We start from the raw sequence: 111,149 nt of genomic DNA on the forward strand, positions 1-111,149 counted from the left end.
TCTGCATCTGTATCATGCTGATATTCCGTCTTGTCTAGTTATGCCAACCGGTTAACCCTACTCGCCGCGGCCGACGACCTCGACCAGCTTCCAGGATTTGGTCCTGGAATAGGGCCGGCATTCCTGGATCGTGACCAGGTCGCCTTCCCGGCAGGTGTTGTTCTCGTCGTGCACGTGCAGCTTGGTCGAGCGGCGGACGTACTTGCCGTACACGGGATGCTTGACCTTGCGCTCGATCAGGACGGTGACCGTCTTGTCCATCTTGTCGCTGATGACCCGGCCGGTTACCGTGCGGTTTGTCTGGTTTGTCTCGCTCATACTTGCTCGCCTGCTCTCGCTTTCTCGTTCAGCACGGTATAGACCCGGGCGATGTCCCGGCGCACCTTGGTGATCTGGTCCGGACGCGTCAGCTGGCCGATACCACGCTGCATGCTGAGATTGAATTTCTCGCGCAACAGATTCTCCAGCTCCAGCTTCAGCTCGGCTACGTTCTTGCTTCTCAGTTCCGCGGCATTCATCACATCACCGTCCGTGCTACAAAGGTGGTCTTGAAGGGCAGCTTCGCCGCCGCCAGTTTGAAGGCCTCGCGCGCGACGTCCTCGGTCACACCCTCGATCTCGTACAGCATGCGGCCCGGCTGGATCTGGGCGATCCAGTACTCGACGTTGCCCTTGCCCTTGCCCTGGCGCACCTCGATGGGCTTCTTGGTGATCGGCACGTCCGGAAACACGCGGATCCACAGCTTGCCGCCGCGTTTGACGAAACGCGTGATGGTACGGCGCGCGGCCTCGATCTGGCGCGAGGTCATGCGGCCTCGGTCGACGGCCTTCAGGCCGAACTCGCCGAAACTGACCTTGCTGCCGCGCTGCGCCAGACCACGGTTGCGGCCTTTCTGCTGCTTGCGAAATTTGGTTCTCTTGGGCTGTAACATGACTCTCGTTCTCCGCTATCAGGAAGCCGCCTTGCGCGCGCCTTCCGCCTCGGATTCCTCTTCCCTGCCGATGACCTCACCCTTGAAGATCCACACCTTCACGCCGATCTTGCCGTAGGTGGTATTGGCCTCGGCGGTACCGTAATCGATATCAGCTCGCAGGGTGTGCAGCGGCACCCGCCCCTCGCGATACCACTCGTCGCGGGCGATCTCGGCACCGTTCAGGCGGCCGCCCACCTTGATCTTGATGCCCTGGGCGCCGATGCGCATGGAGTTGCTGACCGCACGCTTCATGGCGCGCCGGAACATGATGCGGCGCTCCAGCTGCTGCGCGACGCTCTCGGCCACCAGCGTGGCATCGAGTTCCGGCTTGCGAATCTCCTCGATGTTGATGCTCACCGGCACACCCATCTTTTCCGACACTTCCTTGCGCAGGGTGTCGATGTCCTCGCCCTTCTTGCCGATCACGATACCGGGCCGCGCGGTGTGCACGGTGATCACGGCATTGTGCGCCGGGCGCGCGATCTGGATACGGCTGACCGAAGCGGCCGCCAGGCGCTGCCTGATGAAGTCACGGATCTTGAGATCCATGTTCAGGTAGTCGGCATAATTGCCGTTACCGGCATACCAGGTGGAGGTCCAGTCCTTGACGATGCCAAGCCGTATACCTGTCGGATGTACTTTCTGACCCATGCTGCTGTCTGCCTCTGCCAGTTAGTCCTGTAGGTCAGTCACCCACCGTGACGGTGATGTGGCTGCTGCGTTTCAGAATCCGGTTGCCGCGGCCCTTGGCGCGTGCGTGGAAGCGTTTCAAGGTCCGCGCCTCGTTGACGAAGATGGCCGCCACCTTGAGCTCGTCGATGTCAGCGCCCTCGTTGTGCTCCGCGTTCGCGATCGCCGATTCCAGCACTTTGCGCACGATGCCCGCTGCCTTCTTGTCGCTGAACAGCAGCAAGTTGAGCGCCTTCTCGACCGGCATGCCGCGCACCTGGTCCGCCACCAGGCGGGCCTTCTGCGGCGAGATGTGCACCTGTTTCAATGTCGCGCTGACCTGCATTCGTATGTCCTCTTACTTCGACTTCTTGTCGGCTGCGTGGCCGCGGAAGGTCCGCGTCAGGGCGAATTCACCGAGCTTGTGACCAACCATGTTTTCGTTGACCAGGACCGGCACGTGCTGGCGGCCGTTGTGAATGGCGATGGTGAGACCCACCATCTCCGGAATCACCATGGAACGGCGCGACCAGGTCTTGATCGGGCGCTTGTTGTTCTCAGCAACCGCCTTGTCCACCTTCTGCTGCAGGTGGTTGTCGATGAACGGACCTTTTCTGATTGAACGAGCCACTGTATAGAATCCTCAATGATTACTTCTTGTGCCGCCGACGGATGATCATGCTGTCGGTGCGCTTGTTGCTGCGCGTGCGGAAGCCCTTGGTCGGCACACCCCAGGGGCTGACCGGGTGACGGCCACCGGAGGTACGACCTTCACCGCCGCCGTGCGGATGATCGACCGGGTTCATCGCCACACCGCGCACCGTCGGGCGCTTGCCGCGCCAGCGCTTGGCACCGGCCTTGCCGAACGAACGCAGGCCATGCTCGACATTGCCGACCTCGCCGATGGTGGCGATGCAGTCGGACAGGACCTTGCGCATCTCGCCGGAACGCAGGCGCAGGGTCGCATGGTCGCCGCTGCGCGCCACCAGCTGGGCGCTGCTGCCGGCGCTGCGCGCCAGCTGGCCGCCCTTGCCGGGCTTCAGTTCGACATTGTGCACCACGGAACCGACCGGGATGTTGCGCATGGGCATGGCATTGCCGGCCTTGATCGGGGCGTCGCTGCCGTTGCGGATCTCGTCGCCGGCCTGCACGCCCTTGGGCGCCAGGATGTAGCGGCGCTCGCCGTCCGCGTACAGCAGCAGGGCGATGTGCGCCGAGCGGTTCGGATCATACTCGATCCGCTCGACCTTTGCCGGCACGCCCAGCTTGTCGCGCTTGAAGTCGATCACGCGATAGTGCTGCTTGTGCCCGCCACCCTGGTGACGGGTGGTGATCCGGCCGACATTGTTCCTGCCGCCGTTCTTACGCTTCACGTCGAGCAGCGCGGTGTGCGGCTTGCCCTTGTGCAGCTCGGGCGTGCGCACGCTGATCACGAAGCGGCGGCCCGGCGATGTTGGTTTGGCTTTAACGAGTGGCATTGTCCTGTTTCCTTCCGCGCGGCGCGTAGCTCCAGACTACGGTTACTCCGCTCCCATGAAATCTATGTCGTGGCCTTCGGCCAGCGTCACGTAAGCCTTTTTCCAGTCCGCACGGCGGCCGATGGTGGCGCCGTGACGCTTCACCTTGCCACGCATGTTGCTGATCCGCACGCTGTCGACCTTGACGTCGAACATCAGCTCTACAGCCTTGCGCACGTCCGGCTTGCTGGCGCCGGGCTGGACCTTGAACACGAACTGGCGATTGGCATCCGCCAGGCGCGTGCTTTTTTCCGAGACGATCGGCGCCAGCAGCACCTTCATCAGTTGTTCCCGGTTCATGCCAGGCGCTCCTCGAGTTGTTTCACTGCAGCGGTCGTCATCAGCACCTTGTCGAAACCGATCAGGCTGACGGGATCCGCGGCACTCACCTCGCACACTGCGACATGCGGCAGGTTGCGCGCGGCAAGGTAGAGGTTGTCGTCCGCCGCATCGGTGACAATCAGCACGTTGTCCAGCCCCATGCCTTTCAGCTTGCCGGCCAGTTCACGCGTCTTCGGCAGCTCCACGCCGAACGTCTCGATCGTCAGCAGGCGATCCTGGCGCAGCAGCTCGGACAGGATGGAGCGCATGGCGGCGCGGTACATCTTGCGGTTGATTTTCTGGGCATAGCTGCGCGGCACAGCGGCGAAGGTCTTGCCGCCACCGCGCCACAGCGGGCTGCGGATGGTGCCGGCACGCGCACGACCGGTGCCCTTCTGGCGCCACGGCTTGATACCGCCGCCGCGTACCAGCGCGCGGTTTTTCTGCTGGGCGTTACCCGAGCGCGCCGCCGCCATGCAGGCGGTGACGACCTGGTGCACCAGCGCTTCCTTGAAGTCCTGGCCGAAGACGGTATCGGAGACCTTGATCTTCGCCTTCGCACCCTGTAGCTGTAAATCCATCGTTCTGACTCCTAGCGTGCCTTGACCGCCGGCTTCACGATTACGTCACCGCCCCTGGCACCCGGCACGGAACCCTTGACCAGCAGCAGGTTGCGCTCGGCATCCACCCGCACGACCACGATATTCTGCGTACTGCGGCGGACGTTGCCGAGATGACCGCACATCCGCTTGCCCTTGACGACGCGTCCGGGCGTCTGGTTCTGACCGATGGAACCCGGCGCCCGGTGCGACAGCGAATTGCCGTGCGTCGCGTCCTGGGTGCTGAAGTGGTAGCGCTTGATCACGCCGGCGAAACCCTTGCCGATCGAGGTGCCGGTCACGTCGACCTTCTGCCCGGCCTCGAACAGACCCACGCCCAGCTCGCTGCCGACCTGCAGGTCCTCGCCTTCGCCGTCGGCCAGCCGGAATTCCCACAGGCCACGGCCGGCCTCGGTGCCGGCCTTCGCGAAATGCCCGGCCATTGGGCGGGACACGCGCGATGCCCTGCGCGAACCAGTGGTCACCTGCAGTGCGCGGTAACCGTCCGTCTCGGCGGTCTTCACCTGCGTCACGCGGTTCGGCTCGACGGCAATCACCGTCACCGGCACGGTCACGCCGTCTTCTCCGATGATGCGCGTCATGCCTGCCTTGCGTCCTACGATTCCTATACTCATTTCTTAAATCTCGCGTTCAACGGGGTCAGACCCCGATTTTTTCGTCACGCTTCAACCTGTCCTGTTACCGATAACAAATCGGGCTCTGACCCCTTTCGGGCGCTAATTCAGCTTGATCTGGACATCCACGCCGGCGGCGAGATCCAGCTTCATGAGCGCATCGACCGTCTTTTCCGTCGGATCGACGATATCCATCAGACGCTTGTGCGTCCGAATCTCGTACTGGTCGCGCGCATCCTTGTTGACGTGCGGCGAGATCAGCACGGTAAAACGCTCCTTGCGGGTCGGCAGCGGAATGGGGCCGCGTACCTGTGCACCGGTACGCTTGGCGGTCTCGACGATCTCCGCGGCCGACTGGTCGATCAGGCGATGATCGAAGGCCTTGAGGCGAATCCGGATTCTCTGGTTGCTCATGTTCAATGCTTCACGTTTAGCGGTTGTAGGAGCACCCGCGTCCGCAAACATACCGGACCGGCAACTCGCGCTCGCAGAGCGCTCCTACAGCCAGATTTAATTACTCGATAATCTTGGATACCACGCCGGCGCCGACGGTGCGGCCGCCCTCGCGTATCGCGAAGCGCAGACCCTCGTCCATCGCAATCGGCGCAATCAGCGACACCGTCATCTTCACGTTGTCACCCGGCATCACCATCTCCACGCCTTCCGGCAGATCCACCGCACCCGTCACGTCCGTCGTGCGGAAGTAAAACTGCGGACGGTAATTGCTGAAAAACGGCGTGTGACGACCACCCTCTTCCTTGCTCAGCACGTACACCTCACACTCAAACTTCGTGTGCGGCGTGATCGAACCCGGCTTCGCCAGCACCTGGCCACGTTCAACCTCCTCGCGCTTCGTGCCACGCAGCAACACACCCACGTTGTCGCCCGCCTGACCCTGGTCCAGCAGCTTGCGGAACATCTCCACACCCGTGCACGTCGTCTTCATCGTCGGGTTGATACCCACGATCTCGATCTCGTCGCCTACCTTCACAACCCCACGCTCGATTCGTCCCGTCACCACCGTGCCACGGCCCGAAATCGAAAACACATCCTCCACCGGCATCAAAAATCCACCGTCTATCGCACGCTCCGGCTCCGGTATGTAACGGTCCATCTCGTCTACCAGCTTGATGATCGACGGCACTCCAATCTCGCTCGTGTCACCCTCCAGCGCCTTCAGCGCCGACCCCACCACGATCGGCGTGTCGTCACCCGGAAAATCGTAACTGTCCAGCAACTCGCGGATCTCCATCTCCACCAGCTCCAGCAGCTCCGCATCGTCAACCATGTCCGCCTTGTTCATGTACACCAGAATGTACGGAACACCCACCTGACGACTCAGCAGAATGTGCTCGCGCGTCTGCGGCATCGGACCGTCCGCCGCACTCACCACCAAAATCGCACCGTCCATCTGCGCCGCACCCGTGATCATGTTCTTCACATAGTCAGCATGGCCCGGACAGTCAACGTGCGCATAGTGACGCTTCGTGCTCTCGTACTCCACGTGCGCCGTCGCAATCGTAATACCACGCGCACGCTCTTCCGGCGCATTGTCAATCTGGTCATAGGCCTTGAACGTGCCACCGTGCGTCTCCGCCATCACCTTCGTGATCGCCGCCGTCAGCGTCGTCTTACCGTGATCCACGTGACCAATCGTCCCCACATTCACGTGCGGCTTCGTTCGTTCAAACTTTTCCTTTGACACGACTGTAATCCTCTATGTTCGTCAGTTTCGATTAAAGATCAGGATGCCTTTTTGATGACGGCCTCGGCGACGTTGGCCGGGGCCTCGCTGTATTTCTTGAACTCCATGGAGTAGGTCGCGCGGCCCTGGGTCTGCGAACGCAGCGAGGTCGAGTAACCGAACATCTCGGCCAGCGGCACCTCGGCGCGCAGCAGCTTGACGCCGGCATTGTCCTCCATGCCGCCGATGATGCCGCGCCGGCGGTTCAGGTCACCCATGACGTCGCCCATGTATTCCTCCGGCGTTTCCACCTCGACCGCCATGATCGGCTCGAGCAGCACCGGCTTGGCCTTCTGTGCGCCTTCCTTGAAGCCCATGGAGCCAGCGATCTTGAACGCCATCTCGTTGGAGTCGACGTCGTGGTAGGAACCGTCGAACACGGTGACCTTGACGTCCACCACCGGGTAGCCACCGATGACGCCGTTCTGCATCTGCTCCTGAATGCCCTTGTCCACGGCGGGAATGTATTCCCTGGGCACCACGCCGCCGACGATCCCATTTACGAATTCGTAGCCGGCGCCCGGCTCCTGCGGTTCCAGCCGCAGCCAGACGTGGCCATACTGGCCGCGGCCGCCGGACTGGCGCACGAACTTGCCTTCCGCCTCGACCTTCGCACGGATGGTCTCGCGGTAGGCGACCTGCGGCGCGCCGACGTTGGCCTCGACCTTGAACTCGCGCTTCATGCGGTCGACGATGATCTCCAGGTGCAGCTCGCCCATACCGGAGATGATGGTCTGGCCGGACTCCTCGTCGGTATGCACGCGAAACGACGGGTCTTCCTGCGCCAGCTTCTGCAGTGCGATGCCCATCTTCTCCTGGTCGCTCTTGGTCTTCGGCTCGACCGCCACCGAGATCACCGGATCCGGGAACTCCATGCGCTCCAGCATCACCGCGTGATCCAGCGCGGACAGCGTCGTGCCGGTCACGATGTCCTTCAGGCCGACGCAGGCGGCGATGTCACCGGCGCGCACTTCCTTGATCTCCTCGCGCTGGTTGGCATGCATCTGCAGGATACGGCCGATGCGCTCCTTGTTGCCGCTGGTCGAGTTGCGCACGCTGTCGCCGGACTTCAGCACGCCCGAGTAGACGCGGATGAAGGTCAGCGTGCCGACGAACGGGTCGGTCGCGATCTTGAACGCCAGCGCGGAGAACGGCTCGGCGTCGTCGGCGTGACGCTCCACCGGCTGCTCGCTGTCCAGGTCGATGCCCTTGATGGCCGGCACCTCGGTCGGCGCCGGCAGGAAGTCCACCACGGCGTCCAGCATGGCCTGCACGCCCTTGTTCTTGAACGCGGAGCCGCACAGCATCGGTACGATCTCGAGGTCGATGGTGCGCCGGCGCAGGGCCTGGCGGATCTCCGCCTCGTTCAGGTCACCCTGCTCGAGGTACTTCTCCATCAGTTCCTCGCTGGCCTCGGCCGCGGCCTCGATCATCTTCTCACGCCATTCGCCAGCGCTAGCGCGCAGCTCGGCGGGGATGTCTTCATAGGAGAAGGAGACACCCATGTCCGCCTCGCTCCAGAGGATGGCCTTCATCTTGATCAGGTCGACGACACCGCGAAAACCGTCCTCGGCACCGATCGGGATCTGCACCGGCACCGGGTTGGCGCGCAGGCGCTCGCGCAGCTGGCGCTCGACCTTGAAGAAGTCGGCGCCGGCGCGGTCCATCTTGTTGACGAAGGCCAGGCGCGGCACGCCGTACTTGGTGGCCTGGCGCCAGACCGTCTCGGACTGCGGCTGCACGCCGCCGACCGCGCAGTACAGCATGCAGGCGCCGTCCAGCACACGCATGGAGCGCTCCACCTCGATGGTGAAGTCCACATGGCCGGGCGTGTCGATGATGTTGATGCGGTGCTGCGGATACTGCTGCCCCATGCCGGCCCAGAAGCAGGTCGTGGCCGCGGAAGTGATGGTGATCCCGCGTTCCTGCTCCTGCTCCATCCAGTCCATGGTGGCGGCGCCGTCGTGCACCTCGCCAATCTTGTGGCTCACGCCCGTATAGAACAGCACACGCTCGGTCGTCGTGGTCTTCCCGGCATCGATGTGCGCGGAAATACCGATGTTCCGGTAGCGCTCGATGGAAGTGTGCAGTTCTGGGCCACGGTCGTAATCCTGCTGAATATCTGCTGCGGCGCGGCTTACCAGCGGTAATGCGAAAACGCCTTGTTCGCATCCGCCATGCGGTGCGTGTCCTCGCGCTTCTTGACGGCGGCGCCGCGGTTCTCGGCCGCGTCCATCAGCTCGCCGGCCAGGCGCAGCGGCATGGACTTCTCGCTGCGCTTGCGTGCGGCGTCCAGCACCCAGCGCATGGCCAGGGTGGTACGGCGCACCGGACGCACCTCGACCGGTACCTGGTAGGTGGCGCCGCCGACACGGCGTGACTTCACCTCGACCATCGGGCGCACGTTGTCCAGCGCCTTGTCCAGCACTTCCACCGGGTTCTTGTTGCCTCTGCCGGCGATCTGGTCGAGCGCGCCGTAGATGATGCGCTCGGCGACCGCCTTCTTGCCGGACTGCATGACCATGTTGATGAACTTGGCCAGCATCAGGTTCCCGTACTTGGGATCCGGCAGGATTTCACGTGAACCAATAACTCTTCTTCTGGACATGGTGCGATCTCAAATCAGTGTTCGTTGCTCAATCCGGGGCATCAGGCCTTCGGGCGCTTGGCGCCGTACTTCGAACGGCCCTGGCGCCGGCTGGTGACGCCGGAGGTGTCGAGGCTGCCGCGCACGGTGTGGTAGCGCACACCCGGCAGGTCCTTGACACGGCCGCCGCGGATGAGCACGACCGAGTGCTCCTGCAGGTTGTGGCCTTCGCCACCAATATATGTAGTCACCTCGAAACCGTTGGTCAGGCGCACGCGCGCTACCTTGCGCAGCGCCGAGTTCGGCTTCTTCGGAGTCGTGGTGTAGACACGCGTGCAGACACCGCGCTTCTGGGGACAGGATTCCAGCGCGGGAACGGTACTCTTTTCCCGTTTCCGGGAACGCGGTTTGCGCACTAATTGATTGATTGTGGCCATTACTCAACAAAACCCCGAGATTCGAAACGAAATAATTCCGCAGGTGAAAACAAACGACAGGCCGGCTTGGGACCGGCCTGTCGAAAGGAGCGGAATTTTAGAATCAGGGCATAGCCCTGTCAAGGTCGATTTCTATTCGTCCGTGGAAGATTCGGCCTCGGACGAGGCGGTTACACCCTCTGCCTGCTCGTCGTCGGCCGCGTCCACGGCCGCCATTTCCTCGGAAATATCCAGGGGAATGACGTCGCGTTGACGGTGGCGCGACTCGTGGTAGGCCAGACCGGTACCCGCCGGGATCAGGCGCCCGACGATCACGTTCTCCTTCAGGCCGCGCAGGTTGTCGCAGCTGCCGCGGACCGAGGCCTCGGTGAGCACCCGGGTGGTCTCCTGGAAGGAGGCCGCCGAGATGAACGACTCGGTCGCCAGCGAGGCCTTGGTGATGCCCAGCAGCAGCGGGATCCACTCGGCCGTCTGTTTGCCGGTGCGCAGCAACTGCTCGCTCTCCTCCAGGATGCGGGATTTCTCCACCTGCTCGCCCTTGAGGAAGCGGCTGTCGTTGCCCTCGACGATCTCCACCTTGCGCAGCATCTGGCGCAGGATGACCTCGATATGCTTGTCGTTGATCTTCACGCCCTGCAGCCGGTAGACGTCCTGGATCTCCTTGACCAGATAGCTGGCCATGGTGGAGGTCCCGAGCAGGCGCAGGATGTCGTGCGCGCTGGGCTCGCCGTCGACCAGGGTCTCGCCCTTCTCGATGTGCTCGCCCTCGAACACCGTGACATGGCGCCACTTGGGGATCAGCTCCTCGTGGGCCTCGCCATCGGCGCCGGTGATGATCACGCGCTGCTTGCCCTTGGTGTCCTTGCCGAAGCCCACCGTGCCGGAGATCTCCGCCAGGATGGCGGGTTCCTTGGGCTTGCGGGCCTCGAACAGGTCGGCAACGCGCGGCAAACCACCGGTAATATCACGGGTTTTTGACGATTCCTGCGGGATGCGGGCGATGACGTCGCCCACGCTCACCTCGGCGCCGTCCTCCAGGCCGACGACCGCGCCGGAGGGCAGGAAGTACGCCGCATCCAGGTCGGTACCGGCGAGTTTGAGCGCCTTGCCCTTGGCGTCCACCAGCTTGACCATCGGCCGCAGATCCTTGGCGCCGCTGCCGCGGGACTTGGGATCGGTGATCACCAGGCTGGTCAGGCCGGTCACCTCGTCGGTGGATTCCTGCACGGTGACACCGTCGATGAAGTCCGAGAAGCGGGCCACGCCGGCCACCTCGGTGACGATCGGGTGGGTGTGCGGATCCCAGGTCGCGATCACGCTGCCGCCCGCGACGGAGTCGCCGTCGGCGACGCTGATCACGGAGCCGTAAGGCACCTTGTAGCGCTCACGCTCGCGGCCGAACTCGTCCACCAGGCCGATTTCGCCGGAACGGGACACCGCGACCAGGTTACCCTGCTTGTTGGTGACGGTCTTGATGTTGTGCAGGCGCACGGTGCCGCTGGACTTGACCTCCACGCTGTTGACGGTCGCGGCGCGGCTGGCGGCGCCACCGATGTGGAAGGTGCGCATGGTCAGCTGCGTGCCCGGCTCGCCGATGGACTGCGCCGCGATCACGCCGATGGCCTCGCCGGCATTGACCATGTGGCCGCGCGCCAGGTCGCGGCCGTAGCAGGCGGCACAGACGCCGTAGCGGTTGTCGCAGGTGATCGCGGAACGCACCTTCAGCTCGTCCACACCCAGCGCCTCGAGCCGGTCGACCCAGTCCTCGTCGAGCAGGGTGTTGCGCGGTGCGATCACCTCCTCGGTACCGGGACGCAGCACGTCCTCGGCGGTCAGGCGGCCGAGCACGCGTTCGCGCAGCGGCTCCACGACGTCGCCACCCTCGACCAGCGGCGTCATTACCAGGCCCTCGCCGGTGCCGCAGTCGTCGCCGATGATCACCAGATCCTGGGCCACGTCGACCAGGCGGCGGGTCAGGTAACCGGAGTTGGCGGTTTTCAGCGCCGTATCGGCCAGGCCCTTGCGCGCGCCGTGGGTGGAGATGAAGTACTGCAGCACGTCGAGACCCTCGCGGAAGTTCGCGGTGATCGGTGTCTCGATGATGGAACCGTCCGGCTTGGCCATCAGGCCGCGCATGCCGGCCAGCTGGCGGATCTGGGCGGCGGAGCCGCGCGCGCCGGAGTCGGCCATCATGTAGACGGAATTGAAGGAGGGCTGCTTGACCCTGTTGCCCTTGGCGTCAACCTTCTCCTCGGTACCGAGCACTTCCATCATCGCCTTGGCGACCTGCTCGTTGGTACGCGACCAGATGTCGACCACCTTGTTGTAGCGCTCGCCCATGGTGACCAGACCGGAGGTGTACTGGTTCTCGATCTCCAGCACCTCGTCCTCGGCATCGCTGAGGATCTTGGCCTTGACCGCGGGAATGGTCATGTCGTTGATACCGAACGATACCGCTGCCCGGGTGGCGTAGGAAAAACCCGTGTACATCAGCTGGTCGGCGAAGATCACGGTCTCCTTCAGACCGACGCGGCGATAGCAGGCGTTGATCAGGTTGGAGATCGCCTTCTTGGTCATGTCGCGGTTGACCAGGTCGAAGGTCAGTCCCCGGGGCAGGATCTCGGACATCAGCGCGCGGCCGACGGTGGTCTCCACCAGCCCCTTGGTCCGGTAGGCCTCGCCGTTCTCGTCGAGCTCGTAGCGCGGGATGCGCACCTTGACGCGCGCGTGCAGCGACGCCGCACCGCTCTGGTAGGCGCGGTGCACCTCGGCGACATCCGCGAACACCATGCCTTCACCCTTCGCATTGATCGATTCGCGCGTCAGGTAGTAGAGCCCCAGCACCACGTCCTGGGAGGGCACGATGATCGGTTCGCCGTTGGCCGGCGAGAGGATGTTGTTGGAAGACATCATCAGCGCGCGCGCCTCCAGCTGCGCCTCCAGCGACAGCGGTACGTGCACGGCCATCTGGTCGCCGTCGAAGTCGGCGTTGAATGCGGCGCACACCAGCGGGTGCAGCTGGATCGCCTTACCCTCGATCAGCACCGGCTCGAAGGCCTGGATGCCGAGGCGATGCAGGGTCGGTGCGCGGTTCAGCAGCACCGGATGTTCACGGATGACCTCTTCCAGGATATCCCAGACCTCCGGCCCCTCGCGCTCGACCAGCTTCTTGGCCGCCTTGATGGTGGTGGCCAGGCCGCGCAGCTGCAGCTTGCTGAAGATGAACGGCTTGAACAGCTCCAGCGCCATGCGCTTGGGCAGGCCGCACTGGTGCAGCTTGAGCGTCGGACCGACCACGATCACGGAACGTCCGGAGTAGTCGACGCGCTTGCCGAGCAGGTTCTGGCGGAAGCGTCCCTGCTTGCCCTTGATCATGTCGGCCAGCGACTTCAGCGGACGCTTGTTGGTGCCGGTGATGGCGCGGCCGCGGCGACCGTTGTCGAGCAGGGCGTCGACGGACTCCTGCAGCATGCGCTTCTCGTTGCGCACGATGATGTCCGGGGCGGAGAGTTCGAGCAGCCGCTTGAGGCGGTTGTTGCGGTTGATGACGCGACGGTACAGGTCGTTCAGGTCGGAGGTCGCGAAGCGGCCGCCATCGAGCGGCACCAGCGGGCGCAGCTCCGGCGGCAGCACCGGCAGCACCGTCATCACCATCCATTCCGGCCGGTTGCCGGAATCGAGGAACGACTCGATCAGCTTGAGGCGCTTGGTGATGCGCTTGAGCTTGGTCTCGGACTTGGTGGAACCGCCCTCCTCGCGCAGCTTCACCGCCTCGACCTGCAGGTCGATACCCTTGAGCAGCTCGTAGATCGCCTCGGCACCCATGCGCGCGTCGAACTCGTCGCCGTTCTCCTGGATGGCGTCGAGGTAAGCCTCGTCGGTCAGCAGCTGGCCGCGCTCGAGCGTGGTCATGCCGGGATCGATCACGGCGTAGGCCTCGAAATACAGCACGCGCTCGATATCACGCAGCGTCATGTCGAGCAGCAGGCCGATGCGCGAGGGCAGCGACTTCAGGAACCAGATGTGGGCGGCCGGGCTGGCCAGCTCGATGTGGCCCATCCGCTCGCGCCTGACCTTGGCGAGCGTGACCTCCACGCCGCACTTCTCGCACACCACGCCGCGGTGCTTGAGGCGCTTGTACTTGCCGCACAGGCATTCGTAGTCCTTGACCGGTCCGAAGATCTTGGCGCAGAACAGGCCGTCGCGCTCCGGCTTGAAGGTGCGGTAGTTGATCGTCTCCGGCTTCTTGACCTCGCCGTACGACCAGGAACGGATCATGTCGGGGGACGCCAGGCCGATGCGGATGGCGTCGAATTCTTCCGTATGACCCTGCGGTTTCAGTAGATTGAGTAAGTCTTTCATCGTCTCTCCTGCACGTGGAGTGTCGCGATACCGGCGAACCGGCTGCCGATCATCCTGTTGCCTGTTCCTATTCCTGCTCCAACTCCATGTTGAGTCCGAGCGAACGGATTTCCTTCACCAGCACGTTGAAGGACTCCGGCATGCCGGCATCCATCTGGTGGTTGCCGTCCACGATGTTCTTGTACATCTTGGTACGGCCATTCACGTCGTCGGACTTGACGGTGAGCATCTCCTGCAGGGTGTAAGCGGCGCCGTAGGCCTCCAGCGCCCACACCTCCATCTCACCGAAGCGCTGGCCGCCGAACTGCGCCTTGCCGCCGAGCGGCTGCTGCGTGACCAGGCTGTAGGGACCGGTGGAACGGGCATGCATCTTGTCATCGACCAGGTGGTTGAGCTTGAGCATATACATGTAGCCGACCGTGACCTCGCGGTCGAAAGCGTCGCCGGTACGGCCGTCGTAGAGCGTGGTCTGGCCGCTGACCGGCAGGTCCGCCAGCTCCAGCATGCGCTTGATCGCGGACTCCGGCGCACCGTCGAATACCGGCGTGGCCATCGGCACGCCCTTCACCAGGTTCCTTGCCAGATCGAGGATCTCGGCATCACCCAGTGAATTGAGGTCTTCCTTGCGGCCGCTGGAATTGTAGATCTTGTCGAGCAGTGCGCGGATGTCGGCGACCTTCTGCTGCGCCTCGAGCATCCTGCCGATCTTGATGCCGAGCCCCTTCGCGGCCCAGCCGAGGTGGGTCTCCAGCACCTGGCCGATGTTCATGCGCGAGGGCACGCCGAGCGGGTTCAGCACGATGTCGATCGCCGTGCCGTCCGCAGTGAACGGCATGTCCTCGACCGGCTGGATCATCGAGATCACGCCCTTGTTGCCGTGGCGTCCGGCCATCTTGTCGCCCGGCTGGATCCGGCGCTTTACGGCCAGGTAGACCTTCACCATCTTCAGCACGCCCGGCGCCAGATCGTCACCGGTGGTGAGCTTGCCGCGCTTGTCTTCCAGACGCTGCTCGAATTCCTTGCGCAGCTGCTTGAGGTGTTCGGCGGCCTTCTCCAGGTCGGCGTTGGCCTCCTCGTTGCGCAGGCGCACCTCGAACCACTTGTCGCGGTCGATTTCGTTCAGGTAATCCTTGGTGATCTTGCTGCCGGCGGCGAGTTTCTTCGGACCGCCCTCGGCCACCTTGCCGGAAAGCAGGGTGCCGACGCGCTCGTAGATATCGTCTTCCATGATGCGCAGCTGGTCGTTCAGGTCCTTGCGGATTGCAGCCATCTGCTCATCCTGGATCTGCAGTGCGCGGGCATCCTTTTCCACGCCGTCGCGGGTGAACACCTGCACGTCGATGACGGTGCCGTCCATGCCGCTCGGCACGCGCAGCGAGGTATCCTTCACGTCGGAGGCCTTTTCGCCGAAGATGGCACGCAGCAGTTTCTCTTCCGGCGTCAGCTGGGTCTCGCCCTTGGGGGTGACCTTGCCGACCAGGATGTCGCCCGGCTTGACCTCGGCACCGATGTAGACGATACCGGACTCGTCCAGCTTGGCGAGCGCGCTCTCGCCCACGTTGGGGATGTCGCCGGTGATCTCCTCGGCACCCAGCTTGGTGTCGCGGGCCACCGAGGTCAGTTCCTCGATGTGGATGGTGGTGAAGCGGTCCTCCTCCACCACGCGCTCGGAGATGAGGATGGAGTCCTCGAAGTTGTAACCGTTCCAGGGCATGAACGCGACCAGCGGGTTCTGGCCCAGCGCCAGCTTCGCCGAGATCGGTGCCTCGGTCCGTCGGCCAGCACGTCGCCGCGCGCAATCGCGTCGCCCGGACGCACCAGCGGCTGGTTGATGCAGGTGTTCTGATTGGAGCGCGTGTACTTGGTCAGGTTGTAAATGTCCACGCCCGGTACGCCGGCGACGGTTTCAGCATCGTTGACCTTGACCACGATGCGGGCCGCGTCGACGGAGTCGACCACGCCGCCACGGCGCGCGACCACGGTCACGCCGGAGTCGATGGCCACGGTACGCTCGATGCCGGTACCGACCAGCGGTTTCTCGGTGATCAGCGTCGGCACCGCCTGGCGCTGCATGTTGGAGCCCATCAACGCGCGGTTGGCGTCGTCGTGCTCCAGGAACGGAATCAGTGCCGCCGCCACCGAGACGATCTGCTTCGGCGAGATGTCGATGTAATCGACCTTGTCCGGCGTCGAGGTCGTGAACTCGTTCTTGTGCCGGCAGGTCACCAGATCCTCGGTCAGCATGCCCTTGGCGTCGATGTTGGCGTTGGCCTGGGCGATGACGTACTGACCCTCCTCGATCGCCGACAGGTAGACGATGTCGTCGGTGACGCGGCCGTTGTCCACCTTGCGGTACGGTGTCTCCAGGAAACCGTACTCGTTGGTCCGCGAATAAACGGCGAGCGAGTTGATCAGGCCGATGTTCGGACCTTCCGGAGTCTCGATCGGGCAGACGCGGCCGTAGTGGGTCGGGTGCACGTCGCGCACCTCGAAGCCGGCACGCTCGCGCGTCAGACCGCCCGGGCCCAGCGCCGAGACGCGGCGCTTGTGGGTAACCTCGGACAGCGGGTTGTTCTGATCCATGAACTGAGACAGCTGGCTGGAGCCGAAGAATTCCTTGACGGCCGCGGCCACCGGCTTGGCGTTGATCAGTTCCTGCGGCATCAGGCTCTCGGATTCCGCCAGGCTCAGGCGTTCCTTGACGGCGCGCTCCACCCGCACCAGGCCGATGCGGAACACGTTCTCCGCCATTTCGCCCACGCAGCGGATACGGCGGTTGCCGAGATGATCGATGTCATCGACGTAGCCGTTGCCGTTGCGGATGTCCACCAGTGTGCGCAGCACGTGCAGGATGTCGGAGCCGTAGGCCGCGACCGCCTGTTTCAGCCCGCTCCAGGTCACGCTATCGCCCGTGTTGCCGGCGGCGCGCACCAGCTGCACAATGTTGGAGTCGATGGTCGCGAGCGACACTTCATGCGCATCGTTCTTCGGCTTGATCCTGGCCTCCAGATCGTTGATCAGGTACAGGTCGTCGATCAGGATGCCGGGGCCGGCCACCTCATCGCGTCCGATGCGGCGGTTGAACTTCATGCGGCCGACCGCGGAGAGGTCATAGCGCTCGCTGGTGAAGAACAGGTTGCGGAACAGGTTCTGCGCGGCGTCCTTGGTCGGCGGCTCGCCCGGGCGCATCATGCGGTAGATCTCGACCATCGCGTCCAGTTCGCTGGTGGTCGGATCGATGCGCAGCGTGCTGGAGATGTAGGACCCGCGGTCGAGATCGTTGACGTACAGGGTGCTGAGATCCTTGACCCCGGAGTCGATCAGCTTGGCCAGCAGCTCCTTGCCGATCTCGTCGTTGGCGTTGGCGATGATCTCGCCGGTCTCCTCGTCGACGATATTGCGCGCGATGATCTTGCCGAGCAGGTATTCCTGCGGCACGACCAGCGACTTGACACCGGCCTTGTCGAGCTCGCGGATATGGCGCGCGGTCACACGCCGCCCTTCCTCGACGATGACCTTGCCCTTCACCTTGATCTCGAAACTGGCCACCTCGCCGCGCAGGCGCTCGGCCACCAGGTCGAGGCGGATCTCGTTCTTGCTGAAATGGAAGGTGTTGGTCTCGAAGAACAGCTCCAGGATCTTCTCGTTGTCGTAGCCCAGCGCGCGCAGCAGGATGGTCGCCGGCAGCTTGCGGCGGCGGTCGATGCGCACGAACACGCAGTCCTTCGGGTCGAACTCCATATCCAGCCAGGAACCGCGGTAGGGAATCACGCGCGCCGAGAACAGCAGCTTGCCGGAGGAATGGGTCTTGCCCTTGTCGTGGTCGAAGAACACTCCCGGCGAGCGGTGCAGCTGGGATACGATGACGCGTTCGGTGCCGTTGATCACGAACGTGCCGTTTTCGGTCATCAGCGGCAGCTCGCCCATGTAGACTTCCTGCTCCTTGATGTCCTTGATCTTGCGCGCATCGGCAGGGGAATCCTTGTCGTAGATGACCAGGCGCACCAGCGCGCGCAACGGGGCTGCGTAGGTCAGGCCGCGCATCTGGCATTCCTTCACGTCGAAGGCGGGTTCGCCCAGGCGGTAGTTGACATAGTCCAGCGCGGCATTGCCGGAATAGCTGACGATAGGGAAAACCGAGGTGAATGCGGCATGCAGACCCTTGTCATCGCGCGCCTCAGGAGCCTTGTCGGCCTGCAGGAAGTCGCGATAGGACTCGATCTGGGTCGCCAGCAGGTACGGCACTTCCAGAATGCTGTGGCGCTCGCCAAAGTCCTTGCGTATGCGTTTCTTCTCGGTGTAGCTGTAAGCCATCGGTTTTCCTCTCCAGTAAAGATGAAGAAAGCTTCGGTCAGCGCCGCGACCCGCCGGGGCGGCACGGACAGGCGGCGCGCGCTGCAGGCGCCGCCCTTTCTTGTACGACAAGCAGGAACAGGCCGGACGCATGAACTGCGTCCAGCCCGCCCTGGGATACCGGGTTTGCTGTAATCACAAACGGATTACGTGCAACCCGTTTGTTGAGCTCTACGGTAGCGCCGGCTTCCTCGAGCTGTTTCTTGATGTCGGCTGCGGCATCCTTGGTGGCGGCCTCCTTGACGGTCGACGGTACGCCTTCCACCATGTCCTTGGCCTCCTTCAGGCCCAGGCCGGTGATCGCGCGGACGGCCTTGATGACGCCGACCTTGTTCTCGCCGAAGCTGGTCATGACGACATCGAACTCGTCCTTCTCTTCCGCGGCGGCAGCCTCACCACCGGCAGCCGGCGCGGCAACGGCGACGGCGGCGGCAGCGGACACGCCGAACTTCTCTTCCATGGCGGAAATCAGACTGACGACGTCCATCACCGACATGTTTGCGATTGTTTCCAGAATCTCTTCTTGTGAAACGGCCATTTCGAATACTCCTGTCTCTAAACTGTGAAATAAATGTGTCTATGCTGCCTGCTTGGCATCGCGGATCGCGGCCACGGTACGCACCAGCTTGCCGGGCACCTCGTTGAGGGTCCGTGCCAGCTTGGCGATCGGGGCCTGCATCACCGACATCAGCATGCCGAGCGCCTGATCGCGGGTCGGCAACGTGGCCAACCGGTCGATCTGGGACGGCTCCAGCAGTTCGCCGCCGACCGACAGCATGGTGACCTTGAACTTGTCGTTTGCCTTGGCAAACTCCTTGGTCACGCGCGCGGCCGCACCCGGATCCTCCTGCGAAAACGCCAGGATCAACGGACCGGTCAGCCGCTCGCTCATGCATGCGAAGTCGGTACCTTCCAGGGCACGACGCGCCAGCGTGTTCTTCACGACGCGCAAATAGACATTGTCCGCGCGCGCCTTGATACGCAGGTTGGTCAGTTGCTCGACCGTCAGGCCGCTGTATTCGGCGGCGACGGCCGAGAATGCCCCTTTGGCAACCTCGGCTACTTCAGCAACAACAGCCTTTTTCTCTTCAAGAGTTAACGCCATTGTGTCTACCTCTTCAGGAACTGGCACCCGGCCTGGCCGCGTGTTGCGTTCCCGTTTATTTACTCCACGCCGGCACTGCTGCGCGGCGCACCTTGCGGTGACTTGAAGACAGGCCGTTTCCGGCAGGTCCCAGGCAACTGCGCGACCGATTGCGGTCATGCCTGTTCCCATTGCAGCGATCACTACCGGCCAGGCGCCGGTTGCGACACTCGCACCTCTCTGTGCACCGGTCGCTATCGGCTCCTGCCTCCCGCGACACTCGCACGTCCCTGTGCATCGATACTGTCTTGCGCTCACCCTCTGCGCAGGCCTTCCGCCAGCGGCGGATGATTAAACACGGTTCGCACCGCGTACCTGCGGTCTTTGACGGCTGCCGGATATACCGGAAAGCGCCAAATCCTTTCCCGGTCCTGATCAGGACCGGCCGGAGCACGGGAGCAGCTCCCGCTCCGGCGCTCTCCCCGGGGGGAGAGACGGCTATGACAACAACCTCACGCGAGGGTCGTCTGGTCGACCTGGAGCCCAGGCCCCATGGTCGTCGAGACGGACACCTTCTTCATGTACACGCCTTTGGCGGTGGACGGCTTGACCTTGTTCAAATCCGCCAGCAACGCACCCAGATTCTCCTTCAGCGCACCGATCTCGAAATCGACGCGGCCGATCGGACAGTGAATGATGCCCGCCTTGTCGGCCCGGTAACGCACCTGGCCGGCCTTGGCATTCTTCACGGCGGTGACCACGTCCGGGGTCACTGTGCCGACCTTGGGATTCGGCATCAGGCCGCGCGGACCGAGGATCTGCCCCAACGCACCGACCACGCGCATCGCGTCCGGCGAGGCGATGACGACGTCGAATTCCATGAAACCCTGCTTGACCTTGTCCGCCAGGTCATCGAAGCCGACGATGTCGGCACCGGCGGCCTTCGCGGCCTCCGCGTTGGCACCCTGGGTGAACACGGCCACGCGCACGCTCTTGCCGGTGCCGTGCGGCAGCACGGTGGCGCCACGCACAGCCTGATCCGACTTGCGCGGATCGATGCCGAGGTTGACGCTGACATCGACCGATTCCTTGAATTTCACGCTGGAGAGCTGCTTCAGCAGACCCAGCGCCTCGTCGATCGGATACGCCCTGTTGCGCTCGACCTTCTCCCGGATCGCCTTCGCCCGTTTCGTCAGTTTGGCCATGATCGTCTACTCCTTCACATCAAGGCCCATGCTGCGGGCGCTTCCGGCAATGATACGTACGGCCGCTTCCATATCCGCGGCATTCAGATCGGGCATCTTGGTCGCTGCGATTTCCTCCAGCTGGGCCCGCGTCACGGTGCCGACCTTGACGGTGTTGGGTGTCGCGGAACCGCTCTGGATGCCGACCGCCTTCTTCAACAGCACGGAAGCCGGCGGCGTCTTGAGGATGAAGGAAAAGCTGCGATCGCTGTACACGGTGATGACAACGGGTATCGGCAAGCCCTTTTCCAGATTCTGGGTCTGCGCATTGAACGCCTTGCAGAACTCCATGATGTTGACGCCGTGCTGACCCAGCGCCGGACCGACCGGCGGGCTCGGGTTGGCGGAACCGGCCGCCACCTGCAGCTTGATGTAAGCCTCGATTTTCTTGGCCATGATGACTCCTGTGGGTACAAGCGCCTTGCGGCTCCCCTGTGTTAGTTACGCGAAAGGACGCCCTGTCCTTTTGCTTTTCGCTCCGGCGCGGTACACGCCCGCGCCGGGCTCCGTCTCGCGACGCCGGTGCATCCATGCACCGGATTCCTCATTCAGGTAAAAATAGGGGGGCTGACCCCGCTAAATTTTACGCCTTCTCCACCTGGCTGAACTCGAGCTCGACCGGTGTCGAGCGGCCGAAGATCAGGACCGACACCCGCAGCCGGCTCTTTTCGTAGTTGACCTCTTCCACCACGCCGTTGAAGTCGTTGAACGGGCCGTCGGTGACGCGCACCACTTCGCCGACCTCGAACAGCACCTTCGGCCGCGGCTTCTCGGCGCCTTCCTGCACACGCTGCAGGATGGCATCGGCCTCGCGCTGGGTGATCGGCGCGGGACGGTCGCTGGTGCCGCCGATGAAACCGAGCACCTTGGGGGCATCCTTGACCAGGTGCCAGGTATCCTCGTTCATGTCCATCTGGACCAGCACGTAGCCCGGGAAGAACTTGCGCTCGCTCTTGCGCTTGGCGCCCTCGCGCATCTCGACGACTTCCTCGGTCGGCACCAGGATGTCGCCGAAGGAATCCTGCATGTGCGCGCGCGCGATGCGCTCTTCCAGCGCCCGTTTGACCTGGTTCTCGAAACCCGAATAGGCCTGTACGACATACCACTGTAATGACATCGTCAGCCTCCCTGCCCGGTCAACAGCCTGATCGCCCAGAGCAGGACCATGTCCATCAGCCACAGGGCAACACCGACCAGCAGTACGATAAACAGTACGGCCAGCGTGGTTTGCACGGTCTCCGCTCGCGTCGGCCATACCACGCGCCGCACCTCCGACTGCGCGCCGGACACGAAACCGAGCACGCCGCGGCCGAAACTGGACTGCGCGGCGATGAAGGCGGCCACACCCGCCACCGCCAGCAGGCCGAGCACGCGCACCACCAGCAACTGGTCCTCGAAGTAATAGAAGGCCACGATAGCACCGGCCAGCAGTAGCACGGCCAGCACCAGCTTGAGGCCGTCGAACCGGCTGCCTTCTGTTTCAACCTTAGCGTTCATATGTGAATCAAGCCGTGTTCGTGAGATCGCCTTTGCGTCCGTCCAACTCAGACGGCTGCAGACCCGCCAGGTTCAATGGCAGGCCAGGAGGGAATCGAACCCCCAACCTGCGGTTTTGGAGACCGCCGCTCTGCCAATTGAGCTACTGGCCTAACTCGTTACTCGATAATCTTGGATACCACGCCGGCGCCGACGGTGCGGCCGCCCTCGCGTATCGCGAAGCGCAGACCCTCGTCCATCGCAATCGGCGCAATCAGCGACACCGTCATCTTCACGTTGTCACCCGGCATCACCATCTCCACGCCTTCCGGCAGATCCACCGCACCCGTTACGTCCGTCGTGCGGAAGTAAAACTGCGGACGGTAATTGCTGAAAAACGGCGTGTGACGACCACCCTCTTCCTTGCTCAGCACGTACACCTCACACTCAAACTTCGTGTGCGGCGTGATCGAACCCGGCTTCGCCAGCACCTGACCACGCTCAACCTCCTCGCGCTTCGTGCCACGCAGCAACACACCCACGTTGTCGCCCGCCTGACCCTGGTCCAGCAGCTTGCGGAACATCTCCACACCCGTGCACGTCGTCTTCATCGTCGGGTTGATACCCACGATCTCGATCTCGTCGCCGACCTTCACAACTCCACGCTCGATTCGTCCCGTCACCACCGTGCCACGGCCCGAAATCGAAAACACATCCTCCACCGGCATCAAAAATCCACCGTCTATCGCACGCTCCGGCTCCGGTATGTAACGGTCCATCTCGTTCACCAGCTTGATGATCGACGGCACTCCAATCTCGCTCGTGTCACCCTCCAGCGCCTTCAGCGCCGACCCCACCACGATCGGCGTGTCGTCACCCGGAAAATCGTAACTGTCCAGCAACTCGCGGATCTCCATCTCCACCAGCTCCAGCAGCTCCGCATCGTCAACCATGTCCGCCTTGTTCATGTACACCAGAATGTACGGAACACCCACCTGACGACTCAGCAGAATGTGCTCGCGCGTCTCAGGCATCGGACCGTCCGCCGCACTCACCACCAAAATCGCACCGTCCATCTGCGCCGCACCCGTGATCATGTTCTTCACATAGTCAGCATGGCCCGGACAGTCAACGTGCGCATAGTGACGCTTCGTGCTCAGCTCCACGTGCGCCGTCGCAATCGTAATACCACGCGCACGCTCTTCCGGCGCATTGTCAATCTGGTCATAGGCCTTGAACGTGCCACCGTGCGTCTCCGCCATCACCTTCGTGATCGCCGCCGTCAGCGTCGTCTTACCGTGATCCACGTGACCAATCGTCCCCACATTCACGTGCGGCTTCGTTCGTTCAAACTTTCCTTTGACATCGCGCCTGACTCCCCTTACGGTGTGTGCCTGTTACCTTATATATAAGCAACCCAATCCAGCCTGCCTGATCTGGAGCCCATAACCGGATTTGAACCGGTGACCTCTTCCTTACCAAGGAAGTGCTCTACCGACTGAGCTATATGGGCTAAAACCATTGGGGTCGGACCCCAGCATCACTTTCCTGCTATCCGCCAAGTCCGGTGGCCGTCCCGTACGGTTGCTGGAGCGGGTGATGGGAATCGAACCCACACCATCAGCTTGGAAGGCTGAGGTTCTACCATTGAACTACACCCGCCTGTCACAAAATACCGACGCCAGTCGTGGCGGCCTGACCCCTGCCATCCGCATTCACCCGGCCCCTTCCTGACCGCCTGAGCGCGACAGGAAGTGCCCGCTGCCGTGCCGGTGCGGGCTGATTCCGGCCCCGGATCTTACCCGGGACCCCGATGTCCGCATCCTCCGGCACCCGCGCCCTGCGCGGGCGGCGGCGTTCGAAATCGCTCCCGGCGATTTCGCGAACCTCCGGTTCCGCATCCTCCCCGCTGTCCGGATGGAGGAGGAAAATCCGACATTTGGTGGAGGGGGGAGGATTTGAACCTCCGAAGGCTGAGCCGTCAGATTTACAGTCTGATCCCTTTGACCGCTCGGGAACCCCTCCAAAAATGCAAGCCCGCTATTCTCTTGCAGGCTCACCCGACTGTCAACACTCATCCCACGATTGAAGCGCGACATTCGCCCACGCCAGTATCAGGGCAGCGCCGGACAACTGTCACAGGGATGTCTGCCAATGCAAGGAAGCTCGGCGCATACCCTCATTCGCGCAGGACGTGCCGCCAGCGCCGCAGCTATGCTAAAGTTCGCATACAAATAGAGGGGGTTTTCGATGGACCGAAGGCTGTATTACCTCATACCCGACCGGCGGCAGGCCATAGCCGTCGTCGACGACCTGGTGCAGCATGGCATCGGCATCGACCGGATCAATGCCGTCGCCGACCGACACACCCGCATGGACGGATTGCCCGGCGCCCCCGCCAGGGAAGCGCGCAGGCCCGGCACGCTGCAAAAAGCCCTCTGGAATGCGAATACCGTCTGTTTCGCCATCGCCCTGGTCGCGACGGTGCTGGCACCGGCCTTCGTCGGCCTGAGCTGGTGGCTGCTGCTGCCCATCGTCACCATGGTGGTCAATTTTCTGACAGGCCTGTACCTGAACAGCATCGCCCACAAGGAGCTCAGCGAGTTCCGCGATGTCGTGGCTCACGGCGAGATCCTGCTGGTGGTCGATATCCCGGAACAGCGGGTTGCCGAGATCGAGCAGGATATCCGGCAACACCATCCCCGAGCCACGAGCAACCTGCGCCCCGGCTGGGACACCCAGACGGCCAGCCTCTGAGTTCTTAGCAGTCGGTTATATCAGCAGCTGAAACGGCCGCGCCGGCTTTGCTCACCCACCAGCTGATTGAACGCCTCGGCGCTGACATGCACCAGCTGCTCGTGATCACCCGCCTCGAAATAGATCTCGGGCTGTTCCGCGAGCGCGTCATCCACCAGGGTTTCTAGCCCGTAGGCCGGCCCCAGCGCGGGCAGCGCGCCGATTTCGCAATCCTGGAACAGCCGGCCCAGCTCGTATTCCGTGGCAAGCCCCAGATTGCGGTTCATCTGGCGATGCAGCTCGCCGAGATCGATGTGGCGATTGGCCGGCAGCACCACCATCAGGTAGCCCAGGTCATCCTCCACGATTACGGACTTGGCGAGACGGCCGCCGGGGATATGCGCTGCCTGCGCGCTCTCCCCGCTGCTGCGGGTATGCGGATGCGACAGGATGTCATACTCGACGCCCTGCTCGGCGAGGTAATCCGCTATCGTCGTTGCGATTGCCATGTCAGGACCCTCCGCAAACGGTTCACCCCGAGTATAGATCACTGTCCGCCAGTCTGGCCGCGACCATCGGATCGCACATTACCCGACCAAAAGCAGTTGATTTGACGCACCCACCCAGCGTCACAACCCGGCGCGCAGCGCTGCGAGCCGGCACATCCATTCGGTCAGATCGTCCAGTGTGTATGCCGCATTCGCGGGACTGGTGTTCGGCGTCACGAACACCCGGCACGCGCCAAGCGTGAACGCTTGCAGCCCCCAGTCGATGCGCTCGCGCCGGTCTTCGGCATAGCGCAGGTAATTGCCGAACGCCAGCTTGCCATGAAACCAGGCGATGCGCGGCTGATACGCAATCAGCTTGGCGCGCAGCACTGGCGCCCAGGTCCTGTAATCGGCCGCACGCAGCTCGCCGCCCCCGGCGGTCGGCCGTTTCACGACATCGGTGAAGCCGATCCCGTCGCGTGTAGCGACGATCCGCATGGCGTCGATACCCGGCTCGACCGGCGCCGCGAGCAGCCCGCTCGCGTTCAGGGCACGCCAGAAGCGGTTGCGCGGATTGGCGAAATAGAAGCCCGCGCGCACGGACGGGAGCGAGGGATTCAGGCCGATGGAGACGATGTCGAGGCCGGCGCGGAGGTAGTCGGGGAGCGTTTTCATCGGGGAAGAGGTGTCAGCGCACATTTATCAGTAATATTCACGGAAAATCTGCTCTGACACCATGCTTCCCCGGGCCCGCTAGCTTGAACATCGCAACCGACTTCCCCAAGGAAACGCGACGGCTCCGGCTGATCCTGGCACTCACCCTGCTCGCACTTGGGGCGGGCCTGGTCGCGCCGATCATCACGTTGAAGAAATTCATGCTCGTCGAAAATACCTTTTCCGTGCTGGGCGGCGTGGTGGAGTTGCTGCAGGCAGGCCAGGTGTTCCTGTTCATCATCATCACCGGCTTCAGCATAGCGCTTCCGCTGCTCAAGATCCTGATGCTGGGCAAGCTGCTCAGCCCGCATGCGCAGGACCCCGAAAAACTGGACAAGTATCTGCACTGGATGCATGTCTATGGAAAATGGTCGATGCTGGACGTTTTTGTTGTGGCGGTGCTGGTGGTCGCGGTAAAGTTGGGCGCCATCGCCAGCGTTGAAATGCGGTTCGGCCTGTACCTGTTCGCGGCCGCGGTACTGCTGACCATGTATGTCACCGCGCGGGTTGTGCACCTAACAAACGCATCCGGCGACCAGGCACACTGACCGCATGAGCCCGGTCGCAGATCACTGCAAAGTATCCCCATGACCAACCACATCGAAATCCACTACTGCACCCAATGCCGCTGGCTGTTGCGCTCGGCGTGGATGGCGCAGGAACTGCTCACGACCTTCGACGGGGAAATTGCGGCCTTGACGCTGCAACCGGGTACGGGCGGGGTGTTCGAGGTGCACGCCAACGGCCGGCTGGTCTGGTCGCGGAAGGCGGAAGGACGCTTCCCGGAGATCACCGAACTGAAGCAGCGGGTACGGGATGTGATCGCGCCGGAGCGGGACCTCGGGCATGCGGACCGCAAACACCAGCGGTCTGATTGAGGAGGAGGATCCGGGTATGAGCAAGTCGCTGAAAGCCGCGCTGTTGTCGGCCTTCGTGTTTCCGGGCCTCGGACATTTCTACCTGAGATCGCGCACGCGCGGCGCCGTGCTGGCAGGTCTGGCGTTGGCGGCGCTCGTGCTGGTGATGTCCAACGCGGTGGACACGGCCATGCAGTTGAGCGATGCCATCCTGACGGGCGAGCTGCAGCCGGATCCCGCAGCCATTTCGGAAGCGCTCGCACGGCAACCACCGCCGGCCGACGCACCGCTCGTGAACGGCGCCTATGCCATCCTGCTCCTCACCTGGCTATTCGGCATTGTCGACGCCTACCGTCTGGGGCGCACGACCGGCGTGAAGCCGCAGTAGCCGCGGCAGGATCATGAGACCGGTTCGAGCCTAGCGCGCGATCCGCGTCTCCCCGTTGACCGTCAGCACGCGCACGCGGTCGCCGGCGCGGAAGCTCGATTGCGGGGTCAGTTCCTGCACCACGGAGATGACGCTGCCGCTGTCCAGGTGCACGGTGATATCGACGCCCTGGCGCCGGGTGAGCCCTTCTTCGGCGGCCGCACCGGCCACACCGCCGGCGACGGCCCCGACCACGGCCGCTATCGCGGAACCCTTGCCCCCGCCGACGGTGCTGCCGGCGATACCGCCGACCGCACCACCGGTGACCGTGCCGACCGGTGTCTTGGTGCCTTCGATCACTACCGGACGTGTCGCCTCGACCGTGCCGTACTGCACGGTCTGGATGCGGCGCGCATCGTCACGCGAGTAGCTGTCGCCCGTCAGGGTGGACTGGCAGCCGGCCAGCAACAGGGTCAGGACGGCTGCGGTAAACGCGGTATGCTGCATGACTTCATCCTCGTAGCTGATGGCGCCGGCGCTCCGCGCGGCGCGCTAGTGGTTGTCGATCGCGACCAGGTAGCGGCCGCGGTGGCTTCCGGACAGGACCCGTTCGAACACGCCGGGCAGTTTGTCCAGCGTCACCTCGCCCGCGACCATCCTGTCGAGGTGGCGCGGCCTGAGGTCGGTGACCAGCCGCCGCCAGATCCTGCGGCGCCGATCCGGCGGGCAGTTGGCCGAGGTGATACCCAGCAGGCTCACTCCGCGCAGGATGAACGGCATCACCGTGGTATGGAGCCCGGTGCCGCCGGCCAGCCCGACGCCGGCGATGTTGCCCCATGGCTTCACGGTGCGCGTCAGCCAGGCAAGCGTGTCGCCGCCGACGTTGTCGATGGCACCGCCCCACAGCGCCCGTTCCAGCGGGGCATCACCGTGCACCGTTGCTGCGGGATCCAGTACCCGGCTGGCGCCGAGCTGCGCGAGATAACCGTCATGATCCGGCTTGCGGCTCAGGGCAATGACCTCGTAGCCGGCACCGGCGAGCAGGTCGATGGCCACGCTGCCCACCCCGCCGGTCGCGCCGGTCACCAGCACCGGTCCGTGCGCCGGGGTCTGCCCGTTCTGTTCCATGCGGTCGATGGCCAGCGCGGCGGTGAAACCGGCAGTGCCCAGCACCATGGCCTCGCGCAGTGACAGGCCGTCCGGCAGCGGCACCACCCAGTCGGCCGGCACGCGCACCAGCTCCGCGAAACCGCCGTCGTGACTTTCACCCAGCCCGCAGCCTGTCACCAATACGGGGGCACCGACCGCACAGCGTGCATCTTCCGATTGCACCACCACGCCCGCGACGTCGATGCCGCCCACCAGCGGGAAGCGGCGCAGGATCCTGCCGCGACCGGTTGCGGCTAGGGCATCCTTGTAGTTCACGCTGGAATACTGCGCGCGGATCACCACGCTGCCGGGAGACAACGCCTCCTGCTGCAGTATCTCCAGGCGTGCGTCGCCGTGCTGGTCATGGATGCGGAACGCACGTACCTGCGTCATCACCGCGCACCCTGCTGCTGGACATCCGCCGGCCGCCAGTCCAGTGCGCCGCTGGTCCCGAACGGCAGACGCGCAGCACTGTCGGCCAGCCCAAGCTCGCCCGTCAGATCGTAGTGCAGCCGGTACGCCCCGCGGTCCGTGCGCAGCGCGTCGGCGGCACCGCCTGCCACCTCGAGCTCGAGTACGGCCTCGCTGTGCGCGGGCACGATCACTGCCTGGCGGCTGACGCCCCAGGCGAACTCGCGCCCGTCGATGGCGATGCGCCAGGACAGGCCCGCGAGCGGCAGTTGCACCGCGCCCGGATTCTGGATGCCCAAGGTCAGGCCGTAGCGCGGTTCGCCGTCCTGCGCGGGACGCGGCCGGATGTCCAGCAACGCAACCTCGGCCCGCGGCTGGTAGCCACCACTACCCGCGCAGGCGACGAGCAGCACGGCCGCGAGCAGCTGCGTTGCGAGCACATACGCGCTCCGGCTCACGGCATCTCCTCGCCCCTGCGCACCGGGCCGTACGGTTCGTGGCGGTGCGCGTCGTGGTAATGCATGCGGTAGCGGGTGAACCGCGCGACGTCGTCGAAGTGCAGGAACGGATTGCCCTCGACCTGTTCGGCCATGGTCGTGCTTGCCTGCTCGGCGTAATTGTGGCCCGGGCGGATCACGGTAGCGGCCGGCAAGCGCGCCACCAGGTCGCGCAACGTGCCGTACATCTGCCCGGGATCGCCGCCGCGCAGGTCGCAGCGGCCGCAACCGAATATGAACAGCGTATCGCCGGTGATCAGGTCGTTGCCCAGGCGGTAGCAGGCCGAACCCGGCGTATGTCCCGGGGTATGCAACACCCGGATCTCCGTAGCGCCCACGGCGATGGCATCGCCGCCGTGATGCAGCGTGGGCAGATCCAGCCCCTCACCCCAGAACTGCGCCTCGGCCTTGAGCAAATGCAGCTGCGCATCGCTGTGCGCCAGCACCTGGCCGATACCGTTGATGTGATCGTGGTGACTGTGCGTGAGCAGGATATCGGTGATGCGCACGCCCAGACGCTGCGCCAGCGCCAGCACCGCGGGCACGTCCCAGGCCGGATCGACCACGGCCGCGCGATCGGTGGCATGGTCATGGATCAGATAGACGAAGTTTTCCATCGGCCCCAGCTCCAGGGCATGGATCGAAAACGGTTCGCGCTCCATCATGTCGACACCTCCCGCGTTGGCCAGCTGCGCCCATTATGCGTGATCCGGCCGCGCCCCGACAGGCGCGCGGCCCCGGGTTATGCCGGGCGCGGACGACCGGTAGAATATGCCCGCACCAGCGTCAGCCGCAGGAATTTCCCCAGTGCCAAACGACAGCGTGACCGCCTACAAGCTGCTGCTTTATCCGCACGCCCCGGACAGCGCGCCGGTCGCCACCGCCACCCTGGCCGCGGCGTTGCAGGCAATCGGCTTCATTGCCGGTGCCGTCGCCGTCCCGGATGGCGTGTTCTATCCCGCCGGCGAACGGTTTCTGCAGCTGCTGGTCTTTCTCGGCTGCTCCCCGGCCATCGAGCTGGAGCCGCCGGCCGATCCCGCAGCGCTCGCCGCCGCGCGCGCCAGCGGCGCCTTCTGTCACGTCTATCTGACCGCCGCGACAACGCTGCAGTTTCGTGCCGACCGGCGCGCGCCGGCCCCGCGATGCCCGGCCTGCCGACAACCGGAAGCAGACTGGCGGGCCCTCGTCGAGCGCTGGCGGCACGATCCCGCAGCCAGCGCATGGACCTGCCGGTCATGCCGGCACCGAGGCCGGCTCAGCGATCTGCACTTTCGCAAAACCGCGGCGTTTTCACGTACCTGGGTAGAGGTGCGCGGCATCCACCCGGCCGAGGCCGTCCCGACCGGCGACCTGCTCGCTTGCCTGCAGGATTGTGGCGGGGGTCACTGGCAGTACGGCTACCTGCAGGAATGAAACCCTGCCAGGTGCTGCCATCTGTGCCACAATAGCACCGCAGCACCCGCACGCCACCGGAACAGTCACCATGACAGATCGGGAACCCAGCAAGGAAGAACGCATTCTGCGCGTCATGAAACGCGTGCTGACGGATGTCGCCAAGGACACCTACACCAAACCGGGTTACCGCCACCCGCTCTCCGAGCAGACGATAGACGGCATCCGCCAGTGCCTCGCCCTGATCACGGCGCGTGAAGGCGAACTCCAGGCCGAGGCCGGACGCAGCAGCAAGCTGCGCCCGCGCTTCATCGACGAACCCCAGACCTCGGTCGTGGTTCCGCTCAAGATGCCCGAACCGAAGCCGGAGGATTCCGAGTAACGCGCAGGCAGGCGCGCCATCCCCACCCCGCCGCCCGGCTGGCGGCACCCTCCCGCCATTCTTTTGGCTTCAAAATCAACATCTAATGATAAATCCACGGCTGCCGATATGCCGTGAATGCATGCCGCTCGCAAGGCAATGCCGGGGCAGATCCGCAATCTGATTATTTTTCAGCATGTTAACCAGAACTCACGGGCAGGGAACGCCGCGACGGGGATCAGGAAGACGGTGGTTGGTACGCGCTGATTTGATGCAACCGGGAGCATCAACGATGAAACACCGCAGCACACGAGTCCGAATGCTGCCCGCCGCCAGTGAGCGTCCGCTGCCCCTGGAGTCTGCCCGTTCGAGCGCGGGCATACGCCGGCTGCCGGACTGCCCGCTCCCCGGCCCGGCCTCACCCGCCCGTAACGCGGGCGCCCCGCGTGCTCGCCGAGTCAGCGCACCTGCGGCAGACATGTGCGACAACAACGGCCAGGTCACCGGATCGTGCTAACCATGTCATGCGTGTGCAGTATCCCGTTGCAGCCACGGCCCGCGCCCGCCGGAGCGGCGCAGTCCGCCCGGCGCGTCAGCGCGTTGCTGCTATGCCTCCTGTTGTACGGGCTACCGGCCGGCAGCCCGGCAGAGGAAACGCTGGCCAGCGATTACCGGGTCAAGGCGGCCTTCCTGTACAACTTCGCGCGCTTCACCACCTGGCCCGAGTTGCCGGCCGGGCATTTCACCCTGTGCCTGCTCGGCCAGGATCCGCTGGCAGAGCATACCGGGATCCTGCAGGACAAGATCGTGCATGGCAGACCGCTGCGAATCGTGCAGCTCGACGCTACGGCACATGCCGGTGGCTGCCAGTTGCTGTACGTCGGCAGGTCCCAGGCGCACCGCCTGCACCAGATCCTGCGGACAGTGCAGGGCAAACCCGTGCTGACCGTCAGCGATGTCGCCCGCTTCACCGCCAGCGGCGGCATGATCGGCTTCCTGACACTCGACAGCAAGATCCGCTTCGAGATCAACGTCGCCGCCGCCACACGCGCCGACCTGGCGATCAGCTCCAAGCTGCTGACGCTGGCCGCATCCACGCAACCGGACCGGAAATAGCGGCGATGCGCATCCTGCAGAACATCTCGATACGCCGCAAGCTGACGTTGATCATCATGATGATCAGCACCGTCACGCTGATGATCGCGAGCTTCGCCTTCCTCACCAGCGACCGGCTCTACTCCCAGAAGAACGTTGGCGACATGCTTGGCGTCATGGCCGACATGATCGCGGCGAACAGCGCGGCGGCGCTCCTGTTCGGCGACCCGGTCGCAGCGTCTGAAACGCTCGGCTTCCTGGAAATGCAGGGCAACATACAAGCCGGGGTGATCTACGACGTCGACAACGAAATCTTCGCCATGTATAGCAAGAGCGGTGTGGACTTGAAGCTGCCGGAACCCGACGCGCATGGCAAGAATGTTCTGTTCCGGGGCGATTACGTGGAACTGTTCTCCGACATCGTCTACCAGGGCGAGAAGATCGGCCTGGTCTACCTACGCTCGGACATGCGCACCATCCACGACCGCCTGGCATGGTTCCTCGGCATCCTCGCCGGCGTATTGCTGGTATCGCTGCTCGTAGCCTACTCGCTCAGTGCCCAGATGCAGCACATCATCACGGCACCCCTGTTCCGGCTGTCGGCGACCGCACGGCGCATCAGTACGGAAAAGAACTATTCCCTGCGCGCCGGCAGCGCCAACCGGGACGAACTGGGCACGCTGATTGACGATTTCAACACCATGCTCGACGAGATCGAGGACCGCGACGAAAAACTCAAGCTGCACCAGGAAGAACTCGAGGCCAGGGTCGCGCAGCGCACCCGCGAGCTGGAACGCGCGAATCTGGAACTGGCAAATTCCAAGGAACAGGCCGAATCGGTCGCCAAGCGCATGCAGTTTCACGCCCACCACGACGCCCTGACCGGCCTCCCCAACCGCGTCCTGCTCAACGACCGCATCAAGACGGAGCTCGCGCACGCACGACGCGAACAATCCATCCTCGCGCTCTTGTTCCTCGATCTCGACCGTTTCAAGATCATCAACGATTCACTGGGGCATGCCACGGGTGACCAGCTGCTGCGCATCATATCGCGCCGGATCAAGGACTGCGTGCGCGAGGGCGACACGGTGGCGCGCCTCGGCGGCGACGAATTCATGGTGCTGCTGCCACGGATCGCCAGCGCCGCCGACGCCGGCCGTATCGGCAACAAGATCATCGAATCCCTGACCGAACCGGTAGCCTGCAACGGCCACGACCTGCACATCACCACCAGTGTCGGCATCAGTGTCTACCCCTTCGACGGCACCGATGCCGAGACCCTGGTGCGGAATGCGGACATCAGCATGTACCGCGCCAAGGAGCTGGGGCGCAACAAAGCGGTCTACTACACCGCGGAGCTCAATGCCGGCTCGCGCAAGCAGCTCGCACTCGAGACCAGCCTGCGCAAGGCGCTGGAACGGGATGAGCTGAAGCTCTACTACCAGCCCAAGGTCGATATCGTCCGTGGCACCATCGTCGGCGTGGAGGCACTGCTGCGCTGGCAGCGACCGGGCATGGGCTATATCAGCCCGCAGGACTTCATTCCGATCGCCGAGGAATCCGGGATGATCATGCCGATCGGCGAGTGGGTGCTGCGTACGGCATTCCGCCAACTCGGCGAATGGCACGGAGCCGGATATCCGGATCTGACCATGTCGGTGAACCTGTCATCCGTCCAACTCTCCCGCACGGGATTCGAGAAGATCCTGGCGAGCGCGCTGCGGGAATCCGGCATCAACCCGGCGCTGGCGGAACTGGAAGTGACCGAGAACGTGGCCTTGAAGAACATGGAAACCGCCACTGCAACACTCGAAAAACTCAAGCAAACGGGAATCACCATCGCCATGGACGATTTCGGGACGGGCTACTCCTCGCTGAGTTACCTGCGGCGACTGCCCATCGATACCGTCAAGATCGACCAGTCTTTCGTGCGCGAGATACCGGATAACAAGGAAGACGTGCTGATCGCCCAGGCGATAATCGCCATGGCCAACAGCCTCAACATGTCACTGGTGGTGGAGGGCGTGGAAAACCAGCGCCAGCTCAATTTCTTCCGGCAGCAGGGCTGCCGGATCGTGCAGGGCTATCTGTTCAGCAAGCCGGTGGAGGCTGCCGCCATCCTCGACATGCTGCGGGCCGACACGCTGCCTGGCGCCGTCAACCTCGCCAGATCGTGACACCGGCGCGCTCAGCGCTGTTGCAATCCGTTGCCGGAGACGTAGCCGCTGTCAGCGTAGGGCGACGGCTGCGGCTGCATGAGCGGGCCCGCGTACCATCCGCGCGGCAGCGCGCTGTACTGGTAATTCCGGTAGATGTCCGGCGCAAAACCGATCGCGGGCATGCGGGAGAAGTCGTACCCTCCACGCCGCTCCTGGTTCTTAAGAAAACAGAAGGCCTGCGCCGCGTCCGCCCCCAGCAATGCTGTGATCAGGAAGACGGCGGGCATCAGCTGCATGAGCCTGGTTGTCATGGCACACCCCCTTGTTGTTATTAAAGGAGTTGGTATGGCGTTTCGTCCGTCAGATTCAGGACCCGGGAGACGATATCCATCGCCTCGCCAATGAACATGTCCAGACTGATCCACTGTGCCGAACTGCCGATGACCTCGGCACCATCACGCATAATCAGCCGCATCGACAGCTCCCGGCTGCCCGGCGACTGGGGACGTTCGGCCGTGATGTACATGCCCGGCTCCGGATCCTGCCCCTGGAGCACCGCCATGATATATTGGTAGTCGATACCATCGGCGCTTTCAATATCACCGAGCACGGTGAGCGTGAACTCGCCGTAACGGTAGCGGCGGCGGGGGATGGCCGTCCTGATGACCGGCTTGTGCTCCATCATGTCGACATATCCTGCTGCATTCCCGGTTCATGATCACCCATCGCCCCCGCGACTTCAATCTCCCGCTTGCAAGCGACTGAAAATCGGGCTAAAACCTGGTTTGGTCCTGCCATCGCCGCAGCAACCCGGGAGCATTGCCATGCCGGAACAGATCTGCCCCTTCAGCGCCACGCTCGCCCGGGATGCCTTCGGCTGTCGCCATGCCGAATCCGTGATACGGCGTGGAGGCACGGAATTCGCCTGCATAGACGCGAACGCGCATGCGCGCTGCCGGCAGCTGTTCGGGCTGCTGAAGAACGTCGCGCTCACCGCGTTCGATGTCGAGGACGACCTGAACCAGATGCCGCACAGCGTACTGGTGAAGACCCAGTTCGGCGGACTGCTCGGGCTAGCGCGCGTCACGCCGGGGCAGGTTGCCGATCCCGTCCGCATCGATGATATCGACGCCCTGCTGGCAGCGGCGCTCTCCCACTTCGGCGCGCTCAAGGACATTCCCGTCGAGCAGTTCGCTGCGGACATGACTGGCTACGCGCTCGCGCGCCGCCGGCGCTGACGCCACGCTCCACGGCGCCAAGATCGTTGCCGGCGCTTGCGCCCGCCGGTCATCCGGGCGTCATTTTTTCGCCATCCTCACTGCCGGTTCGATGTCGCATCCTGCCGCATAGCGTGCCGCACGAATGATTTTATTGTTATATTTCATATAGATAAAAATATGGCAGGATTTTTGCTTATGTTTTGACAGGACGCTGTAAAGACATGTCAGAACAGGCACTTCCGCTTACCGCCAGCGACCGAGCCGGCGGCGGGTGACCTGGCGACAGGGTGATCAACCAGGCAGGGAGAGCCAGCACGGGCGCACCATGTATCAGCAGATCAACATGTATCAGCCGGTCTTCCGGCGGCAACGCAAGATCTTTTCGGCGGCCACGCTGCTGAAGATCGTGGCGCTGGCATTGCTGCTGCTGCTGGCGGTCTACGTGCAGGCAGGCTGGACCCTGCACGGCCTGCAGACCACTGCCGCCGGCCTGACACTGAACTACCGCCAGCTCGACGCCAGGCTTGCCGCACTCACGGCGGACAACGCCGCCGCCATACCGCATACCGCCGCCGACGAGATCCAGCAGCTGCAGGCGCAGGTCAGTGCGCGCACCTCGGTACTGGAGCGGATCGACCGGCTCGCGCTGGCGCGAGCCGAGGGCTTCGGCGAGATCTTCGAGGGTCTCGCGGCGCAGGCCGTGCCAGGGCTGTGGCTCACCGGCATACGGGTGGACCAGAACGGCGAAACCGAGATTCGCGGCACCACGCTGGACCCGCAACTGGTACCCCGTTACCTGCGGCTGCTGCACGACCAGCCACGGCTCGCGGCGCTGCACAACGGCAGCGTCAACCTGGTACGGCACGCGCCAGCGGCAGCAGAGATTGATTTCATCCTCAGCAGCAGCAACCAGGGAGAACTGCCGTGACGAGCGCGGCATACCAGCAGCTGGCCACACGGATCGATGCGTTGCAATTGCGCGAGCGCATACTCCTGCTCATCGCCTGTCTCGTGGTGTTGTTCTACTGCGTCGACAGTTTCGGCCTGCAACCCCTATCCAGGCAGCAGCTGCAGCTGCGCCAGGATATCGCGGACCTGGAAACACGGCTGGAGACGCTGCGCGCCCGTGCCGGCCTGCTCGGCGGCAACGACGCCCTCACTGCAGCACGCAAGGCAGAACTGCAGGCCGAACTGGACACACTGGGACGGCAGCTGCAGTCGCAGCTCGGCAGCATGCTCGCACCCGAACAGGCCGCCGGCATTCTGGAACAGGTCCTGACCCGGGAATCTGATCTCACCCTGCAGTCCGTCAGTGCATGGTCGGAACCGCTCACCGCCCCGGATCCAAGCACGGGTGAGGCGGTGACAGTGCCCGGCATCGCTCGCTATGAACTCCAGCTGGAGCTGGAGGGCGGTTACCTGGCGACGCTGCACTATCTGCGCGCCCTGGAGGCCCTGCCATGGAAATTTTTCTGGCAGGGTATCGCGTTCGAGATCACCGAGCACCCGCAGGCCAGGGTCACGCTGAATCTCTACACCCTGGAACTGCTGGAAGGATGATGCCGATGCCGTCCCGCAGCTGCCGCGCTCCGCTACTGGCCTTGGGCATCCTGCTCGTGGCGCTGACTGCAGGCGCCGCGGCACTGACCGATCCGACCCGTCCCACCGGCCGCGGCCACGCGGCGCTGCTGCAGCCGCATGCGCAACGGCACGACTGGCGGCTCGATTCCACCCTGGTCGCCCCCGACCGGCGCGTCGCCGTAATCAACGGTAGACAGGTCAGCGAGGGTGAGTCAGTGGACGGCGCCCGTGTCATCGAGATCCGCCGGCTCGAGGTACTGATCCAGGCCCGCGGCCGCCAGCTGACCCTGCAACTGCTGCCGGACATCGTGCAGCAACAACCATGAAGCAATGGACTATCGCCATGCCTGATATCAAACGACTGCATCGCCAGGTGATCCATGGACTGATCGCCGCCCTGCTGGCTGCGTGCTCTACCGCACCGGCCTTCCGGCCCGACAACATGGCGCCGGTGACGCAGGCACTGGAGTCGCAAAACGCCGCGGCGACGACACCCGCTCCGCCGCCCGAGGTGGCCGCCGCGCTGCTGCCGCCGCCGGCCGGCGATCTGGCCGGGCTCGTGGCGGACCTGGAGCCGCGCTTCGACATATCGGTCAAGGCCGCGCCGGCGGCGGAATTTTTCATGAGCCTGGTCAAGGGCACGAACCTGAACATGGTGGTACATCCCGACGTCGGCGGCAAGATCTCCATCAGCCTGCGCGACGTAACCCTGGAGGAAGTGCTGGCCACGGTGCGTGACGTCTACGGTTACCGCTACCGGCGCCTGGGCAACACCTTCCAGGTCTATCCGGCCAGCATGCGTACACAGGTATTCACCGTGAACTATCTCGACGTGGTGCGCGACAGCAGCTCGCGCACCAGTGTCAGCTCAGGCCAGGTCGGCAAGGCCGGCGCCGATGGCCAGGCGCCCGTCCCTGCCGACAACGCGACGACGGGCAGCGCCGGCGGCAAGACCTCCGATGTCTCCGGCAGCGTGGTCAGGACGGATTCCGCATCCGACTTCTGGCAGGATCTGAAGGACTCGCTCAACCTCATCATCGGTACCGAGGACGGCCGCAAGGTCGTCGTGCACCCGCAATCCGGTGTCATCGTCGTGCACGCCATGCCGGACGAGCTGCGCGACGTGGAGGACTACCTGAGCACCATCGAGAGCGCCGCCCACCGCCTGGTGATCCTGGAAGCCAAGGTCGTCGAGGTGACGCTGAACGACCACTTCCAGGCCGGCATCAACTGGAATGCGCTCATCGAGTTCGGCGAGGACAAGTCGATCCTGCTCGGCCATTCCGGTGGCGGCTCGGTGTTCGATACCGGCGTCTCGTCGCTGGCCGGGAGTACCGTGCCGCTCGTGCGCGGCACCCGGGTCACCGGCTTTGACACCACGGCCTTCGGCGGCATCTTCACCATCGATGCCAACCTGAATGACTTCAACGCACTGATCGAGCTGCTCAAGACCCAGGGTGACGTGCAGGTGCTGTCCAGCCCGCGCATCTCGACGGTGAACAACCAGAAGGCCGTGATCAAGGTCGGGCAGGACGAATACTTCGTCACCGACGTCGCGACCGACACCGACACCACCGGTACCGGCGTCATCAACCAGAGCGTGGATGTCACGCTGACGCCGTTCTTCTCCGGCGTCGCGCTGGACGTGCTGCCACAGATCGATGCGGACGAAAACGTCATCCTGCATATCCATCCGGCGATCAGCGAGGTGATGGAAAAGACCAAGAACATCAAGGTCTCCACCACCAACGACCTGTCCATCCCGCTGGCACTCAGCACGATCCGCGAGTCCGATACGGTGGTGCGGGCGCGCAGCGGCCAGGTGGTGGTGCTGGGCGGCCTGATGCGCAACGCGCTGCGCGACGAGGAGGCCCGCACGCCGCTGCTCGGCGACATGCCGGTGGTGGGCAACATGTTCCGCCATCAGCGCGAGGTCGCCAGCAAGAGCGAGCTGGTCATCCTGCTGCGCCCGCTGGTGATCGGCGACGGGGAGCAGTGGAACGGGCAGCTGCGCGATACCGCGGAGCGTTTCCGCAATCTCAGAAGCATGAACGGCAGCGCGCGCTGATACCTGCCGCCACCGGAGTCGTCCCATGTACCTCGAGCATTTCGGACTGGAACAGCAGCCGTTCACGATCACGCCGGATACGGAGTTCTTCCTCGACCATGGCCGCCACAAGGAGGCGCTCAACGTGATCGAGTACGCCCTGTTCTCCGGCGAGGGCTTCATCAAGGTCACCGGCGAGGTCGGCACCGGCAAGACCCTGTTGTGCCGGAAACTGCTGAACTCGCTCGGCGACGGCTTCGTCACTGCTTATATACCCAATCCGTTCATCAATCCCATTTCCCTGCGCATGGCGCTGGCGAGCGAGCTGGGCGTCGATTATCCCCGCAATATCGGCCAGCCACGTCTGCTGGAACTCATCAACGAGCGGCTGATGCAGCTGCATGCCGGCGGCCGGCAGGTCGTGCTGCTGCTGGACGAGGCCCAGGCCCTGCCCGATGACAGCATGGAAGCGCTGCGCCTGCTGTCCAATCTGGAAACCGAAAAGGCCAAGCTGCTGCAGGTTGTGCTGTTCGGGCAACCGGAACTGGATCAACGCCTCGAGCAGGAGCACCTGCGCCAGTTGCGCCAGCGCATCCTGTTCAGCTATCGCCTGCAACCGCTGACACGCGCGGAACTCGGCGTCTATATTCAGCACCGGCTGCTGGTGGCCGGTTATCGCAACGGCCAGCTGTTCACGCCCCGTGCGCTGCAGCGGCTGCAGCGTGACAGCCGCGGCATCCCCCGCCTGGTCAATGTGCTCGCCCACAAGGCCATGCTCTGCGCCTTCGGCCGCGGTGACCGCGTGATCGATGCCGCGCATATTCGCCGGGCGTCTGCAGACACGGACGACATCCGGCCGCGCCGGCATCGCCTCGCGCTGGCCTCGAGCCTGTTCGGCGTGCTGACCCTGACCGGTGCCGGGTTCTACCTGGCCTGGCATTGAGGCGACGCGCATGAGCCTGATCAACGACATGCTGAAAGACCTCGACCGGCGCCGCTACCAGCCCGCCGGGGACAACGTTACAGGTGGATCGTTTAGCGGCCAGGGACCGGTCGTGCCGGCGCTGTCCGGTCGTGCGGCTCTGCTCGGCGCGCTCGGCCTGGGCATCGCGCTCGTCCTGGCCGGCCTGGCCTTCAGCAATACCGTGTCCCTGCGTCAGGCGCTCACGCCCGAGCCTACACCGGCACCGGCGCCCGTGACGCCCGCGCCTGTAGCAGCGCCGTTAGTGGTCGAATCCGCGCCCACGCCCATGTCCGAACCGCCGGCCAGGCAGCAGGAACAGGCCGCGCCTGCCCCGGCCAGCACCCGGCAGCCGGGTGCCGCCGCCGCGCCGGTCGAACTGACCACTTCCCCGCTGTCGCGCGAACAGCAACAGGCACGCGACCTGCAGACGGCAGCGGCGGCCATCAGTGGCGGCGCTACCGCCGCGGCCGAGCAGCAGCTGCTGGGGCTGCTGGCACACGACAAGGGCCTGCACCAGGCGCGGCTGCTGCTCGCCGGCCTGTATCTGCAGGAGGAACGCAACAGCAGCGCGGAGTCGCTGTTGGCCAGCGGTCTCCTGCACTACCCGCAGCACGCAGCCTATGCCCGGCTGTACGCCCAGTTGCTGGCCGCACAGGCGCGCGACAGCGAGGCCATCAATGTACTGCAGACCGCGTTACCGGCTGCAACCGGCGATGCCGAATACCACGCCCTGCTGGCGGGGCTCTACCAGCGCAGCGGCAGGGCGCAGGATGCGGTGGCAGGCTATCGCACCGCGCTGCAGTTGGCACCGGCGCACGGCGCATGGTGGATGGGGCTGGGCATTTCCGCCGAGCAGGCGGGTGACAGCGCGACGGCGCTGCAGGCGTACCGCCAGGCGCTGCGCTATCCGCTGGCAGCCGCCGTGCAGGATTACGTCCGGCAACGGCTGGCGGCACTGGAACACTGAAGGCGCACTGGCTGGAGCAGACACCATGGCAGCGAACATGCAGCGCGTGAAGGTGAGGCTCGGCGACCTGCTGGTCGAGAAGAAACTGATATCCGAGCACCAGCTGCAATCCGCGCTGGCGGAACAGCAGAAGAGCGGCCGCAAGCTCGGCCGCGTGCTGATCGACCATGGCTATGTCGACGAGGAGGCGATGCTGAAGATCCTGTCGACACAGATCGGCATCCCCTACATTGACCTGTCGACCTTCGAGCTCAGCCCGCACCTGGTGCAGCGCCTGCCGGAAACCGAAGCGCGTCGCTATCGCGCCCTGATTCTCAAGGAAACCGCCAATGGCCTGCTGGTGGCTATGGGCGACCCGACCGACATCTTCAACTACGACGCCCTGGTCAAGGCGCTCAAGTGCCCGGTCGAACTCGCGGCGGTCAAGGAAGCCGACCTCCTGGCGGGGATCGACCGGATGTACAGCGGTAACGACCAGCTGCAGTCGCTGGCCAGCGAGGTCGGACGCGACGTGTCCGATAGCACCTTCGACCTCGACCGGCTGATCGCCGCCAGCAGCAAGAGCGATGCGCCGGTGGTACGCCTGATCCAGTCGATATTCGACAGCGCCGTAAAGGCGCATGCGTCGGACATCCACATCGAACCGGACGAGCAGGTGCTGCGCATCCGGCGCCGGATCGACGGCATCCTGCACGAACAGATCGTCGACGAGAAGAACATCACGGCCGCCATGGTTTCGCGCCTCAAGCTGATGGCCAATGCCGACATCTCGGAGCGCCGCCTGCCCCAGGACGGCCGCTTCTCGATCACCGTCAAAGACCGGCAGATCGACGTGCGCCTGTCGACCATCCCGACCCAGCACGGCGAAGGCGTGGTGATGCGACTGCTCGATCACAGCAATTCCATCAGCCGCCTCGACGACCTGGGCATGCCGGATACGCTGCTCGCCACCTTCACGCGGATCATCCACAAGCCGCACGGACTCATCCTGGTCACCGGGCCGACCGGCAGCGGCAAGACCACCACGCTGTACAGCGCCCTGCATGAACTGAATACCCCGCAACGCAAGATCATCACCATCGAGGATCCGGTCGAGTACCGCATGGCGCGCGTCAACCAGGTTCAGGTCAACAGCAAGGTCGGACTCGATTTCGCGCGGGTGCTGCGCACCGCGCTGCGCCTGGATCCCGATATCCTGCTGCTGGGCGAGATCCGCGACCACGAGACCGGGGAGATCGCCCTGCGCGCCTCGCTGACCGGTCACCTGGTGCTGTCGACCCTGCATACCAACGACGCCGTCAGCAGCGCCATCCGCCTGCTGGACATGGGCCTGGAAGGCTATCTGCTGGCCTCATCCGTGCAGGCCATTCTGGCCCAGCGCCTGATCCGCCGGATCTGCCGGCACTGCCGGACCCCGGCCACACTGGATGCCAACGAACAGGCATGGCTGCACGACCAGGCCGGCAACAGCCTGGATACGCACGAGTTCCAGCACGGCAGCGGCTGCAACAACTGCAACCACACCGGTTTCAGCGGGCGCATCGGCGTCTACGAGCTCCTGGTGATGACGCCGGCACTCGCCGAGGCGCTGCGCAGCGCGGACCAGAACGCGTTCGTGCAGGCGGCCGGCACGCAGCCCGGCTACCGGCCGCTGGTCAGCAACGCGCTGGATTATGCGCGGCACGGCATCACCACCATCGGCGAAGTCATGCGCCTGTGCGGGTGGACCGACTGATGCCCTTGTTCAGCTACAAGGCACGTGGCGTGCACGGCGACGCGATCGAGGGCACCATCGATGCCGGCACACCCGACCTGGCCGCCGCGCGCCTGATCGAGAGCGGCCTGACGCCGGTCGAGGTAAATCCCTTCGTAGAGAAGCTCTCGCTGGGCAGCAACCTGGAGACCCTGTTCAGCCCACCGGTGCGGAACGCGGACCTGATCCAGTTCAGCCGCCAGATGTACAGCATGCTGCGCGCCGGCGTGCCGATCTTCCGCGCGGTCTCCGGCCTGGCGAGCACGACGGGTAACCGCTCGCTGGCGCAGACCCTGCACCGCGTCGCAGCCGACCTGGAGACGGGACATCCGCTCTCGGACGCGTTCGCACACCATCCGCGCGTATTTTCCCTGTTCTATGTCAGCCTGGTCCGCGTCGGCGAGACCAGCGGCAAGCTGACGGAAATCTTCCAGCAGTTGGCCTTCTACCTGGACCGGGAGAAGACCACGCGCGCCCGGATCAAGTCCGCGCTGCGTTACCCGACCTTCGTGATCAGCGCGATCCTCATCGCGCTGGGGGTGATCAGCATCTGGGTCATTCCGGCCTTCAGCAGCTTGTTCAGCCGTTTCGGCGCCGAGCTGCCGCTGCCGACCCGGATCCTCATGCTCGTCTCGGAATTCATGGTGGCCTACTGGCCCTACCTGCTCCTGCTGTTGGCGTTGCTCACGGGGGGAGCCCGATATTACATCGGTACCGCCGACGGACGTTACCGCTGGGACAAATTCAAGCTGCACCTGCCACTGGTCGGCCGGGTGATCTACCAGGCCACGCTGGCACGCTTCAGTCACCTGTTCGCCATGGCAATGAATGCCGGCGTGCCGCTGATGACTGCCCTGACCGTGGTGGCCCAGGCATTGAACAACAACTATCTGGAGGAACGCATCCTCGGTATGCGCGGCGGCATCGAGCACGGCAAGGCGCTGAGTCTCACCGCCACCAACAGCGGCGTCTTCGATCCGCTGGTGCTGCAGATGCTCGCCGTGGGCGAGGAGTCCGGCACCATCAGCGAGCTGTTGACGGAGGTCGCGGATTATTACGAGCGTGAGGTGGACTACGCCACCGAGCGGTTGAGTTCGGCCATCGAACCGATCCTCACCGTGGTCATCGGCGGCCTGGTACTGGTCATGGCGATGGGCATCTTCCTCCCCATGTGGAATCTGGCCTCGGTTGCGCTGCACTGAACGGATGCGCGGCTTTGTGATGCGGATCACTGAAACCCCGGAAGTAGATGTTTTGACGGATATTTGTTGCTAAAGATTTCCCGCGGACTGCCGCTGGAATGGCTGTACAGGTTCAACTGTCAACTCACAGGAGTGGAAACATGAACAAGGCAAGAGGCTTTACCCTGATCGAACTGGTGATCGTCATCGCCATCCTGGGCGTGCTCGCCGCGATCGCCATACCCAAGTTCGTCGATCTTTCGAGCGACGCCGAGACGGCCGCAAAGCGCGGCATGAGCGGCGCCGTCAAGAGTTCGCATGCCATCGCCATCGCCGACCTGAAGCGCTTTCCGACCGTGACCGAGCTGGCCACCTACGTCAACGGCGAGGGCATCGCCGCGGCGGCTGGTGGCGTCCAGGTTGCCATCGACGGCACCAACTACACGGTCCCCACCTATACCGATGCCGCCTGCAATACGGCAACGACCGCCGTCGGCAACACGGTCCAGTGCGTGGGCAGTATTCCGTAGTCGACAGACATCTTGAACCTGTCATCCGCAAAGGGCGGGCGCGTGCCCGCCCTTTCGCATTATCGGGTGTGCCATGACGCGATCGTCACCCACAGCACGGATACGGGGCTTCACCCTGCTGGAACTGGTCATCGTGCTGGTGATCCTCGGCACGCTGGCCGCATTCGCGGTCCCGCGCTTCGCCCCGGCTGACAACACGCTGGCGGCCCAGGCCGACCGGCTGGCACGCGATTTGCGCCACGCCCAGGCACTGGCGATGAACCAGGGCCGCACGCTGATACTCGACGTGCAATCCGCCACCGCCTACCGCGTCACCGCCGCCGGCAGCACCATCACCGATCCGGCCACCCAGCAACCCTACACCGTCGCGCTGGACAACGGCGTCACCCTCACCGGCAGCGCTACCGGCTTCGACAGCCTGGGGCGGCCGGTCGGCGCCGGCAGCCTGCTCGCCGCGGCCCGCGTATTCACCCTGAGCGGCAGTTCGCGCAGCGCGGTGGTAACGCTGAGCCCGGTCACCGGCTTCGTCACGGTGTCGCCATGACACACGCGCGGCAATCCGGTTTCACCCTGCTCGAACTGATCATGGTGATCGTCATCGTGGTGCTGGCGTCGGTGCCGATACTCGGGCAGTTCACCCAAGTCGCCGGCAGCACGCTCAGCGACGCGGAGATCCAGACCGCCACGCAGCTGGCGCAGGAGCGTGCGGAGCAGATCCTGGCCCGGCGCCGCGACCAGGGTTATTCCGCCGTCGCCGTCGGCACGACCAACGACGTGCTGACCGGCAATTTCAGCGCCTATTCCCGCACCGTCACGGTGACGGAGCCGCCGGCCGGCGGCGGCTGCCCGGTCGGCGCCACCTGCAAGGGTGTAGCGGTGCGCGTCAACCGCGGCGCGAGCAATCGTGCCGCGATCGCCTTCGTGCTGGTGAACTACTGATGCGGCGCCACCTCAGCCAGCGGGGCTTCACCTTGCTCGAATTGGTCATCACCCTGATGATCCTGGCCCTGCTCGGCGCGGCGGCCGGTTACGGCCTGACCGGCGGCGCGCTGGCGTTCTCCAGCAATGCCGACAACCTGCGCACGCTCGGCAAGCTGCGATATGCCAGCGAACGCGTGGCGCGCGAGCTGCGGGAGATCCGACGCAGCAGCGCAAATCCGGCAATCTTCGACATCACGGCCATGTCCGGCACCGCCCTGGCCTTCACCAAACGCGACGGCACCGGTGTCACCCTGGGTATCGCCGCGCCACTGCTTACCCTCGCCTACACCACCCCGGCCGGAACCTATACCCTGTCCGACCAGGTCGGCAGTGCAAGCTTCGCCTATTACCGGGCCGACGGGACCACGGCAGCCACCGGCAGCAGCGACGTCGCGTTCGTGGAATTCAACCTGGCGTTGGTCCAGGACGGCGACAGCTACCCGCAGCGCACGCGCGTCGCATTGAGGAACCGGCAGTGAACGGCAAGCGGCTGCAGCACCAGCGTGGCGCGGTCACCCTGATCGGCGCCCTGTTCCTGATCCTGTCGGTCATCGTGCTGCTGGCCGCGGTACAGCGCATGGCCGCCAGCAGCATCACCGACAGCGCCCTGCACGGCGACGGCATCGAGGCGCTGTTCATCGCCGAGAGCGGCCTGGAGCGGGCTGCATGGCGTTATAGCGGCGGCAGTACCTGCGCGGCACTGGCCGGCGAGACCGCCGCCATCGGTCGCGGCACCTTCACCATCCAGTCGGCCGCCCTGGTCGGCACGGCATGCCGGGTACGCGTCAGCGCCAGCGTCACGACCACCCTGGCGGCGAATGCCGCCACGCGGACCATAGAGGGCGATCTCACCCCGCCCGGCGGCGGTGGTGGCTGGATTGCCGCCGACAACGCCAGCAATGGCGATGCGCAGCTGCTGCAATCGACCGGCAGCGGCTGGGTGAACAACGGCCCCTATACAGGACTGCTGCATCAGGACCTCAACAGCGTGCACTGCGCCAGCAGCAACGACTGCTGGGCCGTGGGCCAGGACAGCGGCGGCTGGTGGAGCACCACGGAATTCCTGGCACACTGGAACGGCAGCACCTGGTCGCTCGGCGGCCCCTATGGCAGCGTGCCCGGCGCCGATCTGAACAGCGTGTTCTGCATCAGCGTCAATGACTGCTGGGCGGTCGGCGACAACAGCGGCGGCTGGTGGAGTGGCGGCGAGCTGATCATCCACTGGAACGGCAGCACCTGGTCCCGCGTCGGCCCCAGCTGGTCCATTCCTAACGTCAATCTCAACGGCGTCCACTGCATCTCTGCCAGTGACTGCTGGGCGGTCGGCAACGATATCAACAGCGGCAGCAACCGCGAGGTTATGCTGCACTGGAACGGCAGCAGCTGGAGCCGGGCCGGCCCCTATGGCAGCGTGCCGAGCGCGGACCTGAACGGTGTGCACTGCGTTGCCAGCAACGACTGCTGGGCGGTCGGCGACAGCTACAACGGCGAACTGATCATCCATTGGAACGGCAGTGGCTGGAGCCGTATCGGGCCTTATGGCGGCATTCCCAATGAACGGCTCAACAGTGTTTCCTGCGTGGCCAGCAACAATTGCTGGGCAGTGGGAAATGACAACAACGGCGAGCTGATCATCCACTGGAACGGCAGCAGCTGGACGCGCAGCGGTCCCTACGGCAGCATTGCCAACCAGGACCTGAACAGCATCCACATGGTGAGCGCAACCTTGGGATACGTGGTCGGCGACAACGGGACGATCGGCATCTGGAACGGCAGCAGCTGGAGCGGGATGGGCTCTCCGGTCAGCCAGAACCTGAACGCGGTATACGTATCGGCCGGCGGTGGTGGTGGCGGCACAGGGAGCGTCACCCTGCTGCGCTGGAGCGAAGTGATCTTGTGACGATATAGATGCAAAGGTACAGAAAGCGGTCCCTGGCAGTGCGCCAGGGAGCGCCAGCCAGGTAGCCAGTGACCGGGCAACTGCACTAAACCCAGCAACATCGCGAAACCCGAGGTGCACCATGTTTGCGTTCGCCCGCAGTAAACAGCCAGGCACAACCACCGGCATCGTCGCGACGGATACCGGCATAGCCATTGCCAGCATCCGCCACCAGGGCAGGGCCGGCCCCAGCCTGCAAACCTGCAGCTTCCAGCCCCTGGCCGCCGCTGCAGCCGACAGGCAGGCGCAGATCATGCAGGGACGTGGACTCGACCGGCAACAGTGCACGACCCTGCTCGATATCGGTGAATACCAGTTGCTGGTGGTGGACGCGCCCGAAGTGCCCCCGCAGGAGTTGCGGGCCGCACTGCGCTGGCAGATCCAGGACCTGATCGACTTCCATATCGACGACGCCGTCATCGACGTGTTCGACGCGCCCCCCGGCGGTCCTGCCGGCACCCGCCGGCAGATGTACGTCGTCGTCGCACGGGCGTCCCGGGTCCGGGAACGCATCGACCGGCTGGAACAGGCTGGCGTCAACCTGCAGGTCATCGACATACCGGAGCTGGCCCTGCGCAATATCGCGGCGCGCCTGCCGGAGGACGCGGCCGGTATTGCCACCCTTTACTTCAATCCGCACCACTGCCTGATCACGCTGACGCACCAGGCGACCCTCTATCTCACCCGTACCATCGATTTCGGTTATCGCGACCTGCAGGAAAATGCCTCGCAACCACATACGCTAAGTAACCGGCTGGCGCTGGAAATCCAGCGCTCGATCGATTACTACGAGCAGCACTTCCGCCAGGCCCCGATCCGGACCATCGCCATCCTGCCGCTGCCCGTCACACTCTATGGCCTGGAGGATGCGCTGCAGCAGACGCTCGGTCTGGTTACCCGCTCGATAGCGCTGGCCGATATCATCGGGTGCGCCCAGGAACCCGATCCGGCCGCGGCGGCCACCTGCCTGCTGGCGGTGGGCAGCGCGCTGCGCACGGAGGCCAGGACCCTGTAGTACTCAGCCCGGCCATGTCCCGCGCGTGCGCGGGGTACCGGCGCATGATGCCTGCACGCAGCTACCACTGCCGGCAGGCGGCGACGGCACGCGTGGAATGAGAACCTATCGCATAATCCCTCGCTGCCGTGAGGATTATGCGATAGGTTCTAGCAGGATCGGTTCTAGTCCTTTCGTTCCGATTCCCGCCAGGCAAAGGAACAGTCCAGATGGGTACGGACGGTGATCAGACCGCTCAGCCCGTCTTCCAGCATGATATCGACCGGGCGTCTGCGCCGTAGCCGTCTGCAGGGTTGCTTCAGCCAGATCACGGCAATTCGGTTGTTGCGCGGGAAGGTGGTACGTAACGCATCGGCGATGCCCAGCAGATGCTCGACCCGCTTGAGCACGTCGGGGTCGTCCGGCAACGGGGTTTCGTCCTGATAGCGCCGCAGGCTGCGGCCGCTCACCTTGCCGGGCAATGCCAGCATGACAACCTGATCGGCTGGGCTTACGCCCCATTCATCCAGCGTATTGATGACCATGCGGCCGAGATCGAGGCGGTCCTGCGCGGTGAGTTGAGTCATAGTCCACAAGTCTCCATGCGACGTTTGGCGTGTCATAGGCCCCGAGTGCCACCACGGCCGCCCGGGCGGGCCTTTGCAGCGGCAAGGCAAGGTAACCTCTCGGTTAAGATGTCGCACGGTCCGCTGACAGCGCGATCGCTGAAATTTCGATATTACATCAATTCGCGCCGCTGATCCGGAAGCCCTGACATCCAGTGTTGTTATTGATCAGTCCGGCATCAGCCAGGACCAGCCTGATTCGATAGCGGCCGCAGCCGCACTGCGAAACTGCACAATGATGGTCTGCACTTTCTAACACGCCATCGAATCAAGTAACATAACGGCCACCATAACCACGGTGATGACCGGAACCAGGACATGAGACAGTCAGGTTCATCCCGCGTCGAGGCCCCAGCACAAACCGCCGGCAAGGAAGGCATACGGATCCTGCTGCTGTGCATAGCCCTCGTGATCGTGGCCATCCTCGCCGGGCTGATTTCCATGCTGCTCGTACACAGCGCCCTCGACCAGCTCGAGTCAGGCCGGGCCGAGATCGACGGGAATCGCCGCCAGCTCTACAACAGCGGGGCCAGCATCGAACGCAACCTGGCCGATGCCCGGGCCGTGATCGGCTATATCCTGTTCCAGACCGCCCGGCTCGAACAATCAGACAAGAGCGCCCGCCCCCTGGGCGAACTGAACAAAAGCATTCGCGAGCTGCAGGATATCCTGCCGGCCGGCTCCCTCGCGCAGCACAGCGCCGAACTCGACAGTGTCGCCTCCAGTTTCGTCGCCCTGCACTACTCAGCATTGAACTGGAGAACCCAGTACGAACTGCAGCAGGAGGAACTCGCCACCCAGCGGCCACTCGAAAGGGTGCGCGACTATCTGCGGCAGCTGCAGGCTGCCAACGAATCATTCATGCGGGAGCGCCACCTGCGACAGCAGGACCTGATGGAGAAACTGGTAAATTCGGGGTCGCTAGGAACCGACGCCCGGACCCGGGAGGTCTTAGACCAGTACATCGAAAACACCCGCTACAACATCAGCGCCATGCGCGCCGAACTCATCGACATCAGCCGACTGGTCGAATCGCTTGCCAATGCCGCCACACCCGAGGAACTGGCCACTATCAGGACGCAGCGACTGGAACCCGCACTCGACAACCTCTACCAGCATGCACAAACCATCAGGGCAGATCTCGGTGACTGGTCGGCACCGGACGTGGACCAGATCAGCGAACTCAGGACACTGATCCTGGGACCGGCGGCAAATCCACCGGCGCACTCCACGTCATATGACGCCCCTATCGCACTGTATGATGCACTCGCGCGCGGTATATTGCTGCGCGAGGGCCGCGACCAGCTCAACGAGAATCTGCACACGCTGGCAGGCGATGTCGAGAACAGCCTGACCACTGTGATGGACGTGGTGCACCGTTATCTGATCCAGCTGGACAGCGAGGCTGAGCAAAGCTCCCGGGAGACCTGGGACAGCCTGGTGTTAACACTCGCCTCGAGCGCGGGGATATTCTTGTTGATTGTGGTATTCATACTCAGGGCTGTTCGCAATCAGGTCACCCAGTTGAACTCCCTGAAACTGCAGGCAGAGGACGCCAGCCGCGCCAAGAACCAGCTGATGCGGCGCATGCAGGAGAGCGAAACCCGCCAGCGCACCATCATGGAGACCATGTTCGGTGCACTCATCACCACAGACGAAGAGGGCAACATCGAGACCTTCAACCCAGCCGCCGAGCTGATGTTCGGCTATCAGGCGCACGAGATTGTCGGTAAAACGGCGCTGGTGCTGGTCCCCGAAAACAAGCGCGCCAAGTATTCCGCCGCCGTGATGGGAATGATGGCCAACAACGGCAGCACCCTGCGCAAGGACCTGAACCTGACAGCCTGTCGCAAGGATGGCAGTGAATTCCCGGTATCGCTGGCCATCAGCAACATGAACATCGGCGGCAGACTGATGTATACCGGCATGGCCATGGATATCACGGACCGCTGCGAGGCCGAGGCAAGAATCCTCGAAGCCAAGGAAAAGGCCGAGTCCAGCGACCGCGCCAAGAGCGAGTTCCTGGCCACTATGAGTCACGAGATCCGCACCCCGATGAACGGCATTCTCGGTATGTCCGAGTTGCTGCTCGAAAGCAGACTGAATAGCAGGCAGTATCAGCTTGCCTCCAGGATTCAGCAATCGGGCAGACTGCTGCTACACCTCATCAACGACGTGCTTGATCTGTCCCGCATCGAGGCCAACCGGCTCCATCTGGATCCGCAACCTTTCGATATCTACGAACTGATAACGGAATCCGGGCTCCTGTTTCACGAACAGGCGAAGCAGAAGGGACTCGAGATGCATTGCAACATCGATCCTGGCATACACAATGTCTGGCTCGGCGACAGCACCCGCCTGCGTCAGATCATCAACAACCTGATGGCCAACGCGATCAAGTTCACCCATTCCGGCAACGTCACACTCGCCCTGGCGGCAAGCGATATCACCGCAACAGATGCAGCCCTGCGTTTTTCGGTCCGGGATACAGGCATTGGCATCGGCAGGGACGCACAGGAGTGCATCTTCGAATCGTTCTCCCAGGCTGACAGTTCAACGACTCGCTGCTACGGTGGCAGCGGCCTTGGCCTGACGATTTGCAAAAAGCTGGTGGAGCTGATGCACGGGGAAATCGGCATTATCAGCGACGCAGGCAAAGGCTCCGAATTCTGGTTCACCATCCGGCTCCCGCGCGCCGCGGTTGCAGCGCGGGAGACCGTCCCCACCCGAATCAATTGGCACACCGCGCGCCCGCTGAATGCAACTGTTTTACTGGTGGAAGACAATGTCATAAACCGGGAAGTGGCAACCTACATGCTGGAATCGATGCATTGCAAGGTGACCTCGGCGACCGATGGCGCGGAGGCTCTGGAGCTGCTGGAACGCGACCACTTCGACCTGATCCTCATGGACTGCCAGATGCCGGTCATGGATGGCTACCGGGCAACCGGCGAGATCCGCGCGCGCGAGGCGCGGCAAGCGGACCCGCATATCCCGATCGTGGCGTTAACCGCCAATGCAATGAGCGACGCCCGGGATAAATGCCTCGCAGCCGGTATGGACGATTACCTGAGCAAGCCACTCACCATGGAATCGCTTTACCGCACCCTCGCCGGCAACCTGCAGCAGCCGCAGCAGGACGCAGGTGCCGAGGTAGTGCGTATCACCCCGATCACAGCCGCGCAAGGCACCGAGCAGACCTTCAATCCAGCCTATCTGAATGAATACCGGGCGCTGGATGGCGGTGATCGGCTGCAGGAGCGGATAATCACGCTGTACCTGCAAACAGCGCCGCAACACATGCAGGACATGCACGCTGCACTGCAGCACAACGATGCGCACAGCCTGAGTCGCACGGCGCATACCTTCAAGTCCAGTTGCGCCCAGCTTGGCGCTGAAAAATTGGCAGCGCTTTGCAACAGACTCGACACCCTGGCGCGCAGCGGCTCGTTACAGGGCGCAGTCAAGATCATGGAAAGAATAGAAATCGAGTATGCCCGGCTCAGTAGGATCCTTGGCAACCAGCGCCAGACAGCAATGCCGGCGGAGCCGGTCACACTTGAAATCGCCCACTAACTGCAGTATTAACAGGCATCCTGTACTGGCAGCACGCCAGCAACCCGTGTCACCTGCGGCTCCGGCACACTGGCAAGCAGGTGCAGTTCCCGCCGCCACGAAATCAATCTGCCACCATGAAACGTGAACAGCCCCCCGCAACAATATTGCTGGTGGACGACGACCCGGTGATACGTCTGGCCCTGAGCGAAGGCATCAGAAGCGAGCGTTTCAAGATCGTAACAGCCAGCGACGGTGATACAGCGCTGGCTGCCTGCGGCAAATCGCGCTTCGACATGGCAATCATCGATCAGGAATTGCCGGACACCTCGGGATTGGAATTGGCCAAGCGCCTGAAATCCGACTTCGGTATGCCCTTTGTTTTTCTCACAGCTTCCGATGATTTCCAGACCGTGTCGGCAGCCGCCCGCCTGGGTGCGCTCGGATATCTTGTCAAACCCGTGACACCGAGCCAGGTCAGCGCGGAAATCGAGGCTTCACTGTCCCGTTCGCGTGAAATCTACAATCTCGGTCGTGCCATCGAGGTGTCGGGCATCGTCAGCGTCGCACTCGGTCTGGTGATGCACAGCCAGGGGATCGGCAGGGATGAAGCCCTGCTATTGTTGCAGGGGATATGCCGTCCCAGGAATCAGACACTGAAGCAACTGAGTGAGGATCTGGTCGAGTGTCACGAAACGTACGCCAAGACACGAATGACCACGGGCATGGAAACCAGTCTTACGACGCTGCTGAAACTCACCTGAGTCTTGATAACAATCAATTATGAAACAGTCTGAAATATTTTCTTTCAGAATCTTGAAAAAGCACTTGTAATCACGCACAACTTTTATATACTCCCGTACAAGTTGTCACCACCGTTACCACGGGTCCTACATCTGCCCAGCGTGACAACTGCGTGCGACGCTCCGTCGTACGGATATCAAACGAACTTCAATTTATACCGACGTGTTCCTGGCCCATGCGCGTGCGCGCAAGTGTGTCATGCGAGCGACGGATTCCGTGGAACACGTTGCAAGGTGGGGGACTGAAACTTGGGAAACCGGGTGGGGCCCGATGTTCGCGGCCTCCCGGAAAACCTGGAAAGGGGCATCGAGCGGCAAGGGGTTGCAGGTATCTGTTCGTCAGGGAGGTTGTACGACAGGGACGTCACCTATCTCAACCGGATGGACACCAGCGCCCACCTTATCCGCTCATCTGCCGGGTAAACTCTGGATCTACAGCCAAGCTTGCGAGGACGTTGTACGACAGGGACGTCAACCTTATACAACGACTTGGCCGGATACCTCAGGGGAATACCGGGTAGGCATATTAGCACAAAACAGCTGCATTCAGCGCGGGAAGACACCGTGACGGCATGTCCGCCATGGGTGCCTCCCCGCCGCCGGCCGCTCAGGCCATTTGATCGACGCTGTTCGTATCTGCCGCCGCCGCGGTCGTGGCTGCGGTGTCGAGACCGGCCAGTTCGCGGTACATGTTCACGAAGGTTTCCCGAATCATGTCCCGATTCTCCGGCGAAAACAGCGTACGCATACCGCCCAGCGCCTCGAAATCAGATCTCAGCGTCTGCAGAAAGGAATTGAAAGCCTGCCCCAGGTTCTCTACCACGGAAGTACCGGTATCAGCGCCGCCGGCAGCATCTGTGGCGGAAGCGGGAACAGCGTCCACGGTTGCAGCCGGATCCGTCCCGGCGGTTTCAGCGCCTGGTTCCGTGACTGCGGCAGCAACGGCAGCCGTGTCGGCGGCAGGCGCCGCCGCTGCGGCGTCAGCAGCGCCGGTCGCATCGGGTTCGGCAACGGGTATCCCGGTCTTGACGGCGTTCACTAGCTCGTCGTAGGCATCGCTGAAACCTGCCATGGCGCCACGCCGACCGATCTCGCCGTTGTCGTAGCGATCCACCACATCCTGAATCGCCGCCTCGAATCGTTGCTGCGCAGCCTGCACGCCTTCCTGCTGTCCGGTCGCTGCCAGAACGTCCGACACCTGGGAGCTCAAATCCGCTACGGCCGATCCGATCTGTTCACCGATGACTTCGCGTCGCGCCGCCCGCATCTGATCCTGCAGGAAAGACCCCATGCCCATGGCGAAACGCCCGAAACCGTGGCCACCATGACCGTGACGCTCACCGTGTCCGTGCTCATGCCTGAATTCAGGCCCGTGATGCGGGCCGCGATAATGGATGGACGTATCCTCATCCGCCCCGCCTCGAACCGATGACTCCGTGGCTTCGTCATCACAATTGCAACGCTGGACCTGGCTCGATTGCCGCACCGGTCTGTCCATGACCGTGTTCGCTATGGACTGATTCCCGACTGAAGATATGCTCATACCTGACCTCACTATTCCCTGTTTGGACGGGTCTCATGCAACCCATGGCTGCTGCATCGGCCTGGCCGGGAATTGCTTGATAGCGCAGCGTGCGCCGGTTTTCTGACACCGGCTAGCGCAGATAATTAAAGAGATTGAGCTCCTGCACCTTGGAAAATACCTGTTGCGATGCCTGCAGGGCGAGGAGCTCGCGGTTGAACTTGGAAACGGCCTCGGTGTAATCGAGATCGACCAGGTCCGATCGCTCGCGGTCGAGCACCAGACCGAAAGACTGGTTGATATCGCGCTGCTCCTGGGCTGTCCGGAGCCTGCTGCCGACATCTGCCCGTACGCCGGTCAGCTGATCCATAGCAACATCGATGTCAGTCAGCGTTTCACCGGCCGGCGCGCCGGCCGCCAGGGCATCGGCAAAATCCTTCACCACGTCGAAAACGCTGCCGGTACCACCGGCAGCACGCGCCACGCCCATGAAGACATGCATGCCGTTGTCGGTGACCGGCAGTTGCCGCGACGCGCTTACCTGCAGCTGCTGACGCCCCTGGTCTCCGTTATAGGTAACAGTCCCCGCCGCATCGACCGCGAACGGCATGGTGTCCGACTGGTAGCCGGAGAACATGAACTCGCCACTGACATTGCGCGTATTAGCCACCGCTACCAGACCGTCCATGAGTGAACGCACCTCCACCTCGACAGTCTTGAGATCCTCGGGTGAGAGCGTGGCATTCAGTGCATTGACGGCCAGCTCGCGTACCCGCTGCAGCAGGTCGATACCCGTTGCCAGCGTGCCCTCTTCCAGCTCCAGCCTGCTTTGCGCGGTATCGATATTTTCGATGTACTGTTGGTTCATCGTTTGATGCTCATGTAGCTGCAGGCTGCGGAGACTGGCGGCCGGATCATCGGAAGGGGACACCAGCCGCTTGCCGGTCGACATCTGCAGTTCAGTACGGGCCAGTGTCGCCTGCTGGTTCTGCATGGCAGTCACACGCTGCTGGAACAACTGCGCTGTGGAAATACGCATACTAGCTTCTCACCGCGTTTATTAACGAATCGAATAACTGGCTGGCGACGGAAAGCACCTGCGCCGCAGCCTGATAGGCTTGCTGATAGCGCACCATGTCGGCTGCCTCTTCATCCAGGTTGACACCGGATGCCTCGGACCAGGCCGACTGGCTCTGTTCAAGCACTGTGCGCTGGACATCACTGCTGACCTGCGCCTGGTGGGTCGCACTGCCGACATCGGCCACCATCTCGCCATAAGCATCATTGAAGCCCAGGGTGCCGCCAGCCATGAGGCGTTCCGTCTGCAGCCCCGCCATCAGCAAGGCATTGCGATTATCGCCCGTACCGTTGCTGTTGTAAGTTACGTTGAATTCATCGCCAGCCGCGGGATTACCCGTGATTCTGACCCTGTAGCCGTAATCGACACCGAGCGTCGCCGTTGGAAAGATGTCCGCACCCGACGCCGGATCGTAGGTTCCCGAGTCGATCACGGCAGACGTCGACTGGTCGACGATTTCGTACGCCGTCGGGCTGGTGAAATGGACCAGGACGGAAGGATTGAGGGTGCCGGGCGGCGTCTGGAATGCGGCGTTGTCGATGTCCGTCACCGTGCCGGCGCTGATTTGCCCGGTTCCTGCATTTGCCAGCGCCGCGGAAGTGCGTACTGGCGCTGCCAGCGCCAGATCACGCGGATTCTCGATCAGCATCCGGAAGTCGCCGGCACCGTTCCTTACCGGACGGATCGTGTAACCGTCACCTGCAGCGGCACCCGACCCCACAACGATGCTGACACCTTCCGCTACGAACGGATCGGCAACCGTACCTGACCCGCTGAGCGGCACGGCCTGTCCACTGCCTGACCGTGTCAGTGCCCAACCACTGCCATCGAATGATAGATGATAATCATCTGTCGTCAGCTTCGACACATCGTCGAAGGAAACGCTGATACTGCCAGTCGTATTGGCGTCGGCAACAACCTGGGGGCTGGTGACCGAGAACATCTCCTGGCCCGGCAGTCCGTTCAGGCTGACGCCGGCACGGTGCTGCTCGTTCATGAAGGTAGCCAACTCAACCCCGATGCGCCCCAGCGCGTTCACTGCCGGGTCGAGGACCTGATCGCGATAACGCAGCAGCCCGCCGAGTTCACCGCCGGTGATGAGGCCGGTCACAGTGATCGGTTGTGCGCCGCCGACACCAATGGTGATGTCATACTGGCCGGGATCGTCACTGCGCTCAACCAGACCAACCGTATTCGCCCTGACACCGAGAACCAGCGACTGGCCGTTGCCGATGAATACGTTCATCGCCCCGTCATCCTGCGAAGTGGTCGTCAGGGCAACATACTCCGACAGCTGCAACACCAACTGGTCGCGCGAGTCGAGCAGGTCATTCGGCGGCTGCCCGCCAGCAGCGCTCTGTGCATCAATGATCTGCTGATTGACAGAGGCGATGGAGCCGGCAAGCCTGTTGATCTGTTCCACTTTGGCCGCCATTTGCGTTCCCAGGCTGCGCCGGCTGTCGGTCATCCATTTGTCCAACCCCTGGAAACGCGATGCCAGCGCATCCGCCTCGCTCAACAGCACCTGGCGCGCTGCATTCGAGGCCGGGTCATTCGCGACTCCCTGTACTGCATCGAAAAACGAGCCCAGCACCGGCGTCAGCCCGGAGTTTTCATCCGCCAGCAGGTCATCCAGCCGACCGGCCATGGATGCCATGATGTCCAGATCATGGAAACTCGTGGTATTGGAGCGCAGCTCATCGGATATGAACTGGTTATAGCTGCGCTTGACGGTAATGACATCGACACCGTTGCCGATGTAGCCGGCCCCTGTGCCCTGCGGCAGCCTGGCCGCCAGCTCCACTCGCTGTCGGCTGTACCCCGGCGTGTTGACGTTGGCAACGTTGTGGCCGATCGTATCGAGCGCACGCTGATAGCTCAACAGCGCCGAACTTCCGATGTCTAGCAGGCCGCTTGCCATGACTTTCCCTCTTCCCTGAGTTACCCGGTCTGTCCGGATCAGCTGTCCGCAGCCGCACCGGAATCCGCGACCAGATCGTTACCCTGTTCGGGCACTATCCGCTCCATGATGGTCCGGATCTTTTCCGCGTAGTGCGGGTCCGTCGCATAGCCGGCGGACTCCAGTCCGTCCAGATAGGCGTTCGCATCACCAGCCTGCTGCAGCGCCTGGCGGTAACGCGGATTGCCGCGCAAGAACTCGACATAACCGGATATTGCCTCGTCCAGCGAGGCGTAGCTGCGGAATGCCGCACGTTTTTTAACGGCAACTCCGTCCTCGAACTCAAGGGTCTGGACGCTGACCTTGTCTCCACCCCACCCAGGATCCGCCTTAATTCCGAATAAATTGAATGTGTTACGACCATCAGGATGACGCATGGTTTTTTGCCCCCAGCCTGTCTCCAGCGCTGCCTGGGCAACGATCACAGCGGGGTCCAGACCCAGTGCCGCGGCACCGCGCCGGGCGTGCGGCAACAGTTCGCGGATGAATTCGTCCGGATTCTGTGGCCGCCAGTCAGCATCCGGGCCGGTCGCAACCTTACCCGTAGCGGCGCCCGTCATGTCGACCAGCGGCGCCGTCTGGCCCTGGAGGTCCAGCAGTGTCCGTCGTACCCCGTGCAGCGGAACCAGCGGGACTGACGCTGCCGCCGGCTCGTGCGCCGGCGGCGCAGCTGCCTGTTCCGTCCCACCCAGGCTCCGTACCAACATATCCGCAATGCCGAGACCACGCCCCTTGACCATCTCCAGGGCCAGTTGGCGATCGTAGATATCCCGATAGAATTGCGTCTGGTCGCTCTCGAACATGCCATCGCCCGGACTGGCATCACGCATGGCCTTAAGCATGGATTGAACGAAGAGGGCTTCGAATTGGCGCGCGGTTTCGCGCAGGGCCTCGGGAGACTGCTGGCCGGCCGCTGCCCGCAATCGAGCGAGACCGCTGAAGTCGGTGTAAACAGAAGCTCCGGACGTATCATTGATCATAGCCAGTCCCGCCGCCAGATGATCAGATCACCAGTAATTCCGCCCGCAACGCACCCGCCACCCTGAGTGCCTCCAGAATTGCCACCAGATCACCCGGCGCGGCTCCGACCTGATTGACCGCACGCACGATATCATTCAGCGTGACCCCGGGTTCGAACAGGAACATGCGGCTGCCATCTTCCGATACCGAGATATTCGTACGTGGAACCACCGTGGTGACGCCATCGGACAAAGGCGCTGGCTGGCTCACCTCGGGCTGCTCGGTGATGGTGACAGTAAGACTGCCATGCGAAACCGCAGCCGGCATGACCCGCACATGACTGCCGATCACGACCGTGCCGGTCCGGGAATTGATGATCACGCGTGCCGCGGCCTCTCCCGGTTCTACCGGCAGGTTTTCCAGCATCGACACGAACATGACTTTCTTGTCCGCATCCAGCGGCGCCTGTACCCTTACGGAACCACCATCCAGCGCCGTGGCCGTGTCCTTGCCCATCGCGGAATTGATGCTTTCGACCACACGTGTCGCGGTGGTGAAGTCCGGTGTATTCAGGTTCAGCGTGACCGTATCGGAGGAGTCAAAAGGGCTCGGCACGCTGCGCTCCACCGTCGCGCCATTGGGTATGCGCCCGACGCTGGGGATATTTACGGTAACGCGCGAGCCATCCGCGCCGTCGGCGCCGAATCCGCCGACCACCAGGTTGCCCTGGGCGATGGCATAGACTTGTCCGTCAGCGCCCTTGAGTGGCGACATCAGCAGGGTACCGCCACGCAGGCTCTTGGAATTACCCAGTGAGGAAACGGTTATGTCTATGGTCTGGCCGGGCTTGGCGAAGGCCGGCAGGTCGGCACTGATGATCACCGCCGCCGCATTCTTGAGCTGCGGCTTTGCATTGGGCGGAATGACCACGCCTAACTGCGCCAGCATGCTGGTAAGACTCTGCACGGTGAAGGGCTGACTCGATGAATCGCCGGTGCCATCCAGCCCGACCACCAGTCCGTAGCCGATCAGCTGGTTGGTTCGGACCCCCGCGACCTGCACCAGATCCTTGATACGCTCAGCATTCGCGGCAGCCGCTACCGTCATGAGCAGGCTGGCGAGACAGGCACGTATTATTCGATTCGTTTTCATCGCATGAATACCCTTTCCCGTCAGAATGGCCAAAGTGGCGAGATAAAGAACCGCGTCAGCCAGCCCATGGCATTGGAGTCCGCCAAGGCCCCCTTGCCGCGGTAGGTGATCTGGGCATCGGCGACCTGGGTCGACAGCACGGTGTTGCTCGGTCCGATATCCACCGGGCGCACGATACCCCGCAATCTGACGTACTCATCGCCCTGATTGATCGCGATCCATTTCTCACCCTGGATACGCAGATTCCCGTTTGGCAAAACCTCGGACACCGTCACCGTGATGCTGCCCCGCAGCTTGTTGCTCTGCGAGCTGTCCGAATCGCCGGAGAAATCACTGGCTGATTCGAGCCCGGTGCTGAGCGGACTGCCGCGCAACGTGGGAGTCTGTCCCAGCACATTCGGTGCAGTGATATCTGTAGTACTATCCTTGGTAACGCCGGTGCTGGCCGTCTTACTGGCATCGGTCTGCTCGTCGAGCACCACCGTGAGCAGATCGCCGACATGGCGCGCCTTGATATCCTCGAACAGCGGCCGGGACACGCTGGACATGTAGATCGAGCCGTTGTGCTCATGCAGCAGCGGCTGCTGCACTACGGGCGGTACCGGTGCATACTCGGGCTCTCCCTGCCGGGTCAGCACGCTACCCGTGGTACATCCTGCCAGCCACATCAGGGCGAACACTGCCAGCAATCTTGACAGCCCGGCTACGACGTCATCCATCATGATCTAGTCCTCCAACGCCCGGATATCACAACTAGAGCGTGTTATTCGCGTATTCCAGCATCTGTTCCGCGGTCGAGATGGCCTTGGAGTTCATCTCGTAGGCACGCTGGGTCTCGATCATGTTGACCAGCTCCTCCACGGTGTTGACGTTGGATGTCTCCAGCACGCCCTGGGCCAGGGAACCGATTCCCGCCTGCCCCGGGGTACCGGCCTGCGGTGCACCGCTCGAAGCGGTTTCCAGAAACAGATTCTGGCCGATCGGCTGCAGGCCGGCAGGATTGATGAAATCCGCCAGCTGGATGGTACCCACCTGCGTCGGCACGGAATTACCCGGCTGAGTCACGGACACGATACCGTCAGTGCTGATGGTGATGTTCTGCGCATCCGCCGGCAGCGAGATACCCGGCTGCAGCGGGTAACCTTTGGCAGTGACGATCTCACCGTTCGCATTCACCTGAAAGGTGCCGTCACGCGAATAGCCCAGCGTCCCGTCCGGCATGAGGATCTGGAAAAAGCCGCGCCCTTCCACGGCCATATCCAGGGCATTGCCGGTCTGCACCAGACTGCCCTGGCTGAACAGCTTCTCGGTTGCCACGACGCGCACACCAGTACCCGTCATCAGGCCGGAATTGAGCTGAGTGTCCTCCGATGACTGCGCACCGGCCTGGCCGTTGTTCTGATAGAGCAGGTCCTCGAATACAGCGCGCCCGCGCTTGAAGCCGGTGGTGTTGACATTGGCGATGTTGTTGGCAGTCACCGACATGCGCGTTTGCTGCGCCTCGAGTCCAGTCTTTGCAATCCACAGTGCCTGATCCATCCTACCCTCCTTGTGCTTATGTCTGGCTGCTTCCGGCTATCGCAATGCATTATCCAAGTCGCAGCAGCTGTGATACCGCGCGGTCGTTTTCTTCGGCATTGGCCATGATCTTCACCTGCGTCTCGTACTGGCGCGCCAGCTGAATCATGTTGACCATGGCCTCGACTGTATTGACGTTGCTGGACTCCAGTGCGCCGGACTGCAGGGTGACGGCGCCATCGGCGACCGCAGGTTCGCGGCTTTTCATGTGCATGAGGCCATCCGCGCCTTTCTCCATATCCACAACGTTCGGATTGACCAGCTTGATCCGATCGACCACAGTCAGCGTCGTGGCGGTCGCGCCCACCGGCCGGATAGAAATGGTGCCGTCGCCGGCGATCTCGATGGTCTCGAAGGGTGGTACCGCGATGGGGCTTCCATTCCCCATCACGACATGGCCGGCGCCCGTCCTGAGCAACCCGAGACTGTCCACCCGTAAATCTCCAGCCCGGGTATAGGCTTCATTGCCATCCGGTCCCTGTACTGCCAGCCAGCCGTCGCCGTTGATCGCGACATCCATATCGCGTCCGGTGCTGAGCGCAGAACCCGGCGTGTAATCCACACCCATGCCAGAGGCCACGCCGTAGACGCGGCTCGCATGGCCTGGACCGTACACGGGCATGCTGCGGAACGACTCCAGATCGGCGCGGAAACCGGTCGTGGTGGCATTGGCCAGGTTTTGCGCGTTCACCGCCTGCGACTGCATCGCCTCCCTGGCACCGCTCATCGCGACATACAGCAATCTATCCATGATTCAGTCTGGCTCCAGCTGGTTCAGGACTAGCGGCCGATGTTGATGACCGTCTGTGTTATCGTGTCGGCCGCCGAGATCACCTGCGCATTCGCCTGGAAGCTGCGCTGCGCGGTAATCAGGCTGACCAGTTCCTCGGTAATTTCCACGTTGGAATTTTCCAGCGCACCGGACTGCAGGAACCCGAAATTACCCGCGCCTGGCTCGCCCAGTCGCCGGTCACCCGCGTTGAAGGTTCCACCCCAGGTACTGTCGCCAAGCGGGGTCAGCCCCTGTGGATTGGCGAAATTTGCCAGCGCCACCTTGCCCATCGCTGCCGTCTGGCCGTTACTGAAACGCGCCAGCACCACACCGCTGGGGTCGATATCAAGTCCACTCAGGCGCCCGGTTGCATAGCCATCCTGGAACAGGGAATTGACCGCAAAGCTGCTGCCGTATTGCGAAGTTCCTGAGAAATCGTAATCGATGTTCATCGGGGACGCGCCGTTGCCTGGATCGAAGGTACCGAAGTTGACCGGCATCGGCGCAGTCAGCTGACCCAGGCTGTCGAAGTTGACGGTCTGGACGGCGTTGGTCTGCGTGTCGTCACCGTCGGTCACCACGCGCACGTCCCAGGTCCGCGTCGCCGTATCGACCTTGCGGAAAAACAGTGCCGTTGTATGGCTCTGCCCGAGACTGTCATAGGTTGTCAGCGAGGTGGAGTAGTTGAAGGTTGCAGGATCGGAAGGATCGATCGCCCCGGCCCCGAGCTCGTCGGAATTCGCATCAAGGTTGAGCGAGATATCCGCGCCGGTGGTGGGGCTTGGCGCTGTCGTGGTCGCGACCAGCTGCAGATCGCCCAGCGACGCGGTACTGAAATTGGTGCCCTGGGGATCCAGCGAGGGATAAGCCTGCAACCGTTGGCCGTTGACATTAACGACATAGCCGTCGCGGTCAACGCGGAACGCACCGGCGCGGCTGTAGACATGGGAACCCTGGTCGCTCAGCACGAAGAAGCCTTCGCCGTTGACTGCAAGATCGAGCGCATTCCCAGTAAAGTCGATATTACCCTGAGTGAATAGCGGGGTGACGGATGCGAGACGTACGCCCGCACCGGTATCGAGCGACCCGATACTGCCGAATGCCGTCGCGTACACGTCGGTAAATTCCGCGCGCGACAGCTTGAAGCCGGTAGTATTGGCATTGGCGATGTTATTCGCCGTGGTATCCAGTGATGCCTGCGCAGCTGCCAGTCCACTCAAAGCAATACGAAATGACATGTGATTTCTCCTGTACCTGCTACCTGATCTGCCTGATATCCGAAAAACCCACTTCACCGAGACTCGCCAGTTCCAGCGTAAGCGGCTTGCCGGCCGCGGGCAGGGTTACGCTGCGCACCGTGTCTGCCAGCATCACGTCATACGCCGCGTTGGCTCCGCCGCTGATGCCCTCAGCGCGAATCTCGTAACGACCGGGAGGGGCGGCCGAGCCATCCGTGGCCAGGCCGTCCCAGTTAAAAGTCACCATCCCTGGTGACTGATTACCCAGACTGACATTCCTTATCAGCTGTCCGGATAAATCGTAGATTCCTATGTTCAGCTCGGCCACCGAATTGGGCAGGTCGACCGCGCCGCCAATTTCACCCTCTTCCGCAAGCGTGGCCACACTCCCAGGCACGAGCACCTGGCGACCGAGCATCGCTGCAGCCTGCAGGGACTGGTTGGAAACCAGGGAGCCGGTCATGTTCTGCAACTCGCTACGCACCTCGTCGATGCCGTTCACGGTACCGAACTGTGCCAGCTGGCTCAGGAATTCCCCGTTTTCCATCGGCTTGAACGGATCCTGGTTCCTGAGCTGGGTGGTCATCAGCATGAGAAAGTCTTCCTGTCCCAGCTCCTTCTTGCCGACGCCGGCCTGAGCGGCTCGTGACAAACCGAGCTCCTCGAATATGGCTGCATCCTGAATAGTCGTCATTTTTAATCCCGTCGTTTGTTACGTCACGGTCACTGGCCGAGACGCAGGGTTTCCAGCAGCAGCTGCTTGGAGGCGTTGGCCACCTCGACGTTGCTCTGGTAGGAGCGTGAGGCCGAAATCATGTTTGCCATTTCCTCGATCATGTTGACGTTGGAGAGGTACACATAACCATCCGCGTCGGCCTGCGGGTGCTGCGGGCTGTATTCGCGATTGACCGGTGCCTGGCTCTCCACCACACCGGAGACCTGCACCTGAACCGCTGCCGGATCGCCTTGTATCGCATCCATCACCGCTGCAAATACCGGCTGCCGTGCATGATAGGCGGAATCCGGACTCCCGCTCACCACCTCGGCATTGGCCATGTTGCTCGCCACGGTATTAAGGCGCACGGTCTGTGCACTCATGCCGGAGCCGGCGATATCGATGATACTGAACAGTCCCATCCGCTATTCTCCCTTGATAGCCGTCATCAGGCCGCTGATCTTTCCGCTCAGGAAGCGCAGGCTGGTCCGGTAGCGCACGGCATTCTCGGCAAATTTCGCTTGTTCGATCTGGGTGTCGACCGTATTTCCGTCCAGGGCGGACTGACTCGGCACGCGATACATCGTCTGCACACCGCCGCCACCGCCCGCTAACTGCATGTGCCCGGCATGTGTGGTGGTCAGTGCGGTTGCGCCCTGTGCTGCGCTGAGCGCATTGCGGAAATCCAGGTCCCGCGCCTTGTAGTTGGGTGTGTCCGCGTTGGCGAGATTCGAGGCGAGCAGTTCTCCGCGCCGCGCCCGCAACTGCAGGGCATCGGCATGTACACCAAACGCGCGGTCGATTATCGATGGCATGTCGCACCTCGTGATTCCAGCCAGTGCCTCACACAAAGCAAGCGACGTGCCAGCTCTGCCGCAGCAGCCGGATTCCGTCCGGTTTCATGCAGCGCGCACACCAACGTTTCCTGCACAAACAGTGGCTTAGTGAACGCGGACCAGACGCATCGCAGATACCGCCGGCGCGGCAGACGGCAGCGGGCGGCACTGACGGGCGGCAAACACTTGCCGGCGGCGGCAAGCCCCATCCGCGTCACGGCAACTCCGAGCGCATAGTGAGCTCAATATTCCGGTTCCCAGCGCCGATTTAACCGGCAGGTACACGATTTGCGCCGGCCCCTTGCCGGCCGGTCTATACATGGCATGCAAATTGCTGCGGCAATCGTAGGATATGTATAGCAATCTGCATGGAGCGAACAATGGATAGAAGACGACTTGCATACGGAATTGCGCTGGCCGGGTCACTTGCTGCGACCGCTGTGCCGGCAGCCCCCTTCCAGGACCACGCTTCGATCCGCCAAACCGCCGAGCAGTTCATTTCGGATCTGGTGCAGGCCAATTACGGCCAGACTCCCGAAGTGCACGCGAGTAAGCTGGATGCCAGGCTGCGCCTGAGCCGTTGCGACGAACCGCTGGAGGCCTTCCAGCCGCCCGGGGGTAAGACGATTGGCAATATTACCGTTGGCGTGCGCTGCAATAGCGCCAAATCATGGTCGCTGTATGTTCCCGTGAAAGTCAGCATCTACGATAAGGTCGTCGCCGCGGCACGACCGCTTGCCCGCGGTGACATAATCAACAGCGGCGACGTCAAGCTGGTGGAGCGCGATCTCGCCCAGCTTCAATCCGGCTATTTCAGCGATCCGGACGAGGTTTCCGGAATGGAAGTTACCCGCACCATCAGTCTCGATGCTGCACTGACCAACAATCTGGTCAAGTCGCCGTTGCAGGTTCGGCGCGGGCAACAGGTCATACTGGTTGCCAATAGCGGTGGCCTCGAGGTACGCATGTCGGGCGAAGCACTTGCAGATGGCGCTGCGGGTGACCGCATCAAGGTACGCAATCTCAGTTCCAAGCGTGTGGTTGACGGAACCGTGACCTCGGCGACTACCGTGCTGGTCGCAATGTAGCCGCGCAATGAGGATCGTGTAAGCAGGAGCGCAACATGCCAATCGAATTCAGGAATCCACTGGCAACCCAGGGTAGCCTGCTTGCAAGGTTACGCACGATGATCGGCAGGAGCGAGTCCGGTTCCGACGTGACTGCAGCTGCTGCCGGTACCGAGTCAGCCAGCAGTAACGATCGCGTGAGCCTGTCCAGCGACGCGCTGGACCTCGCCAGCGGCCAACCGCTGCCGCTCAGCGCCACCTACCCGGATGCAAGCAGGGTCGCCGAACTGAAGCAGGCCATTGAGAACGGCAACTTCAGGATAGATTCCGACCGCATTGCTAGCAAGGTAAGCCTGCTGTACGGCAGGCGCTAACTGGAGCACAGAGCATGCACGGCAGAACTCGAACATGTCATCTGCAGATACGCGACCTGTTGCACAGCGAGATCGAACTGATGAAGCGGTTCGAATCCGTGCTTGCAGGCGAATATCGCGCCATAACGGAACGCGAAATCGTCCTGCTGGAGCAGATCATCACGGACAAATCCCACCTGCTCGAACAACTCGCCAGCTTGGAACACGAACGCACGCAGGCCGTCACCTCGGCCGGCTTCGGCACCGGCCCCGCTGCCATGGCAGACTGCCTGCGGGATGCCGAACCGGATCTCGCACTACCGGCCCTATGGCATGAACTGCAGAAAACAGCACGCGACTGCCAGGACATGAACCGGAAAAATCAACACCTCGTCGACCTGTGCAGCCGCCACACGCGTAATGTCCTGCATGTGCTGCGCGGCGAGGAACCCGGACAGCAGACCTATCTCAGCGATGGTGAGACCGATGACCGACACTGCAGCCGGTCGCTCGCGAAGGTCTAGGACCTGTCCCAAAATACTCCTTTGGTTTGATATCGTCATGCCCGCGGCGGCGGGCATCCAGCAGCGCCAGTGAGCACTGGATTCCCGCCTACGCGGGAATGACAACCGTGTGCCCCTGTAATGCAAATCGGTAATGTGAGATAGGCTCCGGAATCTAGCCTGCTATCGCGCTCAGCCCACGCCGCTGCCGGCAACACGCGCCGGCATCCCGTCTCCCGCCATGGCTTGCTGCAATCGATCAGGAGCGACAGCCGCGGCAGACCGCCCCCGAACTACTTACTGTCACATCCCGGGCAGGGATCGACGAGTATGCTGTCCATAGGACTGCCAGGCGCTGCCTGTACCTGTTCTGACTGGCTGGTCACCGGGCCGCCCTGAGTGTCCGCCGTCACCGCCTCTGCCACCGGCTCGCTGCCGGCCTGCTCCGGACTGCCGAACGATCTGTCGTAGAGCAGCGTAACCTCGACCCGGCGGTTGCGTGCCCGCCCCTCGGGCGTGTCGTTGCTATCCACCGGCATGATATCGCCATAGCCCTCGACTCGAAACCGGTTCTTCGGAATTCCCCCCTGCCGCATCAGCTCATGCACGACGGTAACAGCGCGCGAGGCAGACAGTTCCCAGTTGGAGCGGAAATGAGAATTTGCAATCGGCACGGAATCCGTATGCCCCGCGACCACCACTGAGCCGGGGTTCGACCCAATGGTACGCGCCATTTTTTCCAGCACCGATTTGAATGGCTCGATCAGCAGGTTGCTCGCCGAGGCGAACGATCCGCGCTCCAGGATTCTGATCACGATAGTCTCGTCGACGATATCGACCTCGACGAATCCGTCATTGATCTCCGATTCCAGCGCCAGGCGCAGACGCTCTTTCTCTGCCTGTAACGCCTCCTCGAATGCCTTGGACGGTTTGGGTATCTCCAGATATTGACGGAAATCATCCGTGGTGACCTGTCGCATTTCATTCTGCGGAGTGGATTCGTCAGGCTTGCCTGCACTGAACTCCTGCGCAATGATATTGATACCCTTGGGCGGATCCTTGACATTGATCTCGCGCTGGATACCGAAGGCATCCCGCATGGATCCGGCAACTTGCTTGTATTTTTGCTGATCCATCTCCGAAAAGGAGAAAAGCAGCACGAAAAACGCCAGCAGCAGCGACATCAAATCCGCGAAGGTGAGTACCCAGGCGGGGATACCTGCCGGACACTTGGGCGGTGGCGGGCAATCGCAGTTTTCAGCCATTCGATGTCATCAGGCAACCGCCTCAGGCGGCCGCCTCCTTCTCTTCCTTGGCGAATTCGCGCTGCGTGACCGGAAGATAGGTTTTCAGCAGATCCTCCACGACACGTGGATTGAGCCCGGCCTGAATTGCCGAGATACCCTCCAGGATTAGCGACTTCGTCATTCGTTCCTGCTTGCTGCGCAATGACAGCTTGTCGGCTATCGGCAATGCAATCGCGTTGGCGATCACCGCACCATAGAGCGTCGTCAACAGGGCGACGGCCATGGCCGGACCGAGCGCCTTCGGGTCACTCATGTTGGCCATCATCTGCACCAGACCGATCAGCGTGCCTATCATGCCCATCGCGGGGGCGACATCACCAATCGACTTGAAGATACTCTGCCCTTCTTCGTGCCGCTCAATAGTGAGATTGATATCGTTGGACAGCATCTTGCGCACGAAATCCGCATCGTTGCCATCAACGACAAGCATGACGCCCCGCCGCAGAAATTCATTTTCTATTTCCACCTGTTCCAGTCCAAGCACCCCTTCCTTGCGCGCGATATTCGACAGCTCGACGCATTTTTCTATCAATTCCCTGGGCGTTTGCATCTTGTGGAGAAATGCCTTCGCCGCCGCCTTCATGGCATGCACGGCAACTGACAACGGATACTTCATCAGTACGACGGTCATGGTGCCCGCCACAACGATCATGAGTCCGGGCCCATTCACGAAAATGGCGAAACTGCCACCCATCAGGATGGCGGCGGTGATAGCGCTGAGAGTACCTACCAGGCCGATTAAGGTAGCGAGATCCATTGCTGTCGTGGCTCCTTGCCTGCATTACTGCCATCCTCAGGGATGGCGTTTCCCCGTTGTTTCTGAGCTGCATGCAGCCCGGCGGGTACCCGGTCATGCCTGTACCGGATACCCGCTGTGTCGGACAAATACGCTGAAACTTTATTACTGCACAACGTGTTGACGGCAGCACCCCGCATGCACATTACACCCGCGGGCGGCACCGCCACTGGGCCCGGACGCGGCGCCGGCAAACCACCTCCGGCGCGGCCACCCTCCTGCGTACGGCGCCTGCGCCCAATGGTATATAAAGAGGCCCCTGTTATTGCCGATATCGGTTCGAACAGGATCAGTTCAGGTACGGCGGGCAGCAGCAGGGATGCCGGCATCAATCAGCCAGGGATTGGATACAACGCATATGGGATGCACAACTCGCTGTTACTTGCATGACAACACCATTGTACTCGGCGAACATCTCGGCGGGATCGATACACATGAGTTTTGCGACCAACTGGATACCGTCAATCCGGATTTCGACGTGATAGTCGACGGCTCCAGGGTACAGGACATCGACACATCCGCCCTGCAGTTACTAGCTGCGCTGGCGATCCACCTGCGCAACAATGGACACCGGCTGTGCTGGATATCACCATCGAGCAGCCTGCTCGCCACGGCCCTGCTGAGCGGCCTGTCGGATCAGCTTGGACTGGATGTTCCCTGATCTGTTGTACCTACGTGTGATGCATGCGGCGGAAACCGTACCACCGCAATCGGACCGGTGAGCGCACCAGACCTGGATTTTTGGAAAACGCGAAAAACTCGACAGATTGCTGCCGCGGCTGCCCATAAGCTTCGACTGTCAGTAACGGCAAGCCCGCGCAACGAGGGAATACGAATATGAACAGCCAGAGGTTCGGACAGTTCCTTGTCGCAAGGGGCTTGCTAACAGAGGCAGAACTTTCCGCGGCGGTCGAGCTTCAGCTGTCACGGCAGTCACTGCTGGGGCAGGTCGCGATACGGGAACAGTACATGACCGTCAGGCAGGTCATGGACGTGCTGCGCAGCCAGGCCGGCACCAACATGCAGTTTGGCGAGGTCGCCGTGCAGCTTGGTTACCTGGACGAACCGGATGTCGAGGAGCTGCTCAATCTACAGGCCAGCACCAGGCCGCAACTGGCGGACATCCTTATCGAACAGGGAAAATTGTCAGCGGAGAGCTACCTCAGGACACTGGATGAATTCCACGCCAGCCCGTTGGATAGCAGCCCACCTGCCAGGGCCGCCGGCAATTCTGAAAGATAAGGCCGGAGTCAGCCTCTAGACCCGGCGCGCGCACAGGCTGCTAACGCGCAAGGTCCGGAACATTTCCAGATCCTGCCCGTGGCAGTAACGGCGATGATCCTGGTCGAAGGCAGACCGCAGGTCTATGCGGCAGGTGCCGCGTTATCGCCGAGTCCGGCACCGTTCTCCAGCGCCATGGAATAGACCAGGCAGCGGTTGCGGCCGTTCCTTTTCGCGACATACAGCGCCTTGTCCGCGGCCTCCACCAAATCCTCCACCGAGGCAAATGCGACGCCCTCCCCCATAACGGCAACACCTATGGAGGCGGTAACGTTGATTTCTTTGTCGACGCCGACGCGGTGCCTCAGACTACGGAACATGTTCACGAGTCTTTCGGCAATGACCCGTGCAGTGCTCTCACCACGCCCTGGCGTGACGATCACGAATTCCTCGCCACCATAGCGGGCCACGATATCGTCGTCACGAGTACCTTCCGAGAGCACTCTCGCTGCGCGCTGCAGCACCTGGTCACCCGCCTGATGGCCATAGGTATCATTAACCTTCTTGAAATGGTCAAGGTCAACAAACATCACTATCAACGGCCAGTCACGCTCACTGGCCATGGAAAACTCGTGCGCGAGTTTCTGGTCGAGGAAGGCCCTGTTATAGAGCCCGGTCAAACCGTCGCGGCGCGAGTGCTCCTCGAGTTCTCGGGTTCTCGATTCCAGCACCTCTGCCGTTTCCTGTAGTCGGTCGGCCTGCTGCAGCGTCTGGAGATTCATCATCATGAGCATCTCCTTCGCATTGTCCAGCAGCGTGTCTGAATAGTTGTAATCACTGAGATCGGTATTGAAAATATCCTGCACTTCGGCGAGATCCGCATTCAGGGCGACCAGCATCTCGCGGAAGGCGCTCTCGTCTATCCCCAGGCGCGCGCGGGTTGCCTCGGCAACGATCTGCAGGTTGTTCTTTTCGCTTGGACTCTGTATCGCATCAACAATCTGTCCTGCAACCGCTACACAATGCAAAAGTTTGCCCATCTCGGCGACATCTTCTGCAACCCTGTCGGCATGACTGTACTTCACCGCCTCCAGCAGATAACCGGGAAAACCCCATTTTTCCAGTATCCAGCGGCCTATGACTGCATGATCGGCCCCGAGTTTGGCGCACTCGCCTGCCGCAAGCGCAGCGTGATCGTGCTGGTCGACTCCGAGACTGCGATAGAACTTGGGTTCCATCTTGTCGATCACCAGCATACCGATGTCCTGCAACAGGCCGGCCAGGAATAGCTCTTCCTTGGTGCGCAATCTGATCGCCGCCCCCAGGCGCCGCGCACAGGTGGCTGATGCGAGCGAACGTTTCCAGAAGAGATTGTAGTTGAAGCCCTGATCGGCGTTGTTGTGCATGGTCGAAGCCAGCGAAAAGCTAAGCGCCAGCATCAGGGTGCCATTAAGCCCCAGCAAGGTTATCGCCTGATGCAGGGTCTCGGTCTTGCGCCGCAATGCATAAATAGGGGAGTTGGCCACCCGCAGGACCTTCGCAGCGAGCGCCGGGTCGGTGCTGATGATGTCGGATACCATACCGATATCGACTTCCGGGTCCTGGGCAAGCTCGATGACCCGCAATGCCACCACCGGCGGGCTGGGCAGATTTGTGCAACGCTCAAGCCGTGCCTGAAGCTGCTCGCTAAGCTGCGATTCCGTGTTCACATTCACACTCCCTGTGATCATTCCTTGCTCTGCCGCCGGCATGGACTCCCGGGATCGTTCCGGCTTGCCGGCGCCCGCGACTTCCTGCCACGCGATTCCAAGGATGTATCGTCTCGCGCCCACAGATATTTAATACTTTAGTACTAGCGCCGAGGCGCAGCCACAACCCGGCCAGGCTTGATATCTGCTTACGAATCGTCCAGTTAGCCTACTTCCGGCTGATCCAGGCCCCTTTCAACCCGTACTGGGCGTCGATCTCTCTGGCGTAGCGCCTGGCGTCCGTACTGCTGGCGAATCCCGGCACCCGCAGCCGGTAGATTTGGCCACCATCGATCTTCACGACCTGGCGCTCGACGGAGATTCCCTGGTTCCTGAGTCTGTCGGCCAGGGCGGCAGTCGATTGCTCGTTCGCGAACGCGGCGACATTGACAACCCATTCCTCACCAGCCTGCCCTCCCCCGTTCACCGCCTGTTGCACGGGTGATACGTGTTGCGCGGAAATCTGCGTTGTTACATCCGCCCCGGTCGCGGCACCCGCCGGCATGGCAGCAGCAGCCGTGGCCGGTTGCGCAGGGCTGACTGCCGCTTGCGCATCATTTGGATTTGCCTGAGGCTGCAGTCGCGCCTCGAGCGCCGCCAAGGCGGCCTGTTGCTCATGACGCAGGTCTGCAAGCATTGCCTCTGTTACCGCCCGGTTGTCTGCGACAGTGGCGCCCAGTAGCTCCATTTCTGCAGTCAACTGCGCCAGGCGCGCCTGTACTGTCTGCTCCCCGGTCACCACTCGCGGCACGCCCGCTGTAACAACCCCTGCGCCGGTGCTATCCGCTTGCGTGGCCTTGCCGGATAGGTTGGCCAGGGGCTGCCTGCCCGCGCCGCTGCCCTTGGCGTCGTCAGATGACCCGGTATAGCTGCCGGCGAAATACACCACGCCCATGACCAGTAGCAGCGGAAGTACCAAGCCGAACGCACGGTTGCGCGGCAGCAGGGTAAGCAGCTGCGCCGACAGCGCCTGCAACTCGTCCCTGAAGGCAGGTGCCCTGGGAGGATCCTCCGGCACGGCGTAGGAATCTTCCGGGACCTGGGGCGGCTTGCGGGTAGCAGCTCCGGGCGGTCCTTCGTCGCGAATCCTGGTGATGATACTGCTGAGGTTTCTGTTGCTGTCCATGATCGTGTCCCCGCGCTGCCTGCTCGCCCCTGGAAACAAACCAGTCGGCCGGATTCTCGCATACCACGGGCAGACAGACTACCGGTCTGTCATCGCGCAACGACACGGCTCTGCTGCCTGCATGCAATCGTACATATCCTATGGCACCGGAACCGCACCAGCGGGCACCCGTCAGGACGAACCGCATCTGCCTGTCCGCCGGTTCCTGCTCAAGTCATGCGCGGGCAGGCCGATATATCCGGTGGCAGAACAGGAGGTGATCGAAAATGGCGGATTTCGACAGAATCACTTCGCTTCCCCCGATACCGCATGAGCTACCGCGTACCCGGCAGCTGCCGCAGCATCCACCCGCACAGAAGGAGCGGCAGGGCTCCCGTCACAGGCAGAGGCACGATGACCGCGCCAGCGATAGCGGAAACCGGCCCCATATCGACGACTATGCCTGAAGCGACCCGGCAGCGGGTCGAGACGGTGCTCAATCCAGTGCATCAACCCTGACCAGCAGGCGAAAATACCGCGGGTCACCGCGCTGCGTCTGAACCTGGCGTATTCCAGCCAACGCAGGCGGCAGCAGCAGGTTGCCACCCGCATCCAGCCATTGCCCGATACCGCCATGCAGGACGGTTGCCAGACCGGCACCCCCCAGCGCTGATGCGCCCTGGCTGAACTGCGCCATGTGCACTACCACCTGGTCACCGCGGCGGTGCACCTGCAGCAGTAGGCCACGCTCGTGTGTGACAGGCGACGCGCTGACGACGGCGGCTGGCCCGTGCCTGCTGTACCCCAGCCAGGGCACGTGCTGAGCGGGCGCCGAGTCGCCGGCTGAGACGAGCGCGGTTTGCCCTGCCTCGAGCACGACCTGCCAGCTGTTACCATTGTTCCTGCGGGTCGCCGCACGGCGGCTTCGCTCCGCCCCAAGTACCGTCCGCCGCCGCCCCAGCAGCTCCCGCACTTCCGTAGGATCGGTGCTGCGCAGCACCGTCACCCGCAGCTGCGCAGGCGGCGCGCCAGTGACGGGCATTGCCGGGACTGCCGCGCAAAATAGTGCGGCCACACAGACAACAAGCCTGGCCCGCACCTGCAGCCGCCTCAGCTGAGACATTCTCCGGCCAGGGTTTCAGCGCGGATGAGTCGCTCAACGAAAAATTCCAGCCCCCCGGTCGCCTGCTGGGGCGCAGGCCAGCGCTCGGTACGGTCTGCCATCTTTCTGAACGCCAGCGCGGAGCGACTGCGCGGATAGGCCTCGACCACCGCCACTTGCCGCTGTACCGACTTGCGCAAATAGTCATCGTAGGGGATCGCGCCCATGTAGCCCAATGTCACGTCGAGAAATCGCTGCGCCACCCGTGCCAGCTTGTCGAACAGCTGCCTGCCTTCATGCGCGCTCCCTGTCATGTTGGTGAGCACATGGAACCGATCGACGCCATGATAGCGATTGAGCACCTTGATGAGCGCATAGGCATCGGTAAGCGACGCCGGATCGTCACACACCACCACGACAACTTCATGTGCCGCGCGGCTGAACGTCACCACGCTGTCGGACAGTCCCGCCGCGATATCCACGATCATCACGTCGACATCATCCTGCAACTCGCTGAATGCCCGAATCAGACCGCCCTGCTCTGCGGTAGTCAGGTTGAGCATGCGCTTGGCACCGGATGCAGAGGGTACGATGCGAAGCCCCGCCGGCCCATCCACGATGACGTCGTCGAGACTGACATCACCTGCAATGACATGGGACAGATTGCGCCGCACATTCAGACCGAGCAGGACATCGACATTGGCCAGACCGAGATCCGCGTCCAGCAGCATGACCTTCCTGCCCTGCTGCGCCATGGAGACGGCCAGGTTGATGGAGATACTGGTCTTCCCCACCCCACCCTTGCCGCTAGCCACGGCTATGACCTTGACCGGCCGCGACAGCGCGGCCATTCTGCGCAGGCCAGCCGCCTGATCCACGCGCTCCTCAGGCAGTTGCGTGTACATGCGCTCTGGCCTCCCTGTCGCCGAGGGCATGCAGCCATGCCTCATCCGATTGCATTGGTATCCCCCGCTCGGCGAGCAGCACGGCATGCGCTGTCAGCTGGCGGGCGCGAGCCGGGTGAAAGTCATCCGGCACGCACTGGCCATCGCCGGTATATGCGAGCGGAAGACCATGCTTGATCAGTACCGACAACGCTCCCCCGAGGCTCGTCGCCTCGTCCACCTTCGTCAGGATGCACCGGTCCGGCGCCAGGGCTGCGAACGATTGCATCACGTCATCATTAACTGACAGCTGGGCGTTGGCGGCAAGCACGAGATAACGCCGGATTCCGCTGGGAACGGCCTTGAGCATGGCAAATTTTTCCAGCAGGTCGGCATCGCGCTGACTGGCGCCGGCAGTATCGATCAGGATCAGCTTGCGGTCACCCATCTGGTTGAGAATGACCCGCAGTTCCTCTTCATCGCCGGCGATGAAGACCGGAACGCCCAGCAGCTTGCCGTACGTGCGCAGCTGGTCATGCGCACCGATCCGATAATGGTCCATTGTGACCAGCGCCACGTGCCGCCGGCCGTGCCGCAGTGCGAAGCGCGCCGCCATTTTCGCGATGGTGGTGGTCTTGCCTACACCGGTGGGACCGATCAAGGCCACCACACCACCGGCCTCCATCAGGTCGTCCCCGGCGATGGGCAGCAGGCTTTCCAGTTCCGAGAGCGCGATCTGCCAGCCGGCGTCGGTATCGTCAATACCCAAGACCCGGTCGGCGATGCGGTTGACAATCACGGGATGCAGCCGCACCCGCTCCAGCCGCGCAATGACATCCGCGCGCACCGGCTCGCGCCGGCGCATGGCATCCCAGCCGAGCTGCGCCAGCGGAACTTCCAGCATACTGCGCAGCGCACGGATTTCATCCTGCATGCCGCTGATGACCTGCAGATCGACCGCCGGCGATGAAATCTCGCGGTGTGCCAGCGCAACCGGCTGTTCCTGGTCCGGCGCTGTGGCCGGCGTTTCCGGCGCAACCGCTGCAGCGACCGGCGCTGCCACGGGCACATCGCGCAGGTCCTCTTCATAGTCCACGGCGGCAATGATCTCGACGCCATCCTCGGTCTTGCGACTCGACAGGATCAAGGCATCGGGACCCAGCTCGTCGCTGACCCGCTGCATTGCGTGACGCATCTCCGCTGCGCTGAAACGCTTCATTTTCATGTCAGCTACCTCCGTGTAACCTGCCTGTCACTGCACGTCTGCTCATCCGGCCATGGCATACGACTCGCCGCCGATGGTGCCAACCACCCGCACCTGGCGGTTGTCGGGCACCTCGTTATAGGACAGCACCTGCAAACCGTGTACCGCGCCGCGGATGAAGCGCGCCAGCCACTGCCGCAATGCCGGCGCCACCAGCAGCACCGCGGGCTCGCCGTTCAGTTCGCGCTGCCGGGTGTTTTCCGCCAGCGCCCGCAGCATGCCGTCGGCCAGCCCCGGCTCCAGGCCCGGACCGCCTTCGTGCGCACCCTGCATAGACTGAAGCAACAACTGTTCCAACTTCGGATCCAGCGCCATCGCAGGCAGCGTTTCTTCCATGCCATTGATTTTCTGATAAATCATACGCGACAACATCACTCGCACCGCCGCTGTCAGCACGTCGGGATCCTGACTGCGCACGCCAGCCTCCGCCAGGGTTTCGGCGATGGTGCGCATGTCGCGGATCGGCACACCCTCCTCGAGCAGGTTTTGCAGCACCTTCACCACCACCCCGAGCGACAGCGTCTTCGGGACCAGCGTCTCGACCAGTTTCGGTGAGCTCTTCGCCAGCATGTCGAGCAGTTGCTGGGTGGCCTCGTGCCCGAGCAATTCGTGAGCCTGCTGCTGCAGGAGGTGACTGAGATGCGTGGCCACGACCGTGCTCGCATCGACCACGGTGTAGCCGAGCCGCTGCGCCTCGTCGCGCTGACCGGTATCGATCCAAACCGCTTCCAGCCCGAATGCCGGATCGCGGGTTTCGACACCCTTGAGCTTGCCGAAGACCTTGCCGGGATTGATTGCCAATTCCTTGTCGGGATAGACCTCCGCCTGCCCGACCGGAACGCCCATCAGGGTGATCCGGTAACCGCCCGGCGCCAGATCGAGGTTGTCACGGATATGCACCGGATCAATGAGGAACCCGAGTTCCTGCGACAGTTTCTTGCGCACGCCCTTGATACGGGCCATCAGCTGCCCGCCCTGATTGCGATCTACCAGCGGTATCAGGCGGTACCCCACCTCGAGCCCGACAACATCGACCGGCTGCACGTCGTCCCAGCTGAGATCGGCATTCTGCGGTTCTGGTGGCGGCGCTTCGCGCGCTTTGGCGGCATGCTGCGCCGCGGCTTGCTTCTGCTTCATGATCAGCCGCGCCAACGCCCCGAGTATGGAGGCGATGGTGATGAAGACCAGGTTGGGCATGCCGGGGACGATGCCGAGGACCCCGACGATGGCGGCGGCGATCAGCAGGGCGCGCGGGTGGCTCAGCAGCTGCCGGACAAACTGCTGGCCCATGTCCTGTGAAGCGGACACGCGGGTCACCATGATCGCAGCGGCGGTTGACAGCACCAGCGAGGGAATCTGCGCCACCAGGCCGTCACCGATGGTGAGCAGGATGTAGTTCTGTGCCGCATCGCCCAGCGAAAGATCGTGCTGCAGCATGCCGACGGCGAAGCCGCCGATGATATTGATGAACAGGATCAGCATGCCGGCCACGGCATCGCCACGCACGAACTTGCTGGCACCGTCCATCGCCCCGTAGAAATCCGCCTCGCTGGCGATCTCCTCGCGGCGTGCACGCGCCTCCTCCTGGGAAATCAGGCCGGCATTGAGATCGGCGTCCACCGCCATCTGCTTGCCCGGCATCGCGTCGAGGGTAAAGCGTGCGCTGACCTCGGAAATGCGGCCGGCACCCTTGGTCACCACGACAAAGTTGATGATCATGAGAATGGCGAACACGATGAGGCCCACGGCGTAGTTGCCTCCCACCACGAACTCGCCGAATGCCTCGATGACATGGCCGGCGGCTGCGGTACCCTCGTGTCCGTTCAGCATGATGACGCGAGTGGAGGCGACGTTGAGCGCCAGTCGCAGCAGTGTTGCAATGAGCAGGACTGTCGGAAACACCGCGAACTCCAGCGGCTTGATCGTGTATACCGCGACCAGCAGCACGATCAGGCTGAGTGCGATATTGAAGGTGAACACGAGATCGAGAATCATTGGCGGCAACGGCAGGACCATCATGCCGAGCAGCAATACGAGAAGGACGGGGGTACCGAGCCCGACCAGCATGCGCGGGCTGAATGACGGGAAACCGCTGTTATTCGCCATAGATCACCTGTCTGTAGTCACTATGCATCCCGGCGCAGTTCCGGCGGGATCGGGAACTCGTTCGGCACCGCCGGCGCCGGCACGTGGGTTTTACGCACTGCGCGCAGCTGGTAAACATAGGCGAGCAGCTGCGCAACTGCGATATACAGCCCCGCGGGAATCTCCTCACCGATGTCGGTACTGAAGTACAGCGCACGTGCCAGTGGCGGCGCCTCGACGATGGTGACATCGCTGGCGACAGCGATCCTGCGGATTTCGGCTGCAATCAGATCCGCGCCTGATGCCACCACCTTGGGCGCGCCCATCTTGTCCTGGTCGTAGCGCAGCGCCACAGCGTAATGGGACGGGTTGGTAACCACGACATCCGCGGTCGGTACATCCTGCATCATGCGCTGCTGGGCCATGCGCCGCTGCACGGCGCGGACGCGGCCCTTGAGTTCCGGACTACCCTCGGTCTGCTTGGCCTCGTCCTTGACTTCCTGCTTCGTCATCTTCAACTTGTTCGAGTGATCCCAGAGCTGGAACGGCACATCCACCGCCGCTATCAGGATCAGCACCGAGCTCATCCCCACGAAAGACCAGCCAATGACATGCGCAGCGTGCTGCAGACCCGCCTCGAGCGGCTCGGACCCCAGCATGAAGAGTTCACCGGCACGTTGCCGGAGCAGGAAATAGCAGACCACGGCGACGACCAGGAATTTCGCGAATGATTTAAGCGCCTCGACCGGCGCACGCAGTGAAAAGATCCGACCCAACCCCTTGACGGGATCGAGCTTCCCGAAATTCAGCGCCAGCGCCTTGGGACTGAAGGACCAGCCGCCCAGCGACATGGGCGCGAACAATGCGACCAAGAACAACAGCAGCAGGAACGGCAGGAAGGCCGTCAGCACCTCGACCAGCACCTCCCCAAGAAACGGCTGCAGGAAGGCAGGGTCGAGCAGGCTGTCCCGGGGGCGGGTCAGGGCCGCGGTCATCTGGCGTGCGAGCCCCTCGGCCATCGCGCTGCCGAAGGCGAGCAGCCCGCCTGATGCGGCCAACATCAGCAGAACCGTATTGAGGTCACGCGAACGCGGAATATCACCCCGTTCGCGCGCTTCCTGGATGCGCTTGGGGGATGCGCGTTCTGTGCGCTCCATGCCGCTCTGTTCAGCCATCCGTCACCCGCCACTCAGCAGTGTGCCCAGCATCTCGAATGCCGCCTGCACGAGATGCGAAACATGCGGCGTGATGCCCGGCAGGCTCACCATGATCACGATAAAGCCGGCGCCCATCATGACCGGAAAGCCCACACCGAAGATGTTCAGCTGCGGCGCCGCACGGCTCATCACACCGAAGGCGAGGTTGATCAGCAACAGGGAGGCGATCCCGGTGAGCGCGATCAGTACCGCACCGGCGAACATCCGTCCGCCCCAGCTGACGATGTCCCAAAGCCCGTTCTCGGACAGGCCATGGACGCCCACAGGGAGGGTCTGAAAACTGTCGACGAGCAGCTGGATCAGCAACAGGTGGCCGTCCAGCGCAAGAAAGATGAGTGTCGCCAGTGTAAGGTAATACTGCGCGATCACCGGCACCGTCACGCCATTCTGGGGATCGACGGCGTTGGCAAAACCTAGCCCCATACTCATCGCGATCGATTGCGCCCCGATCACGATCGCCGCAAAGGCCAATTGCAGGGTAAACCCCATGGCCAGACCGATCAGTATCTGCTGCGCGCTGACCAGCAGGCCCGTCGCACCGAGCGGATCGATTGCCCGCGCGTCCGAGGCCACCAGCGGCGCCATCATCAGCGCCAGCACCAACGCCAGCACCAGCCGCACGCGTACCGGCACCATCCGCGCTCCGAATACGGGCGCTGCCACCAGCATCGCGCCGATGCGCATGAATGGCCACAGGAACGCGGCTACCCAGGCATGCAATTGCAGGCTGCTGATCGTTAACATGTCGCATCCACGCTAGCCGATCAGCGCCGGAATGTTCTCGAACAGGCGGCGCGTGAAATCCACCACGAGATTGATCATCCAGGCACCGGCAAGCAGCAGCATCAGGGCGATCATGGCGAGCTTGGGGATGAAGCTGAGCGTCATTTCCTGGATCTGGGTGGCCGCCTGGAACATACCGACCAGCAAGCCGACCGCCAGTGCCGCACCCAGTATGGGCGCTGACATGAGCACGGTGATCTTGATGGCTTCCTGTCCGAGCAGGATAACGCTTTCCGGTGTCATGGCAGTTTCCTCCGTGAAACTTCGCCTGGCCCTGTGCGGCCTAGATGTAGAAGCTCGATGCCAGCGTGCCCATGATCAACGACCAGCCATCCACCAGCACGAACAGCATGAGCTTGAACGGCAGCGAGATGATCATGGGAGACAGCATCATCATACCCATCGACATCAGCACGCTGGCCACCACGAGATCGATAACCAGGAACGGAATCAGCACCAGGAAACCGATCTGGAAGGCTGTCTTCAGCTCGCTCGTTACATAGGCCGGAACCAGCAGCGCAAACGGCACCGTCTCCCGCGACGCCAGCGCATCGTCCCCGTAATGCGCGATGTCGGCGAACATGCCGAGGTCGGTCTCCCGCGTCTGATCCAGCATGAATGTGCGCAGCGGGGCCGCACTCTGCTCCAGCGCCTGCTCGGCGCTGATCTGCTCATCCAGATACGGCTTCACCCCGTCGCTGTAGATCTTGTTGAAAACCGGCGACATCACAAACAGGGTGAGGAAGAGTGACAATCCGATCAGGATCTGGTTGGACGGCGTCTGCGCCGTACCCAGCGCCTGGCGCAGGATTGCAAGCACGATGACGATGCGCGTGAACGATGTCATCGAGATCAGCGCGGCTGGCAGCAGCGACAGCGCCGTCATCATCGCCAGCACCTGGATGCTCAGGGTCCAGGTTTCCCCGCCGTTGCCTGCCGGCGCGACGGTCACGGCTGCCAGCCCCGGCGCGCCGGCGGCCGGCGCGAGCGGCAGCAGCATGAGCGCCGCCAGTATGAAGAACCGTTTCATGATACCCGCTCCCCGCCCAGCATCTGCCTGAGTCGTTCCGCGAAACTGACCGGTGCGTTTTCCTGCGGCACCGTGGCGACCTGCTGGTCGAGCACGTGCACCCGGCTCACACGCCCTGGGGCGACACCCAGCAGGACCTGGGTCTCGCCGACCTGGACCAGCACGATGCGCTCGCGCGCGCTGAGCGCGATGCCGTCGATGACGCGCAGGGTGCCATGCGCCGACGCCCGCAGACCGCCAGCCCGCTTCATCAGCCAGGCAAGTACTGCAATGCTGACCAGCACGATGGCAAGACCAGCCAGAAACTGCAGCATGAAGCTGCCGTCCATTACCTCACGCGTCATGCCGATCGGAGATGGCGCCGCGGCAAGGACCGGCACCGGGACTGTCGCCAGCAGACACAGCGTGCCGATCCAGCGCCGCGCCTTGCTGTGGAATTCTACTGCGGACATGGACATGACCTCGTTACTTGAGCGTGTTGACGCGTTCTGCCGGACTGACGACGTCACTGAGGCGAACGCCGAATTTGTCATTCACCACGACGACCTCGCCGTGTGCAACCAGCGTGCCGTTGACGAGCACATCCAGCGGTTCGCCTGCCATCCGGTCCAGCTCGACCACGGCGCCGCGTGCCAGCTGCAGCAGGTTCTGGATGCTGATCCGGGCGCGACCGATTTCCATGGACAGCGTGACCGGGATGTCCAGGATCACGTCCAGACTGGTCTCGCCCTTGCGTCCGGAGCCGGCCTCCTCGCCGAGTTGCTGGAAATCAGCGCGTTTGTAATCAGCCGCATCCTTTGCACCGCTGCCTGCAGTTGTCTCGGGCGCCGCAGCTGCGCTGGCGCCGGCCGGATTCTTGTCGTTCATCTGCTCGCTCATGCTCCGCTCCTGTTACTTGTTACGCCGTGACTTGTCCGTGCGCTCGATTTCGCACTCCACCTTGACGGCATTGCAATCGTGAAACACGCCGAACTGCCCCCGGAACAGCGGCACATCGCCTACCTGCAGGGTAACCATGCCGGGACTGCCGACGGGGATGATGTCGCCGGGCCGCATATCTACCACATCGCGTAGCGACAGTACGGTCTCCGCCATACGGCCGAAGATCTCAACCTCGGCGTCCTGCAGATTCTGCTGCAGGGCAAGCAGCCACTGTTCGTAATTGGCCGACATGCTCTTGCGCAACCCCCCATCGAGCAGGTCGCGTATCGGTTCGATCATCGATACCGGCAGGGCGATGTGAAACTCGCCGCCGCAGTCTGCGAATTCCACACGGAAACTCGAGATGATGAGCATCTCGCGCGAACCCGCCAGCGACGAATACTGTGGATCTGCCTCTGCCCGCACGAAGCGCGGCTCCACTGGCAGCACCTTGTCCCATGCGGCCGCCAGATCCTGCAGTGTCTGGTTCAGGACCAGCTGGATTATGCGGCTCTCGGTCGGCGTGAACTCGCGCCCGATCATCTGGTTGCGGTATTTGCCGGTACCGCCGAAGTAGATATCCACGATGCTGAATACCAGCGCCGGATCCAGCACCACCAGTGCTTCGCCGGTGAGCGGCGCGATACTGATGAAATTCAGGCTGACGGGCAGACCCAGACTGTGGATGTAATCCATGGTCCGGACCGTCTGCAGGCCTTCCTCGGTAATCTCCAGACTACGCTGGAGCATCTGCTCCAGCCCGTCCGCCAGCTGCTTCACGAAGCGCGTGTTGATCTTTTCCAGCACCGGGAGCTGACCACGCACGATATGGTCCTGGTCGGTCAGGTCGTACGGCTGCACCTCACCCGCGGGTGCCGGCGCGGCCCCTGCAACCTCGCCGGAGGCGACCCCTTCCATCAGGGCATCGACCTCCTCCTCAGACAGGATTTCGTTCTCGTTCATGGCGGCTAGTGCACCCTGTCCAGCGACCCCGGGAGACACGCCCACGCTGCCGCCGCACCAAGCGGTGCTGCGCCGATCGCGCTATCGGTATGCGTACGCACCGGGCCATCGGACGGATGCCGGCGGCATACCGGTCCGGTAGCGGAACGGTTCTGCGCGGCGGCAATGCCATTACCGGGGGGAAGCAACACCGCCATGACGGTGAGAACGATCTTCTTCATAAGCATCCTGCTTGTCTGTGTTCGTCCATGTAAGGTCACCTGGATCGTGACCTGATTTCGGTAATGCAATTGGCATGCCATTGCAGTGATTTATAATTTATGTATATAAACAATGTGTTGCAACGGCTAGCCCGCGGGCAGACAAAATAATGACGATCGATATTCGGCGGGTGGCAAGACATTGCCGGGATCCCGGCAGTCCGGCGGCAAAAAATTGCAGGTATACGCCACCGCAGCACAGCCAACGCCCGCCCCGGTCCCGCGCGTGATTCCGCCGCTTGCGCCTGCGGCTGCCCGTCACGATCCGTGCCCGGCCTGATCCCGCCGCCGCACTCAAGCGGGCTCCGCAGAAAATTGCCAGTTAAAACATAGCGCTGCCGACGGTTCACTGACTGGGAGCGGAGTTCGGCCCGCCAACGCCAGCAGCGGATTGCGGCGCAGGCCCAGCCATCATCGCGCGACATGGCATGCATCTTGCTTTTTCAGCAATATCAGCGACGGGGATCTTCAGGGATATGAAAATCTACCAGGCCTACATGGACGAAGAGCAGCGCGCGTTTGTCTGCGCCGGCGCAGTACCGTTCGACGCGGCAGCGAACTGCGCGCCCGGCACGCGGGAATACGAACTGTTCAAACAATTGCATGCCGATCCGGCCCGGCAGCAGCATGCTGAACCCTGGGGGCTGGTATCGTGGAAGTTCGAACATAAGGCACCCATCGGTTTCCCTGTATTTCAGGAATTCTGCCGCCGGCATTCGCCAGCCGGCGCCGACTGCGTTCATCAACCCCATGATCGGCAATGAGGCGGTATACGCCAACGTCTGGGAACAGGGTATTCACTGCGGGCACAAGGGCATCGAAAAGGTCGCATATTTTCTGCAAGAAAAACTGGGTGTGCGGATTGCCACGCCGAACGACGTCAACACATTCGCCTTCTGCAACTACTTTGTTGCACGCAGTCACTTCTGGGACGCATATTTCGAGTTCATCGACCGGGCCCTGGAACTGCTGGATGCTGAAGCAATCAAGGGCAGCGAGGTCGGACTGATCTACAGCGGCAACGGTCATTACGAACGCGATGCAAGCGCCGCCATGCGGGTATTTATCATCGAACGCCTGTTCTCTTCCTATTTGCTGCAGCTGGATGGCCGCAAGATTGCCGCCTACGCTCCCACCGCAAATGATTACAACAGCAAGTTCGGGGCACGCCTCGGGGATTTGCTATGGAATCTGTCGCGGGTGAAGCAGCGCGCCATTGCGACAAATGATGCGACGCTCTATGGAATCTGGGACAGGCAACGCACGACACTGCTAGCGGACTGGCATATCAACATCATCTGGAATCTGGATGACCCGATGGTCCTCACGCTTACCCGGGATTACCGGAACTTCAGGAACTACAGCGACGAACTGTTCGCCGACGGGCGCAGCGCGCGCTACCCGGCACAGCGCTCGGCAACACCCTACTGAAACCAAACCGCACGGATTCCGCACACCACCGGATCCATGGAGAGAGAGCGATGGGACCATTGATCATCTGCGGCATGCACCGCTCCGGAACTTCGCTTGTCACCCGTTCTCTGGAGGCAATCGGTCTCTTTACCGGCCACGACAAGGAACACAACCATGAAGCGATCTTCTTCCTGACCATCAACCAGTGGCTATTCGAACAACTGAACGCAAGCTGGGACAACCCCTATAACATGCGTTTTCTCAACGCAGATCTGGCCGGATATTTCCAGGTCGTAATCAGGAATCTGCTCGGCAGCCAGTCAGCATCTGCGTATACCGGACCGGCCCCCCGCTACCGCATGGTATTCAACCCCGGCTGCGACATCCCCTGGGGGTGGAAAGATCCCAGGAATACTTTCACTGCCGGCATCTGGGGCACCCTGTTCCCGGATGCCCGGCTGCTGCATATCTGCCGCAACCCGCTGGACGTGGCGGACAGTCTGCGCCGGCGCGAACATGAAATACTGGATCACAACAGGTCCCTGCTGACCCAAATGCTGCCCGAGCAGCTGGACGGAGCCATGCAGTTTCAGCAGTCACCGCGGCTGTTTCACCTGCAGGAAGGCCTGGCCTTGTGGGATGACTATACCCAGCAGGCGCTGGCAATGGAGGCGATGTTCGGAACCCGCGCGCTGCGTGTGCGCTACGAGGATTTTCTTGCGCATCCGTCACGCGAACTGGCGCACATTGCCGCTTTTGCCGGACTCTCGCCGACCCCCGCCCACCTCGAATCGGCGACCAGCCAGGTCGATCCATCGCGACGCCTGGCGTTCCGTGACGATCCCGAACTGATGCTGGCCTATGACACCTGCCGGCGGTGGCAATCAATGCAGATACTCGGATATGACCGCCTGATCGATCCATCAAGCAGCAGCGCAGCGTAATTCGCGAGACGCATGTCGGACGCCTACTGCATCTGGGTGGTGACGCCACCGGGATATCGACATTCCGGCGCCTTCCACGAAGTCGCGCTCGGCCTGCAGGGCGGATTTCGCGAACTCGGCATCAATGCACCCATAGTCACATCACGGGAGCGACTCAGCGGCAGGGTCGTAGTGCTGGGCGCCAACCTGCTGCCGGGCATGCCGGGCGTCAAGCTGCCGGGCAAGAGCATCATCTACAATCTCGAGCAGATCACTCCGGGATCCGAATGGCTCAGCACGGCATACCTGAAGCTGCTCCGGCGTCACTGCGTGTGGGACTATAGCCGCTACAACATGGAGCAACTGGTACAGCTTGGAGTAGACAGGCTCGTCCATTGCCCGCTCGGTTACAGTGAACGCCTGACCCGGATAACGCATGCAAATGAGAAAGACATAGACGTGCTGTTCTACGGCTCGATGAACGAGCGCCGCCAGCAGGTGTTGCGGCAACTGGACGGATCCGGCCTCAGGACCGAGGCACTGTTCGGCGTCTATGGCGAGGAACGCGACAGCTGGATCGCTCGCAGCAGGATCGTACTGAATATCCACTACTATCCAGCGAAGATATTCGAGATCGTGAGAATCTCCTACCTGCTGGCAAACCGAGTCTGCGTGGTATCCGAGGAATCACCACCCGACAGTGCACTGGAATCCGTGCAGGACGGAATTGTACAGGCACCGTTAGACCAGCTCGCGGCCTCCTGCCACGCGCTGATCGCCGACAACGCTTGGGAATGCATGGCACAGCGGGGTTTTGCGGCGTTTGCAGGCAGCCGGCAGTCCGAGCATCTGCGTGCCGCCCTGTACGCGAGCAGCAAGTGACGGGCGCTGCCGCCGCGCCAAGCTGCCGATTCTTACTGCATCACGAAATTGCTGAAGTAGACCGCCTCCACACCGGGCCTCCCGGTCAGCCGCTCCATGGTGGAGCGAATCTTCTCCAGGATCTGCGCCCGAAAGGCTTCCTTGCCCTCGACGGTGAGCAGGTTATCCTCTTCCTGGGTGCTGAACAGCAGCAGCACTGCATCACGCACCGCGGGCATATGCAGCTTGAGGTCGTCGATGACGTCCTGATCGTAGACCACCACCTCGAGCGAGGCCTTGAGAAAGCGCACCTTCTTGGGGTTCTGGAAGGCGATGACAAAATCCGGATCGAGGCCATGGTAGATCGGCGTCTTGCCCGACATGGCCACCTCTTCCCCTGCCTCACCCTCGGCATCCGGAGGCGCGCCTGCTTTGGTGTCCGCCTTGCCGCCCAGCATGAAGTAGGCAGCGCCGCCCGCGGCAATACCCAGCAGCAGCACGGCTACGGCGATGATGATGATCTTTTTCATAAGCTATCCTGCTTTGATGTTGTCTCTTCCCTGAGAACGCACCCGCATGCAGACCGGATCCCTTCCCGTCATACGCCTGGTTGCGTCACAATAAAGTTCAGCAAATTGCATGCCAGACACGGAATTTATTTTTTATTCAATATAAACAAATTGATACAGCAACTCTTCGATCCAGGCACGCCGTCGAGTACGACAATCCAATGGCACGCAGGCGGCAACCGCCGATTTATCGGCAGATCGCCCGACTGAATTCAGATTCAGCGCGATCCGCCAGCGCGGCAGGCCCGCCCCGGAGGCCGGCGGGGAAACACGCTGCAAAGGGTTCAAATACCGGATTCCCGCCGGCCATCCGGGTCACGGAAACCCGGTTGGTAATGAGAGTCGATGCGCCTGCCGGCTCTATGCAAAGCAATCCACCAGACCGCGCGCCACGGGCGACGCTGTCTGGCCGGACGCGAGCGGCTGCTGGCCGTCCGCATCCGCCACGGGGTTGTAGCCAACACCGCCCTGGGTGCCCGCGGCCTGGTCTTGTCCGCTGCCACCTTCCTGGTGTGATATGTTGACATTCACCAGGTTCAAACCCTGCTCAGCAAACATGTCACGCAGACGGGGCAATGACGACTCGAGCGCATCGCGTACGGCGGCATGCTGGCTCGAGAAGACGATGCTCGCGCGCTCACCGTCCATATGCAGCTGCAGCTCCAGCGGTCCCAGGTGTTGCGGGCTCAACTTGAGACTGGCCGAGTGGATGTTCTGGTTTGCAAACCAGACCACCTGCTCGGCCATGGCACGCCCCCATCCCGGCTGCCCGACCGGTACCGATATCCGGGATGCAGACGGGGTCGTTGCGGTATCCAGCAGGGAATCCGCAAATGAGATGGTTGCGGCGGCAGGTGCGACGGCAGCATTCCCTGCAGGCTGCTCCGGCGCGGCATTGGAGCCGTTATCGCCGCTCATGCCGGCATCCGCGCCGTTACCCTGCGCTGTCGCCACTGCCGGCAGCTGTGGGACGCCGGCGCGTACCGCAACCCCGGCGGGCTCGCTTGCCGGGCGCGGCGGCGCCGCCTCCGCTGCGTCCGCGTCTGCCTGGGCGTCACCGGTTATATCCTGCGGTTGCGCCAGGGCCGTGCCGGCCGCCGGGACACCGGCTGCGCCGGCGGCGACGAGCTCCGGTTCGTCCGCTGTTGCGGTGGCGGCAGATTCCGCTGCAACACCACCATCTGCGGTAGCTGGCTGTGCAGCAGGCGCATCCACCCCTGCCCCGGCCGCCACGCTGGCAACCGCCGTTGTCGCGAGCGCCGCCATGTCGCCAGTCGCTGCGGGATTTTCTGCAACCTCCACGAGCATTGGCGCGGGTGCCTGCAGCACCGGCACCTCTGCCGACTGGGCTTGCTCCGTCGCAACCGTTTCGGGCACGGCGGCGGACTCCGCATCCTGCCCAGCCGCAGCCTGTTCGGAGCCCGGCGCAGAATCCGCCACCGCTGCATCCTGTGCCGTATCCTTCGCAGCGGCACGCTGATGCGGCTCATGGGGCAATTTCTTGCCGCCGGGCGGCACGGTTTGCATCTCTGTCGCCCCAGCCTGTTCCTTCTGCCCGGCGGCCAGCAGCCGGGAAAATCCGCCGGTCTCTTCCCGGCCGGCGAATTTGCCCTTGCCGCGCGCTGCTGCCGTGGCGGAAATCCCCGCATTCAGGGTCGGTATGGCCTTGCTCATGGTGGTAATCCGTATCCGTCAGTTTCGGCACCTGTACAGGAATGCAACATCCGGGCCAGAACAGGAGAACCTATCGCATAATCCCGCGCGCACCGCGTTGTTGACTGCAATCCGGTCCTGCTGTGTTGCAGCGCTTGCCCGTACTGTTCGTACTGGGTCGCGCGAGTCAGGCAGCCGGGAGCGGCCAGGACCGGATGCAGTCGCAACCGGTGGGGCCGGTCATGACAACCGGGGGCGCCAGCGGATGCGGGCATGTTCGTTGGTCTCCAGCTGCTCCAGCCGGTCCGCCTCTCGGCGCTCGGTCTCCAGCTTGCGCTCGATCACCTTGTTCAGCGCGTTGACTCTCACCTGTTCCTCGCGCCACTGTCGGGCACAGTGCTCCACCTCCACGCGCACGCCTTCGAGCACCCGATGCTGCTGGTGGATTGCCTGGTTGAGTTTGTCCAGAAACAGGTTGTAGTCCTTCATCTGCACGATATGCAGCCCGTCACGACTCTTGCGCAGCAGGCCCTGCATGTATTCATCCCGGTAGGATTCCAGCTCGCGGAGCTTCTGCTGCTTTTGCTCGAGCCGGAATTGTGCGTCCGCCAGTTTCAATGCGGCCGCCCGCAGATGCTCCTGGGCAAGCTCCAGCGCGGGTTTCATGCGTTGCGACGGTTTCATTCACTCTGCTCCCTGCCGGCAGGCCTGAGTGCGCCTGATGCTGCAGGCGCCAGCAGCGTGCGAAGCTGGCGCAGGCTTTCAGGTAGCGTCACCGCCTGCCGGTTATGCTGTTGCAGAAATTCACGCAGGCGCGGGTAGCAGGCAATGGCCTCATCTACGCGCGGATCGCTGCCGCGCTGGTAGGCGCCCACGGCTATCAGGTCACGGTTCTGTCGATAGGCGGAGAACAACTGACGGAACCGTTGCGCCGCCTGCAAGTGCTCGGGTGCGGCGATCTCATGCATGATACGGCTGATCGACGCCTCGATATCGATCGCCGGGTACAGACCGGATTCGGCTATCTCGCGTGACAGTACCAGATGACCGTCCAGCGTGGCACGAGCGGCATCCGCTACCGGATCGTTATGATCGTCACCTTCGGCGAGCACGGTATAAAAGGCCGTGATGGAACCGCCGCCCGTATCCCCGTTCCCAGCTCGCTCCAGTAGCTGCGCCAGCTTGGCGAATACCGATGGAGGATAGCCTTTGGTGGCCGGTGGTTCGCCGATAGCAAGCCCGATCTCGCGCTGCGCCTGGGCGAAGCGACTCAGCGAATCCATCAGCAGCAGGACATTGTGCCCGTGATCGCGGAAATATTCGGCAATGGCCGTGGTCAGCCAGGCACCGTGCATGCGCATCAGCGGCGGTTGATCAGCGGGCGCCGCCACCACCACCGCCCGTGCCAGGCCGGCGCTGCCGAGGATGTTTTGTACGAACTCCTTGACCTCGCGGCCACGCTCGCCGATGAGACCGACCACGACCACATCCGCCTCCGTGAACCGCGTCATCATGCCGAGCAGCACGCTCTTGCCAACGCCGCTGCCGGCGAAGAGTCCCATGCGCTGACCACGTCCGACGCTGAGCAGCGCATTGATGGAACGCACGCCCACATCCAGTTGCTGGGTAATCGGTTGCCGCGCCAGAGGATTGATGCTGCGTCCGGTCAGCGGTACGCGGTCGTGCGCGACGATGGGCCCCTTCCCATCCAGCGGCCGGCCTGCCGCGTCGATCACCCGCCCGAGCAGCCCGTCACCAACCAGGGCTCCGGAACCCCGTGCCGCCGGCACCACGCGCGCGCCGGGCGTCAGGCCGTGCACACTGCCGGTCGGCATCAGGTAGGTATTGTCGCCGGCAAATCCAACCACTTCCGCCTCGATATGCTCGCCACTGCTGGTGAGCACGTCGCAGCGCGCCCCGACCGGGACCTGGCAACCGACAGCCTCCAGGGTCAGCCCCACCATACGCGTAAGGCGGCCCTCGACCGGCAACAACAACGGCCGTCCGGCGCGTTCACTGTATGCCTCCAGGCGCCGCAACCAGTTGTCACCGTGGCGGACCTGGCTTGGCGGGACTGCAGCGTTCATACACTCTCTCCGGACTCACCCAGCACAGCAGCGATCACCCGATCCAGGCGCGCATCCAGCGATGCGTCTACCTGCGAACTGTGCGTCGAGACCCGACAGCCACCGCGCTGGCTCAGACGGTCTTCCACGATCTCGCAACCGAACTCATCGTCACCATCAGACAGCTGGACACGTACCAGCTGCGCATCCTCCGGATGCAGGTGCAGCCGTATCTCCTGCGTACCGACCGGCAGCACATCGAGAGATTTGCGCACGGCCTCGACCACGAGCTCCGGATCCGTCCGCACCTCGCGGTAAATCACCTGCCGGGCGACGGCCAGCGCCAGCGTGACGAGTTCCTTTTCCACCCGCTCATCGAGCTCGGCTAGCGGCGCGGTCAGCGCCTGCGTCATACTGCGCAGCAGGCCGAGCTGCACCTGCACCTCAGCCTGTGCGGCGGCCAGTCCTTCCCGCCGCCCCTGTTCGAAACCCTCGTCCCGGGCACGCCGGATGGCGTCCTGGCCGCCGCTCGCCGCGCTGTCTTCAAGCAACGGCACATTCCAGCGTCGCGCGGCATCACCTGCTGCGTGTAGCGGCCTGTCAGACATATTCCTCTCCACCCTTGCCGCCGATCATAATCTCACCCGCCTCGATCATGCGCTGCGCCACCTGCAGAATCTCCTTCTGCGCCTCCTTGACCTCGCTCAGCTTGACCGGCCCCTTGGTTTCCATGTCGTCGCGCATCATTTCCGCGGCACGCTTGGACATGTTCGAGAAGATCTTGTCCTTGAGGATATCGTCAGCACCCTTGAGCGCTATTACCAGCACGTCTCCGGACACCTCGCGCAGGAGCGCCTGTATGCCGCGGCCATCGATATCCTTGAGGTTGTCGAAAACGAACATCAACTCCTGAATTTCCTGACCCAGCGCCTCGTCCAGCTCGATCAGCCGTTTGGTCAGTGCGCTTTCCTCGGCACTGTCGAGCGAATTTAGAATATCTGCGACTTTCTTCGATCCGCCTATGCGCGGCGGCTTGACGGTGCTGCGCTCGCCAACCTGCCTGGCCAGCACACGATCGAGCTCCTCCAGCGCAGCCGGGTGTATCTCCTCCATGCGCGCCACCCGGAGCAGCACATCCGTGCGCACGTCATCGTCGAGTCCGGCCAGCACACTGGCGGCCTGGTCCGCATCCAGTTGCGACAACACGATAGAGATGATCTGCGGATGCTCGTCACGTATCACCTCGACGATGGTCTCGGCCCCCATCCATTTTAGGGTTTCCAGACCTTTCGCGTTGCGGCCTTCAAGCACCCGGTTGATCATGCCCTCCGCACGTTCCGCACCCAGTGCCTGCTGCAGGACCTTGGACACGTACTCGTCCTGGCCGATACTCATGGCACTCTTGTTCCTGGCGGATTCAAGAAAATCGGTCACAACCTTCGCCACCTGCTCGCCACTGATATTACCGAGCGACGACATGGCCGTACCCACCTTATGAATCTCGCGCGGATTCATATGACGCAGAATGCTAGCGGCGTGCTTTTCACCCAGACTCATCAGGAGAATCGCGGCGCGCTGGGTACCGCTCAGAGACTGTTGCTTGTCAGCCATCCGTAGCGACCCAGTCCTTGACGACTCCGGCCACCCGGCGTGAATCGTTATCGATCATCGAGCGCGCCATGCCGAACTGCTGTTCCGGCGAAAGCGGCACCTGCTGCCCCGAAAGATTGACACGATCTTCACCCAGCGCTTGCGCACCACCAGCCGCGCCCTGCGGCAGCGCAGCCTGCCCGCCCGCACCGGCTGCCGGTTCCGGATGCAGCGCGAGACTGCGCAATACCGGGCGCAACACACCGAACAGGAGGAACAGCACGAACAGCGCGCCGAGCACCTGCTTGACCACTCCTCCGATCCATGGCTGCTGCCAGATCGGGGTTTCCGGGAACGCCTCGCTCACCTCTGCAACCGCGCGGAACGGGATATTGCTGACTTGGATACTGTCGTTGCGCTCCTCGCTGAAGCCGACGGCTTCCTTGACCAGATCGGTAATTCGCGCTATTTCAGCCTCCTCCAGCGGAACCCGTACGGTCTTGCCCTTGTCGTCGGCCTGTGTGCGATAGTCAACCAGCACCGCGACCGAGAGCTGCTTGACCATGCCCGGCGATTTCCGCGTATGGCTGATACTGCGGTCGATTTCATAGTTGCGCGTCGCCCGGCGCGTATTGTTGACCGGCTTCGGCTCCTCCTCGGCGATCGAGCCGTCATTGAGCGTGCCTGCCGGTGGCGGCTGGTTGGTCAGCGCGCCGGGTACGCCAGCGACCGTGCTGGACGTGGTACTTTCTTCGAAGGTTTCCTCGCTGCGCACAGCACGGTCATCCGGTTGATAGCTTTCCGTGGTGCTTTCGACGGTGGTGAAGTCGACGTCGGCTACGACCTGCGCCCGTACGCCGTCGTCACCGACGATCGGAATGAGAATATCCTCGATGCGCTTGATGTACTCCTGCTCCAGCTTGCGCGTGTAGGCCAGCTGACTGGCACTGGCCGCAATCCCGTGGGCGCCGTTGTTGGCGGTAAGGAGCCGGCCATTCTGGTCGACCACGGTCACATCGTCCGCCTCCAGGCCCTCGACACTGGATGCCACCAGATTGACGATACCGGCCAGGCGTTCATCATCCAGCCGCGCACCCGCGAACAGCTTGAGCACCACGGATGCCTGCGGCTTGCTGCGATCGCGCAGGAAGACCGAGCGCTTAGGAATCGCCAGATGCACGCGCGCGCTTTCCACACTCTGCAGCGTCGAGATCGAACGCGCCAGCTCCCCCTCGATCGCACGGTTGTAGCGCGCCTGCTCCATGAACTGGCTGGTCCCGAAACCCTGGCTTTCGTTGAGCAGCTCGAAACCGGTGCCGTCACCGCGCGGCAGGCCACGGGAGGCGAGCTTCAGACGCGCCTCGTGAACCTTGTCTGCCGGCACGGTGATTGCACCGGAACCGTGCTCGATCCGGTACGGGATACCCGTGCTGTCCAGCGTTGCTGCGACCTGCGCGGCCTCGACATCCGACAACCGTCCGTACAGCATGCTGTAGTCCGGCGTACGCGACCAGAGCACCACGGCGACACCCAGCGCCACGCTCGCGGCCAGACCCACCATCAGGCCGATCTGACGCAATACGGGCAAGGCGTTGAATCCGCGTGCCTGGGCCGCAATGTTTTCAGGATCAACCAGCGCCATCGTGTTCTCCTTTCCAGTTCAACGACTCCATCACCTACACCGACATGCTCATGATTTCCTGATACGCCTGTACCAACTTGTTGCGAACAGTCGTCAACGCCTGGAACGACAGGCTTGATTTCTGCATGGCCACCATGACCTCAGCCACATCCACATCGGGATCCTCGGCTTCGAAAGCGGCAGCCAGTTTGCTGGCAGTCTGCTGTGTCTCATTCACGCCGTTGACGGACTGTGCCAGCAAGGCGGCAAAATCCGGCCGTTCGCTTGCCGCCACATTGCCGCTTTCTGCCGCTGGTGAATATTGCGCCTGCGCCGCTATCGCGCGCATCTGTGCCAGTACCTGGCTGATACCCATCTCGCTCATACCCCAACCCCATAAGCGTATAACCTGACCATTTCTGTCTTAACGCACCGCAATGCCGGCTGTCCGTGATGTGACATCCAGACCGGCATCGCGCAGGCGCGCTATCTTGTACCTGAGCGTGCGCGGACTGATACCCAGGCGGGCAGCCGCCTCCTTGCGGCTGCCGTTACCGGCCTCCAGCGCCCGGATGATCAATTCCCGCTCCTTCACCTTGAGGTCCTGTTCCAGTGCCTTTTCCGACGCGGCCGCGGCACATCCCTGTGCCTCTGTGGAAATCGTTTCCGGGCCAACCTCGTCAAGACTGACGTCCGCCTCCCCGATGCAGTCGCCGTCGTGCAGGATGAGCGCACGCTGCACGACGTTTTCCAGCTCGCGCACGTTTCCGGGCCAGCTCCAGGCCAGCAGCTTGCGCTGCGCGGCCGAGGTGAACTCCGGCACGAACGCGCCGGTGTGGTAGCGCTGTACCAGCATGCGTGCCAGCGGGAGAATGTCGTCCGGCCGATCACGCAAGGCCGGCAGACTCAGCGGAAACACATTCAGGCGGTAAAACAGGTCTTGCCGGAAGCTGCCATCTGCCACGGCAGCGCGCAGCTTCCGGTTGGTAGCGGCCAGCACGCGCACATCGAGCGGTATGGTTTCCCGTCCGCCCAGGCGTTCGACCTCCTTTTCCTGAAGCACCCGCAGCAATTTTGCCTGCAGGCCGAGATCCATCTCGGAGATTTCATCGAGGAGCAGCGTGCCGCCCTGGGCCTGCTCGAACTTGCCGGGGTGTGCGTGGTAGGCGCCGGTGAAGGCCCCTTTTTCGTAGCCAAACAGTACGGCCTCGAGCATGTTCTCGGGAATGGCTGCACAGTTGATGGCAACGAAGGGAGCATCCCTGCGGGAGGAGTTCCGGTGAATGAACCGTGCAAGTACCTCCTTGCCGGTACCGGATTCACCTGTGATCATCACGGTCACCTCGGAACCGGCGACGCGACGTGCCAGCGCCACCAGTGCAACCGAACGCCGGTCCTCGGCGACCAGTTCACTTCCGGTAACCTGTTGCACAGGTTCATCCATGCCTCGACCTCCCTGTCCAGCGAATCCGCCATAGCCTGTCGTAGCTACGGCCTCAACTTCACCGCACCCGTCTGTGCCGCATTCACATAACGGCAGTACGGGCCGCTAATTCCATTAGCGAGTGGTCAGTCACGACCACCGGAACCACGACAGCCAACATGCAGATTGCATGCCAGAGCAGTGCATCCATTTATTTTCAATAGGTTACAATGCATAACGGCGTAGCGCGTCGAAATATCAACGCCCAGCCCGGTCAACCGGAAAGGCAAAAAGCCATATTCCCGACACATTTGGCGGCACAAGCTCCATCCGCGCCGAGCCGATAAAGGCTTCAGTACGCACACACCGGTCGCGGGATTTCAGGGTAAGATGCGTGTCCAGTCCTATACTCGACCGGCCGCTGTCCAGCAGCCATCTAGCCGGGGTCCAGGGATTCAGTACACAGGTGGCGCTTGGTCTATTCCATCGACAAACTGATCAGTGAAACCCGCCGCCTGGCGGCGGAGTATCGGCGCTCGACCGGTCAGGTATTGCCGGTTTCCGGGGAAATTGCCCGCCATGACGCGGCACGCCTGCTCGGCCTGCAATTGTGCGAATCGGGCACTGCCGGGGTTGACGCCATCGGTACCGGCAACCGCGCCGGACAGCGGATCCAGATCAAGGCACGCGTCATGTCCCAGGACCATAAAAGCGGCGCCCGGCTCGGTCAGATCAATCCCCAGGGAGACTGGGACTCGCTGTTGCTGGTAATTCTCGATGAAGACTACGAGGCCAGCGAAATCTACGAAGCCTCGCGCGAGGAACTCGGGGACGCAATGTCCGCCTCTGAGCACAGCAACCGCGCTAGGCGTGGCGCCCTCTCCGTGGCAAAGTTCAAGAATATCGGGTGGCTGGTCTGGGCCCGGGAAACCGGCCTCGAACCGCTGCGCTGAAACGAGTCGCCTCAACCAGCGTTGGCGGCATAGCTGCTCACCGCTCGCCGACCCGCTCGCACATCCTCGAGGATAGCGGCATGCGCATCACGCGCCGCGCGGCAGTGGGTGATGACAGTTCCGTTCATCTCGATGATCCGCCGGATCCCCTCAGCCAACTCCGGCGTTTCCTCCGGGTTGACGCCCCCGGCGAACAGAGTCTCGACCTGCCGTTGTAACGTATCCCGGCGCACAGCGACCCCGTCCCAGTCGGCGGCAACCGCGCACGCCTGCATCTGGCCAGCCAATTCCAGCAATCCGGCAAGCTGTTGCCGCATGGATGCGGTCATTTCGGTAGCCGCCTCAGGCACCGGCCATGGACTTGACCATTTCCCCGCCGCCGATGGCTTCCTGGGGAATGGCGTCCCAACCCTGCTTGATCTCGCGCAGCAGGCTCGCAACCTCATCGAGCGCTGCCAGCTCGTTATTGAGGTGCGCATCCATCAGGCGGCGAAACATGTAGTCGTACAGGCTATCGAGATTGGCCGCCAGTTCGCCACCGGCATCCATGTCCAGACTGCTGCGCAGCCCGAGCACGATCGAACCCGCACTTGTGATGTTCCTGCCCTTATCCTCGATCTGATTGCGCTGCATTGCGCCCTTGGCCCGTGCGATCTTATCCAGCGCGCCGTCGAGCAGCATCTGGATAAGCCGATGAGGCGATGCCTCGGTGACACCGGTCTGCGTGCCGACCGCCTGGTACTGGCCAATACCGCCCTGCTCTGCCGGATTCTTCATGGTGACGTGCTTCCTTGTCCTGATGGTTTATGTTTTTGACATCCCGATTCTGCCGCAACTGACCGACCCGCCCGCCCGCAGGTAACTATGCATTTTCGATGCCAATATGGACGATGCGCGATCGATTAGCGGTTATTGTAGTTGCCGATGTTCGGCAGCATCTGCAACTGCTGTGACAGATAGTCACTGGTTACCTGCATACTCCCGAGCAGCGTATCGAGCTGAGAGAACTGCGCATACAGCCCCGATTCGACCTGGGACATGCGGTATTCGAGCGACTGCTGGCGCGTCTCCAGCAGCCGCTTGCTGCCGTCCAGACTGTCGGTACGACCCTTGATCAGCCCGTCGATATCCAGCCAGCTGCCGACCAGCGTATCCAGCCGGTTGGCGAAACCCTGGCCGTCCGTCGAAAACAACTCGGACACGGCATTGAAATCAGAGACCAGCGCGCTCTCCAGGTCAGCCGAATCCACGGTAAGGATACCGTCGCGGGAAAAGGTCAGACCGATTTCCCCGAGATAGGACAAGCCGCTGGGCAGGCCACTGGCTGGCGTGTTCATCACGCCGCGCAGGCCGCGCTCGACCGAGAACAGCGCGCTGTCGGTAGCCAGGTCGCCGTCACGCAAGGTCCGTATGGACGACAGTACTGCATTGTAGGCATCGGCGAAGGCCTGTACGGATTCCGCCACGGCCGTGACATCACGCTCGATATCGAGCGTAACGGCACTGCCTGGAAGTGCATTGTTCAGCTCCAGAGTGACACCGGTAATGACATCGTCTATGGTGTTGTTGCCGCGTGTAACCGAATATCCATCAACAGCGATTTCGGCATCCAGCAGCGCGGTGTTACCGCCAATCTGATTCAGCTCCTGGAAGCCGAAGGTAGACGCAGATATTCCGCCAGCATATGACAACGTCAGCGCATTGGCTGCGCCGCTGTCATCCGCGGTCAGCACGAGCTTCTGATTCCCGTCATTGCCGAAGATAATTGTGGCCGTAACACCCGGATTGGCTGCATCGGTATTGATTGCATCCCGGATCTCGCCGAGCGTCCGCGCCGCGGACAGGTCGACTGTCACGACATCCGCCGTATCCGTACCAACCTGTATGGTCAGGGCATCGCTCGAACCGCCGCCGAACGTAGCGGTATCCAATGCTTCGGCAGAGGCAAACTTGTGCCGTTCCGCCAGCCGCACCACCTCCACCTGGTAGCTGGATGCAGCGGCAGTGTTGGTGGCGGTTGCGGTAAACAGGCCGCCATCACCCGAGGTGGCAGTAAAGACCTTCAGCGAGGACGGCGTGCTGAGATCTTGCATGGCGGATTGAAATGTGGACAGCGCGCTCTTCAACGTGCCGTAGGCACTGATGCGCGCATCGATACTGTCTTTTTTCTGCTGCAGGGAAACCAGCGGCTGCCGCTCGATCTCCATCAGCTGGCTGACGATGGAATTTACATCAAGCCCGGAACCGATGCCTGCAGCACTCAACATGATCGTGTCACTCGCGGCTCATCAGGAAATCAACCCGTTCAGGCACGGGCATCGAATATTCTGCCATCGCCATCGTTGATTTGATTCATAATGGCAAGCATTTCTTCGGACGGGATCTGCCTGATCACCTCGTCCGTGTCCCTATCTACCACCTTAACAACGATGCGGCCGCTGGTATCATCAACACTGAAGCGCAGGGCACGCTTCATCGACTGCATGCGCTCGTTCAGCCGCTCGACAACCTCTGCAATCTGCTCCTGGAGTCTGCCTTGCTGGTCCGCACCTGTTTCCCTGGTATTGTTGCCTTGCGTCTCTTTGACTGCAGTCACCTGCACAGGCTGCGGCGGCGCATCGAACGAACGGGACGTGATACCTGCATCCGCGAGCGGTACAAGCCGTGAAATCGGATCGTTCATATCAAGCACCTACCTTAAAGGAGGGGGCTGCCGGGCGTCCCTTCCCGGCAGCTCCCTTAACCCCGTTACTGCATCAGCGAGAGAACTGACTGCGGTACCTGGTTGGCCTGTGCCACCATCGCGGTACCAGCCTGCTGCAGAATCTGCAGACGTGTCAGGTTCGCCGTTTCGGTCGCGAAATCGGCGTCCATGATGCGGCTGCGAGCAGCGGATTGGTTCTCGGAAGCCACCTGCAGGTTATTGATGACCGACTGGAAGCGGTTCTGCACCGCACCGTAGGTCGCGCGAGCGGTGGTCACGGCGTCCAGCGCCGTGTCAACAGCACCGATGGCAGTGGTTGCACCGGAAGCGGAAGTGATGGCACCACCGGCGGCAGCCGTGGTCATCGAGGTCGTGGTGACGGTGATGGTGTCACTCGAATTGGCACCGACCTGGAAAACCTGGGCACCAGCGCCGGTACCAATGATCGCGATGCCGTTGAACGTGGTCGCACCCACCTGGCGGGTGATTTCAGTATTCAGCGCCTGGTACTCGGCGTCCAGATTGGCACGGTCGCTGGTGCTGTTGGTGGCGTTCGCCGACTGTACGGCCAGTTCGCGCATGCGCTGCAGCATGTTGGTGATCTCATTCAGACCGCCCTCAGCCGTCTGGGCCAGCGAAATCGCATCGCCCGCATTGCGGACCGCGACGTTCAGGCCACGCACCTGGGCATCGATGCGGGTGGCAATGGCCAGGCCGGCGGCATCGTCCTTGGCGCTGTTGACACGCAGGCCGGAGGACAAACGCTCGATCGAGGTCTGCAGGCCGGTCTGGGTGCGCGACAGGTTACGCTGCGCAGACAGCGACATGACGTTGGTATTGACGGAAAGTGCCATGGTAAATCTCCTTTTTGTCCAGGCAAGAACTGGTTTTGGTGCCCTTCCCTGGACCCAGTTTGTATTTGGCGGATATATCAATCCTTGTGATATTCACCGCCTCCGACTGGGTTAGCGTCACGGCAGGGGGATTCTTTAATGTTTTCTGACGCTGAGCCAGCCCACCCATACCGCCCGGGCCCGTCATCCGAAAATCGCATTTTTATTCATTTCATTCATGGCCTTATATTCTTCCCCACAGGGATGCACGCGAGCAACAAGCCGCGGTACCGGGAACGGAATACGACGTCGCAGCCAAAAAATTGTCATTATTTTGGCATCGCCGCTTCGGCGCAGGGGCGACCAGCACGCGCCGTTAAACTCTATCCCGCCCTGCACGATAGCCCTGGAACAGGATCTTTCGGCCACGACACGAGCAGGGCGCCCATGCAAAACCGCCGTAACTACTACCGTATCCTGCATATCCAGCCGGATGCGCCCACCGCCATTATCAAAGCCAGCTATCGCACCCAGATGCAGAAGCTGCGGATGCACCCGGATCTGGGGGGTGACGAGTGGAACGCCCAACTGCTGAACGAGGCCTATCGAACGCTATCCGATCCGGATCTGCGCCGCGCCTACGATCGGGAATTTTTCGCGGCACGCGGCAAGTTACGCGAATCCGCCCGGCGCGACACTGCGACTGCAACGACCACGGGAACTGTTGACTCCGCGCAGACGGCATTCAAACCTGATCCCTCGCGCTGCCCATTCTGCAATTCCGTCAGACCTGCTCGGCAGATCTATCCCGGCCCTGCAGACTGTCCGAACTGTGGGGCACCGCTCGAGACAGCCAACAACCTGAGACTGATCCAGAATGCCAGGCGCGCGGTTGCGCGCAGCAGTCGGAATGAAGCCATCGCCATCTGCCTTGCTCCCGGCACGAAGCGCCACCCGGGCACCTTACGCGACCTGTCGCCGAACGGCATGCAACTGCTCAGTCCGACGCCGTTGCAGATAAACCAGGTCATTCAAATAACCTGCGCAGCGCTTACCGCAACCGGCCGGATCACATACTGCAACCGCGTATCCGGCAGTGGCCAGTTCATTGCTGGCCTGGAATTTCTCACCTTGCGATTTTACGAACGCTCCGGCACATTCCTGTCTGTGAGCGCCTGATCGTGCCGCAGCGGCGTCGCCGCCCGGACACAGTGCCGCATGCGTAAGGCAGGCATAGCCAGGCCGCTACCGTTAACACATCGATCCGGATTCCGCGAACCGATTCATTGACGCAATCACCACCATGTCAACCCTGGGCTTGATCCTCCTGCTGCTAGTACTGCTGGCTTTCTGGTCCATCGGTCTGCGCAACCATGACACGGCAATCGCAACTGCCAGGGAAACCTGCCGGCAACGGGATGTCCAGTTCCTGGACGGAACCGCCGCACTGCAGTCGATCAAGCCGGACTGGACCAGCGCGGAAGGCCCGGTACTGCAACGCACCTATACCTTCGATTACAGCGAGGACGGCATAATACGCCGTACCGGCTGCATCATCATGCGCAACAGCCGGGTAACAGCGGTGCTGCTCGATGCCTGAAAGCCCTGCAGTCGGGCGCTTCCGGGCCAGCCTCGCCGGCAGCGCCGTGGATTTTTCCTATGTATCGGAACCCTCGGAAGACAGGGCGGATATCCGGTTTATCGGGAAGTTCCAGGGCAGCGAGGTCGTATGGGATGCCACCGTCATGACACTCAAGCACTACAATGCCAGCCAGCTACACCATGGTGGACCGACGACCAACAAGCAGTTCATTGATGTCGCCAGCACCGGCACGGAATACCGCAGGATAGTCATCGGGCTCGCCGTGGCGTGCATCGACCAACCGGCGTTGCTGAAAACGATGATCATGGTTAGAAAATACAAGCGCCTGCAGCCGGGGCGGCATGAATTCGGCGGCACAGGATGAAGGGAATCTCAAAGACCCAACTGCGATATAATATTCGACGGACAAAGTCTTTACGGAGCGGCCAATGCCATATTACCTGTACATCGTGACTGTCAAAGAAGCAACAAATGCAAAATCGCTCGGTTACGTCGATGAGTTCGCCGATTTCAGGACGGCAAAAAAGGAAGTGAAGCGTCTGCGGACAGAAACGCCCCTGCCCGAGGAGCAACACTACAAGATCATCTTCGCGGCCGACCGGAGCGAGGCGGAACAAAGCCTGCTTGAATACAGGGAACAACCCATAGCAAGAGAATGGGAGAAATAGCAGCAGGCCACGGGAGCCTGGCACATGGAAGAAAACGAGTATAAGGAAACCTACCACGCCCTCAACGTTCAACGCTGCGTCTTCGAAAAGGCGATCAATTCACGGCGTGCGCAGTGCAGCAAATCGGTTCGTTTCCATCTGGCCGACCGCGAGGGAATTTCCTGCAACCACGCTTCCGGCAATTCACTATGCACGCTGCTGCTGGAGTTGATGCGTGCCAACGCTCGCTTTGCCCTGCACCTCGCCAGCACCCATGCACCGCTGCCACACGCGAAGGAAATCCGGGTACAGACCGGAGGCATGCTGGGACTGCAGGGACTCGTGGAACCCGCCAAGTCAGGCCAGTCGCAGATCGATGACATCATCGGAACCATAGCTGCCGCGCTGCACCGTTACGGCAGCCTCGAGGCACTACCCTACGACGTCATCGTCAAGGACATCGTCAGATTCGAAGGTCGCAGGAAACGATCCCGCAAACCCGATGCTGACGCATAGGCATACACATCATGCAGCCGACCGCCGCATCCTGCGGCTACCTGGGCGCAATCACTGACCTTGTAGGAGAATGCTGTCGCTAACCGTCGGAGACAGGATTTCCAGTACAGCACCATCCAGTGTCGAATGCCTACGGACCTGATAGTACACGGTCTTCTTTCCCGCACCCTGGCTTAGCGTGAAGCCGGCCGACGCATTGATATCCTGCCACTGGGCATCGCCGAAATCGGCCTGCTCGCTCGCCCGATACTGGGTAGGCGCGCCGATCACCTTCGCATCCAGCGTAACGCCACGTCCTGTTGTCACAGCCGCACCGCCGTTGATGGCGAAACGACCGACGCGCAGACTTGCCGCTGACTCGCCGGTACCTTCGTCCTGAGTAATACAGCTGGCACCCCCGCCACCGGATGACAGGGAGAGGACCAGCATCCTGCTGGTGTTCGAAGTCACCAGAGACTCCTGTTCGGTCTTATAACCGGACATCGACGCCGTCACCAGCAGGCTCGCCCGCGGCACGGAATCGAAGACGGCATAGCCACCTGCATCAGTCCTGGTCGCACCGAACTGGTCGAGTTTCGCACTGGTGCCGAGACACACTGCAACCCCTGCAAGCGGCAGGTTGCCGCCACGTTCAAATACCCGCACACGCAATTCCGCCGCCGTAATTCCGGTTGACACGAGCAGCAGCAGTACAGCGACGAGCCCGATCCTGTTTACTGAGGTTTGCATACCGAAGTTCTCCTGGAAAATCTTACACATCATCATTATCTATTGGTCTGTTAGATTGTCATGCAGACGCGTCAGGCTGATCGTGTCCCGGCGCTCGCGCTACCGGCAGCTGACGCTCAATCCGCGCTCCCGATCTCCGCAAGCACTCCGCGCACCTGCTCCGATTTGACTGGGAACGTCAGCGCGAAATGTACCGGGAGGCGGCTGCGCAACCTTTCAAACTGTGCCGCATACTCCTTTTCATAGAACACCAGCACCCGCGTCTCCGGCATGCGCTGCACGATCGCGAGCAGGGACTCCAGGCTGCTGGTGCGATCGCGGAAATCGGACTGGAAATTGAACTCCGCCACGATCACGTCCGGCGTCCGCTGCTTCAGGACTCCGAGTGCCTTGCGCATCCGTGACACGCTAACAACCTCATATCCAAACGCTTCATACAGCGACCTGAAGTCCGGATAACCCCCCAGCTCCGTAAGCGCCAGCAGCAGACGTGACCTGCCTGTCGAGTCCATGGCCAGCCCTTATTCTGTTCCCGGCCCGGCCGCTGGACTGCTGCGCCAGCAACATGACACACCCATGTCATTAATAAACATATCTTCTTTCGCGTCAAAAATCAGTCTTTTTGCGTCGAACACCCCGGGTGAACAAAGTATCTAATTGTAATGATTGATAAATCAGTCTGCGGTACGAGGAATTGACAATTATAAATTAGATATTGCTTATTTAAGCAATTTCTAATATTATGACCAGGTCATTGCAGACAACTCACTACCAAAGATAACCCGGTTTGATACCGATTTTTTAGGAGAAACAACATGAAAACGATAGCAACACTGATGACTGCCGCAACGCTGGCGTTTGCCTCCGCTTCCGCATCCGCCTGGGGCTGGGGCCCTTTCGGCAACCACGGCTATAACGACGGCTGGGGTGACGGCTGGGGCGACGGTGACTTCGACGGCGGTTTCAGCATGAATTTCAGCGGTCACGGCAACGGTCGCGGCTATGGTCGTGGCTACAACCGTTACTACGACGGTTACGGTCCTTACGCGTACGGGCCCTACGGTTACGCGCCGTACGGCTACGCCCCCGCAACCGCGCCGGCTGCAGTTGCAGCGCCGGCTGCGAAGTAAGTACGCGCGACATACGGATATGCAGGTCGGGGATGGCCACCGCGCCATCCCCGGCAACCGCGTCAAGCGTAACCCGTCGCACGTGAGGGAGTGCCGCGCCGGCGGCTCCCGGCTGTATCTGTGCAAGTCCGTCGGTCATCTACCGGCTGGAAGCGCGACCGCTACTCGGGTGGATTATCGGTCAGGTTTGTCTGGCAGAGGACGCCGCGCATGGTGCTGATCAGATCCAGCAGTTTTTCATTACTGACCGAATAGTAGATACGGTTGGCATCCCGCCGTGATCGCACGATGTTCTTGTTGCGCAGCTGATCGAGATGCTGGGAGACATTACTCTGCGAGGTACCGATCTTCTCGACAATCTCGCCAACGGACATTTCCTTGTTGCCCAGAGTACACAGGATCTTCCAGCGCAGCGGGTGTCCCATCGCCTTGAGCGCATCCGCGGTCAGGACTATATCCTCTTCAGGCAAATGATTCTCTGAATCTTCCATCGAAAACTCCTGTCTACCGGCCGCAGAGTGTACGCATCGCAGGCCTGGATGCAAGCCACCCTCCCGCTCTTGGGATCTTCGTCAGCCGTTCCCGGTGCGAGTATACCCCGTCATGTCTTTCGCAATGCAGATGATATCGCTAATTTTGCCTGAATCATCCTTGATCGCAGTCCTGGAAAAGAGGATGGGCACACGTCGCTGGTCGCTGGCAACGAAACTTGCCTCGATGCTGCTGATGGTACCCGTGCGGATCAGGGCTTCCAGCCAGGTCCCCATGAAGGCATTGGCCTGCTCCGTTTCCTCTTCCTCGAACACGTCACCGATAGACATGCCGATCAGCTCCTGCTCGGTGTAACCCAACAAGCGGCACGCGGTGGGGTTGACTGCGGTGATATGGCCGCCGGGCTCCAGTACGAGCAGCGCCTCGCCCATGTTGCTGATGATCTTCTCAAGATAGGTCTTGGCGAGATCGAGCTCCCGGGTGCGTTCCTCGACCAGCGCTTCCAATCGCGTATTGAGTTCACGCTCCTTCTCGATCAGACGGAGATAGGTACTGATCTTGTTGATCAGCTGGTTGTCGTCGATCGGCTTTAGCAGATAATCAGCCGCGCCGACGTCATAACCTTTCTGCTGGAATTCATCGGTCTTGTATGCCGCAGTAAGGAAGATGATCGGGATATCACGCGTCTTCTGCCGCACCTTCAGCATGGAGGCCGTCTGAAAACCATCCATCTCCGGCATCTGGATATCGAGGACTATAAGGTCTATGCGCGGATTGCCAAGCGCAATATCCAATGCCTCCCGACCGGAGCTGGCTTCGAGCACCTCGACGTCCATGTACCGTGCAATCAGCGAACGCAATGCAAGCAGATTGTTCTCATTGTCATCGACGATAAGAATCCTGAAATCGGCATACCTTTTCCTGTCACTCATCCGTAATCCCGTAGCGCTGGTCTTTCACTCACCGGACAGGTATTTGTCCAGCACACCCTTCAGATGGTGCAAATCGACGGGCTTGGCGATGCAGTCGACCGCACCTACGTCGTAGCATTGCCGCCTATCCTCCTCCGAGGAACGGGCTGTCAGCGCGATCACCGGCAGATCGGCAAACCGCGGCTGCTGCCTGATCCTGCGAATAGTTTCGTAGCCATCCATGTCCGGCATCATTATATCCATAAACACCAGCTTGAATTCCCCGTCCGTTGCCAGCGTCTCGAGCGCCTCCGGACCGTCGCCGGCCGCCATCACCTCCAGCCCCCAGTTTTCCAGCACTGGCGTCAGCGCGAGCAGATTACGCACATCATCATCGACCAGCAGGATCCTGGCGCCGCGATAATCGGCAGCCGGAATTGCCTGCACCGGCTCCTGATCATCGCTGCTTTCCTGGACCCTGCCAGCGCCGCCGGGGCGTGGCGCTTCCGGCAATTCCAGCGGTAGCAGCAGACAGAATCGGGTACCGTGTCCCGGCTCGCTCGCGACGGTGATGTCACCCCCCATCAGATAGGCCAGCTCACGGCTGATGGCTAGACCCAGTCCGGTACCGCCGAAGCGCCGGCTGGTTGAACCATCGGCCTGCCGGAATGCCTCGAACACCAGCTCCAGCTTGTCCGGAGCGATACCTATGCCCGTGTCGGTCACGCTGATGCAGACAGGATAACTGACCCCGTCATGTTTTATACCGGTCTCGAGACGCACGGTAATCGTGCCCTGGGTAGTGAACTTGACCGCATTGGAGAGGAAATTGATCAGTATCTGCCGCAGCTTTTCGCTGTCCGTGCTGATGGTGGACGGCGCTTGGGGATCGAATTCGGTAAGCAGTTTGAGCCGCTTCTCGTCTACCTGCGGCTTCATTAGCTCCGCCACACCGTCGATGACTGCCCGCGGGTTGACCGGCTCGGCAATGAGGGTCATGTGCCGGGCCTCGATCCGTGATAGATCGAGGATATTGTCTATCAGCGCTTTCAGGTCGGCACCTGCGTTGTGGATGACCCTGGCCTGGTGCACCTGCTCCGGCGTCATCTGCTGACGCACATCACTTTCTGCCAGCATCTTGGACAGCAGCAGAATGGAGTTCAACGGGGTGCGCAGCTCGTGACTGACATTGGCGAGAAATTCGGACTTGTAGCGATTCGACTCCTCCAACTCGCGCGCATAGCTCTTCATAGCCCGGGTATTCGCTGCATGGGTTGCCGCAAGTTGCGTCAGGTTGTTCCCGAGCTCATTCAGCTCCTGCGGCTGGCGCCAGGAGAACTCGACCTCCTCGTTGCGTTCCAGGACACGCGAGATACGATCGGTCAGCTCGCGTCCGAGCCGCTCGGTCTTGACGGCGATCAGCCGGGCGACGATGAAAACCACCACCAGCAATCCGATTGCGATTATGGCAACACGCAGTTCAACCGCACGCTGCAATTGCGCCAGCGGCGAGGGATCGACGCTGCGGCCCACCCACAGAATGCCGGCGTCCTCGGTTTCGAACAGCGGCACCCAGAGCACCTGCTGATTGCCGTACTCCCAGAGCGCGAGCTCCCCTTTCTCGAACAGTGCCTGCAGACCGTGAAAATCCTCGAAAGCGGTGGTCGGACGGCTCTCCCCGTTCGGCGCAGGCAGGTAGCGGCCGTCGCCAAGCACCCAGTAGTTACCTCGATAGGCGCCGGCCAGACCGCCCAAGTCTATATAGACGATCACCGAGCCGCGTCGCTCTTCAACCGTTACCTTGTCCTCGGCAAGGACGGGAATGACAACCGGGCTGACCAGGCTCATCTGCATGAAACGTTCCGGCCGCTGCTCCCCGGCAGCGCGATTGAAGATGATCGGCCCGTTCAGCACCACGCCTGGCGCCACTTCGCGGCTGGCGTCCAGCAGACGCTTGTTCACCGCGGGATAGTTACCGACCCTGGTCTCCAGCCGTCCGGTCTTGAGGTTGCGATCGAGCCAGAATATCGGCTTATCCTGCTCGTCCAGGAACAGCACCTGGGTCACATCGAACTGGTCGATCAACACCTGATTCACCCAGTTCACGTAACCCGCCCGCGCGGTTTCCAGGTCCTTGGCCTCCGGTCGTTTTGCTCCCGTGAGCAGCATGCCGGGCTCGGGCATTTTTGCCAGCAGGCGGACCATTTCGTGGCGCCGCGCCAGATGCTGATCCAGGTCGCTGAATTCGGCGCGCAGATTCTGCAGGTGCGCCTTGTGGTAGAGTGCCTCGATACGATCGAAGATCAGAGGCACATTGATCCCGAACGCGACCAGCAGCGGAACCAGTCCAAACAGGAACAGATAAAGGGATATCTGGGTACGCAGTTTCATCGGTTGCTGATTGCCGCCCGGCCGTTTGCATCACGCCTCAGGTGGTCTACTGTAGCACGGCTGCGCATAACCGGTCTTATACCAAGCATGATGGCACCACGATTCAGTCTGCGGGAATTCGGGCCCGGCCTGGTCATCGCTGCAACCGGGTTGGGCGCCGGCGACCTGGTAGTGGCCGCGGTGGCGGGAGCCAGGTACGGCACCGTGCTGCTGTGGGCGGTACTGCTCGGCGCCCTGATGAAATTCGCCATGAACGAGGGCCTGGCTAGATGGCAGCTTGCCACCGGCAGCACCCTGCTGGAGGGCTGGATCGAGCGGCTGCCGCAGCCGGTCTCCCTGTACTTCCTCGTCTACCTGCTGGTATGGAGCTTCGTCGTCGCCGGGGCCCTGCTTGCCGCCACCGGACTGGCCGCGCACGCCCTGTATCCCGGCCTGTCCGTGACACAGTGGGGCGTGATCCATTCCCTGCTGGCAACCGCTTTGGTACTTAGCGGACGCTATCGCCTGCTCGAGCCGCTCATGAAGCTGTTCATGGTCATCATGATGCTGGTGGTGCTCGTCTGCGCTGCGCTGATCGTACCGGAACTGGCAGACATGCCGGCGGTCTCGTGGTTGCCGGCGATCCCGCCTGGCTCGGTGCTCTTCATTGTCGGCCTGATCGGCGGCATCGGCGGCAGCGTGACGGTGCTTTGCTATGGATACTGGATGCAAGAACGGGGCTGGACCACTCCGGCGCACCTTGGACATGTGCGCCGTGACCTGGCCATGGCCTACACCCTGACCGGCCTGTTCGGCCTTGCAATCATGGTAATCGCCGCCGGTGTGCAGCCGGATGAAGTCACGGGGGCACGCATGGCGTTGGTCGTCGCAGCCCGACTCGAGACCGTCATCGGACCGTTCGGCAAGTGGTGCTTCCTCGTCGGCTTCTGGAGTGCGGTTTTCAGCTCCATGCTCGGCGTCTGGCAGGGTGTCCCCTACCTGTTCGCAGATTATGTCCGCCGCTGCTTCCGCCACTCGAACGTGCACAGCCCTGTCGATACACGATCATCTGCATACCGCGGCTACCTGTTCTATCTCGCCATTCCCCCGATGGTGCTGCTGCTGGCGGACAAGCCGGTCTGGCTGGTACTCGTTTATGCCGTGGCAGGTGCATTCTTCATGCCCCTGCTCGGCATCCTGTTGCTGGTGATGAACAATCGCCGCACGTGGACAGGCGAACTGGGCAACGGCATTGCCGCCAACCTGATCCTGTTCAGCACGGTGTTGCTGTTCGGCCTGCTGTTGCTTGACACCCTGCGGCAGACATTCGACTGAGCGCAAACCGCGCGCTCACCACTGGTATCCGAGCTTGGCGCGGTAGATGGTGTCGACCTTGTCCACCCCGGCAGGCGCGCCGCCGTCATAGGATATCTGCGCCTCGATACTGGCCAGGATGCCGGCCACCAGCGGGAACCGGAAACCGGTCCAGGTATCGACCACCACGTTGTCGGCCTCGCCCAGCTCGAACCGCCCGTTCTGGTTATGGTAGAACTGGATGCGGTCGGCCAACAGCATCCTGTCGAAGTCTATGTTCCAGCCCAGCGCCGGATACTCATCGTCCGCCGCCACATAGTACTTGTCCATTACGTACATCAGTCCGATATCGGCACTCAGGTTCATCTGCTTGCTTTCAAAGAACTGATAACCGACATGCGGCCCGAGCGCCGTACGCAACTGCAGATCGGCGAAGCGGTCCTGCTCGAAATTCAGCGAGCCACCGTAATACAGCTTGTCGGTCACGAAATAATCGTACTTGTTGTGCAACAGCCAGTTTTTCGCGGTGGTGACGCTGTCACTCTTGTCCTTCTGGTATTGGGCCACGAGATTGAGTCGATCATGCAGGCGTCGTATCTTCATGGCACCATCGAGCGCGATCTTTTCCTGCTCAGTATTGCCGCTCTGGAGCTCGAGGCCTGCGTTGACCAGGCCGCTGAACTTGTAGCCATCGCCGCGCTCCCATGCCTCCGGGTTGATCGACGCCAGCATCTGTGAATCGACCTCCCTGGCCGGTAGTCCGGCGGACTCGATCACGGTGACGCCGTCACTGTTGCTGACTGCGGTTGCCTGCAGCAGCTCCTTGCTGTTGAGGTATACATCGACCGGCTTCTCGACCCGGAGGTCGGCGACCTGGTCCCACTGCACGTTGATCACACCGGCAAAACCGGTCTTGAATTCGAGCACACCGTCTCGCTGCCGGACCACCTCCCCGACCAGGCGGGAACCGTCCTTGAGCACGAGTTCGTCTGCCTGCAGCGGCAGGCTTAGCGTGCAGAGCAACAGCAATATCAGCTTGA

122 protein-coding genes, 4 tRNA genes and 2 pseudogenes (2 of these 128 cut by a window edge) are annotated in these 111,149 nt (G+C 62.4%); 42 read left to right on the forward strand and 86 right to left on the reverse strand.

All coding sequences use genetic code 11. From position 1 onward, the window contains the following. From rplN to R3F42_10990, 29 genes and pseudogenes are all read right to left on the reverse strand, one after another. Positions 1–16 carry the beginning of a 50S ribosomal protein L14 gene (gene rplN / locus R3F42_10850; protein MEZ5542532.1) on the reverse strand. It extends 353 nt beyond the left edge of the window, so the window shows 16 of its 369 coding nt (coding positions 1–16); its start codon is at positions 14–16; its stop codon lies beyond the left edge, outside the window. A gap of 41 nt (positions 17–57) precedes the next feature. Then, complete coding sequence (gene rpsQ / locus R3F42_10855; protein MEZ5542533.1) at positions 58–318, reverse strand: 30S ribosomal protein S17; 261 nt, start codon at positions 316–318, stop codon at positions 58–60. Beyond that, on the reverse strand, positions 315–518 hold the full coding sequence (gene rpmC, locus R3F42_10860; GenBank protein MEZ5542534.1) for a 50S ribosomal protein L29: 204 nt from the start codon (positions 516–518) through the stop codon (positions 315–317). Before rpmC ends, rpsQ begins: the two co-directional genes overlap by 4 nt. Then, positions 518–931, reverse strand: coding sequence for a 50S ribosomal protein L16 (gene rplP / locus R3F42_10865; GenBank protein ID MEZ5542535.1), 414 nt, complete (start codon positions 929–931; stop codon positions 518–520). The genes rpmC and rplP overlap by 1 nt, the downstream gene beginning before the upstream one ends. Positions 932–949: 18 nt before the next feature. Further along, positions 950–1,624: a 30S ribosomal protein S3 gene (gene rpsC / locus R3F42_10870; protein ID MEZ5542536.1), complete on the reverse strand. Its 675-nt coding sequence runs from the start codon at positions 1,622–1,624 to the stop codon at positions 950–952. 34 nt (positions 1,625–1,658) lie between these two features. Further along, positions 1,659–1,988 (reverse strand): 50S ribosomal protein L22, encoded by a 330-nt coding sequence (gene rplV, locus R3F42_10875; protein MEZ5542537.1) that lies wholly within the window; start codon positions 1,986–1,988, stop codon positions 1,659–1,661. A gap of 12 nt (positions 1,989–2,000) precedes the next feature. Next, a complete protein-coding gene (gene rpsS, locus R3F42_10880; GenBank protein ID MEZ5542538.1) occupies positions 2,001–2,273 on the reverse strand; it encodes a 30S ribosomal protein S19 in 273 nt (90 codons plus the stop codon). Positions 2,274–2,292: 19 nt separating this feature from the next. After that, a complete protein-coding gene (gene rplB / locus R3F42_10885) occupies positions 2,293–3,120 on the reverse strand; it encodes a 50S ribosomal protein L2 (protein MEZ5542539.1) in 828 nt (275 codons plus the stop codon). A gap of 42 nt (positions 3,121–3,162) precedes the next feature. After that, a complete protein-coding gene (gene rplW, locus R3F42_10890) occupies positions 3,163–3,459 on the reverse strand; it encodes a 50S ribosomal protein L23 (GenBank protein ID MEZ5542540.1) in 297 nt (98 codons plus the stop codon). Next, positions 3,456–4,061, reverse strand: a complete 606-nt coding sequence (gene rplD, locus R3F42_10895) for a 50S ribosomal protein L4 (GenBank protein MEZ5542541.1) — start codon at positions 4,059–4,061, stop codon at positions 3,456–3,458. The genes rplW and rplD overlap by 4 nt, the downstream gene beginning before the upstream one ends. An 11-nt stretch (positions 4,062–4,072) precedes the next feature. Continuing rightward, the gene (gene rplC / locus R3F42_10900; GenBank protein MEZ5542542.1) at positions 4,073–4,714 is read right to left on the reverse strand and encodes a 50S ribosomal protein L3; all 642 of its coding nucleotides are present in this window, start codon (positions 4,712–4,714) and stop codon (positions 4,073–4,075) included. A 102-nt stretch (positions 4,715–4,816) separates the two neighbouring features. Beyond that, positions 4,817–5,128 (reverse strand): 30S ribosomal protein S10, encoded by a 312-nt coding sequence (gene rpsJ, locus R3F42_10905; GenBank protein MEZ5542543.1) that lies wholly within the window; start codon positions 5,126–5,128, stop codon positions 4,817–4,819. Positions 5,129–5,228: 100 nt separating this feature from the next. Next, entirely contained in the window at positions 5,229–6,419 is a 1,191-nt protein-coding gene (gene tuf / locus R3F42_10910; GenBank protein ID MEZ5542544.1) for an elongation factor Tu, read from the reverse strand. Between the two features lie 38 nt (positions 6,420–6,457). After that, complete coding sequence (fusA, locus tag R3F42_10915) at positions 6,458–8,548, reverse strand: elongation factor G (GenBank protein ID MEZ5542545.1); 2,091 nt, start codon at positions 8,546–8,548, stop codon at positions 6,458–6,460. Between the two features lie 47 nt (positions 8,549–8,595). After that, on the reverse strand, positions 8,596–9,066 hold the full coding sequence (rpsG, locus tag R3F42_10920; GenBank protein MEZ5542546.1) for a 30S ribosomal protein S7: 471 nt from the start codon (positions 9,064–9,066) through the stop codon (positions 8,596–8,598). A gap of 41 nt (positions 9,067–9,107) precedes the next feature. Next, positions 9,108–9,482 (reverse strand): 30S ribosomal protein S12, encoded by a 375-nt coding sequence (rpsL, locus tag R3F42_10925; GenBank protein MEZ5542547.1) that lies wholly within the window; start codon positions 9,480–9,482, stop codon positions 9,108–9,110. 132 nt (positions 9,483–9,614) lie between these two features. Further along, positions 9,615–13,844, reverse strand: a complete 4,230-nt coding sequence (gene rpoC, locus R3F42_10930; protein ID MEZ5542548.1) for a DNA-directed RNA polymerase subunit beta' — start codon at positions 13,842–13,844, stop codon at positions 9,615–9,617. A gap of 67 nt (positions 13,845–13,911) precedes the next feature. Then, a pseudogene (gene rpoB, locus R3F42_10935) lies at positions 13,912–18,158 on the reverse strand (DNA-directed RNA polymerase subunit beta). A 205-nt stretch (positions 18,159–18,363) separates the two neighbouring features. Continuing rightward, positions 18,364–18,735, reverse strand: a pseudogene (gene rplL / locus R3F42_10940) (50S ribosomal protein L7/L12). A 39-nt stretch (positions 18,736–18,774) separates the two neighbouring features. Next, positions 18,775–19,302, reverse strand: a complete 528-nt coding sequence (gene rplJ / locus R3F42_10945; GenBank protein MEZ5542549.1) for a 50S ribosomal protein L10 — start codon at positions 19,300–19,302, stop codon at positions 18,775–18,777. 491 nt (positions 19,303–19,793) lie between these two features. Next, entirely contained in the window at positions 19,794–20,486 is a 693-nt protein-coding gene (gene rplA, locus R3F42_10950; GenBank protein MEZ5542550.1) for a 50S ribosomal protein L1, read from the reverse strand. Between the two features lie 6 nt (positions 20,487–20,492). Then, positions 20,493–20,921 carry a 50S ribosomal protein L11 gene (gene rplK, locus R3F42_10955; GenBank protein MEZ5542551.1) on the reverse strand — a complete coding sequence of 143 codons (429 nt, stop codon included), beginning with the start codon at positions 20,919–20,921 and terminating at the stop codon, positions 20,493–20,495. Positions 20,922–21,108: 187 nt separating this feature from the next. Next, a complete protein-coding gene (nusG, locus tag R3F42_10960) occupies positions 21,109–21,642 on the reverse strand; it encodes a transcription termination/antitermination protein NusG (GenBank protein MEZ5542552.1) in 534 nt (177 codons plus the stop codon). A 2-nt stretch (positions 21,643–21,644) separates the two neighbouring features. After that, the gene (gene secE, locus R3F42_10965) at positions 21,645–22,022 is read right to left on the reverse strand and encodes a preprotein translocase subunit SecE (GenBank protein ID MEZ5542553.1); all 378 of its coding nucleotides are present in this window, start codon (positions 22,020–22,022) and stop codon (positions 21,645–21,647) included. A gap of 76 nt (positions 22,023–22,098) precedes the next feature. After that, a tRNA-Trp gene (locus R3F42_10970) sits at positions 22,099–22,174 on the reverse strand. Between the two features lie 6 nt (positions 22,175–22,180). Beyond that, positions 22,181–23,332: an elongation factor Tu gene (gene tuf, locus R3F42_10975; protein ID MEZ5542554.1), complete on the reverse strand. Its 1,152-nt coding sequence runs from the start codon at positions 23,330–23,332 to the stop codon at positions 22,181–22,183. A 106-nt stretch (positions 23,333–23,438) separates the two neighbouring features. Continuing rightward, positions 23,439–23,514: transfer RNA gene (locus R3F42_10980), tRNA-Thr, on the reverse strand. 75 nt (positions 23,515–23,589) lie between these two features. Beyond that, positions 23,590–23,663, reverse strand: a tRNA-Gly gene (locus tag R3F42_10985). 278 nt (positions 23,664–23,941) lie between these two features. Continuing rightward, positions 23,942–24,026, reverse strand: a tRNA-Tyr gene (locus R3F42_10990). A gap of 225 nt (positions 24,027–24,251) precedes the next feature. Between R3F42_10990 and R3F42_10995 the strand changes: the two genes are divergently transcribed. Further along, positions 24,252–24,758, forward strand: coding sequence for a hypothetical protein (locus R3F42_10995; protein ID MEZ5542555.1), 507 nt, complete (start codon positions 24,252–24,254; stop codon positions 24,756–24,758). Between the two features lie 20 nt (positions 24,759–24,778). On the opposite strand, the gene R3F42_11000 is transcribed toward R3F42_10995, so the two are convergent. Then, positions 24,779–25,246: a YbaK/EbsC family protein gene (locus R3F42_11000; GenBank protein ID MEZ5542556.1), complete on the reverse strand. Its 468-nt coding sequence runs from the start codon at positions 25,244–25,246 to the stop codon at positions 24,779–24,781. Positions 25,247–25,366: 120 nt separating this feature from the next. Next, positions 25,367–25,900 carry a mismatch-specific DNA-glycosylase gene (locus R3F42_11005; GenBank protein MEZ5542557.1) on the reverse strand — a complete coding sequence of 178 codons (534 nt, stop codon included), beginning with the start codon at positions 25,898–25,900 and terminating at the stop codon, positions 25,367–25,369. An 83-nt stretch (positions 25,901–25,983) separates the two neighbouring features. Between R3F42_11005 and R3F42_11010 the strand changes: the two genes are divergently transcribed. Genes R3F42_11010 through R3F42_11020 form a run of 3 tightly spaced genes read left to right on the forward strand, consistent with a single transcriptional unit; the run spans position 25,984 to position 27,184 of the window. After that, complete coding sequence (locus tag R3F42_11010; GenBank protein MEZ5542558.1) at positions 25,984–26,487, forward strand: paraquat-inducible protein A; 504 nt, start codon at positions 25,984–25,986, stop codon at positions 26,485–26,487. Between the two features lie 39 nt (positions 26,488–26,526). Continuing rightward, a complete protein-coding gene (locus R3F42_11015) occupies positions 26,527–26,817 on the forward strand; it encodes a SelT/SelW/SelH family protein (protein ID MEZ5542559.1) in 291 nt (96 codons plus the stop codon). Positions 26,818–26,833: 16 nt separating this feature from the next. Further along, the gene (locus R3F42_11020) at positions 26,834–27,184 is read left to right on the forward strand and encodes a hypothetical protein (GenBank protein ID MEZ5542560.1); all 351 of its coding nucleotides are present in this window, start codon (positions 26,834–26,836) and stop codon (positions 27,182–27,184) included. 30 nt (positions 27,185–27,214) lie between these two features. Here R3F42_11020 and R3F42_11025 read toward each other — a convergent pair whose 3' ends face one another. The 4 genes from R3F42_11025 to R3F42_11040 are packed head-to-tail and all read right to left on the reverse strand — an operon-like array spanning position 27,215 to position 29,885. Then, positions 27,215–27,670, reverse strand: a complete 456-nt coding sequence (locus R3F42_11025) for a glycine zipper 2TM domain-containing protein (GenBank protein ID MEZ5542561.1) — start codon at positions 27,668–27,670, stop codon at positions 27,215–27,217. Positions 27,671–27,715: 45 nt separating this feature from the next. Beyond that, complete coding sequence (locus tag R3F42_11030) at positions 27,716–28,705, reverse strand: YhdH/YhfP family quinone oxidoreductase (protein ID MEZ5542562.1); 990 nt, start codon at positions 28,703–28,705, stop codon at positions 27,716–27,718. Then, a complete protein-coding gene (locus R3F42_11035) occupies positions 28,705–29,181 on the reverse strand; it encodes an LEA type 2 family protein (GenBank protein ID MEZ5542563.1) in 477 nt (158 codons plus the stop codon). The genes R3F42_11030 and R3F42_11035 overlap by 1 nt, the downstream gene beginning before the upstream one ends. Further along, the gene (locus R3F42_11040) at positions 29,178–29,885 is read right to left on the reverse strand and encodes an MBL fold metallo-hydrolase (protein ID MEZ5542564.1); all 708 of its coding nucleotides are present in this window, start codon (positions 29,883–29,885) and stop codon (positions 29,178–29,180) included. Before R3F42_11040 ends, R3F42_11035 begins: the two co-directional genes overlap by 4 nt. 142 nt (positions 29,886–30,027) lie before the next feature. Here R3F42_11040 and R3F42_11045 point away from each other — a divergent pair, with 142 nt between their 5' ends. The 4 genes from R3F42_11045 (at position 30,028) to R3F42_11060 (ending at position 34,245) form a co-directional block, all read left to right on the forward strand. Then, entirely contained in the window at positions 30,028–30,633 is a 606-nt protein-coding gene (locus tag R3F42_11045) for a hypothetical protein (GenBank protein ID MEZ5542565.1), read from the forward strand. A 70-nt stretch (positions 30,634–30,703) separates the two neighbouring features. Continuing rightward, a complete protein-coding gene (locus R3F42_11050; GenBank protein ID MEZ5542566.1) occupies positions 30,704–30,994 on the forward strand; it encodes a segregation and condensation protein A in 291 nt (96 codons plus the stop codon). A 498-nt stretch (positions 30,995–31,492) separates the two neighbouring features. Beyond that, complete coding sequence (locus R3F42_11055) at positions 31,493–32,089, forward strand: YfiR family protein (protein MEZ5542567.1); 597 nt, start codon at positions 31,493–31,495, stop codon at positions 32,087–32,089. Between the two features lie 5 nt (positions 32,090–32,094). Further along, positions 32,095–34,245, forward strand: a complete 2,151-nt coding sequence (locus R3F42_11060) for an EAL domain-containing protein (GenBank protein ID MEZ5542568.1) — start codon at positions 32,095–32,097, stop codon at positions 34,243–34,245. A gap of 11 nt (positions 34,246–34,256) precedes the next feature. Here the strand turns inward: R3F42_11060 and R3F42_11065 are convergent, their stop codons facing one another. Both R3F42_11065 and R3F42_11070 read right to left on the reverse strand, forming a co-directional pair. Further along, on the reverse strand, positions 34,257–34,538 hold the full coding sequence (locus R3F42_11065) for a hypothetical protein (GenBank protein MEZ5542569.1): 282 nt from the start codon (positions 34,536–34,538) through the stop codon (positions 34,257–34,259). A gap of 20 nt (positions 34,539–34,558) precedes the next feature. Next, positions 34,559–34,912 carry a hypothetical protein gene (locus R3F42_11070; GenBank protein ID MEZ5542570.1) on the reverse strand — a complete coding sequence of 118 codons (354 nt, stop codon included), beginning with the start codon at positions 34,910–34,912 and terminating at the stop codon, positions 34,559–34,561. A gap of 139 nt (positions 34,913–35,051) precedes the next feature. On the opposite strand from R3F42_11070, the gene R3F42_11075 reads away from it, so the two are divergent. From R3F42_11075 to pilM, 15 genes are all read left to right on the forward strand, one after another. Beyond that, on the forward strand, positions 35,052–35,465 hold the full coding sequence (locus R3F42_11075) for a hypothetical protein (protein MEZ5542571.1): 414 nt from the start codon (positions 35,052–35,054) through the stop codon (positions 35,463–35,465). 307 nt (positions 35,466–35,772) lie between these two features. Continuing rightward, the gene (locus R3F42_11080; protein MEZ5542572.1) at positions 35,773–36,375 is read left to right on the forward strand and encodes a hypothetical protein; all 603 of its coding nucleotides are present in this window, start codon (positions 35,773–35,775) and stop codon (positions 36,373–36,375) included. Then, positions 36,372–37,007, forward strand: a complete 636-nt coding sequence (locus tag R3F42_11085) for a hypothetical protein (protein ID MEZ5542573.1) — start codon at positions 36,372–36,374, stop codon at positions 37,005–37,007. Before R3F42_11080 ends, R3F42_11085 begins: the two co-directional genes overlap by 4 nt. 5 nt (positions 37,008–37,012) lie before the next feature. Beyond that, positions 37,013–37,354 (forward strand): hypothetical protein, encoded by a 342-nt coding sequence (locus R3F42_11090; GenBank protein MEZ5542574.1) that lies wholly within the window; start codon positions 37,013–37,015, stop codon positions 37,352–37,354. A 17-nt stretch (positions 37,355–37,371) separates the two neighbouring features. After that, entirely contained in the window at positions 37,372–39,096 is a 1,725-nt protein-coding gene (gene mshL, locus R3F42_11095; protein ID MEZ5542575.1) for a pilus (MSHA type) biogenesis protein MshL, read from the forward strand. A gap of 25 nt (positions 39,097–39,121) precedes the next feature. Further along, the gene (locus R3F42_11100) at positions 39,122–40,018 is read left to right on the forward strand and encodes an AAA family ATPase (protein MEZ5542576.1); all 897 of its coding nucleotides are present in this window, start codon (positions 39,122–39,124) and stop codon (positions 40,016–40,018) included. A gap of 10 nt (positions 40,019–40,028) precedes the next feature. After that, positions 40,029–41,006: a hypothetical protein gene (locus tag R3F42_11105; GenBank protein ID MEZ5542577.1), complete on the forward strand. Its 978-nt coding sequence runs from the start codon at positions 40,029–40,031 to the stop codon at positions 41,004–41,006. Positions 41,007–41,031: 25 nt separating this feature from the next. Further along, entirely contained in the window at positions 41,032–42,741 is a 1,710-nt protein-coding gene (locus R3F42_11110) for a GspE/PulE family protein (protein MEZ5542578.1), read from the forward strand. After that, positions 42,741–43,961, forward strand: a complete 1,221-nt coding sequence (locus R3F42_11115; protein MEZ5542579.1) for a type II secretion system F family protein — start codon at positions 42,741–42,743, stop codon at positions 43,959–43,961. Before R3F42_11110 ends, R3F42_11115 begins: the two co-directional genes overlap by 1 nt. Positions 43,962–44,101: 140 nt before the next feature. Further along, positions 44,102–44,470 (forward strand): type II secretion system protein, encoded by a 369-nt coding sequence (locus tag R3F42_11120; GenBank protein MEZ5542580.1) that lies wholly within the window; start codon positions 44,102–44,104, stop codon positions 44,468–44,470. A gap of 73 nt (positions 44,471–44,543) precedes the next feature. Beyond that, positions 44,544–45,014: a type II secretion system protein gene (locus R3F42_11125; GenBank protein MEZ5542581.1), complete on the forward strand. Its 471-nt coding sequence runs from the start codon at positions 44,544–44,546 to the stop codon at positions 45,012–45,014. Then, the gene (locus tag R3F42_11130) at positions 45,011–45,409 is read left to right on the forward strand and encodes a type II secretion system protein (protein MEZ5542582.1); all 399 of its coding nucleotides are present in this window, start codon (positions 45,011–45,013) and stop codon (positions 45,407–45,409) included. Before R3F42_11125 ends, R3F42_11130 begins: the two co-directional genes overlap by 4 nt. Beyond that, positions 45,409–45,930 (forward strand): prepilin-type N-terminal cleavage/methylation domain-containing protein, encoded by a 522-nt coding sequence (locus R3F42_11135; GenBank protein MEZ5542583.1) that lies wholly within the window; start codon positions 45,409–45,411, stop codon positions 45,928–45,930. The genes R3F42_11130 and R3F42_11135 overlap by 1 nt, the downstream gene beginning before the upstream one ends. Then, positions 45,927–47,351, forward strand: a complete 1,425-nt coding sequence (locus tag R3F42_11140; GenBank protein MEZ5542584.1) for a hypothetical protein — start codon at positions 45,927–45,929, stop codon at positions 47,349–47,351. Before R3F42_11135 ends, R3F42_11140 begins: the two co-directional genes overlap by 4 nt. 121 nt (positions 47,352–47,472) lie before the next feature. Further along, complete coding sequence (gene pilM, locus R3F42_11145) at positions 47,473–48,405, forward strand: pilus assembly protein PilM (protein MEZ5542585.1); 933 nt, start codon at positions 47,473–47,475, stop codon at positions 48,403–48,405. A 164-nt stretch (positions 48,406–48,569) separates the two neighbouring features. On the opposite strand, the gene R3F42_11150 is transcribed toward pilM, so the two are convergent. Continuing rightward, positions 48,570–48,971 carry an antitoxin Xre/MbcA/ParS toxin-binding domain-containing protein gene (locus tag R3F42_11150; protein ID MEZ5542586.1) on the reverse strand — a complete coding sequence of 134 codons (402 nt, stop codon included), beginning with the start codon at positions 48,969–48,971 and terminating at the stop codon, positions 48,570–48,572. 357 nt (positions 48,972–49,328) lie between these two features. Here R3F42_11150 and R3F42_11155 point away from each other — a divergent pair, with 357 nt between their 5' ends. Together R3F42_11155 and R3F42_11160 are read left to right on the forward strand one after the other, a co-directional pair. Next, the gene (locus tag R3F42_11155; GenBank protein ID MEZ5542587.1) at positions 49,329–52,586 is read left to right on the forward strand and encodes an ATP-binding protein; all 3,258 of its coding nucleotides are present in this window, start codon (positions 49,329–49,331) and stop codon (positions 52,584–52,586) included. A gap of 116 nt (positions 52,587–52,702) precedes the next feature. Continuing rightward, a complete protein-coding gene (locus tag R3F42_11160; GenBank protein ID MEZ5542588.1) occupies positions 52,703–53,329 on the forward strand; it encodes a response regulator in 627 nt (208 codons plus the stop codon). 646 nt (positions 53,330–53,975) lie between these two features. Here R3F42_11160 and R3F42_11165 read toward each other — a convergent pair. The 12 genes from R3F42_11165 to flgB form a co-directional block, all read right to left on the reverse strand. Then, complete coding sequence (locus R3F42_11165; GenBank protein ID MEZ5542589.1) at positions 53,976–54,911, reverse strand: hypothetical protein; 936 nt, start codon at positions 54,909–54,911, stop codon at positions 53,976–53,978. A gap of 112 nt (positions 54,912–55,023) precedes the next feature. Beyond that, positions 55,024–55,929: a flagellar hook-associated protein FlgL gene (flgL, locus tag R3F42_11170; GenBank protein ID MEZ5542590.1), complete on the reverse strand. Its 906-nt coding sequence runs from the start codon at positions 55,927–55,929 to the stop codon at positions 55,024–55,026. 1 nt (position 55,930) lies between these two features. Next, positions 55,931–57,889, reverse strand: a complete 1,959-nt coding sequence (gene flgK / locus R3F42_11175; protein ID MEZ5542591.1) for a flagellar hook-associated protein FlgK — start codon at positions 57,887–57,889, stop codon at positions 55,931–55,933. A gap of 38 nt (positions 57,890–57,927) precedes the next feature. After that, positions 57,928–58,908 (reverse strand): flagellar assembly peptidoglycan hydrolase FlgJ, encoded by a 981-nt coding sequence (flgJ, locus tag R3F42_11180; GenBank protein MEZ5542592.1) that lies wholly within the window; start codon positions 58,906–58,908, stop codon positions 57,928–57,930. A gap of 22 nt (positions 58,909–58,930) precedes the next feature. Continuing rightward, a complete protein-coding gene (locus R3F42_11185; GenBank protein MEZ5542593.1) occupies positions 58,931–60,040 on the reverse strand; it encodes a flagellar basal body P-ring protein FlgI in 1,110 nt (369 codons plus the stop codon). Positions 60,041–60,060: 20 nt separating this feature from the next. Then, a complete protein-coding gene (flgH, locus tag R3F42_11190) occupies positions 60,061–60,762 on the reverse strand; it encodes a flagellar basal body L-ring protein FlgH (protein ID MEZ5542594.1) in 702 nt (233 codons plus the stop codon). A gap of 31 nt (positions 60,763–60,793) precedes the next feature. After that, positions 60,794–61,579: a flagellar basal-body rod protein FlgG gene (gene flgG / locus R3F42_11195; protein MEZ5542595.1), complete on the reverse strand. Its 786-nt coding sequence runs from the start codon at positions 61,577–61,579 to the stop codon at positions 60,794–60,796. 49 nt (positions 61,580–61,628) lie between these two features. Continuing rightward, positions 61,629–62,369, reverse strand: a complete 741-nt coding sequence (flgF, locus tag R3F42_11200; protein MEZ5542596.1) for a flagellar basal-body rod protein FlgF — start codon at positions 62,367–62,369, stop codon at positions 61,629–61,631. Positions 62,370–62,398: 29 nt separating this feature from the next. Further along, entirely contained in the window at positions 62,399–63,628 is a 1,230-nt protein-coding gene (gene flgE, locus R3F42_11205) for a flagellar hook protein FlgE (GenBank protein MEZ5542597.1), read from the reverse strand. Positions 63,629–63,647: 19 nt separating this feature from the next. Continuing rightward, positions 63,648–64,322, reverse strand: a complete 675-nt coding sequence (locus R3F42_11210; protein MEZ5542598.1) for a flagellar hook assembly protein FlgD — start codon at positions 64,320–64,322, stop codon at positions 63,648–63,650. A 29-nt stretch (positions 64,323–64,351) separates the two neighbouring features. Next, positions 64,352–64,765 carry a flagellar basal body rod protein FlgC gene (flgC, locus tag R3F42_11215; GenBank protein MEZ5542599.1) on the reverse strand — a complete coding sequence of 138 codons (414 nt, stop codon included), beginning with the start codon at positions 64,763–64,765 and terminating at the stop codon, positions 64,352–64,354. 3 nt (positions 64,766–64,768) lie between these two features. After that, positions 64,769–65,158, reverse strand: a complete 390-nt coding sequence (gene flgB / locus R3F42_11220) for a flagellar basal body rod protein FlgB (protein ID MEZ5542600.1) — start codon at positions 65,156–65,158, stop codon at positions 64,769–64,771. A 389-nt stretch (positions 65,159–65,547) separates the two neighbouring features. On the opposite strand from flgB, the gene flgA reads away from it, so the two are divergent. Genes flgA through R3F42_11235 form a run of 3 tightly spaced genes read left to right on the forward strand, consistent with a single transcriptional unit; the run spans position 65,548 to position 67,123 of the window. Continuing rightward, the gene (gene flgA, locus R3F42_11225) at positions 65,548–66,267 is read left to right on the forward strand and encodes a flagellar basal body P-ring formation chaperone FlgA (protein ID MEZ5542601.1); all 720 of its coding nucleotides are present in this window, start codon (positions 65,548–65,550) and stop codon (positions 66,265–66,267) included. 35 nt (positions 66,268–66,302) lie between these two features. Next, complete coding sequence (gene flgM, locus R3F42_11230) at positions 66,303–66,620, forward strand: flagellar biosynthesis anti-sigma factor FlgM (GenBank protein ID MEZ5542602.1); 318 nt, start codon at positions 66,303–66,305, stop codon at positions 66,618–66,620. A gap of 14 nt (positions 66,621–66,634) precedes the next feature. Continuing rightward, on the forward strand, positions 66,635–67,123 hold the full coding sequence (locus tag R3F42_11235; GenBank protein MEZ5542603.1) for a flagellar protein FlgN: 489 nt from the start codon (positions 66,635–66,637) through the stop codon (positions 67,121–67,123). Between the two features lie 272 nt (positions 67,124–67,395). Here R3F42_11235 and R3F42_11240 read toward each other — a convergent pair whose 3' ends face one another. After that, positions 67,396–68,367 carry a flagellar motor protein MotB gene (locus R3F42_11240; GenBank protein MEZ5542604.1) on the reverse strand — a complete coding sequence of 324 codons (972 nt, stop codon included), beginning with the start codon at positions 68,365–68,367 and terminating at the stop codon, positions 67,396–67,398. A gap of 22 nt (positions 68,368–68,389) precedes the next feature. Further along, complete coding sequence (gene pomA / locus R3F42_11245; GenBank protein ID MEZ5542605.1) at positions 68,390–69,166, reverse strand: flagellar motor protein PomA; 777 nt, start codon at positions 69,164–69,166, stop codon at positions 68,390–68,392. Between the two features lie 397 nt (positions 69,167–69,563). On the opposite strand from pomA, the gene R3F42_11250 reads away from it, so the two are divergent. Both R3F42_11250 and R3F42_11255 read left to right on the forward strand, forming a co-directional pair. Then, positions 69,564–69,866, forward strand: a complete 303-nt coding sequence (locus R3F42_11250; protein MEZ5542606.1) for an STAS domain-containing protein — start codon at positions 69,564–69,566, stop codon at positions 69,864–69,866. Positions 69,867–70,042: 176 nt separating this feature from the next. After that, positions 70,043–70,447: a hypothetical protein gene (locus R3F42_11255; GenBank protein ID MEZ5542607.1), complete on the forward strand. Its 405-nt coding sequence runs from the start codon at positions 70,043–70,045 to the stop codon at positions 70,445–70,447. 122 nt (positions 70,448–70,569) lie between these two features. Here the strand turns inward: R3F42_11255 and R3F42_11260 are convergent, their stop codons facing one another. The 14 genes from R3F42_11260 to R3F42_11325 form a co-directional block, all read right to left on the reverse strand. Beyond that, complete coding sequence (locus tag R3F42_11260; protein MEZ5542608.1) at positions 70,570–72,135, reverse strand: GGDEF domain-containing protein; 1,566 nt, start codon at positions 72,133–72,135, stop codon at positions 70,570–70,572. A 208-nt stretch (positions 72,136–72,343) separates the two neighbouring features. Then, entirely contained in the window at positions 72,344–73,300 is a 957-nt protein-coding gene (locus tag R3F42_11265; GenBank protein ID MEZ5542609.1) for an SPOR domain-containing protein, read from the reverse strand. 475 nt (positions 73,301–73,775) lie between these two features. Beyond that, entirely contained in the window at positions 73,776–74,321 is a 546-nt protein-coding gene (locus tag R3F42_11270) for a hypothetical protein (GenBank protein MEZ5542610.1), read from the reverse strand. Positions 74,322–74,389: 68 nt separating this feature from the next. Next, complete coding sequence (locus tag R3F42_11275; protein MEZ5542611.1) at positions 74,390–75,286, reverse strand: MinD/ParA family protein; 897 nt, start codon at positions 75,284–75,286, stop codon at positions 74,390–74,392. Continuing rightward, complete coding sequence (gene flhF / locus R3F42_11280) at positions 75,267–76,490, reverse strand: flagellar biosynthesis protein FlhF (protein MEZ5542612.1); 1,224 nt, start codon at positions 76,488–76,490, stop codon at positions 75,267–75,269. The genes R3F42_11275 and flhF overlap by 20 nt, the downstream gene beginning before the upstream one ends. 42 nt (positions 76,491–76,532) lie before the next feature. Continuing rightward, positions 76,533–78,635: a flagellar biosynthesis protein FlhA gene (gene flhA, locus R3F42_11285; GenBank protein ID MEZ5542613.1), complete on the reverse strand. Its 2,103-nt coding sequence runs from the start codon at positions 78,633–78,635 to the stop codon at positions 76,533–76,535. A gap of 20 nt (positions 78,636–78,655) precedes the next feature. Next, complete coding sequence (gene flhB / locus R3F42_11290) at positions 78,656–79,789, reverse strand: flagellar biosynthesis protein FlhB (protein ID MEZ5542614.1); 1,134 nt, start codon at positions 79,787–79,789, stop codon at positions 78,656–78,658. A 3-nt stretch (positions 79,790–79,792) separates the two neighbouring features. Next, positions 79,793–80,575, reverse strand: coding sequence for a flagellar biosynthetic protein FliR (gene fliR / locus R3F42_11295; GenBank protein ID MEZ5542615.1), 783 nt, complete (start codon positions 80,573–80,575; stop codon positions 79,793–79,795). A gap of 12 nt (positions 80,576–80,587) precedes the next feature. Further along, complete coding sequence (gene fliQ, locus R3F42_11300) at positions 80,588–80,857, reverse strand: flagellar biosynthesis protein FliQ (GenBank protein ID MEZ5542616.1); 270 nt, start codon at positions 80,855–80,857, stop codon at positions 80,588–80,590. 40 nt (positions 80,858–80,897) lie between these two features. Beyond that, positions 80,898–81,644: a flagellar type III secretion system pore protein FliP gene (fliP, locus tag R3F42_11305; protein MEZ5542617.1), complete on the reverse strand. Its 747-nt coding sequence runs from the start codon at positions 81,642–81,644 to the stop codon at positions 80,898–80,900. Further along, complete coding sequence (gene fliO / locus R3F42_11310; protein ID MEZ5542618.1) at positions 81,641–82,096, reverse strand: flagellar biosynthetic protein FliO; 456 nt, start codon at positions 82,094–82,096, stop codon at positions 81,641–81,643. Before fliO ends, fliP begins: the two co-directional genes overlap by 4 nt. 13 nt (positions 82,097–82,109) lie before the next feature. Continuing rightward, positions 82,110–82,523 (reverse strand): flagellar motor switch protein FliN, encoded by a 414-nt coding sequence (fliN, locus tag R3F42_11315; GenBank protein ID MEZ5542619.1) that lies wholly within the window; start codon positions 82,521–82,523, stop codon positions 82,110–82,112. A gap of 12 nt (positions 82,524–82,535) precedes the next feature. Then, the gene (gene fliM / locus R3F42_11320; protein ID MEZ5542620.1) at positions 82,536–83,528 is read right to left on the reverse strand and encodes a flagellar motor switch protein FliM; all 993 of its coding nucleotides are present in this window, start codon (positions 83,526–83,528) and stop codon (positions 82,536–82,538) included. A 5-nt stretch (positions 83,529–83,533) separates the two neighbouring features. Beyond that, entirely contained in the window at positions 83,534–83,749 is a 216-nt protein-coding gene (locus R3F42_11325; protein MEZ5542621.1) for a hypothetical protein, read from the reverse strand. A 467-nt stretch (positions 83,750–84,216) separates the two neighbouring features. On the opposite strand from R3F42_11325, the gene R3F42_11330 reads away from it, so the two are divergent. Genes R3F42_11330 through R3F42_11345 form a run of 4 tightly spaced genes read left to right on the forward strand, consistent with a single transcriptional unit; the run spans position 84,217 to position 87,006 of the window. Beyond that, positions 84,217–84,552, forward strand: a complete 336-nt coding sequence (locus R3F42_11330; protein MEZ5542622.1) for a hypothetical protein — start codon at positions 84,217–84,219, stop codon at positions 84,550–84,552. After that, positions 84,539–85,219, forward strand: a complete 681-nt coding sequence (locus R3F42_11335; protein ID MEZ5542623.1) for a hypothetical protein — start codon at positions 84,539–84,541, stop codon at positions 85,217–85,219. The genes R3F42_11330 and R3F42_11335 overlap by 14 nt, the downstream gene beginning before the upstream one ends. Before the next feature lie 50 nt (positions 85,220–85,269). After that, positions 85,270–86,145, forward strand: a complete 876-nt coding sequence (locus tag R3F42_11340) for a sulfotransferase (protein MEZ5542624.1) — start codon at positions 85,270–85,272, stop codon at positions 86,143–86,145. Positions 86,146–86,157: 12 nt separating this feature from the next. Continuing rightward, positions 86,158–87,006 carry a hypothetical protein gene (locus R3F42_11345; GenBank protein ID MEZ5542625.1) on the forward strand — a complete coding sequence of 283 codons (849 nt, stop codon included), beginning with the start codon at positions 86,158–86,160 and terminating at the stop codon, positions 87,004–87,006. A gap of 32 nt (positions 87,007–87,038) precedes the next feature. Here R3F42_11345 and R3F42_11350 read toward each other — a convergent pair whose 3' ends face one another. The 9 genes from R3F42_11350 to R3F42_11390 form a co-directional block, all read right to left on the reverse strand. Then, positions 87,039–87,515, reverse strand: a complete 477-nt coding sequence (locus R3F42_11350) for a flagellar basal body-associated FliL family protein (GenBank protein ID MEZ5542626.1) — start codon at positions 87,513–87,515, stop codon at positions 87,039–87,041. A 399-nt stretch (positions 87,516–87,914) separates the two neighbouring features. Continuing rightward, the gene (locus tag R3F42_11355; GenBank protein MEZ5542627.1) at positions 87,915–89,228 is read right to left on the reverse strand and encodes a flagellar hook-length control protein FliK; all 1,314 of its coding nucleotides are present in this window, start codon (positions 89,226–89,228) and stop codon (positions 87,915–87,917) included. A 219-nt stretch (positions 89,229–89,447) separates the two neighbouring features. Continuing rightward, positions 89,448–89,891, reverse strand: a complete 444-nt coding sequence (gene fliJ, locus R3F42_11360; GenBank protein MEZ5542628.1) for a flagellar export protein FliJ — start codon at positions 89,889–89,891, stop codon at positions 89,448–89,450. Continuing rightward, the gene (gene fliI / locus R3F42_11365) at positions 89,888–91,294 is read right to left on the reverse strand and encodes a flagellar protein export ATPase FliI (GenBank protein ID MEZ5542629.1); all 1,407 of its coding nucleotides are present in this window, start codon (positions 91,292–91,294) and stop codon (positions 89,888–89,890) included. Before fliI ends, fliJ begins: the two co-directional genes overlap by 4 nt. Next, positions 91,291–91,881: a flagellar assembly protein FliH gene (locus R3F42_11370; GenBank protein ID MEZ5542630.1), complete on the reverse strand. Its 591-nt coding sequence runs from the start codon at positions 91,879–91,881 to the stop codon at positions 91,291–91,293. The genes fliI and R3F42_11370 overlap by 4 nt, the downstream gene beginning before the upstream one ends. Beyond that, positions 91,874–92,884: a flagellar motor switch protein FliG gene (gene fliG, locus R3F42_11375; GenBank protein MEZ5542631.1), complete on the reverse strand. Its 1,011-nt coding sequence runs from the start codon at positions 92,882–92,884 to the stop codon at positions 91,874–91,876. The genes R3F42_11370 and fliG overlap by 8 nt, the downstream gene beginning before the upstream one ends. Continuing rightward, positions 92,877–94,505 (reverse strand): flagellar basal-body MS-ring/collar protein FliF, encoded by a 1,629-nt coding sequence (fliF, locus tag R3F42_11380; protein ID MEZ5542632.1) that lies wholly within the window; start codon positions 94,503–94,505, stop codon positions 92,877–92,879. Before fliF ends, fliG begins: the two co-directional genes overlap by 8 nt. A 34-nt stretch (positions 94,506–94,539) precedes the next feature. Next, the gene (gene fliE / locus R3F42_11385; GenBank protein ID MEZ5542633.1) at positions 94,540–94,869 is read right to left on the reverse strand and encodes a flagellar hook-basal body complex protein FliE; all 330 of its coding nucleotides are present in this window, start codon (positions 94,867–94,869) and stop codon (positions 94,540–94,542) included. A gap of 39 nt (positions 94,870–94,908) precedes the next feature. Continuing rightward, complete coding sequence (locus R3F42_11390; GenBank protein ID MEZ5542634.1) at positions 94,909–95,928, reverse strand: sigma-54 dependent transcriptional regulator; 1,020 nt, start codon at positions 95,926–95,928, stop codon at positions 94,909–94,911. Positions 95,929–96,380: 452 nt separating this feature from the next. Here R3F42_11390 and R3F42_11395 point away from each other — a divergent pair, with 452 nt between their 5' ends. Beyond that, entirely contained in the window at positions 96,381–96,860 is a 480-nt protein-coding gene (locus R3F42_11395) for a hypothetical protein (protein MEZ5542635.1), read from the forward strand. Between the two features lie 11 nt (positions 96,861–96,871). Here R3F42_11395 and R3F42_11400 read toward each other — a convergent pair whose 3' ends face one another. The 5 genes from R3F42_11400 to R3F42_11420 all read right to left on the reverse strand — a co-directional run bounded on the left by R3F42_11400 (position 96,872) and on the right by R3F42_11420 (position 100,418). Continuing rightward, the gene (locus R3F42_11400) at positions 96,872–97,189 is read right to left on the reverse strand and encodes a flagellar protein FliT (GenBank protein MEZ5542636.1); all 318 of its coding nucleotides are present in this window, start codon (positions 97,187–97,189) and stop codon (positions 96,872–96,874) included. A gap of 13 nt (positions 97,190–97,202) precedes the next feature. Then, the gene (fliS, locus tag R3F42_11405; protein MEZ5542637.1) at positions 97,203–97,637 is read right to left on the reverse strand and encodes a flagellar export chaperone FliS; all 435 of its coding nucleotides are present in this window, start codon (positions 97,635–97,637) and stop codon (positions 97,203–97,205) included. A gap of 125 nt (positions 97,638–97,762) precedes the next feature. Next, positions 97,763–99,127, reverse strand: coding sequence for a flagellar filament capping protein FliD (fliD, locus tag R3F42_11410; protein ID MEZ5542638.1), 1,365 nt, complete (start codon positions 99,125–99,127; stop codon positions 97,763–97,765). Between the two features lie 38 nt (positions 99,128–99,165). Further along, complete coding sequence (locus tag R3F42_11415; GenBank protein MEZ5542639.1) at positions 99,166–99,543, reverse strand: flagellar protein FlaG; 378 nt, start codon at positions 99,541–99,543, stop codon at positions 99,166–99,168. Between the two features lie 65 nt (positions 99,544–99,608). Beyond that, complete coding sequence (locus tag R3F42_11420; GenBank protein MEZ5542640.1) at positions 99,609–100,418, reverse strand: flagellin; 810 nt, start codon at positions 100,416–100,418, stop codon at positions 99,609–99,611. A 138-nt stretch (positions 100,419–100,556) separates the two neighbouring features. Between R3F42_11420 and R3F42_11425 the strand changes: the two genes are divergently transcribed. The 5 genes from R3F42_11425 to R3F42_11445 all read left to right on the forward strand — a co-directional run bounded on the left by R3F42_11425 (position 100,557) and on the right by R3F42_11445 (position 103,163). Next, on the forward strand, positions 100,557–101,576 hold the full coding sequence (locus R3F42_11425; GenBank protein ID MEZ5542641.1) for a DnaJ domain-containing protein: 1,020 nt from the start codon (positions 100,557–100,559) through the stop codon (positions 101,574–101,576). 124 nt (positions 101,577–101,700) lie between these two features. Next, positions 101,701–101,997, forward strand: a complete 297-nt coding sequence (locus tag R3F42_11430) for a DUF3301 domain-containing protein (protein ID MEZ5542642.1) — start codon at positions 101,701–101,703, stop codon at positions 101,995–101,997. Further along, entirely contained in the window at positions 101,990–102,364 is a 375-nt protein-coding gene (locus R3F42_11435; GenBank protein ID MEZ5542643.1) for a hypothetical protein, read from the forward strand. The genes R3F42_11430 and R3F42_11435 overlap by 8 nt, the downstream gene beginning before the upstream one ends. Positions 102,365–102,428: 64 nt before the next feature. Beyond that, on the forward strand, positions 102,429–102,668 hold the full coding sequence (locus tag R3F42_11440; GenBank protein ID MEZ5542644.1) for a hypothetical protein: 240 nt from the start codon (positions 102,429–102,431) through the stop codon (positions 102,666–102,668). A 24-nt stretch (positions 102,669–102,692) separates the two neighbouring features. After that, the gene (locus R3F42_11445) at positions 102,693–103,163 is read left to right on the forward strand and encodes a hypothetical protein (protein ID MEZ5542645.1); all 471 of its coding nucleotides are present in this window, start codon (positions 102,693–102,695) and stop codon (positions 103,161–103,163) included. 51 nt (positions 103,164–103,214) lie between these two features. Here R3F42_11445 and R3F42_11450 read toward each other — a convergent pair whose 3' ends face one another. Both R3F42_11450 and R3F42_11455 read right to left on the reverse strand, forming a co-directional pair. After that, on the reverse strand, positions 103,215–103,892 hold the full coding sequence (locus R3F42_11450; GenBank protein MEZ5542646.1) for a carboxypeptidase regulatory-like domain-containing protein: 678 nt from the start codon (positions 103,890–103,892) through the stop codon (positions 103,215–103,217). A 116-nt stretch (positions 103,893–104,008) separates the two neighbouring features. Further along, the gene (locus R3F42_11455; GenBank protein MEZ5542647.1) at positions 104,009–104,299 is read right to left on the reverse strand and encodes a hypothetical protein; all 291 of its coding nucleotides are present in this window, start codon (positions 104,297–104,299) and stop codon (positions 104,009–104,011) included. Between the two features lie 408 nt (positions 104,300–104,707). Here R3F42_11455 and R3F42_11460 point away from each other — a divergent pair, with 408 nt between their 5' ends. Beyond that, entirely contained in the window at positions 104,708–105,022 is a 315-nt protein-coding gene (locus R3F42_11460) for a sulfur globule family protein (GenBank protein ID MEZ5542648.1), read from the forward strand. 161 nt (positions 105,023–105,183) lie between these two features. On the opposite strand, the gene R3F42_11465 is transcribed toward R3F42_11460, so the two are convergent. From R3F42_11465 to R3F42_11475, 3 genes are all read right to left on the reverse strand, one after another. Continuing rightward, positions 105,184–105,513, reverse strand: coding sequence for a metalloregulator ArsR/SmtB family transcription factor (locus R3F42_11465; protein ID MEZ5542649.1), 330 nt, complete (start codon positions 105,511–105,513; stop codon positions 105,184–105,186). An 81-nt stretch (positions 105,514–105,594) separates the two neighbouring features. Next, positions 105,595–106,446, reverse strand: a complete 852-nt coding sequence (locus R3F42_11470) for a response regulator (protein MEZ5542650.1) — start codon at positions 106,444–106,446, stop codon at positions 105,595–105,597. A gap of 24 nt (positions 106,447–106,470) precedes the next feature. Beyond that, positions 106,471–108,816 (reverse strand): ATP-binding protein, encoded by a 2,346-nt coding sequence (locus R3F42_11475; GenBank protein ID MEZ5542651.1) that lies wholly within the window; start codon positions 108,814–108,816, stop codon positions 106,471–106,473. An 87-nt stretch (positions 108,817–108,903) separates the two neighbouring features. Between R3F42_11475 and R3F42_11480 the strand changes: the two genes are divergently transcribed. Continuing rightward, positions 108,904–110,130: an Nramp family divalent metal transporter gene (locus R3F42_11480; GenBank protein MEZ5542652.1), complete on the forward strand. Its 1,227-nt coding sequence runs from the start codon at positions 108,904–108,906 to the stop codon at positions 110,128–110,130. Between the two features lie 15 nt (positions 110,131–110,145). Here the strand turns inward: R3F42_11480 and R3F42_11485 are convergent, their stop codons facing one another. Next, positions 110,146–111,149 carry the 3' portion of a DUF481 domain-containing protein gene (locus R3F42_11485; GenBank protein ID MEZ5542653.1) on the reverse strand. The gene runs 34 nt beyond the window's last position, so the window shows 1,004 of its 1,038 coding nt (coding positions 35–1,038); its start codon lies beyond the right edge, outside the window — the gene reads right to left on this strand; its stop codon occupies positions 110,146–110,148.

This window comes from Pseudomonadota bacterium (genome assembly GCA_041395565.1).
Lineage (GTDB): Bacteria > Pseudomonadota > Gammaproteobacteria > UBA9214 > UBA9214 > UBA9214.

Coding starts and splice junctions, on each gene's coding strand:
- R3F42_11005 (MEZ5542557.1), bottom strand. CDS start 25,900: ATGAAAACGCTCCCCGACTACCTCCGCGCCGGCCTCGACATCGTCTCC.
- R3F42_11255 (MEZ5542607.1), top strand. CDS start 70,043: ATGAACAGCCAGAGGTTCGGACAGTTCCTTGTCGCAAGGGGCTTGCTA.
- flhF (MEZ5542612.1), bottom strand. CDS start 76,490: ATGAAAATGAAGCGTTTCAGCGCAGCGGAGATGCGTCACGCAATGCAG.
- flgA (MEZ5542601.1), top strand. CDS start 65,548: ATGGAGCGAACAATGGATAGAAGACGACTTGCATACGGAATTGCGCTG.
- pomA (MEZ5542605.1), bottom strand. CDS start 69,166: ATGGATCTCGCTACCTTAATCGGCCTGGTAGGTACTCTCAGCGCTATC.
- flgF (MEZ5542596.1), bottom strand. CDS start 62,369: ATGGATAGATTGCTGTATGTCGCGATGAGCGGTGCCAGGGAGGCGATG.
- R3F42_11460 (MEZ5542648.1), top strand. CDS start 104,708: ATGAAAACGATAGCAACACTGATGACTGCCGCAACGCTGGCGTTTGCC.
- flgH (MEZ5542594.1), bottom strand. CDS start 60,762: ATGATGGATGACGTCGTAGCCGGGCTGTCAAGATTGCTGGCAGTGTTC.
- R3F42_11440 (MEZ5542644.1), top strand. CDS start 102,429: ATGCCATATTACCTGTACATCGTGACTGTCAAAGAAGCAACAAATGCA.
- R3F42_11265 (MEZ5542609.1), bottom strand. CDS start 73,300: ATGGACAGCAACAGAAACCTCAGCAGTATCATCACCAGGATTCGCGAC.
- R3F42_11400 (MEZ5542636.1), bottom strand. CDS start 97,189: ATGACCGCATCCATGCGGCAACAGCTTGCCGGATTGCTGGAATTGGCT.
- fliO (MEZ5542618.1), bottom strand. CDS start 82,096: ATGTCCGCAGTAGAATTCCACAGCAAGGCGCGGCGCTGGATCGGCACG.
- R3F42_11275 (MEZ5542611.1), bottom strand. CDS start 75,286: ATGTACACGCAACTGCCTGAGGAGCGCGTGGATCAGGCGGCTGGCCTG.
- rplD (MEZ5542541.1), bottom strand. CDS start 4,061: ATGGATTTACAGCTACAGGGTGCGAAGGCGAAGATCAAGGTCTCCGAT.
- R3F42_11270 (MEZ5542610.1), bottom strand. CDS start 74,321: ATGCCCGTCACTGGCGCGCCGCCTGCGCAGCTGCGGGTGACGGTGCTG.
- fliN (MEZ5542619.1), bottom strand. CDS start 82,523: ATGAGCGAGCAGATGAACGACAAGAATCCGGCCGGCGCCAGCGCAGCT.
- R3F42_11250 (MEZ5542606.1), top strand. CDS start 69,564: ATGGGATGCACAACTCGCTGTTACTTGCATGACAACACCATTGTACTC.
- R3F42_11025 (MEZ5542561.1), bottom strand. CDS start 27,670: ATGCAGCATACCGCGTTTACCGCAGCCGTCCTGACCCTGTTGCTGGCC.
- R3F42_11430 (MEZ5542642.1), top strand. CDS start 101,701: ATGTCAACCCTGGGCTTGATCCTCCTGCTGCTAGTACTGCTGGCTTTC.
- R3F42_11185 (MEZ5542593.1), bottom strand. CDS start 60,040: ATGAAAACGAATCGAATAATACGTGCCTGTCTCGCCAGCCTGCTCATG.
- rplB (MEZ5542539.1), bottom strand. CDS start 3,120: ATGCCACTCGTTAAAGCCAAACCAACATCGCCGGGCCGCCGCTTCGTG.
- rpoC (MEZ5542548.1), bottom strand. CDS start 13,844: ATGAAAGACTTACTCAATCTACTGAAACCGCAGGGTCATACGGAAGAA.
- R3F42_11155 (MEZ5542587.1), top strand. CDS start 49,329: ATGAGACAGTCAGGTTCATCCCGCGTCGAGGCCCCAGCACAAACCGCC.
- R3F42_11030 (MEZ5542562.1), bottom strand. CDS start 28,705: ATGACGCAGGTACGTGCGTTCCGCATCCATGACCAGCACGGCGACGCA.
- R3F42_11080 (MEZ5542572.1), top strand. CDS start 35,773: ATGTATCAGCAGATCAACATGTATCAGCCGGTCTTCCGGCGGCAACGC.
- R3F42_11100 (MEZ5542576.1), top strand. CDS start 39,122: ATGTACCTCGAGCATTTCGGACTGGAACAGCAGCCGTTCACGATCACG.
- R3F42_11450 (MEZ5542646.1), bottom strand. CDS start 103,892: ATGCAAACCTCAGTAAACAGGATCGGGCTCGTCGCTGTACTGCTGCTG.
- R3F42_11130 (MEZ5542582.1), top strand. CDS start 45,011: ATGACACACGCGCGGCAATCCGGTTTCACCCTGCTCGAACTGATCATG.
- R3F42_11390 (MEZ5542634.1), bottom strand. CDS start 95,928: ATGGATGAACCTGTGCAACAGGTTACCGGAAGTGAACTGGTCGCCGAG.
- rpmC (MEZ5542534.1), bottom strand. CDS start 518: ATGAATGCCGCGGAACTGAGAAGCAAGAACGTAGCCGAGCTGAAGCTG.
- R3F42_11075 (MEZ5542571.1), top strand. CDS start 35,052: ATGCCGGAACAGATCTGCCCCTTCAGCGCCACGCTCGCCCGGGATGCC.
- R3F42_11335 (MEZ5542623.1), top strand. CDS start 84,539: ATGATCGGCAATGAGGCGGTATACGCCAACGTCTGGGAACAGGGTATT.
- R3F42_11150 (MEZ5542586.1), bottom strand. CDS start 48,971: ATGACTCAACTCACCGCGCAGGACCGCCTCGATCTCGGCCGCATGGTC.
- R3F42_11445 (MEZ5542645.1), top strand. CDS start 102,693: ATGGAAGAAAACGAGTATAAGGAAACCTACCACGCCCTCAACGTTCAA.
- flgM (MEZ5542602.1), top strand. CDS start 66,303: ATGCCAATCGAATTCAGGAATCCACTGGCAACCCAGGGTAGCCTGCTT.
- fliR (MEZ5542615.1), bottom strand. CDS start 80,575: ATGTTAACGATCAGCAGCCTGCAATTGCATGCCTGGGTAGCCGCGTTC.
- R3F42_11235 (MEZ5542603.1), top strand. CDS start 66,635: ATGCACGGCAGAACTCGAACATGTCATCTGCAGATACGCGACCTGTTG.
- R3F42_11330 (MEZ5542622.1), top strand. CDS start 84,217: ATGCATCTTGCTTTTTCAGCAATATCAGCGACGGGGATCTTCAGGGAT.
- R3F42_11120 (MEZ5542580.1), top strand. CDS start 44,102: ATGAACAAGGCAAGAGGCTTTACCCTGATCGAACTGGTGATCGTCATC.
- flhB (MEZ5542614.1), bottom strand. CDS start 79,789: ATGGCTGAACAGAGCGGCATGGAGCGCACAGAACGCGCATCCCCCAAG.
- R3F42_11125 (MEZ5542581.1), top strand. CDS start 44,544: ATGACGCGATCGTCACCCACAGCACGGATACGGGGCTTCACCCTGCTG.
- rpsL (MEZ5542547.1), bottom strand. CDS start 9,482: ATGGCCACAATCAATCAATTAGTGCGCAAACCGCGTTCCCGGAAACGG.
- rpsC (MEZ5542536.1), bottom strand. CDS start 1,624: ATGGGTCAGAAAGTACATCCGACAGGTATACGGCTTGGCATCGTCAAG.
- R3F42_11470 (MEZ5542650.1), bottom strand. CDS start 106,446: ATGAGTGACAGGAAAAGGTATGCCGATTTCAGGATTCTTATCGTCGAT.
- R3F42_11065 (MEZ5542569.1), bottom strand. CDS start 34,538: ATGACAACCAGGCTCATGCAGCTGATGCCCGCCGTCTTCCTGATCACA.
- fliF (MEZ5542632.1), bottom strand. CDS start 94,505: ATGGCGCTGGTTGATCCTGAAAACATTGCGGCCCAGGCACGCGGATTC.
- R3F42_11020 (MEZ5542560.1), top strand. CDS start 26,834: ATGAGCAAGTCGCTGAAAGCCGCGCTGTTGTCGGCCTTCGTGTTTCCG.
- R3F42_11090 (MEZ5542574.1), top strand. CDS start 37,013: ATGCCGTCCCGCAGCTGCCGCGCTCCGCTACTGGCCTTGGGCATCCTG.
- rplV (MEZ5542537.1), bottom strand. CDS start 1,988: ATGCAGGTCAGCGCGACATTGAAACAGGTGCACATCTCGCCGCAGAAG.
- flgK (MEZ5542591.1), bottom strand. CDS start 57,889: ATGGCAAGCGGCCTGCTAGACATCGGAAGTTCGGCGCTGTTGAGCTAT.
- rplW (MEZ5542540.1), bottom strand. CDS start 3,459: ATGAACCGGGAACAACTGATGAAGGTGCTGCTGGCGCCGATCGTCTCG.
- R3F42_11345 (MEZ5542625.1), top strand. CDS start 86,158: ATGTCGGACGCCTACTGCATCTGGGTGGTGACGCCACCGGGATATCGA.
- R3F42_11135 (MEZ5542583.1), top strand. CDS start 45,409: ATGCGGCGCCACCTCAGCCAGCGGGGCTTCACCTTGCTCGAATTGGTC.
- R3F42_11325 (MEZ5542621.1), bottom strand. CDS start 83,749: ATGAAGAAGATCGTTCTCACCGTCATGGCGGTGTTGCTTCCCCCCGGT.
- R3F42_11060 (MEZ5542568.1), top strand. CDS start 32,095: ATGCGCATCCTGCAGAACATCTCGATACGCCGCAAGCTGACGTTGATC.
- R3F42_11165 (MEZ5542589.1), bottom strand. CDS start 54,911: ATGAGCATATCTTCAGTCGGGAATCAGTCCATAGCGAACACGGTCATG.
- flgC (MEZ5542599.1), bottom strand. CDS start 64,765: ATGGGACTGTTCAGTATCATCGATATCGCCGGCTCCGGCATGAGTGCA.
- fliD (MEZ5542638.1), bottom strand. CDS start 99,127: ATGTTGAGTGCTGCAGGCATCGGTTCCGGGCTTGATGTAAATTCCATC.
- R3F42_11015 (MEZ5542559.1), top strand. CDS start 26,527: ATGACCAACCACATCGAAATCCACTACTGCACCCAATGCCGCTGGCTG.
- R3F42_11110 (MEZ5542578.1), top strand. CDS start 41,032: ATGGCAGCGAACATGCAGCGCGTGAAGGTGAGGCTCGGCGACCTGCTG.
- R3F42_11370 (MEZ5542630.1), bottom strand. CDS start 91,881: ATGTCTGACAGGCCGCTACACGCAGCAGGTGATGCCGCGCGACGCTGG.
- R3F42_11000 (MEZ5542556.1), bottom strand. CDS start 25,246: ATGGCAATCGCAACGACGATAGCGGATTACCTCGCCGAGCAGGGCGTC.
- R3F42_11160 (MEZ5542588.1), top strand. CDS start 52,703: ATGAAACGTGAACAGCCCCCCGCAACAATATTGCTGGTGGACGACGAC.
- rpsG (MEZ5542546.1), bottom strand. CDS start 9,066: ATGTCCAGAAGAAGAGTTATTGGTTCACGTGAAATCCTGCCGGATCCC.
- pilM (MEZ5542585.1), top strand. CDS start 47,473: ATGTTTGCGTTCGCCCGCAGTAAACAGCCAGGCACAACCACCGGCATC.
- R3F42_11050 (MEZ5542566.1), top strand. CDS start 30,704: ATGACAGATCGGGAACCCAGCAAGGAAGAACGCATTCTGCGCGTCATG.
- flgL (MEZ5542590.1), bottom strand. CDS start 55,929: ATGCGTATTTCCACAGCGCAGTTGTTCCAGCAGCGTGTGACTGCCATG.
- R3F42_11465 (MEZ5542649.1), bottom strand. CDS start 105,513: ATGGAAGATTCAGAGAATCATTTGCCTGAAGAGGATATAGTCCTGACC.
- R3F42_11420 (MEZ5542640.1), bottom strand. CDS start 100,418: ATGGCACTTTCCGTCAATACCAACGTCATGTCGCTGTCTGCGCAGCGT.
- R3F42_11040 (MEZ5542564.1), bottom strand. CDS start 29,885: ATGATGGAGCGCGAACCGTTTTCGATCCATGCCCTGGAGCTGGGGCCG.
- R3F42_11105 (MEZ5542577.1), top strand. CDS start 40,029: ATGAGCCTGATCAACGACATGCTGAAAGACCTCGACCGGCGCCGCTAC.
- flgB (MEZ5542600.1), bottom strand. CDS start 65,158: ATGCCATCGATAATCGACCGCGCGTTTGGTGTACATGCCGATGCCCTG.
- flhA (MEZ5542613.1), bottom strand. CDS start 78,635: ATGGCGAATAACAGCGGTTTCCCGTCATTCAGCCCGCGCATGCTGGTC.
- R3F42_11425 (MEZ5542641.1), top strand. CDS start 100,557: ATGTTTTCTGACGCTGAGCCAGCCCACCCATACCGCCCGGGCCCGTCA.
- rplJ (MEZ5542549.1), bottom strand. CDS start 19,302: ATGGCGTTAACTCTTGAAGAGAAAAAGGCTGTTGTTGCTGAAGTAGCC.
- mshL (MEZ5542575.1), top strand. CDS start 37,372: ATGCCTGATATCAAACGACTGCATCGCCAGGTGATCCATGGACTGATC.
- R3F42_11240 (MEZ5542604.1), bottom strand. CDS start 68,367: ATGGCTGAAAACTGCGATTGCCCGCCACCGCCCAAGTGTCCGGCAGGT.
- nusG (MEZ5542552.1), bottom strand. CDS start 21,642: ATGTCATTACAGTGGTATGTCGTACAGGCCTATTCGGGTTTCGAGAAC.
- R3F42_11475 (MEZ5542651.1), bottom strand. CDS start 108,816: ATGAAACTGCGTACCCAGATATCCCTTTATCTGTTCCTGTTTGGACTG.
- fliQ (MEZ5542616.1), bottom strand. CDS start 80,857: ATGACACCGGAAAGCGTTATCCTGCTCGGACAGGAAGCCATCAAGATC.
- fliP (MEZ5542617.1), bottom strand. CDS start 81,644: ATGAAACGGTTCTTCATACTGGCGGCGCTCATGCTGCTGCCGCTCGCG.
- fliI (MEZ5542629.1), bottom strand. CDS start 91,294: ATGAACGCTGCAGTCCCGCCAAGCCAGGTCCGCCACGGTGACAACTGG.
- R3F42_11070 (MEZ5542570.1), bottom strand. CDS start 34,912: ATGATGGAGCACAAGCCGGTCATCAGGACGGCCATCCCCCGCCGCCGC.
- R3F42_11115 (MEZ5542579.1), top strand. CDS start 42,741: ATGCCCTTGTTCAGCTACAAGGCACGTGGCGTGCACGGCGACGCGATC.
- R3F42_11340 (MEZ5542624.1), top strand. CDS start 85,270: ATGGGACCATTGATCATCTGCGGCATGCACCGCTCCGGAACTTCGCTT.
- fliJ (MEZ5542628.1), bottom strand. CDS start 89,891: ATGAAACCGTCGCAACGCATGAAACCCGCGCTGGAGCTTGCCCAGGAG.
- secE (MEZ5542553.1), bottom strand. CDS start 22,022: ATGAACGCTAAGGTTGAAACAGAAGGCAGCCGGTTCGACGGCCTCAAG.
- R3F42_11210 (MEZ5542598.1), bottom strand. CDS start 64,322: ATGACGACTATTCAGGATGCAGCCATATTCGAGGAGCTCGGTTTGTCA.
- rpsQ (MEZ5542533.1), bottom strand. CDS start 318: ATGAGCGAGACAAACCAGACAAACCGCACGGTAACCGGCCGGGTCATC.
- R3F42_11355 (MEZ5542627.1), bottom strand. CDS start 89,228: ATGAGCAAGGCCATACCGACCCTGAATGCGGGGATTTCCGCCACGGCA.
- R3F42_11480 (MEZ5542652.1), top strand. CDS start 108,904: ATGATGGCACCACGATTCAGTCTGCGGGAATTCGGGCCCGGCCTGGTC.
- rpsJ (MEZ5542543.1), bottom strand. CDS start 5,128: ATGAGCAACCAGAGAATCCGGATTCGCCTCAAGGCCTTCGATCATCGC.
- R3F42_11415 (MEZ5542639.1), bottom strand. CDS start 99,543: ATGAACGATCCGATTTCACGGCTTGTACCGCTCGCGGATGCAGGTATC.
- fliS (MEZ5542637.1), bottom strand. CDS start 97,637: ATGAAGAATCCGGCAGAGCAGGGCGGTATTGGCCAGTACCAGGCGGTC.
- R3F42_11055 (MEZ5542567.1), top strand. CDS start 31,493: ATGTCATGCGTGTGCAGTATCCCGTTGCAGCCACGGCCCGCGCCCGCC.
- fliM (MEZ5542620.1), bottom strand. CDS start 83,528: ATGAACGAGAACGAAATCCTGTCTGAGGAGGAGGTCGATGCCCTGATG.
- fliG (MEZ5542631.1), bottom strand. CDS start 92,884: ATGGCTGACAAGCAACAGTCTCTGAGCGGTACCCAGCGCGCCGCGATT.
- rplA (MEZ5542550.1), bottom strand. CDS start 20,486: ATGGCCAAACTGACGAAACGGGCGAAGGCGATCCGGGAGAAGGTCGAG.
- rplK (MEZ5542551.1), bottom strand. CDS start 20,921: ATGGCCAAGAAAATCGAGGCTTACATCAAGCTGCAGGTGGCGGCCGGT.
- R3F42_11350 (MEZ5542626.1), bottom strand. CDS start 87,515: ATGAAAAAGATCATCATCATCGCCGTAGCCGTGCTGCTGCTGGGTATT.
- rplC (MEZ5542542.1), bottom strand. CDS start 4,714: ATGAGTATAGGAATCGTAGGACGCAAGGCAGGCATGACGCGCATCATC.
- R3F42_10995 (MEZ5542555.1), top strand. CDS start 24,252: ATGGACCGAAGGCTGTATTACCTCATACCCGACCGGCGGCAGGCCATA.
- fliE (MEZ5542633.1), bottom strand. CDS start 94,869: ATGAGCGAGATGGGTATCAGCCAGGTACTGGCACAGATGCGCGCGATA.
- rplP (MEZ5542535.1), bottom strand. CDS start 931: ATGTTACAGCCCAAGAGAACCAAATTTCGCAAGCAGCAGAAAGGCCGC.
- flgE (MEZ5542597.1), bottom strand. CDS start 63,628: ATGTCATTTCGTATTGCTTTGAGTGGACTGGCAGCTGCGCAGGCATCA.
- flgJ (MEZ5542592.1), bottom strand. CDS start 58,908: ATGATCAATGATACGTCCGGAGCTTCTGTTTACACCGACTTCAGCGGT.
- flgG (MEZ5542595.1), bottom strand. CDS start 61,579: ATGGATCAGGCACTGTGGATTGCAAAGACTGGACTCGAGGCGCAGCAA.
- R3F42_11435 (MEZ5542643.1), top strand. CDS start 101,990: ATGCCTGAAAGCCCTGCAGTCGGGCGCTTCCGGGCCAGCCTCGCCGGC.